The sequence below is a fragment of the Stenotrophomonas sp. NPDC078853 genome (genome assembly GCF_044901215.1).
In the GTDB taxonomy this organism is placed as follows: domain Bacteria; phylum Pseudomonadota; class Gammaproteobacteria; order Xanthomonadales; family Xanthomonadaceae; genus Stenotrophomonas; species Stenotrophomonas lacuserhaii.
Genome location: NZ_JBJDOQ010000011.1, coordinates 1 through 115343 on the forward strand (window position 1 = coordinate 1; position 115343 = coordinate 115343).

Here is a 115343-nt window from a genome sequence, read left to right on the forward strand (position 1 = left end):
GCATCGCCCGCTTCGCGCAGGGGCTGGAAGACATCATCGTGGTGGAAGAGAAGCGAGCCTTCATCGAGCGCCAGATGAAGGAGCAGTTCTTCAACTGGCCGGCCAGCTGGGGCCCGCGGCCGTCCATCGTCGGCAAGTACGACGAGGAAGGCGAGTGGATCCTGCCGTCCACCGGCGAGCTGACCCCGGCCACCATCGCCGGGGTGATCGGCCGGCGCATCCAGAAGTTCTTCAACAACGACTCCATCGAACAACGCCTGCAGTGGATGCAGGAGAAGGAAGCCGAGCTGGCCCTGCCGCGCGCGAACTTCCCGCGCGTGCCGCATTACTGCTCCGGCTGCCCGCACAACACCTCCACCACCGTGCCGGAAGGCTCGCGCGCGCTGGGCGGCATTGGTTGCCATTACATGGTGACCTGGATGGACCGCAGCACCGACACCTTCACCCACATGGGTGGCGAAGGGGTGACCTGGGCCGGCCAGGCCGCCTTCACCGATACCCCGCACGTGTTCCAGAACCTGGGCGATGGCACCTATTTCCACAGTGGCTCGCTGGCGATCCGCCAATCGGTCGCCGCCGGGGTCAACATCACCTACAAGATCCTCTACAACGACGCGGTGGCGATGACCGGCGGCCAGCCGGTGGACGGCCCGCTGAGCGTGCCGGACATCGCCCGGCAGATGCGCGCCGAAGGCATCCAGACCATCGTGGTGCTGTCGGACACCATCGAGAAATGGACCCGGCAGCGCGACCAGTTCCCGGACGGCGTGGCCTTCCATGACCGCAGCGCGCTGGATGCGGTGCAGAAGCAGCTGCGCGAGGTGAAGGGCGTTTCGATCCTGATCTACGAGCAGACCTGCGCGACCGAAAAGCGACGCCGGCGCAAGCGCGGCAAGCTGGAAGACCCGGCCAAGCGGGTGGTGATCAACTCGCTGGTGTGCGAGGGCTGCGGCGACTGTGGCAAGAAGAGTTTCTGCGTATCGGTGCTGCCGAAAGAAACCGAGTTCGGGCGCAAGCGCGATATCGACCAGTCCAACTGCAACAAGGATTATTCCTGCACCACCGGCTTCTGCCCGAGCTTCGTCACCGTGCACGGCGGCAAGCCGCGCAAGGGCAGCAAGCGCGATGCCTCCACCCTGCTGGACAACCTGCCGGCGCCGCCGGTGCGGACCGCGCTGGAGCAGCCCTGGAACATCCTGATCACCGGCGTGGGTGGCACCGGCGTGGTAACCATCGGCGCGCTGCTGGGCATGGCCGGGCACCTGGAGGGCAAGGGCGCTTCGGTGCTGGACCAGACCGGCCTGGCGCAGAAGGGCGGTGCGGTCACCACCCACATCCGCATCGCACGCACGCCGGCCGACATCCATGCCGTGCGCATCGCCGCCGGTGAAGCCGACCTGGTGCTGGGCTGCGACATGGTGGTGGTCAACGATTACTGGGCGCTGTCCAAGGTGCGCGCCGGTCGCACCCAGGTGGTGCTCAATACCTATGAAGCCATGCCGGGCAGCTTCACCACCCGGCCGGACATGCAGTTCCCCGCCGCCGACATCGTGGCCGGCATCCGGGTGGCGCTGGGCGGCGAATCGCCGCTGCTGCTGGACGCCACCCAGCTGGCCACCGCGCTGCTGGGCGATGCGATCGCAGCCAATCTGTTCATCCTGGGCTACGCGTGGCAGCAGGGCCTGGTGCCGCTGTCCTTCGATGCGCTGATGCGCGCCATCGAGCTCAACGGCGCGGCCGTGGCGATGAACCAGCAGGCCTTTGCCTGGGGCCGCCTGGCCGCGGTGGACCCGCACGCCGTGCAGCAGGCTGCGGGCCTGGTCCGCAATGGCCACACCTCGGCCGAAACCACGCCGGGTCCGTTGCACGCGTTGCCGCCGGGCGAATGGGAAAGCACCGAATGGGGCGCCACCACCGCACCGCGCAACAGCAATGACGAACGCGAGCTGCGGGGCCTGCCCGGGCACGCCGGCGATGACGTGGCGTTCCTGCCACTCGACGATGAGCGGCTGTCGCGCTCGCTGGATGAAATGATCACGCGCCGCGCCGCATTCCTGGTCGACTATCAGGACGAGGCCTATGCAGACCGCTACCGCAGCCTGGTCGATCGGGTGCGGAAGGGGGAACAGGACACGCTGGGCGGCTCCACCGCGCTGACCGAAACCGTGGCCCGTTACCTGTTCAAGCTGATGGCCTACAAGGACGAGTACGAAGTGGCGCGGCTGTATACCAGTGGCGATTTCCAGCGCCGCCTGCAGCAGCAGTTCGAAGGCGATTACCAGCTGCGCTTCCATCTGGCCCCGCCGCTGTTCGCGAAGAAGGATGCGCAGGGCCGCCTGATCAAGAAGGAGTATGGCCCTTGGATGCTGAAGGCCTTCGGCGTGCTGGCCAAGCTGAAGTTCCTGCGTGGCGGCCGGCTGGACCCGTTCGGCCGCACCGCCGAGCGCGTCGGCGAACGCCGGTTGATCACCGATTACGAGGCCACCGTGCAGCTGCTGCTGGACGGCCTGGATGACCACCGGCTTGCGCTGGCGGTGGAGATCGCCAGCATTCCCGAACACATCCGCGGCTACGGCCACGTCAAGGAAGCGCACCTGGAGAAGGCCAAGGCACGCGAGGCGACCTTGCTGGCGCAGTGGAACAACCCGCGCGCGCTGCACATCGTCCAGGTGGCTTGAGGGCTGCCACGGCTGCTGCCCCGTCGGCAGGTAGCGACGGCCACTGGCCGTCGGCAAGGTAATCGAACAGTTACTTCGTTGAAATGTAATCGTTCGATTACTATTGGACTTATGTGAACTATCGGTTACATTTGCCCGATGGCCCAGCTCAAGACGCCCAATGATCTTGGAGTTCTCATCCGACAGCGGCGCAAGGCGCTGGCGTGGGATCAGGCCACGCTGGCGCATGCCGTCGGCGTCAGCCGTCGATGGGTCATCGAGATGGAAAAAGGAAAGCCCGGAGCCGAACTGGGCCTGATACTCCGCACCTTGAACGTGCTCGGCCTGCGCTTGGACGCAACGCCTTCTTCGTCTTCTCCCACTGCCGAAGGCAGTGGCCCGCGCGTGGACATCAACCGGATCATTGATAAGAGCAAAGTCGAACAGGCTGCGCCCGACGTCGACAAGAGCGCGCTCGCGGATCTCGTAGGCAATTGGCTTGCACGCGCGGATTCGGGACACCTGCAAGAGAAAGACAGCGTTGAACAACGTAATGTCCTGGGTGCTCCGGAACCTGCGGATGGAAATCACCCACGCCGATCCCGTTGACGCACTCCGCAGGTCCTCGTCTTCGCAATCAATCAACCAGCTCACGAACCTGGGAACACCGATGGCCCTGACTGTACTTCTATCTGGTGAGATTGCAGGGACACTCGGCAGTGATGCCCACGGCCACCCTCAGTTCGACTACGCCAGTGGATGGCTGGAATCACCTGCCGCCTATCCCCTCTCGTTGAGCCTGCCGCTGCTGCGGAAGCGGTTCGGACACGAGGACGTCGCGTCGGTGCTGTGGGGGCTGCTGCCCGACAACGAGAACCTGCTCCAGCGCTGGGGCTCACATTTCCACGTGTCGCCCCGCAATCCCGCGGCACTGCTGGCGCACGTGGGCGAAGATTGCGCCGGTGCCGTCCAGTTCATCACCGACCAGAGACTCGCGGCCGTCCTGGGTGGTGCAGACGATGGCGTGGTCACGCTGACCGCCGAAGAGGTCGCTGCACGTCTTGCTGGCTTGCGGCAGACCGGTGGTGTCGGGCGCCCTGACGACACGGTAGGTCACTTCAGCCTCGCCGGAGCCCAGTCGAAGATCGCATTGATGAAGCAACCGGACGGCTGCTGGGCGATTCCCAGTGGGCGACTGCCGACGACCCATATCATCAAACCACCGAGCGGCGACTATGACGGTTTCGTGGAGAACGAGATCTTCTGCCTGCGACTGGCACGCCAGCTTGGCCTTCCTGCCGCGCACGTGGAAAAGATGGTCGTCAATGGCGAATCCGCGATTTCGGTCGAACGCTATGATCGCCAGCAGATCGATGGGGTCTGGCATCGGATCCATCAGGAGGATTTCTGCCAGGCGCTTTCGATCACACCTCACCTGAAGTACCAGAACCAGGGTGGACCTGGTCCCGCTGATCTGGCCGCTCTGCTGTGGGCGCACTCTTCCCAGCCTCGCGTCGACGTAGATGTCCTGATGCGCGCACTGATGTTCAATTATCTCATCGGTGGAACCGACGCCCACGCGAAGAACTATTCACTGCTTTTCGGATCCGGCGGCACGGTGAGGCTTGCGCCGCTGTACGACATTTCCAGCGCATTTCCTTATCCGAGCCTGCAGCGGCGGAAGATAAAGATGGCCATGAAGGTCGGCAGCCATTACAGATGGTGGGATATCCGGCTGCAGGACTGGCAGACCACCGCCGAATCAATGAAGCTCGACCCCACGGCCACGTTGTACACCTTGGCCGAGATGGCCGGCAGCCTGCCGTCTGCTGCCAGCGCAGTGAACATCCGCATGCGCGCGGAGGGAATGGCCCATCCCGTTCTGGACGATCTCGTCGAGGAGCTGCATGCGTCGTGTGCGCGTCTGCTCGGCAAGTTCGAGGCGCCCGACGCCTGATCACCCCAACCGCCACACCAGCAACCGGTTGTTGGCCGGCATCGGCAGATCGTCCACTGCGACGAACCCCTGCGCTGCCGCCAGCGCCTGCACCGCCTCACCATCGCGGATGCCGCTGCGCGGATCGCGGGCCTTCAGCCAGCCATCGAACTGGGCATTGCTGTCACTGGTGAAGCGACCGGCGTAGTTGAAGGGGCCATACACCGCAAGCAGCGCACCGCCCTCCAGCAGCGCAGGCAGGCCGGCAAACAGCGCCTGTACGTGCTCCCAGCCCATGATGTGCAGGGTGTTGGCACTGAACACCGCATCGAAGCGCGGCGTACCGGCCGGCACGGCCAGCGGTGGCGCCGGCGGCAGCGCTGCCTGCAGCGCGAACGGTGGCTGCAGATTGGCCAGCCCGGCATCGTCGCGCCACGCGCGGATCCCCGCCAGGTGGTCCGGGTGGTCGCTGGGCTGCCACTGCAGCCATGGCCAGCGCTGGGCGAACCAGGCGGCATGCTGGCCGGTGCCACTGCCGATCTCCAGCACGCGGCGGCGATCGGCCATGAACGGGTCCAGCGCGGCGGCGATGGGATCGCGGTTGCGCTCGCAGGCAAGGGAGTACGGCTTTTCGGTCATGGTTCGTGACGAAAGTGGCAGAACGCCATTGTGCCTGTGACACGACCATGACTGCAGTCACTTGTGCCATTGGATGGCGCTGGCGAAAGTCGGGTGTCAACTGAGTGCACGTGGGGTGGTGGCAGTGCGACGTCGAGATTTCCTGGCCTTCACCGGCGCCGGCCTGGCCGGCCTGATGCTGCCGCATGGGCGATTGATCGCCGCCGAGCAGCTGCTCGAACCCGGTGACCCGGCGCTCGGCAAGCGCTTGGCCGATGCCGCGCTGCAGGCCGCGCGCGGCGCCGGTGCCAGCTACTGCGACGTGCGCATCGGCCGTTACCTGAGCCAGGGCATCATCACCCGCGAACGCAACGTGGAAAACGTCACCAACAGCGAATCGGCCGGCGTCGGCGTGCGCGTGATCGTCGACGGCGCCTGGGGTTTCGCTGCCACCCACCAGCGCACGCCGGAGCAGGTCGTGCAGGCGGTGGCGCAGGCGGTGGCCATCGCCCGCGCCAATGCGAAGGTGCAGACCCGCCGCGTGCAGCTGGCTGCCACGCCCGGGGTGGGCGAAGTCAGCTGGCGCACCCCGCTGAAGAAGAACGCCATGGCGGTGCCGGTGCAGGACAAGGTCAGCCTGCTGCTGGACATCAATGCCGCCGCGCTCGGCGCCGGCGCGGACTACTTCAACTCCACCCTGTTCCTGGTCAACGAACAGAAGTACTTCGCCTCCAGCGATGGCTCCTGGATCGACCAGGACGTGCACCGCATCTGGCTGCCCTTCACCGCCACCGCGGTGGACAAGGCCAGCGGCCGGTTCCGCACCCGCAACGGCCTGTCCGCGCCGATGGGCATGGGTTACGAGTTCCTCGACGGTGACCGCAGCGGGCGCTTCGAACTGCCCGGCGGGGTGGTCGGCTACGGCCATTCCTACGACCCGCGCGAAGACGCACTGGCCGCCGCGCGCCAGGCACGCGAAAAGCTCACTGCGCCTTCGGTGAAGGCCGGCAAGTACGATGTGGTGCTGGACCCGTCCAACCTGTTCCTGACCATCCACGAGAATGTCGGCCATCCGCTGGAACTGGACCGCGTGCTGGGCTACGAGGCGAACTACGCCGGCACCAGCTTCGCCACGCTGGACAAGCGCGATGCCGGCTTCCGCTGGGGCAGCGACATCGTCAACTTCACCGCCGACAAGACCCAGCCGGGCAGCCTCGGCGCGGTGGGCTACGACGATGAAGGGGTCAAGACCCAGCGCTGGGACCTGGTCCGCGATGGCATCCTGGTCGACTACCAGGCCACCCGCGATGAAGCCCATATCCTCGGGCGCGACGCCTCGCATGGCTGCAGTTACGCTGATTCGTGGTCCAGCGTGCAGTTCCAGCGCATGGCCAACGTCTCGCTGGCGCCGGGCAAGGCGCCGCTGAGCGTGGCGGAGATGGTCAAGGACGTGGAGAACGGCCTGTATTTCCACGGCCGCGGCTCGTATTCCATCGACCAGCAGCGTTACAACGCGCAGTTCGGCGCCCAGCTCTGCTACCAGATCAAGGACGGCCGCATCACCGGCATGGTCGAGGACGCGGCCTACCAGATCCGCACGCCGGAGTTCTGGAACGCCTGTTCGGCGATCTGCGATGAGCGCGATTTCCGCCTCGGCGGCTCGTTCTTCGACGGCAAGGGCCAGCCCTCGCAGGTATCGGCGGTATCGCACGGTTCGTCCACCACCCGTTTCAACGGCATCAACATCATCAATACCGCGCGCAGTCTCGGCGCATGAGTCCTGTCCAACATCCACACGTGGAGAGCAGCCTTGCAACGACGTGACTTCCTCGCCCTCACCGGGCTTACCGCGGGCGGGCTGCTGGTGCCCTCCTTCTTCGGCAAGGCGATCGCCGCCGAACAACTGCAGACCGTGCTCGACCCGGCCCTGAAAAAGCGCCTGGCCGATGTCGCCCTGCAGGCGGCGCGCAGTGCCGGCGCCACCTACTGCGACGTGCGCATCGGCCGCTACCTGCGGCAGTTCGTGATCACCCGCGAAGACAAAGTGCAGAACGTGGTCAATACCGAGTCCACCGGCGTGGGCATCCGCGTGCTGGTCAACGGGGCCTGGGGCTTTGCGGCCACCAACCAGCTGGCCAGTGCGGACATCGCCAAGGCGGCGCAGCAGGCGGCGGGCATCGCACGCGCCAACGCCGGCATCCAGACCGCACCGGTGCAGCTGGCTGCAGCCCCCGGCGTGGGCGAGGTCAGCTGGCGCACGCCGGTACGCCGTAATTCCATGGAAGTGCCGATCAAAGACAAGGTCGACCTGCTGCTGGACGTCAACGCGGCGGCGATCAATGCCGGCGCCAGCTTCGTCAATTCGATGATGTTCCTGGTCAACGAACAGAAGTATTTCGCCTCCACCGATGGCTCCTACATCGACCAGGACGTACACCGCATCTGGGTGCCGATGACGATCACCGCCATCGACAAGGAAAGCGGCAAGTTCCGCACCCGCGAGGGCCTGTCCGCGCCGATGGGCATGGGCTACGAGTACCTGGACGGTTCGACCGCCGGCAAGGTGGTCACCCCCAACGGGGTGGTGAACTACTCCACGTCCTACGACATGAAGGAAGATGCCATCGCGTCGGCCAAACAGGCGCGCGAGAAGCTGAAGGCGCCCTCGGTGAAGCCCGGCAAGTACGACCTGGTGCTGGATCCTTCGCACACCTGGCTGACCATCCACGAGTCGGTCGGCCACCCGCTGGAACTGGATCGCGTACTCGGCTACGAGGCCAACTACGCCGGCACCAGCTTCGCCACGCTGGACAAGCGCGAGCAGCGTTTCCAGTACGGCAGCGAGCTGGTCAACATCTTCGCCGACAAGACCCAGCAAGGCAGCCTGGGCGCGGTGGCGTATGACGACGAAGGCGTGAAGTGCAAGCGCTGGGACCTGATCAGCGACGGCAAGCTGGTGGATTACCAGACCATCCGCGACCAGGCCCATATCCTCGGCAAGACCGAGTCCGATGGCTGCTGTTATGCCGATTCGTGGTCCAGCGTGCAGTTCCAGCGCATGGCCAACGTGTCCATGGCACCGGGCAAGCAGAAGCTCAGCGTGGATGAGCTGATCAAGGACGTGGAGAACGGCATCTACATCATCGGTGACGGCTCGTTCTCGATCGACCAGCAACGCTACAACGCGCAGTTCGGTGGCCAGCTGTTCTACGAGATCAAGAACGGCAGGATCACCGGCATGCTGGAGGACGTGGCCTACCAGATCCGCACGCCGGAGTTCTGGAACGCCTGCAGCGCCGTCGCCGACGAGCGCGACTACCGCCTGGGTGGCTCGTTCTTCGACGGCAAGGGCCAGCCGGGCCAGGTCTCGGCGGTCTCGCACGGTTCGTCCACTGCCCGTTTCAATGGCATCAACGTCATCAACACCGCACGCAGCCTCGGCTGACCGGTCTGGAGCCCGAAACCCATGAGCATCTTCACCGAACAGCAGGCCAAGGCCATCCTCGACAAGGTCATCGCCCTGTCCAAGGCCGATGAGTGCACCGCGACCCTGGCCGGGTCCATCAACGGCAACATCCGTTTCGCGCTGAACAACATCTCCACCAGCGGCATCGTCAGTGATGCCTCGCTGGCCGTGGAAGTGGCCTTCGGCAAGCGCGTCGGCACCGCATCGATCAACGAATTCGACGATGCCGCGCTGGAACGCGTGGTGCGCCGTGCCGAAGACCTGGCCCGACTGGCGCCGGAGAACCCGGAGTTCATCCCGGCGATCGGCAAGCAGACCTATCGCCCTACGCCGACCTTCAGCGAATCCACCGGGGCCATCGATCCGGCGTTCCGCGCCAAGGTCGCCGCCGATTCGATCCTGCCGTGCCGCCAGGCCGGGGTGATCGCGGCCGGGTTCCTGGAAGACGGCCACGGCTTCGTCGCCACCGCCAACAGCAACGGCAACTTCGGCTACCAGCGCACCAGCAGCTTCGATTACACCTGCACTGTGCGCACCGAAGACGGCCGCGGTTCGGGCTGGGTCGGTCGCAACCTGAAGGATGCGGCCGACTTCAAGGCCGACCAGGACGTGCGCATCGCCATGCGCAAGGCCACCGAATCGGCCGAAGCCAAGGCGCTGGAACCGGGCAAGTACACGGTTATCCTGGAACCGGCTGCGGCTGCCGGTCTGATCAGCTTCATGATGCGCTTCTTCGATGCGCGCTCGGCCGATGAAGGCCGCAGCTTCCTGTCAAAGAAGGGCGGCGGCAACAAGCTCGGCGAACAGGTGTACGACCCGCGGGTGAACCTGCACGCTGATCCGTGGCACCCCGAAGCGCCGGTACTGCCGTGGGATGACAACGGCATGCCGCGCGACAAGGTCGCCATCATCGAAAACGGCAAGATCGCCAACCTCGACTACTCGCGTTTCTGGGCACAGAAGCAGGGCAAGACCGCCAACGCGCGGCCGGGCAACCTGCTGATGAGCGGCGGCGACAAGAGCACGGCGGACCTGGTGCGGGGTACCCAGAAGGGCATCCTGGTCACCCGTACCTGGTACATCCGCATGGTCGATCCACAGACCGTGCTGCTGACCGGCCTGACCCGCGACGGCACGTTCTACATCGAGAACGGGCAGATCAAGCACCCGGTGAAGAACTTCCGCTTCAACGAATCGCCGGTGATCATGCTCAACAACATCGACGAGCTCGGCAAGCCGGTGCGCGTGGCCGGTGACGAGTCCAGCTTCGTGATGATGATCCCGCCGATGCGCCTGCGCGATTTCACCTTCACCTCGTTGTCCGACGCGGTCTGATGCCGCGTTGGACGGATAGCGACGGCCGCTGGCCGTCTGCAGGGACGGCGTGAACCGCGCGCAGTTCCTGCGTGCGATGCTCGGTGGCGCCGCCCTGGCGGCGCTGCCGCGCTTCGCCCGTGCCCAGGCGGGGCGCTACGATTTCTGGTTCACGCGGCTGAAATACGATTCCGGTGACTGGGACGTGGATGCGCGCATGCCGTCCAACCTGATCACCTCGCTGATCGATTACACCAGCCTGCGCGTGGACCCGAAGGAACACGTGCTGGACCTGTCCGATCCCCGCATGCTGCAGGCACCGTTCTGCTACCTCGCCGGCCACAAGCTGGTGGAGTTCAGTGCCGCCGAACGCGAGAACTTCGTACGGTACGTGCGCAACGGGGGCTTCGTGTTCGTGGACGACTGCAACCACGATATCGATGGCCTGTTCGCCAAGTCCTTCGAAGCGCAGATGGGCAAGCTGTTCGGCGCTTCGGCATTGAAGAAACTGCCCGACAACCACGCGCTGTACCGCAGCTTCTTCAACTTCCCGGACGGCCCTCCGGCCACCGGGTTCGAGTTGAATGGCTGGGGCGACGACCTGGTCCACGATTACCTCAAGGGCATCGAAGTGGACGGCCGGCTCGGGGTGCTCTACAGCAACAAGGATTACGGTTGCGAGTGGGACTACGACTGGCGCAACAAGCGTTTCCTGGCCGAAGACAACACCCGCTTCGGCGTCAACATCGTGATGTACGCGTTGAACAACTGAGCATGGCCGGCGTTTCCCGGCCTCCCCCCCCACCTGACAGGCTTGACCATGACCGCCCCTGACCTTGATTCCCTGCTGCCGCGCCTGCAACAGCTGCGCGATGCGCTCGCCCAGGCCGTGGTCGGCCAGCATGAGGTGGTGGAGCAGCTGCTGATCGGCCTGCTGGCCGGCGGTCACTGCCTGCTGGAAGGCGCGCCCGGGCTGGGCAAGACCCTGCTGGTGCGTTCGCTGGGACAAGCGCTGGAGCTGCAGTTCCGCCGCGTGCAGTTCACCCCGGACCTGATGCCCAGCGACATCCTGGGCACCGAGCTGCTGGAAGAAGACCATGGCACCGGCCATCGCCATTTCCGCTTCCAGAAAGGTCCCATCTTCACCAACCTGCTGCTGGCCGACGAACTGAACCGCACGCCGCCCAAGACCCAGGCGGCGTTGCTGGAGGCCATGCAGGAACGCACCGTCAGCTACGCCGGGACAACCTACACGCTGCCACAGCCGTTCTTCGTACTGGCCACCCAGAACCCGATCGAACAGGCCGGTACCTACCCGCTGCCGGAAGCACAGCTGGATCGCTTCCTGCTGCATGTGCGGGTGGATTACCCCAGCGAGCAGGAAGAGCAGGACATCCTGCGCCAGACCACCGGCAGCACCAGCGGCAGCGTCCCGAAGGTGATGGATGCCGAGGCGGTGATCGCGCTGCAGGACGCGGTGCGCCAGGTGCACGTCAGCGACGATGTGCTGGCCTGGATCACCCGGCTTGTCCGCGCCAGCCGCCCGGGCGTGGCGGCACCGGCAGCGGTGAACCAGTGGATCAAATGGGGTGCCGGCCCGCGTGCCGGCCAGTCGCTGGTGCTGGCCGCCAAGGCCCGTGCGCTGCTGCAGGGGCGCTTTGCCGCCACGCGCGACGACGTGCAGGCGCTGGCCGCGCCGGTGATGCGCCACCGCCTGCTGTTGTCCTTCGCCGCCGAGGCCGAAGGCAAGGGCGCCGACGACGTGGTCGCTGCGCTGCTGCAGGCCGTGCCGTTCCCCGGCTGACCGCGACGACGCACGCGTGGACCACAACGCTCCCATTGCCCTGCCCGCCGACGTCCGCGGCCGCCTGAAGGCCCTGCGCCTGCAGCCACGCCGTGCGCACGGCGCGCACGGCATCGGCCAGCACGCCAGCCGCAGCCGGGGCGCGGGGCTGGAGTTCGCGCAGTACCGCGCCTACGAACCCGGCGACGAACTCCGCCAGGTGGACTGGAAACTCTACGCACGCTCGGACCGCTTCTTCGTTCGGGAATCCGAGCGCGAGAGTCCGGTAACGGCCTGGATCCTGATCGACGCCAGTGCCTCGGCCAGCCAGCGTGATCGCGCGCGGCCGGCGTGGTCGCGGCTGGACCACGCCAGTGCGGTGGCCGCCTGCCTGGTGGAACTGGCACTGCAGCAGGGGGATCGATTCGGGCTGCTGGCCCTCGGTGGCAGTGGCGTGCAGCTGGTGCCGGCCGGGAGCGGCCCGCGCCACCGTGACCGGATGCATCTGCAGCTGCGCCAGCTCAACGCCACCGGCACCTGGCCGCCGGCGGACATGCTGCGCCCGGTGTGGGAGCGCGTGCATGCGGGGGACATGCTGGTCGCGCTCGGCGATGGCTTCGACGAGGCCGGCACCCAGCTGCTGGAACGCCTGGCCGCCGCGCGCCGGGATGTCTTCAACGTGCAGCTGCTGACCGCCGAAGAGCGCGATTTTCCGTTTACCGAAGGCCATCGGTTCCGCGATCCGGAAACCGGGGCGGAGCTGCTGGGTGACGGCCGCGCGCTACGCGCGGGCTACCTGGAACAGTTCGCGCAGGCCCGCCGTGCGTTGCAGGCGCGTCTGCAGTCTGCCGGCATCGCCCACGCCACCGGCTGGCTCGACGAGCCACTGGATGCCCCCCTGCAGCAGCTGTTCGGCACGCGGGGCGCCCCATGAGCCTGTCCTTGTTGTTCCCACTGGGCCTGCTGGCGCTGGCAACGCTGCTGGTTCCGCTGCTGATCCATCTCGCCCGGCGGCAGCACGAGGTGCCGCTGGACTTCGCCGCGTTGCGCTGGTTGCAGGCACGCGTCCGACCGCGCAGCCGCGTGCGGATCGACGAATGGCTGCTGCTGGCATTGCGCTTGTTGCTGCTGGCCACGCTGGCGCTGCTGCTGGCGCAACCGGTGCTGCGGGGCGGAACCGCGCAGGTGCGGCCGGTCACCGTGGTGGCCCCGGGGCTGGACGCCACCGTGCTGCGCGGTGCGGACAACGAAGGGGACTGGCGTTGGCTGGCCCCCGGTTTCCCGCCGTTGCAGCAGCCGCCGGCAGCGTCCACGGTGGCCTTCGCCAGCCTGCTGCGCGAGCTCGACCAGAACCTGCCCGCCGGCACGCCGCTGGTGGTTCATCTTCCCGATCCGCTGCCCGGGTTGGACGGCGAGCGCATCCGGTTGTCGCGCACCGTGCAATGGCGACCGCAGCCACGGCCGGTGGCCGCCGCAGGCACCGTGCCGGAAGCGCCGCGCCTGCATGTCGGCGGCGATGGAGATCCTGCGGCGCTGCGGGTGCTCGATGCGTTGCAACGCGCGTGGACCGGTTCGCCGCTGTCCGCTGCCACCGATGCCGTGCCGGCCGACGGCCGGATAGGCGCCTGGCTGGCCGCCGCGCCCTTGCCGCCGGCCTGGCAGGCGTGGCTTGCCGAAGGCGGCAGCGTGCTGCGCGTCGCCGCCCCTCAGCCCGGTAGTGCCGGCGCCGGAACCGCGACCTCGCCGTGGTTGCCGGTGCTGCGCGATGCCCAGGGTGCGACGCTGCTCGAGCAACGCCGCGTGGGCCGCGGGCGCCTGCTCCGCTTCCCGGCCGCACTCTCCACCGCCGCGCTGCCCGCTGTCGCGGACGACGACTTTCCCCGGCGCCTGCGCGATGTGCTGACCCCGCCACCGTTCCCCACCCTGGGCGTGGCGGCGGATCAATCACCGCTGACCGGCGCGGCAGCCCCACTGCCACGACCGCGTGACCTTGCCCCGTGGATGCTGCTGGCGATCGTGCTGCTGTTCGCGCTGGAGCGTTGGCTGGCAACGTCGGCCAGGCGCAGGAGCACGCCATGAACACCGCCGTGAGCCGCGCCTGGCAGGCAGCACGCCGACGCCAGGCAGCGCAGGTGATGGCCATCGCGGTGCCGCTGGTGGTCGCGCTGGCCGCACTCGCATGGCGGCTTGCCACGTATGACGTGGCGAGCGGGGTGCTGGCGATCGGCCTGCTCGCTGCCGCCGCGCTGGCGACCTGGCGCGCGCGTGCGCTGGATCGCCGCTGGCTGGTTCGCCAGCTGGACCAGCGGCCCACGGCTCGCGACAGTGCCGACCTGCTGTTCACCGACGCCGCAACGCTCAATCCATTGCAGTTGCGCCAGCGCGAACGCATCGATGCGGCCCTGCGCCAGGATCCACCGGAGCTGCGTGCACGTTGGCCGCGGCGCGCGCTGGCAGCAGCAGGGTGCGCCAGCGTGCTGGTGGTCGCCCTCGCCTTCGGTTGGCCCCGCGCTGGCAGCGTGCCGGCCGCTCCTGCGCCGGTTGGCACGGCAAGCGGCACCGCGGCTTCCACGCCGCCTGCGCTGCAGTCCGCGCGCCTGCGGATCACCGCGCCGTCCTATACCGGCCAGCCGGTACGTACGCAGAGTGAGCTCGACGGCAAGGTCGCGCAGGACAGCCAACTGCGCTGGTCGCTGCGTTTTTCCGGCACGCCCACACGTGCCGCGCTGCAGTTCCACGACGGGCAGCGCGTCGAACTGACGCAGCAGGATGGGCAGTGGAGCGGCAGCTGGAAGGCTGCAAGGCCGGTCCTGTACCGCGTGGTGACCGAGCCCGCACTGCGCGACACGCGCCTGTACCGCCTGGACGTGGTGCCCGACCAGCCGCCCAGCGTGCGGGTGGTCGAGCCGGAGGCCACGCTGGTGCTCGGCACGCCCGGCCAGCGCCGCTGGCAGCTGCGCTTCGAAGCCCGTGATGATCACGGCGTGGCCGCCACGGCACAGCTGAAGGTAACCCTGGCCCAGGGCAGCGGCGAGAACATCACCTTCCGCGAGCAGGTCATCACCCTCCGTGGCAGCGGCCCGGCAATGCAGCGCCGCTTCGCCCACGCGCTGGACCTGGCCGCGTTGGGTGCCAGCGCCGGCAACGATGTGATCGCGCAGCTGCAGGTGCGCGACAACCACGCGCCCACGCCACAGTCCGCGCAGAGCAGCAGCCTGATCCTGCGCCTGCCGACCGAAGCCGACGTGCAGGAGGCCGAGCTGGAAGGCATGGTCAAGCGCACCCTGCCGGCGTATTTCCGCAGCCAACGGCAAATCATCATCGATGCCGAAGCCCTGCTCGCCCAGCGCAGCAAGCTGTCAGGGGACGAGTTCACCCGTCGCTCCGATGCGATCGGCGTGGACCAGCGCATCCTGCGCCTGCGCTACGGCCAGTTCCTCGGTGAGGAAAGCGAGGGCGCACCCAGGCCCCCGCCCACCAGCGACCTGCCGACCAGCGACGTGCCCAGCAACGACATTCCTGCTCCTGCTGCCGAAGATCACGAGCACGACGGCCATGCCGCGGACCACGATGATGACCATGGCCACGATCACGCTGGCAGCGACGCGCCGCAGGTGTTCGGCAGCGCCACCGATGTACTTTCCGAGTACGGTCATACCCATGACCACGCCGAGGCCGCCACCCTGCTCGATCCGCAGACGCGCGCCACGTTGAAGGCTGCACTGGACCAGATGTGGTCCTCCGAAGGCGAGCTGCGCCAGGGCCGGCCGAAAGAAGCCTTGCCGCATGCCTACAAGGCGCTGGCCTTCATCAAGGAGGTGCAGCAGGCCGAGCGGATCTACCTGGCCCGGGTGGGTCCGGAACTGCCTCCCATCGACGAAAGCCGGCGGCTGGGCGGCAAGCGCGAGGGCATCGACAGTCGACGCCTGCCGCTGGCGGCGCTGACGGCGTCGGACCAGGCCATCGTCGTGGTCTGGCAGCAGCTGGACAGCGCTGGCCAGCCCCCGGACCTGGACGCGTTGAACGGCTGGCTGCGTGCCAATGAAACCCGCCTCGCCGACCCGCTCAGCCTTGCCGCATCGATTGAAGAACTGCGCATGGCACCGGACTGCATGCGCTGCCGCGACGCGCTGCGCGCGCAGTTGTGGCGTGCCCTGCTGCGCCCGGTTCCGGCACCGGCACGGCGCAGCACACCCGACGCTATGGGACAGCGTTACCGCGATGCACTGGGAGCCGGACCATGACGGACAGTCGCTGGATCGGCGCGGCGATCATCGCCATCGTGCTGCTGGCCACGCTGCGCATGCTGCTGCAGCAACGGCGCGGCGCGCGCCTGCCGCCCCTGCGGCTGGCCGCGCTGCTGGTGCTGCAGGCGCTGGCGGGTGGGCTGTTGCTGCTGGCGCTGGTGCCGCCGCAGCACAGCGCGCCCCGCCATGCGCTCACGCTGCTGACCGCCGGCGCAGCGCAGGCGCCTGCTGCAGCCGATGACGCCTCGACGGTACTCGCCCTGCCGGAGTCCAACGCGCGCGCCGGCATCGCGCGCGTGCCGGACCTGGCCAGCGCCCTGCGCCAGCACCCGGGAACCGAACGGCTCACGCTGGTCGGTGATGGGTTGTCCGCGCGCGATCGTGATACAGCGTTGCCCGCCGAGGTGCAGTTGAGGTTGTCGCCCGCACCGCGCGGCTGGATGGACCTGCAAGCGCCGGCCATCACCGCCCCCGGGGCGGTCTTCGCCGTGCGCGCACGTGCCCAGGGCGTGTCCGACGGCCGTGCCGAGCTGCTCGATCCTGCAGGCCAGGTGGTCGCGCGTGCCGCGCTGGACAAGCGCGGCGGCGCCCGCCTGGAAGGTGTTGCGCGGGTCGTCGGGCGCACCGTGTTCCAGCTGCGGCTGCTGGACGGCAGCGATCATCAGGTGGACAGCATCCCGGTCCCGCTGCAGGTCGCAGCGCCTGCACCGGTGCGGATGCTGATGCTGGCCGGTGCGCCCGGACCCGAGGTCAAATACCTGCGACGCTGGGCCGCCGATGCGGGGGTGGAGCTGCAGTTCCAGTCCAGCGTGGGGGCCGGCGTGATCTTGGGCGACGCACCGGTGGCCGTGACCCCGGCGCGGCTTGCCGAATCAGACGTGCTGCTGCTGGACGAACGCAGCTTGGCCGCACTGGGCGCCGCGCAGCGCAACGCCGTGCAGCAGGCCCTGCGCGATGGATTGGGCGTGTTGGTGCGCAGCGCGGGGCCGCTGCCGGACAACGCGCGCCAGACCCTGCGTGGCTGGGGCCTGCCGGTCACCGGCAATGGCCAGGCCGCGGCGTTGAAACTGGCGGGCGAATCGCAGGCGGAGCTGTTGCCGGCGCGGCGCGGACCGCGGGCTCCGGCGGCGGAGGCAACGCAGTGGATGGCCGAGGCCGATGCACGTTCCCACCTGGCCGAGGTGCCGGCGCTGGAACAGCTGACCCTGCGAGTCGCTGGCGCCCAGCCGCTGCTGCAGGATGCGGACGGCGCGGCCATCGGCGGCTGGCGCGCGAGCGGTCGCGGACGGATCGGCCTGCTGCCGGTGACCGACAGTTACCGCGCGGTGCTGGCCGGGCGCGATGATCGCCATGCGGAGCTGTGGAGCAGTGTGATCGGCCTCATCGCGCGCCCGGTCGCGGCGGCGCCCGAAGTGCAGGTGGAGTCTGATACGCCCTGGGCGGGCGAGCGCGTGGTGGTGTGCGGTGTCGCGGCCGGCGCGCAGGTACGTCGCAGTGCCGAAGCCGCACCGGAAACGCTGATCGTCGACCCCGCCACCGGCACGCAGCGCTGCGCGGCATGGTGGCCGCGCCAGGCCGGCTGGCACGAATTGATGCAGGGCGATGTGCGGCAGGCGGTGTATGTGTTCAACCCCGCCGACGCCACCGCGCTGCATCGCCAGCAGCTGCGCGACAGCACGGCGCTGCGCGTCGCCGGCGGGCACGGACGGATGTCGGCCGCCACGCAGCAGGTGCCGGGCGCGCGCTGGCCATGGCTGCTCGCCTTCGTGCTGGTCGCCGGCCTGCTGTGGTGGCTGGAGCGGCGCACCACCGCAACGGACCGGTAGCGCCGAGCCGTGCTCGGCGAGCGCAGCGGAAAGGCGAAGGCGTGACGACCAACGGTCGTCACCCACCAAGCGCAGAAGCTGACGGCCAGCTCGCAGTGAATGATTCACGTGTATGGGCAAGCGCGTCTCAGGCATTGAGACGAAGCTGTGTTCCCATACCGTTCTTTGCGGCATGTTTTCCTGATGGCTTACGAACTCGCCAAGCGCACCGCCGATGCCGAACACCAGCTCGCTACCCGCGATGGCCTGCCGGCACGTGATGGCGCCCTGCTCGGCGCCCGCCTGCAGCGCCGTTATCACGATCGCATCACCGGCAGTTTCGCCATCCCCGGCCGCGAAGGCAGTTACGCGCCGATCCCGGACAGCGTGCCGCCGGCGCTTGCCGCCGCCCTGAAAGCGCGCGGCATCGACCAGCTCTACAGCCACCAGGCGCAGGCATGGGACGCAGCACAGCGCGGCGAACACGTCGCCATCGTCACCCCCACCGCCAGCGGCAAATCACTCTGCTACACCCTGCCGGTGGTCAGCGCGGCCATGCAGCACAAGGCCAAGGCGCTGTACCTGTTCCCAACCAAGGCGCTGGCCCAGGACCAGGTGGCCGAGCTGCTGGAGCTCAACCGCGCCGGCGACCTGGGGGTCAAGGCCTTCACCTTCGATGGCGATACCCCTGGCGATGCACGGCAGGCAATCCGCCTGCATGGCGACATCGTGGTGTCCAACCCGGACATGCTGCACCAGGCCATCCTGCCGCACCACACCAAGTGGGCGCAGTTCTTCGAGAACCTGCGCTACGTGGTGATCGACGAAGTGCACACCTACCGCGGCGTGTTCGGCAGCCACGTCACCAATGTGCTGCGCCGCCTCAAGCGCATCTGCGCCTTCTACGGGGTGCAACCGCAGTTCATCCTGTGCTCGGCCACCATCGGCAATCCGCAGCAGCATGCCGAGGCCCTGATCGAAGCGCCGGTCACCGCGATCACCGAATCCGGCGCCCCAAGCGGGCCCAAGCAGGTACTGCTGTGGAATCCGCCGGTGGTCAATCCGGACCTGGGCCTGCGCGCCTCGGCGCGCTCGCAGAGCAACCGCATCGCACGCATCGCGATCAAATCCGGGCTGAAGACGCTGGTGTTCGCGCAGAGCCGGCTGATGGTGGAAGTGCTCACCAAGTACCTCAAGGACATTTTCGACCACGACCCGCGCAAGCCCGCCCGCATCCGCGCCTACCGCGGCGGCTACCTGCCGACCGAGCGCCGCGAGACCGAACGCGCGATGCGCGCCGGGCAGATCGACGGCATCGTCAGCACCTCCGCGCTGGAGCTGGGCGTGGACATCGGCAGCCTGGACGTGGTGATCCTCAACGGTTATCCCGGCAGCGTGGCCGCCACCTGGCAGCGCTTCGGCCGCGCCGGTCGCCGCCAGCAGCCCGCGCTGGGCGTCATGGTCGCCAGTTCGCAGCCGCTGGACCAGTACGTGGTGCGGCATCCGGACTTCTTCGGCGATGCCTCGCCGGAGCATGCGCGCATCGCCCCGGACCAGCCGCTGATCCTGTTCGACCACATCCGCTGCGCCGCCTTCGAACTGCCGTTCCTGGTCGGCGATGGCTTCGGCCCGATCGACCCGGAAGTATTCCTGGAAGCATTGGCGGAAACCGAGGTGGTGCACCGCGAAGGCGAGCGCTGGGAGTGGATCGCCGACAGCTACCCCGCCAACGCGGTCAGCCTGCGTTCGGTGGCCGATGGCAACTTCGTGGTGGTCGACCGCAGCGGCGGCAAGCAGCAGATCATCGCCGAAGTGGATTATTCCGCCGCCGCACTGACCCTGTATGAGGGCGCCATCCACATGGTGCAGTCCACCCCTTACCAGGTGGAGACCCTGGACTGGGAAGGCCGCAAGGCCTACGTCACGCGCACGCACGTGGACTACTACACCGACAGCATCGACTTCACCAAGCTCAAGGTGCTGGACCGCTTCGACGGCAACCTCGCCGGGCGCGGCGACTCCCATCATGGCGAGGTGCACGTGGTGCGCCGCGTGGCCGGCTACAAGAAGATCCGTTACTACACCCACGAAAACATCGGCTACGGCCCGGTCAACCTGCCCGACCAGGAACTGCACACCACGGCGGTGTGGTGGCAGTTGCCGCAGGCGCTGCTGCTGCGCGCGTTCGCCAGCAAACAGGACGCACTTGACGGCTTCCTGGGTGCGGCCTACGCGCTGCACATCGTTGCCACGGTGGCGGTGATGGCCGACGCGCGCGACCTGCAGAAGGCGGTCGGCAACGGTGACGGCGCGTGGTTCGCCATCGCCGACCAGAGCGGCCGTGGCCAGCTGCGCGGCGAAGAAGGCGATCCCGGCGCGGTGGAGCTGCTGCAGCAGTTCGTGCCTACCGTGTACCTGTACGACAACTTCCCCGGTGGGGTCGGCCTGAGCGAGCCGTTGTGGCTGCGCCAGCAGGAGCTGGTGCAGCGCGCGCGCGAACTGGTGCAGCGCTGCGACTGCAAGGCGGGCTGCCCGGCCTGCGTCGGCCCGGTGCTGGCCGCACAGGAAACCGACGACACCACCCCGCGTGCGCTGGCCCTGCGCGTGCTGGACCTGTTCGATGCGCAGGCCTGCGAGCACGTGCCGGACGTGTCGGTGGTGGTTGCCGATCCGCTGGAGCTGTTGGCACCGTGAGCCTGAGCCTGGACAAGCTGCGGCTGCTGCGGCGGCAGGCCGGTGACGCCAGGGCGGTTGCCCCGTCAGCGCCCGCCGGACCCTTGCCGGAGCCGACGCCCGGGCTGCCCGCCGCTGCCAACGATGCGAAGCAGCCCGACGCGGCGCGTTCGGTATTTGCCTGGGTGGAAAAGGAGATCCGCCACAAACCCACCGGGGTGGCCGCAGCGCCACGCCAGGTGGCCGACGCCAAGGGACTGCGACGCCTGCTGGGCGTGCGTGAACGCGGTAGCGAGACCCCCCAGGCACCGCGGGCGCGCGCGCAGGACCGCAGCCTGCCCGGCACCGAGATCGCGCCGGGCCTGCACCTGATCGAATCGTTCCTGCCGGGGGATGTCCCATCGGCACCGCTGTCGTTGGCCTTCGCCAAGCGCGAGCAGCAGCACGTGGCGCCGCAGGACCTGCTGTTCTTCGATACCGAAACCACCGGCCTGGCCGGCGGCACCGGCACCCGCGCCTTCATGATCGGCGCGGCCGACTGGCACCAGGATCCAAGCCGGGGGCCGGGCCTGCGCATCCGCCAGCTGATGATCTCCACGATGGCCGCGGAGACCGCCATGCTGCGTACCTTCACCAGCTGGCTCGGATCGACCACGGTGTTTTCCAGCTACAACGGACGCAGCTACGACGCGCCGCTGCTGAAGACCCGCTACCGGCTCGCGCGGCAAGGCGATCCGATCACCGCGCTGGACCACATCGACCTGCTGTACCCGACCCGTCGCCGTTATCGCGGGGTCTGGGAAAACTGCCGGCTGGCCACCATCGAACGGCAGCTGCTGAAGGTGGTGCGCGAGGATGACCTGCCCGGTTCGGAAGCGCCGTCGGCCTGGCTGCGCTACCTGCGCGGCGGCGATGCGGTGAACCTGCGGCGGGTGGTCGAACACAACCACCAGGACGTGGTGACGCTGGCACAGCTGTTCCTGACCTTGGTCGAACAGCAGGCGCAGGCCGATGTGCCACCCCCGGTGAACTGCCTGCCGCTGCAGGCAGGGTGAGCGAGCGTTTACCCGACGTTGACGGCGCATGGCGCCTGATGACCCCTCGTGTCATCCATTCATCGACCCGGGAGGTCCGCCATGCGTTCGAATCGTTGGCTGTTGCTCACCTGTCTGCTGCCGCTGGCCGCCTGCAGCAGTACGCCGTCCAGCGCAGACACCGCGCCGACCACGCCGAAGCCGGAAGTTGCAGGCCTGGGCAGCCACTGCCATGGCGACACCCTGACCGCGCTGAGCGGGCAGATGGCCAGCCAGGAGGTCATCGACCGCGCGGTGCGCGACGCCGGTGCGCGGACCCTGCGTGTGGTCAAACCCGGCATGGCGGTCACCATGGACTACCGCGAAGACCGCGTCACCGTGCGCGTGGATGAGCAGAACAAGATCATCTCTGCCAGCTGCGGTTGATCCCTGCGGGCGGGAGCGGGCGAGCGCCCGCTCCCTGGTTGATGCTCAGAGCCGCACCGCACGCCCATCCGCCAGCGCCTTGGCGATGACCTTTTCGGCTTCGCGCGACGCACGTGCCTGCACCTCCGCCTGACGCTCGCCCAGTACCGCCTGCTGCTCGCCCAGCACCGCCTGCTGCCTGCCCAGTTCTCCCTGCCGGGTGGCCAGTCGGCCCAGTTCGTCATGGGCACTGTCCTGGGTCACACCGCGCGACGCACGCGCCGCCTGCGCGGCCGCATCGCGGTTGATGTCCAATCCCCCCAGCGCACTGCGCGCGGTGTCCCTGGCGTGCTGCGCGGCCGCGCGTGCCTGTTCACCGGTACGCCGGCCCAGCTCGCCCTGCTGGCGGCCAAGCGCCCCCTGCTTCAGCCCCAGGGCGGCCTGTTGCTGGCCCAGTCGCGCAGCATCTGCATACGCGGCCTGCATCTGCTGCAACAATGCAGTGTCGCGCACCACGTAACGCTGGTCGCCCTGGCGGAACCAGAAGCCCGTTGCACCCGCACCCAGGTCACTCCTCGCCTGGGTCACATCATCCAGCGCACCGTCGGCATAGCTCTCGTTGCCGGTGACCAGCACGTGCGCACGCGCAGGCCGTTCGCCCAGGTCCAGCCGACCATGGGTGACCAGGCTGGTGACGCGGTGGCCGCCGTCACGGGTGATGGTATGGGTGGTGGTGCTGGCGTGTCCGCTGCGTGCGCTCGCCGGTGCCGGCGGCGGTGCGGGTGGTGCAGGCGCAGCGGCAGGCGCCGGCGGTGCTTCCGGTGCCGCCAGTGCAGGCGGAGCAGCCGGTGCAGCGGGCGCCGCAGGTGGCGACGGTGGGGCGGGCGGTGGTGGCATGGCCGCAACCAGGCGCATCGGCAGGATCGCCACGGCCAGCACGGCCGCGGTCAGCAGCGCGGTCAGCGCCTTCGGGCAGGCGTGGTGCTGCTGCAGCGAGATCAAGCGGCGCTTGAGGCTCTGCCGGCTGGGCGCGGCACTGGCCACGCCCAGATGCGGATGCGGCATCACGCCCAGCTGCAACAGCAGCCGACCGTAGTCCTGGCGGCGCTCGCCACGGCCGTCCACCACCGCCGCATCCACCGCTTCTTCGCGGGCCTGGGCATACTCGCTGACCGCCAGCCGCAGCAGCGGATGGAAGAAGAACAGGTGCTGCGCCAAGGCCGGCAGCAAGCCCCACTGCAGGTCGTTGCGCTGCAGGTGCTGCAGTTCATGGGTCAGCGCCAGGTCCAGCGCATCGCCCTGCAGGGCATGCCCACCCACCGGCAGCAGCAGCACCGGCCGCAGCGGTCCTACCACCTGCGGCGCATCGATATCGGCACTCATCCACAGGCGCGGGGCGCGACGCAGGCCATGCGCTTCGGCCGCCAGCTGCAGGGCGTGTACCAGCGCCTGGTCATCGCACGGGGTGGCATGGGCCAGCAGCGCGCGGCTTCGCCGCCATTCGCGATGGGTCCGCCAGGCCATGGCCAGTACACCGGCCAGCCACAACGCGGCCAGGGCCAGTGCCCACCAGGGCGTGGTTGCCAGCGCGGACGAAGCGATGCCTTCATCGGCAATCGCCAGCCCCTGTGCCGACAGCGCAGCTGCCTGCACGTACAGCGTTTCACCGACGGCCGGCGTGACCGATCCGGTCGCCAGCGTCGGTGCCGGCAGCACCGCCAGCTGCAGCGGCTGCGCCCAGAACAGGCCCAGCACCGCCTGCAGCGATACCAGCCACCACATCCGGCAGCGCGCGGCCGCACCCAGTGATGGCACGACGCGGCAGACGCCCCACACCAGCGCCACCAGCAGGGCAGTCTGCAGGCTGGTCCAGGCCAACCGTTCCAGCAGCACGATCAGGTTCGCGTCCATGGCTCAGCCCTCCTGCCGGCGTGACTGCAGCTGTTCGACCAGCGCTTCCAGCTCGGCCAGTTCATCGTCGCTGACCGTGTCGCGCTGCGACAGATAGGCCACGAACGGCGACACAGAACCCTGCAGCGTGCGGTCGACGAACTGCGCGATGGCGCCCTGCACCACGCTGTCCTGCCCGGCCGTGGACTGGTAGCGGTACATGCCATCGGCCTGCTCGCGGCGCAGGTAGTTCTTGCCACGAAGGCGTTCCATCATGGTCAGCACGGTGGACCGGGCCAGGCCGCGCGGCTCGCCGAACCCGACTGCCACTTCGCCCACGCTGGGCGTTCCTGCTTCGTCGATGTACTGCAGCAGGGCCAGTTCCTGGTCCCCGATCGTCTTGCGGTGCATGGCACGGTTCCTTGGGTGACTACACGTGTCGCCACAGTGCCCATGGCGACAGATGTAGTCAACCCCCCGAAGGTCATGCGCCGACGAACGGCAAAAGGGTCCGCAGGTGTTACACCCAAGTGTTTCTACTCAGCCGCGCGGCCCGCCCATCACCGGCAGGATCGCGCCGCTGATGTAACTGGAGCAGCTGGGCGCGGCCAGGAACACGTAGGCCGGCGACAGTTCTTCCGGCTGCGCGGCGCGGCCCATGTCGCTGTCCTGGCCGAACTCGCCCACGTCCGGGGCGGCCTTGTCAGCCGGATTCAACGGCGTCCACACCGGTCCCGGCGCCACGCAGTTGACCCGGATGCCGCGCGGCAGCAGCTGGCTGGCCAGTGCCTTGGTGAAGGCATGGATGGCGCCCTTGGTGGCGGAGTAGTCAATCAGCGACTTGCTGCCGAACAGGCCGGTTTCCGAGCCCGAATTGACGATGCTGGCGCCCTCGCCCAAGTGCGGCAGTACGGCGCGGGCCATCTGGATGTAACCGCCGATGTTGGTCTGCAGGGTCTCCTGCAGATGCGCATCATCGAGGTCTTCCAGGCGATGGCAGTGCAGCTGGAAGGCCGCGTTGTTGACCAGGATGTCGATGCCACCGAAGGCCTTGGCCACCTGCTTCACCGCGCGATTGCAGAACTTCGGATCACGCACGTCCCCGGCGATCACGATGCAGCGTCCGCCTTCGCGCTCCACGTGCTGGCGGGTGACATCGGCATCTTCGTGTTCGTCCAGGTGCAGCACCGCCACATCCGCGCCTTCGCGGGCATACAGCACCGCCACCGCACGGCCGATGCCGGAGTCGCCGCCGGTGACGATCGCGCGCAGGCCTTTCAGCTTCCCGCTGCCCACGTAGTCGGGCGCGAGGAAACGGGGTGACAGGTCCAGTTCGTTTTCGTTGCCGGGCTTGGCGATGTTCTGCGCGGGCATCTTTTCCGGTTGCCTGCGGGTGCCGGCCTGGCTGGTTTTCTTCTTGCTGGCCTGCTTTCCGGCAGCGGTGTCCTTGGCCTTTTCTTCACTCTGGAGGCGGCGCTGGCGGCTCGCCGTTTTTTTCGCGGTTGCCATGAACTTTTTTCTCCTGCGGTTTCGGGTCAGGCACGGTCCGCCACACCGTCGACGCCGGCGTGGGTCGCGCAATGCGCACAGCAGTAAATGGATCCTCCGCCCTCCACCCCGTGCCCGATGATCGCGCACTCACAGTGGGCACAACGCGGGGCAAACGCGTGGATCGCGCATTCAAACGAGTCGAATGTCCCGCTGCGTCCGCCCTGGGTCAGGGTGAAGCTCTTGTCGTAGTCGTTTCCGCAGACATCGCAGGTCGACATGGCCGATCTCCTGTTCTGGTGGAGGCCCCACTATCCCGCCCACGCCGGGCGCGAACAGTGAATGGAACGTGCCCGTGACGTGCACGCGTTCATCCCGGCACCACGCCGCAGGCGTCAGTCTGGGCGCCTCGAACCTGATTGGAGCTGCAACGATGATCCGTTATCTCAGCGTGGCCGCGATGGCCGTGTCCCTGGCCGCCTGCAGCAGCACGCCGGTGGCCCAGGTGCAGCCGATCGACGGCGTGATTTCAGGCCAGTGCCACCTGGACAAGGTGCAGGGCGCGGTCGGCCTGGCGGCCTCGGCGGCGACCGTGGAACGCGCCCGCGTGGACAGTGACAGCCTGCAGGTGCAGGTGCTGCGCGGCAGCCGCGAGCGCAGTGGCCCCACCGCCAGCGGCAGCGCCGATCCGGCCGCCGGTGCCGCGCACGAGGGCGGCGAACGGGTGACGATTGAAACCGGTCGCACCAACAACATCACCGCGATTTACTGCGGCTGACCTTGGCCGCCACCCGGCGCGCCCTGCGCAGGTAGCGCAGGGTCGCCTGTTCCCACTGGCGCGGCCCGCGCAGGCCGGCCAGTGCCACCAGCTCACCCCGCTCCCAGCCGTCGAACACGCTGGGATCGATGTAAGCCTTGCGGCACACCGCCGGCGTATTGCCGAGCAGGTCGGCCACCTTGCACACCACCTCGCGCTGCGCCGCCGCCAGTGCGGTCTTGCTGGCGGGCTCGGGCAGCTCGGTGGCGGCGAAGGCCCGCAGTGCTTCCACGGTGCCGCCCCAGGTGCGGAAGTCCTTGGCGGTGAACTCCTCGCCCATCACCTCGCGCAGGTAGTCATTGACCTCACCGGAATCCACCGGCTGCAGCGTGCCATCGTCATCGCGGTACTGGAACAGCGCCTGCCCGGGCAGCTGCTGGATGCTTCGCACCTGCCTGGCCAACTGTCTGTCGCCGATCTCCACTTCGTGGTGCTGGCCGGACTTGCCGCGGAAGCGCATCTGCACCCGGCCGCCCGCCACCAGCGCCAGGTGGCGGTTGCGCAGCGTGGTCAGGCCGAAGGATTTGTTTTCGCGCGCATAGGTTTCATTGCCGACACGCACCAGCGTTTCGGCCAGAAGCGCTACCACGATCGCAAGGACCTTCTCGCGCGGGAAACCCGCACGCTTCAGGTCGTTGCGCAGGTGCCGGCGCAGCTTCGGCAGAGCCTCGCCGAAGGCGATGATGCGGTCGAACTTGCCCTCCCCGCGCACCCGCGCCCAGTCGGGGTGGTAGCGGTACTGCTTGCGACCCCGTGCGTCACGCCCGGTTGCCTGCAGGTGACCATTGGGCCAGGGGCAGATCCACACGTCGGTATAGGCCGGGGGCACGGCCAGTGAGCGGATGCGGGCCAGTACCTCGGCGTCGCGCACGACGTGTCCGGCCGGGTCGCGGTAGCTGAATCCTTTTCCCGCCCGACGCCGCTGGTAGCCCGGCTGGCTGTCGTCCACGTAACGCAGTCCGGCAGCGCGGGCGGCGGCTTTTTCAGGGGTTGCGGGGGGTGGGCTCATGCGCGCAGTGTGGCGGTCGCACCGAGCACGCCGCGTCAATAACGCAACACAAACACGTGGGCGGCCAACAGCCGCTATGCTCACGCCTTTGTCACCTTGAACGTTCCTGGAGTCCGCATGCCGTTCCTGCAGTTGCCGCGCCTGGCGCGCCCCTTCCTGCTCCTGCTCCCCGCCACCCTGTTGCTGGCCGCCTGTTCGGCACCGCCGATGGACGAACAGGATGCGGTCACCGCCCAGGCCCAGCAGGCCGCTGAAAAGGCCACCGCCCCTGCCGACGAAGCCGGCAAGGCGACCGAAGCCCCACCGATCGGCAACTGCGATGCCACCCAGGTGCAGAGCCTAGTCGGCCAGGCCTATACCGATGCACTCGGCAGCCAGGCCCAGCAGGATGCCAGCGCGAAATCGCTGCGCGTGCTGCGCCCCGGCGACATGACCACGATGGAGTTCGTGGGCGAGCGCCTGAACGTGGAAGTTGACGAGAAGGACGTGGTCAGCGGCCTTCGCTGCGGCTGATTCCCCAGCGCTGGCAAGCACTTGCCAGCGCCTTGGTTGCGCGTGCAACCGTGTGTTGCGGCATTGCACCATCTATGGTCTAGTCGAAGCATCCGGTGGCATCCCGCGCGCTCCAGGTAGCGCGCCCTGTCTCCTGGAGTGAGCGCGAAAGCGCTTGGCGAGCGCCAGGGGAGGCACGCCACCGCACGGGCATCGGCCCTGCCGGGGGAACGGTCGCATCGACCAACGCCAGGACGCCACTTCGCTTTTCCCTGCCGTCCCGGCACGGCAGCCTCATTCCAGTGGTCACGGCGCGTCCTGTGGGCAGGCTCAGGAGTCCCCGCTCACCTGACCAAGAGGCAAAGATGGCCCCCCGCAACCGCCACGGGCTTTACGACCCACGACACGAGCGCGATGCCTGTGGTTTCGGCATGGTCGCCCAGTTGGATGACCAGCCGTCCCGGCTGCTCGTGGATACCGCCATCGCCGCGCTTTCGCGGATGACCCACCGTGGTGGCGTCGCCGCCGACGGCGTGACCGGCGATGGCTGCGGCCTGCTGCTGCGTCGCCCGCAGGCGTTCCTGAAAGCCATCGCCGCCGAAGCGGGCATCAACGTCGGCGCGTGCTTCGCTGCCGGCGTGGTGTTCCTGCCGCACGATGAAACCGCCGCCGCACAGTGCCGCGCCGCGCTGGAAGCGGAGCTCTCCAAGGCCGGCACGCAGCCGCGCGGCTGGCGCGTGGTGCCGACCGATCCCAGCGTCTGTGGACAGCTGGCACGCGATACGCTGCCGCGCATCGAACAGGTCTTCGTCGATGCCGGCCAAGCGCAGGACAATGCCGGCTTCACCCTGGCCCTGTTCCTGGCCCGTCGCCGCAGCGAACAGTCGCTGCGCGACCACGCCGATTACTACGTCACCACGCTCAGCCCGAACGCGATCAGCTACAAGGGCATGGTGCTGCCGGACAAGCTGTCGCGCTTCTTCCTGGACCTGCAGCGCAGCGACCTGGCCTCAAGCGCTATCGTGTTCCACCAGCGCTTTTCCACCAATACGCTGCCGCGCTGGCCGCTGGCGCATCCGTTCCGCATGCTCGCCCACAACGGCGAGATCAACACCATCGAAGGCAACCGCCGCTGGGCGCAGGCGCGCAGCAAGGTGTGGAAGACTCCGCGCTTCGACATCGCCGAGTTCGATCCGGTGATCTCCATGCACGGTTCGGACTCGCAGAGCCTGGACAACATGCTGGAACTGATGGTCAGCGCCGGCATGGAGCTGATCCAGGCGCTGCGCATCCTGGTCCCGCCTGCGACCCAGTCGCTGGAATTCAAGGACCCCGACCTCGCCGCGTTCTACGAATTCCACGGGCTCAACAGCGAGCCGTGGGACGGCCCGGCCGGCATCGTCGCCTGCGACGACCGCTACGCGGTGTGCACGCTGGACCGCAATGGCCTGCGCCCGGCGCGCTGGATGCTCACTTCCGACCGCCACTTCCTGGTCGCCTCCGAAGCCGGCGTGTGGGAAGTGCCGACCGAACGCGTGGTGCGCAAGGGCAAGCTGGGGCCGGGCGAGATGATCGCCATCGACCTCAAGCGCGGCGACCTGCTCGATTCGGAGGCGGTGGACCGCATCAACCGCGGACGCGCGCCGTACAAGCAGTGGCTGCAGCAGGGCGTGACCTACCTGCAGACCGAACTGATCGATCCTTCGCTGGTGGAAGAACCGTTCGACGCCCGCACCCTGCGCAGTTACCACAAGCTGTACCAGCTCAGCACCGAGGAAGTGGAGCAGGTGCTGCGCCCGCTGGCGGAGACCGAGCAGGAAGCCACCGGTTCGATGGGCGATGACACGCCGATGGCGGTGCTGAGCCAGCGCAAGCTGCGCCAGCTGCTGAAGATGGAGCAGTACGCCGACGCCAACCGGCTGATCGACCTGTCCTACAGCGAAGAGGAAGGACTGCGGGCCGGCATCGAGCGCATCTGTGCCGAGGCCGAACAGGCCGCGCGCGATGGCATCGTCATGCTGCTGCTGTCCGACCGCTACCCGGTGGCCGACCGGCCGATGGTGCATGCCCTGCTGGCCACCAGCGCGGTGCACCACCATCTGTGCAACACCGGGCTGCGCTGCGAGGTGAACCTGATCCTGGAAACCGGCACTGCGCGCGATCCGCACCACATGGCCTGCCTGCTCGGTTTCGGCGCCACCGCGGTGTATCCGTACCTGGCCTACCAGACCCTGTTCGACCTCGGGCGCCGCGGCATCCTCAAGCTCAGCAAGGGCGGCGAGCAGTCGCAGATCGGCCGCCGTTACCGCAAGGGCGTGTACAAGGGGCTGTCCAAGATCATCTCCAAGATGGGCATCTGTACCGTGGCCAGCTACCGCGGCGCGCAGCTGTTCGAGATCGTCGGGCTGGAGCCGGACGTGGTCGAGCTGTGCTTCCCGGAGACGCCGTCGCGGGTCGGCGGCGTCAGCTTCGCGCGGCTGGATGCCGAAGCGCGCGAACTGACCGTGCAGGCCTGGGACGACCAGGTGCAGCCGGACGTCGGCGGCCTGCTGAAGTACGTGCACGGCGGCGAATACCACATGTACAACCCGGACGTGGTCATGACCCTGCAGCGCGCCTCGCGCTCGGGCGATCCGGCGCATTGGCAGGCGTACTGCGATGCCGTGCATGCACGTCCGCCGTCCGCGCTGCGCGACCTGCTGCAGCTGGTGCCGGCCGCCACGCCGACGCCGCTGGACGAGGTGGCGCCGGCCAGCGAACTGTTCCCGCGCTTTGATACCGCAGCGATCAGCCTGGGTGCATTGTCGCCGGAAGCGCATGAAGCGCTGGCCATTGCGATGAACCGCCTGGGTGGCCGCAGCAACTCCGGCGAAGGCGGCGAAGACCCCGCCCGCTATGGCACCGAGAAGCGTTCCAAGATCAAGCAGGTGGCTTCGGGTCGCTTCGGTGTCACCGCCGAATACCTGGTCAACGCCGAAGTGCTGCAGATCAAGGTCGCCCAGGGCGCCAAGCCCGGCGAGGGCGGCCAGCTGCCCGGCCACAAGGTCAACGAACTGATCGCCCGCCTGCGTTACGCCAAGCCGGGCATCGGCCTGATCTCGCCGCCGCCGCACCACGACATCTACTCCATCGAAGACCTGGCCCAGCTGATCTACGACCTCAAGCAGGTCAACCCGACCGCGCTGGTGTCGGTGAAGCTGGTCAGCCATGCCGGCGTGGGCACGATCGCCGCCGGCGTGGTCAAGGCCGGCGCCGACCTGATCACCATCTCCGGCCACGACGGCGGCACCGGCGCCTCGCCGGTGAGTTCCATCCGCTACGCCGGCGTGCCGTGGGAACTGGGCGTGGCCGAAGCGCACCAGGCGCTGGTCGGCAACGATCTGCGCGCGCGCACCATCCTGCAGACCGATGGCGGCCTGAAGACCGGCCTGGACGTGGTCAAGGCGGCCATCCTCGGCGCGGACAGCTTCGGCTTCGGCACCGGTCCGATGATCGTGCTGGGCTGCAAGTACCTGCGCATCTGCCACCTCAACAACTGCGCCACCGGCGTGGCCACCCAGGACGAGCGCCTGCGCGAGAACTACTTCACCGGCCAGCCCGAACGCGTGGAGAACTTCTTCAGGCTGCTGGCCGAGGAAGTGCGCGGCTGGCTGTCCCACCTGGGCGTGCGTTCGCTGCAGGAGATCGTCGGCCGCACCGAACTGCTGCGGCAGATCGATGCCGCGCCGCGCGAAGGGGTGCGCGTGGACCTGTCGCGGCTGCTCGCCGATGCCAGCTACGAAGGCAGCCACTGCGCCGCCCAGCGCCTGTACGAATCGCCGGACAGCCTGGCCACGCAGATGGACGGGCTGCTGGCCGATGCCATCGCGCACAAGCGCGGCGGCGACCATCGCTTCCTGATCCACAACACCGACCGCAGCATCGGCACCCGCCTGTCGGGCACCATCGCCCGCGCGCACGGCAACCAGGGCATGGCCGAATCACCGCTGGAGCTGCGCTTCCGCGGCACCGCCGGGCAGAGTTTCGGTGCCTTCAACGTCGGTGGCCTGCACCTGGAAGTGGAAGGCGAAGCCAACGACTACGTGGGCAAGGGCATGGCCGGCGGCCGGCTGGTGGTGCGTCCGCCACGCGGCGCGCGCTTCGAAGCCCGCAGCACCGCGATCATCGGCAACACCTGCCTGTACGGGGCCACCGGTGGCGAGCTGTTCGCTGCCGGGCGGGCCGGCGAGCGCTTCGCGGTGCGCAACTCCGGCGCGCTGGCGGTGATCGAAGGCGCCGGTGACCACTGCTGCGAATACATGACCGACGGCGTGGTGCTGGTGCTGGGCAAGGTCGGCCTGAACTTCGGCGCCGGCTTCACCGGCGGGCTGGCCTACGTGCTGGACGTGGACCGTGATTTCGTCGACCGCTACAACCACGAGCTGATCGACATCCACCGCGTTTCCGCCGAAGGCTTCGAGAACTACCGCCAGCACCTGCATCGGCTGATCGGCCGCCACCGCGAGCTGACCGGCAGCATCTGGGCCCAGCAGATCATGGACGAGTTCCGCGATTACATTGGCAAGTTCTGGCTGGTGAAGCCCAAGGCCGCCAGCATCGAATCGCTGACCGAAACGCTGCGCCGCGCCGCATGACCCCGCCCTTTTCATCGGTAGTGCCGGCCGCTGGCCGGCAGCACCTCCAAGCCGAAAGGCAGAGCCCGCCATGAGTCGCAAGCACGCTTTCCAGTTCCTCGACCTGCCCCGGACGATGCCGCAGCGCATCCCGGTGGAACTCCGCACCTCCGGCGACTGGGGCGAGCTGTACGGCAAGTTCGGCAAGGAGGAGGCGCAGTACCAGGCCGGCCGCTGCCTGGACTGCGGCAACCCGTACTGCAGCTGGAAATGCCCGGTGCACAACGCGATCCCGCAATGGCTGCAGCTGGTGCAGGAAAACCGCATCGAAGAAGCCGCCACGCTGTGCCACAGCACCAACCCGCTGCCGGAAGTGTGTGGCCGGGTGTGCCCGCAGGACCGCCTCTGCGAAGGCAGCTGCACGCTGGAGGAATTCGGCGCGGTGACCATCGGGGCGGTGGAAAAATACATCGTCGATACCGCGCTGGCACGCGGCTGGCGTCCGGACCTGAGCGCGGTGGAGCCCACCGGGCGCACGGTGGCGGTGGTGGGTGCCGGACCGGCCGGGCTGGCCTGCGCCGACCGCCTGGCGCGTGCCGGCATCACCGCGGTGGTATACGACCGCTACGAACAGATCGGCGGGCTGCTGCAGTTCGGCATCCCCAGCTTCAAGCTGGACAAGGACGTGATCCGCAAGCGCCGCGAGGTGCTGGAAGGCATGGGCGTGCAGTTCCGGCTGGGCGTGGAGATCGGCCGCGATGTCACCGTGGATGACCTGCTGCAGCGACACGATGCGGTGTTCCTGGGCACCGGTGCCTACCGCTATACCGACGGCGGGCTGGATGGGCAGGACCTGAAAGGTGTGCTGCCGGCACTGCCGTTCCTGGTACAGAACGCCCGCATCGTCAGCGGCGACAATCCGCAGGGCCGCCCGATCGCCGGCTGGGAAGACCAGATCAGCCTGCCCGACCTCACCGGCAAGCGCGTGGTGGTGCTGGGCGGCGGCGATACCGGCATGGACTGCGTGCGCAGCGCCATCCGCCTGGGTGCGGCGCGCGTTACCTGCGCCTACCGCCGCGACGAAGCCAACATGCCCGGCTCCGCGCGCGAGGTCGCCAATGCCCGCGAAGAAGGCGTGCGCTTCCTGTTCAACCGCCAGCCGCTGTCGATCGAAGCCGGTGCCGACGATGAGGCGATCGGCGTGACCGTGGTGGAGACGCGGCTGGCCGCGCCCGATGCCGATGGCCGCCAGGCCGCGGTGCCGATCGAGGGCAGCGAATCGCTGCTGGAAGCCGACGTGGTGATCATCGCCTTCGGCTTCTCGCCCAGCGCGCCGGAATGGCTGTCCGCGCACGGCGTGGAATCCACCGGCAATGGTCGCCTGCAGGTCGGCGGCAAGGACCGCCTGCCGTTCCAGACCGCACACCCGCGGCTGTTCGCCGGCGGCGATGCCGTACGCGGTGCGGACCTGGTGGTGACCGCGGTAGCCGAAGGGCGCGATGCCGCGGCCAGCATCGTGCGCCTGCTGCTGGCGTGACCCTGCGCGCAGCTGCGCTAGCCTTCCAGCTGGCGCAGGTGCGCGATGCAGCGCTGCAGGCGGTGATGCAACTGGTCGCGCTGGGCGCGCGATGGCGGTACCTGCGCCTCGTTCAGCTCGCGCAGGTGGGTGGACAGCGCCGCCAGTCCGAGGCTGCCCACGCCGCCGGCCATGCGATGCAGCCGCTGCGAGGCCATGCGCTGGTCCGCCCGGTGCCACGCGTCCTGCAGTGCCGCCCCGTCCTCTTCCAGGCTGGCGCGCAGCGTCTGTACCAGCTGGCGGGCGGCGTCCTCCGTACCGAAGCGGGCCACCAATGACGCCAGGGTCGGCGCATCGCTGCATTCAACCCCGGCGCACGGTGCTGCCGGCGCAGCGCCAGCGTCCAACAGCCCGGGCGCGACCTTGGCGATCGCATCGTGCAGCGTGCGCCGGCTGATCGGCTTGGCGAGCAGGTGGTCCAGGGCCATCCCCCGCATACCGTCGATATCGGCGGTCATGCCGATGATGGGCCCGGGCGCACGGCCCCGCTGCTGTTCTTCGCGGCGGATGTGCTGCACCAGCCCGGCACCGTTGAGGCCGGGCATCTGCTCATCGGTGAACAGCAGCCGGGGTGGGTCGCGGCGCCACGACGCCAGCGCCTGCAGGCCATCGCCGGCCACTTCCACATCCAGGCCCATGCCGCGCAGCCACCACTGCATCAACAGCTGCTGGGTCGGATGGTCTTCGGCAACCAGCACGCGGGGCGACGATCCGCTGCGCCGCGATGCGTCCGGCCCGCAGCCAGGATCGGCAAGGTTGCTCGCCACGGCATCACCTGCGAGCGGCACGGAGGCGTGCTGCAGTTCCAGTTCGATTTCCACCACCGTGCCCTGGCCGGGCACACTGCGCAGGGCCAGCGTGCCGCCCATCGCGGTGACCAGCTGGCGGCAGATGCCCAGTCCCAGCCCGGACCCGCCATGCTGGCGCGTCGTGGAGCGCTCGGCCTGGGCAAACGGCTCGAACACCGCCTCCTGCCGCTCCAACGCGATGCCCACCCCGGTATCGGCCACGACCAGCCGCAACCGCTGCGCGTGGGCGGTGTCTTCGAGCGCTTGCAGGGACAGCGATACACCGCCGTGGCGGGTGAACTTGATCGCATTGCCGACCAGGTTGAACAGCACCTGCCGCAGGCGGGTGGCGTCGGCCAGCAGCTGCGTGGCCACCCGTGCTCCCACGCGCTGGTGCAGGTACAGACCCTTGGACTGTGCGACCGGCCGCAGCAGGGCCTCCACGCTCTGCACCAGCGCGCGCAGGTCGACCGGCCCGTCCTGCAGGTCCATGCCCTCGGCGCGTCCTGCGGACAGAGCGGCAACGTCGTCCAGGATGCGTCCCAGCATCGACGCGGCGTCGTCCAGGGTGGCCATCACCGCACGCTGGTGCGCGTCCAGCGGTGCACCCCGCAGCCGTGCCAGGCGCTGCAGCAGCACGTGCATCGGTGCGCCGATCCCCGTCCCCAGGCTGGAGACCATCTGCTCACGCTCGGCCGCATCCGCAGCGGCCTGCGCATGCGCGCGGAGGATCGCCTGTGCACGGGCGTCGGCGTCTGACACGTCCATCCAGTAACCCGTCCAGCACTGCTCGCTGGATGCTTCCAGACGGGGCCATGCGTGCATGGCGACATGCCGTGGCCCGCGTACGCCTTCGGCGGAAAAACGCAGCGCCACCGGACAGATGCGACGCACCGCGCGCAGCAACACCGACAGCACCCGCTTGTGGTCAGCGGCATGGATGGCGGCAAGGATGCGCGAAGGATCGTCCTGTAGTTCGCGCGGCGTTGCACTGAACAGCTGCGGCGTGTCCCCGGCCAACAGTTCGATGTGGATTTCTCCGTCGCGCGCGCGCCGCGCCTGGAACACGACCACCGGCAGGTTCCTGGATACCTCGTCGATCAGTCGCTGCACGTCACGGCTGCGGCGGACTTCGTCGCGCAGCCGCCAGTAGCCGTTCGCCTGCACGAGGGCGATGCCGGCAAGCGCCAGCAACAGGCCCGCAACGACGAGCGGCCCCCGCGTCGGCGCCGGCAGCATGAATGATCCCAGGGCGAGGCAGACGGTGACAACGCACGGCGTCACGAAGATGTCCTTTTCCGCAATCCAGGATCCACCGACGCTAGCAGGCTCATCGCTGGGCACCATCAGGATTGCTGCATAAACGACGACGCCCGGCGTGATCCAGCGCATACACTTCGGCAGTGCCCCCTGGAGAATCTCCGTATGCGACTTGGACTGGCCGCCAACCGGCTGCACCACCATGATGGCGAAGCGGCCCTGTTCCGCTTCCTGCGCGCCAGTGAGGCGGGCCTGCGTGACCTGCAGTGTTCGCTGCATGCGGTGGGCCGCACCTTCGATGCGATCCAGCAGCATGGTCCGCTGCGGGGCGATCCGCTGGTCCGGCAGTATCCGTATGGCCGCGACGGCGGGCTGATGAAGCTGGTGGCCGAGGTGGTCGGCATGGGCGCCGAGCGCAGCCTGGACGGCGCCATCTACCTGATCGACCCGGTCGATCCGTCATCGATTTTCCCGGAGGCGATCGCGCTCAAGCGCCAGTGCGTGATCCATGCCAAGCCCTTCATTTCCACCGTGGCCAGCGCGCGCGACTGGGTGGAGGTGGAGCGCCTGCACGCCGGCTTCGCCGCCGATGCGGCCGCGGACGACCTGCACCGGTTCGAAGGGCAGACCCTGGCGCTGATCGCGCACGATGCGATGAAGCCGGCGATGCTGGCATTCGCCGACGAGCACTTCGCCGTGCTGTCGCGGTTTGCTTCGCGGATCGGTACCGGTACCACCGGCCAGCGCTTGAACGAACTGGCGTGGAGCCGCGGCTGGCCGGCCGATACGCCGTGGGTGACGCGCTACCAGAGTGGCCCGATGGGCGGTGATGCACAGATCGCCGACCAGGTGCTGGAGGGGCGCTGCCAGCGCGCGGTGTTCTTCGAAGATCCGCACGTGGCGCGGCAGCATGAAGCCGACATCCAGCTGCTGGAGCGGGCGGTGACCACGGTGACCGACCTGGCGGTGTGCATCACTTCGCCGCGGGTGGCGGCGCGGTGGGCTTCTGCGGCGGCGCTGCGTTTTTGAAGCCGGTTACGTGTGAGGCGCCGGGTGGGCAGGCCAGGCAGGACACGCCGTGAATCCGTCCATGGAGGCTCGCTGTTCGCATCCATGCGAACAGACGGTCCTGCCTGGCCTGCCCACCCGGCGCCCTGACGGTTCACGGGCGCCCGGCGCATGGGGAATGAATGAAAAGCGGGGCACTGCTATATCCGGCGCAGACGGCAGCGGTATTCCTGCTGTGCGGGAGCCCCTTGTTGTTCAAGGGGGCGCGCCGAAGGCGGGGGGATAAAGTGGAATGCGTGGGCGACTGCTGTGGCTCGCCGCAGGCGGGTTACAGCAGTTGCCTTAGCATTGCCTTCAATCTGCGGCCTTCCTGCTGGAAGTAGTCGCGTTGTTGGCGCCAGGCGGGGAAGCGTTGTTCGACTTCGTGCCAGAAGGCGGGCGAGTGGTTGGCCTGCAGCAGGTGGCAGAGTTCGTGGACGAGGACGTACTCGAACGCTTCCGGCTTGCCCAGGACCAGTGCCAGGTCCAGTGCCATGCTGCCGTCGGGGGCCAGTGATCCCCATTGCGAGGACATCACCTTCAGCCGGATACGCGTCGGCGCGCGTGGCAGGCCAGGCAGGTAGCGCGGCAGCCAGCGTCCTACGTCAGCGCGCGTCTGCGCTTCATAGAACTCGCGCAGCAGGCGCTTGAGCGTGGTCGGGGTGGCGCGCGCCGGCCAGTGCACGCACGCGCCCTGTTCGTCCACCTCCAGCTTGGCGTAGCGTGCTTCCTGCCAGCGCAGCGGAATCAGTTCACCGCGCAGTGGCAACAGTCCAGGCTCGCCCGGCACAAGCGGCGGCGGCATGCGATCAGAGCGGTAGTGCTGCAGCTGCTCGGACAGCCAGCCCCGATGCTGCTCAAGGAACCGCTCGCCGGTCTGCAGGCTGGCACGCAGCGGCAGCGTCAGCCGCGCACCGCGTTCGTCCACGCTGAGCTTGATGCGACGCGCACGCGGATCGCGCACGCGCAGCACATCAATCTCCGCATCGTCCAGCCGCAGTCGCACGGTATCGCGCTGCACGGTGGCACTGGGTGCAGGGGACAGCAGGCGGCGGAGCAGGCGACTCATGCCACCAGCATACGCCGCCACGGACGGCGCGATGTCAGCAACGTCCGCCCCACCCTGTTCAGTCCGCCTTGCTCAGCTTGAAGGCCTCTTCCAGCAGCAGGAACAGGCGACGGATCTCGGCGCTCTGCAGTGCGAAGCGTGCATCCAGCTCGGCACGACGGCCGTCATCGTCCGAATGCTCAAGCTGGTCCAGCGCGCCATCGAGGAACTTCAGCTTGCGCACGATCAGGTCATCGCCGATCACGAAGGACAGGTTGTCTTCGAACACCAGGGCCAGCTTGGTGACCTGCTTGCCCGCGTCCAGGTGCTTGTCGATCTCGTCGCAGCGCAGTTCCTGGTGCTGGCACTTGACCACGGCACCGCCCTCCACCGGGTCCTTCATTTCGCACTCTTCGCCCAGCGACAGGCCGGTCGGCAGCGGTTCGCCGGCAATCCAGCCGGTGAGGATCGAACGTGGCGCCACTTCGGCGTTCAGTGGCATCGCCGGGAAACTGCCCAGCAGCCCGCGGATGTCGGACATGAAGTACTCGGCGGTCTTGCGACTGGAGCAGTCCACTGCGACGTAGCCATGCTTGAGGTCGATGAAAGCATCGTTGCGCGAGTTCTTGACGAAGGCGCGCGGCAGCAGTTCATGCAGCAGGTCGTCCTTCATGCGCTTGCGTTCGCGGCCGCCGGGACGACGCCCTTCGTTGGACTCGATTTCCTCCAGCTTGCGCTCCAGCAGGTCGTTGACCACCGCGCCCGGCAGGATCTTGTCTTCACCGCCGACGGTCAGCCACAGATGCTCTTCGATGCGGTGGGAGAACTGTTCCTTCTCTTCGCGGCCGAACGGGGAAATGAAGCCACGCGAATTCATCTCAAGCGGGCCGACCGGCTTGAGCAGGGCATTCGGCAACTGGGTGTCCACGTTGGAGAAATCGGTGGCGGTGGGGAAACGGAAGAAAGTCAGGTTGCGAAAGAACATGGAATTCCGGATTCAGGAGTGAAGGGCGCCGTGGCCATCGTCGGCCATCGGCGTCTCAGGAGGTGCGTCGCGGTGGCGACGCTCCAGGGAATGAAAATCAAACAGGTCCAGGTCCGCCAGCTGCGACGGCTCCACGCTGGCCAGTGCACGGGCGATCTGGTCCACGCGCCCCGGATGGTCACTATCCCACTGCGCCAGCAGCTGGCCTATCTGGCGACGCTGCAGGTTGGGTTGGCTGCCACACAGCGTGCACGGGATGATCGGGAAGCGGCGTGCCTGCGCGTACTGCGCGATGTCCCGCTCGCGCACATAGGCCAGCGGCCGGATCACCACGTGCTGGCCATCGTCGCTGCGCAGCTTGGGCGGCATGCCGGACAGCTTTGCATGGTGGAACAGGTTCATCAGGAACGTCGCCGCCATGTCATCGCGGTGATGCCCCAGCGCGATCCGGGTGAAGCCATGGCGGGCGGCATGCTGGTACAGCGCGCCACGGCGCAGCCGGGAGCACAGTGAACACTGCGTGCGCCCTTCGGGAATCACCCGGCTGACCACCGAATAGGTGTCCTGTTCGATGATCTGGTACGCCACTCCCAGCCGCTCCAGGTACGCCGGCAGCACATGCGCGGGAAACCCCGGCTGCTTCTGGTCCAGGTTCACCGCGACCAGCTCGAACCGAACCGGCGCCCTGCGCTGCAGCTGCAGCAGCATGTCCAGCAGGGTATAGCTGTCCTTGCCGCCGGACAGGCACACCATCACTTTGTCGCCCGCCCCGATCATGCCGTAATCGGCGATGGCCTGGCCGACCTGCCGACGCAGTGCGCGCGCCAGCACGTCCGCCTGCGCGCCGGCCTCGCGGGGCACGCGCGGCAACGGATCGGGCAGGGACAGGACGTCGGTCATCCGTCCATTCTACCGGCTGGCATGCGTGCTTCGGAGGCCTCCGGAGCGGCGGTTCTCCCGGTGGTCACCCGCGCTGTGTATGCTCGACGGGTGGACATCTACACTCCCGCAGAAATCACCGAGCGCCTGCTCGCGCTGCGCGCCGACCACCGCGCGCTGGACGAACGCATCACGCGCATGGCGGCCAATGGCGAAGACGACCTGGAGTCCAAGCGGCTCAAGCGTCACCGGCTGCAGCTGAAAGACTGCATCACGCGGCTGGAAAGCCTGCAGATCCCCGACGAGCCGGCCTGAGCCCTTCCGGTGGGTGCCCCGGCCTGGGCACTTCCGGTGGGTGGCGACCGTTGGTCGCCACACCCTGCCTGATCAGTCCTGCGGCACGGTTTCTTCCGGCCGGGCCGCTTCCGGGCTCACCCGTTCAATGGTGTGGCGCAGCTCGCGGCCGAGGATGAACTTGGCATCCTTTGCCCAGCCGTCCAGGCGCTCGTCGAACAACAGACGGCTGTTTTCGTCCGGCCAGACCAGCCGCAGTTCGCGCAGCTTCTGGATGAATCCACGGAACAGGGTCTTGTCGAAGAACTCCGGTGCCGCCGGCGCGTACAGCAGGCTCAGGCGCTGCGCGGCCTGCTGGCACAGGCTTTCCAGTTCCGCCGCACCCAGCGTACCGGGACCATTCTTCACCAGCACTGAAATGGCGATGTAGTAACGCTCGAATGCCTGCTGCAGGGAGTGGCCGATCGCACGCAGGCGGAACACCTCGTCGGTCTGTCCGGTATTGCGCGACAGCACGCCGCCCTCATCCTCGCCGACCTGCTGCAGCAGGCCCTCGCGGATGAACAGGTCGATGGTCTGTTCGATGCGCTGGCCGAACTCGTCTTCGGTCCACGGCAGGAACAGTTCGGCCTGCAGGAAGGGGTACACCGAGCGCCCCAGGCGCACCAGGCCGGCGCGGCCCATGCGCCGGTTGTTCTGGAAACAGCACGCGACCCACGACGAAGCGGTGAACAGGTGCAGCACGTTGTTGCGGAAGTAGCTGAGCAGCACGGCGGTGTCCCCGCTCACGCTCAGCACGTCGCCCAGCGGATGCTTGACCCGGGTCAGCACGTTGATTTCTTCGGCGTGGGCGATGATCCGCTCCGGCGAATGCGGGGTGACCGTCACCCGGTCCGAGTACGGCATTTCCTCCAGCAGCGTCTTGCACAGCTGGATCTGCGCGATCAGGTCGGCCTCGCCCATGGCGTGCTTGGGCGTGGACAGCAGCGCCAACGCCAGCAGGTTGATCGGGTTGACGTCGGCGGCACCGTTGATGCGCACCTGGATGCGTTCGGCCAGCGTATCCACGGTAGTGGACAACCATGCCGGCTTTTCATCCTCGGCGACCGCACGACCATCCCACTCAGGGGCCTTTTCGGCCAGCACGTCGTTGAGCGCGATCGGTTCGCCGAAGTTCACCACCACCTGGCCGAAGTTCTGCTTCAGCACCTTCGGGATGCCCCACAGCAGCGACCAGATCGATTCCTTTTCCTTGGGCCGGCCGGTCAGCTCGTCGAGGTAGCTGCTGCCTTCCATCAGTTTTTCGTAACCGATGTAGATCGGCTGGAACAGCACCGGCTTGCGCGGCTGGCGCAGGAATGCCTTGAGCGTCATCGAGATCATGCCGCCCTTGGGCTGCAGCAGGCGACCAGTACGCGAGCGGCCGCCTTCGACGAAATATTCGATGGAATAGCCGCCGGCGACGAGCTGGGCGACGTATTCGCTCAGCACCGCCGAATAAAGCGCGTTGCCGCGGATCGAGCGGCGGATGAAGAACGCGCCGCCCTTGCGCAGCAACGTGCCGACCACCGGCAGGTTGAGGTTGATGCCGGCCACGATGTGCGGCGGCACGATACCGCGGTCGTACAACAGGTAGGACAGCAGCAGGTAGTCCATGTGGCTGCGGTGGCTGGGCACGTACACCACCTCGTGGCCGGGCGCGGCCGCCTTGAACTTGTCAAGGTGGTGGACCAGCACGCCGGCATAGATGCGGTTCCACACGTGGCTCAGCATGAAGCTGGCCGAACGCACCACCGGACTGGAGTAATCGGCGGCGATTTCCCACGCGTAGGCGTGCGCCTTCTTCCACGCGTCGGCCGGCTTGCTGTTGTCGCGGCGGGCCTGGGCGGCAATCGCTTCACGCACCGGCTCGGCCTGCAGCACCTGGTCCACCAGCAGGCGGCGGGTGGACAGGTCAGGACCGATCACCGATTCGCGGATGCGGCGGAAATGCGTGCGCAGCACACGCTGCAGCTTGCGCACCGTGCGTTCCGGATCCAGCCCTTCATCCACGGTGGCCCGCAGCGAGATCGGCGGGGCGAAGCGCACGATGGTGCTGCGACCGTTCAGCAGCACCGCCAGCAGTCGGCGGAAGCGTCCGACCAGTGCCCAGTTTTCAGAGAACAGCACGGCAAACCAGCCGCTCTGCTTGTCCGGCGCGCGGCCGACGAAGATCGACACCGGCACCAGGTGCACGTCCAGTTCGTCGCGCGACCGGTGCGCCTGCAGCACCTTGGCCAGCGAATCGGAGTGGGTCTTGGCGCCGCGCTGTTCGGGGATGATGGAATTGCTCGAACTGCGCCGTGACAGGGCCACGTAGGCGCGCTTGCGGCCGGTGGGATCACCGGGCAGCGGCACCAGCGGCGAGGGCAGCCCGGCCTGGCGGCAGGCCTTGTCCAGGATCAGCGCATTGGACAGACCGTAATCCTCCAGCACGTAGACCACCGGGCGGCCGTCGTTGTACTGGCCGGGATCCTGCGGTTCGATGTCCAGCGACAGCCAGGGCTCGAACAGACGACCCAGCAGCCGCGCCCACCACGGACGCCGGCCGGCGGCAGCGCGCGCGGCAACATGCGCCGGCACCGGGCCGTCGATCGTCATCGGGGACACCTGCGCCGGATCGGCAGGGGTCTGCTCAGGTTGTTCGCCGGGGAACGGCAGCGGATTCTGTTTCGACATCGGCATCATTATGGCGTAGCCGCGGGCTTTTCATCGTCCCCGGTCTCAACAGGAAGTGCGATGGCCGAGACGGATTCAGCTTCCACGGCCGCCTGCGCCGTGCGCGCGTTGCGCAACAGCGCGTCGGTATCGGCCAGCGTACGCGTGAGGTACCAATGCCCCTCGCGGCGGGTCAACGGAATCTGCAGGGTGATCGTCTCTCCTGCCAAGGGATACTGCAGGCGTACCAGGGCGTTGTCGCCCTGCCGGGAAAGTACCTCGCCGGCAATCCCGCGCATCGATGCGTCCAGATCAAGCCCATAGCTGGCCAGCACCGTTTTCAACGTGGCGAGGAACGGTCCCAGCCGCTCCAGGCTGGCCGCCATTCCGGCCTGCTGCAGCTGCGCATCGTCGGTGAAGCCGGTCGCGCTGGCGGCCTTGGTGAGCGCGGCGATGCTCGCCCGTGCCCGCGCCCGGTCGCTTATCGGCGCATCGGCCGCCCACGCCGCCAGCGTCTGCACCACCTGCACGTAGTGCGCCTGCTGGCTGGCGGTGAAGCTGGTTTCATGGCGCAGGTACTGCACGCCGAACAAGCCCATGGACTGCGCGGCCTGGCGCACGGCGGCCGTCTGCCCGGCCAGTTGCCGGTCGAAACTGCGCTGCAGGCGCTGGCTGCCATCATCGGCGGAAAGGGCCTGCAACATCGGCAGCAGCTGGTCGTGCAGCGGCAGTTCGGTCAGTGGCCAGCGGCTGTGGCCCTGGCTCCACGCCTGGTCCAGTGCCGTGTACTGCGCCGGTGGTACCGACAACCGGGCATAGGCCACCAGGTCGTTGTCGGCAATCGCACGCGCCATCGCCTGCACCGCTGCGACGGGTTCGGCGGGCGGCAGCGCGGCATCGACCGCATCGCGCTGGCAGGCTGCCATCGCCAACAGCAGCATGGCAGCGCAAGTCCACCCACCCGCATGGCGCAGCGCGCGCCGTTTCGTCTTCGACATGATGGTTCGGACTCCCCAGACCGGCCTGCATCTTGACCGGAGTTGCCTGTCAGCAGCAAGACAGTGGCGACACGACGCCGCGCCCGGCGTGCAGGCCATTGAACCACAACGGCTGGCGCTCGGCGGATCAGTGGATGCTGGTGACCGGCTGATGCACGTGTAGGTATTGCGCTGGATGCACCGGATGCGTGATCGAGGCGGCAGATCCCTCGCCCGCGGAGGCGCCCACTACAGGCCCCGGCAACCTGCCGAACCCGAGGTGTCCCACCATGCGTTCCTTCTTTTCGCTTGTCATCGCCAGCGCCTTGTCCTGGCATGCAATGGCCGCTCCGGCTGCGGGTGAGGCGCCGCTGCAGCCTGCCATCGTCGGCGGAACCGATGTCCCGGACGGCCGCTATCCCTTCATCGTCAGCCTGCAGAATGCCGGCGCGGGCTCGCTCTACTCCGGCCACTTCTGCGGTGGCTCCCTGATCTCGCCATCGTGGGTACTGACGGCCGCCCACTGCGTGTGGCGCCGCTCTCCCGGCAGTCTCGACGTCCATGCCGGTGCAACCGATTTCGGCAGCGCCACCGGCAGCCGCCACGCCGTGGCTGCCATCCACGTCCATCCCGCCTACACCGGCGATAAAAATGACGTGGCCCTGATCCGCCTGAGGACACCGATAGCCGATGTGCGGCCGGTCAGCCTGCCGGGCCTGGAAGGGGCGGCGTTCGAACAGCCCGGCCAACGCCTCACCGTTGCCGGCTGGGGCAGCCTGGCCAGCGGCATGGATTTTCCGCTGCGGATGCAGGAAGTGGATGTTCCTTTCATCGCCACTGCGGAATGCCAGCGGCTGTACCAGGGTCGCCTGCCTGTCGATGCCGAGGTGGAGCTGTGCGCCAGCCGTTCGGGCAAGGACTCCTGCCAGGGCGATTCCGGTGGCCCGTTGTTCCTGGCCAGGGATGAGGGCAGCTGGGATCAGCTCGGTGTCGTAAGCTGGGGAATCGGCTGTGCGAGTGGCGACTCCCCGGGCGTATACGCGCGCCTTGCCGGTGCCGGGATCGTGGACTTCATCCGCGCTACCTGGACCGGGGACTGAGCCGGCCCCGCGCGCCGCTCAGCGCCGCAGTGCGGCACTGATGTCCTGCTGGATGGCCCGTGCCGCGGCCTGCGGATCGGCCGCCAGCCGGATCGGTCGCCCGACCACGATGGCATCGGCGCCGTCGGTGAAGGCCTGCGCCACCCCCACGGTGCGCTTCTGGTCATCACCGGCCGGGCCGTCCGGGCGGATTCCCGGGCAGACGATGGAGAACCCGGCGCCGGTCGCGGTACGGATCGGCGCCGCTTCCTGACCGGAGGCGATCACGCCGTCGATATCGGCCGCCTTCGCCGCCAGCGCGCGTTCCACGACAACATCCACCGGTTCGCGGTCGATGCCCATCCGGGCCAGGTCTTCGCGCCCCATCGAGGTCAACACCGTGACCGCCAGCAGGCGCATGTCGCCGCCAGCCACGGCCGCACAGGCCTCCATCATCGCCGGGTGCCAGCCATGGATCGTGCAGTAGCTCACCGGCCATTGCGCCAAGCGCTTGATGACCGCCGCGGCGGTGGCCGGGATGTCGAAGAATTTCAGGTCGACGAACACCCGCTTTTCGCGGCGTGCCAGCTCCTCCAGCACCTGGAAATACTCACCCGATGCCAGCAGCTCCATGCCGATCTTGTAGAAGCCGACGCTGTCGCCCAGCCGATCCACCCACGCCAGCGCCTGCGCGCGGTCGGGCACGTCCAGCGCGAAGATCAGGCGCTCGTCATCGCGCAGTGACAGCGGTCCGCGGCTCATGGCGCATAGTCCAGCGCGGCCCGCTTTGCGTCGTGGCGGGTCTGGCGCGGCTGGCTGAAATCATTGTTGAACTGCGCCGGCTCGAAGCCGCCGTAGGTCGGGTTCGGCAACATCCACCAGCGCTCGCCGAACCAGTCGTGGTACTGCTGCAGCAAGGCATCGCGGCCGTCGTTGGTGTTGGCGGTGACTTCGACGAAATCGCCGAGCTGGTCACCGAACTGCATCAGCACCCGGTACTGCTGCCCGGCCAGGCGGCGGCGGCAGTTCTTTTCACTGCCGGCCTGCTCACAGCCCTCCACCACGGTCCCCAGGCCGAGGAACACGCTGTCGTCGGCAACCGGCAGGCCTTCGGCACGCAGGTTGGCCAGGGTGGCCTCCTTCAGGTGCACGGCGCGGTTGGAGATGTACAGCAGGGTGACGCCTTTTTCATTGGCCGCCCTGGCGAAATCAACGACGCCGGGAATCGCCTTGGCCTTCTTCTCGGCCACCCACTGGTCCCAGGTCATCTCGTCGTATTCCTTGCCATCGCGCACCAGGCGCGCCTGGTAGGGCGAGTTGTCCAGCACGGTCTCATCCAGGTCCAGCACCACCGCCGGCTTCAGGCCCTTGGCATCGTTGCCGCGCTCTTCCGGCACCAGGGCATCCCAGTGGGACTCCTTCAGCGCCGCATCCAGGCGATCAGCTGCGGCACGGTAGGTCTGCTCGGTGATTGCCCGGTATTCCTGCGCACGCTGCATCCACAGCACTGCGTTCAGGTTGTCGTTGGCACTGCTGTCCGTCGCCGGGGCCGCATCCGCCGGTGCGGCGGCAGCGGCTTGGGCCGCGGCAGGCGGGGCGTCGACGCGCTTGCACGCGGACAGCCCGATCACCGCGATGGCGAGCAGGGACAGGGAAAGGGGGGCGATACGACGACGCATTGGCTTCACCATGTTCAGATCCCCGCCATTTTAACGGCAAACATGACAGGGGCAGCGGCTATGCTTGATGGCTGTTCCATCGACCCAGCGGAGCCCGCCATGACCGACACCCCCGACACCCCTGCCCGCCCGCTGCTGGATGCCACCCAGGCACGCCTGCTGGGATGCCTGGTGGAAAAGGAAGCCACTACGCCGGACACCTATCCGCTGACGGTGAACGCGGCCCAGTCGGCGGCCAACCAGAAGACCGCGCGCGATCCGCTGATGAACCTGGATGCCGGCAATGTGCAGCACGCACTGCGCCAGCTGGGAAGCATGGGCCTGGCGCGCCAGCATTTTTCCTCGCGTGCCGACCGCTATGAACATCGCCTGCAGACGGCCCTGGACCTGACCCGCCAGCAGACCGTGGTGCTGGCGCTGCTGCTGCTGCGGGGTCCACAGACGTTGGCCGAGCTGATGACGCGCGCCGAACGGCTGCATCGCTTCGGCGATGCCGACGAGGCACGCCACGCGATCGAACGCCTGCAGCAGCGCGAGCTGCTGGTGGTGCTGCCGCGTGCCGGTGGCCAGCGCGAAGACCGCTACATGCACCTGCTGTGTGGCGAAGTCGATGGTGCGGCGCTGGCGGCGACGTTCGCCGCGTCGGGTTCGGCATCCACTGGCTCGGGCGGCCATGATCCGGCGCTGGCCGAACGGGTGGCGCAGCTGGAAACCGCCGTTGCCGAGCTGCGCGCCGAGCTGGAAGCGCTGCGCGGCTGAATCGAGGGCTGCCGGCCAGCGGCCGGCACTACCGTGCGGGGCGCGATCAGCGGGCGACGTCGGCCGCGCCCGGCGTGGCGAACAGGGTCACCCATTGCTCGCTGCCGGGCAGCTGGATCGGGCCGCGCTGCTGCATCCCCAGCCGGCGCAGGATCGCCGCGGAAGCCAGGTTGTCCGGGCTGATGATGCCGTACAGGTCCTGCAGGCCCAGCGTGCCGCGCGCATGGGCGAACACCGCCTGCGCCGCCTCGCCGGCATACCCTTGGCCTGCATGCTCGCCGAGTACCGCGTAACCGACATCCGGCCCCGGCAGGCCGTCGCGGCGGACCAGGCCGGCATTGCCCAGCCAGGCCCCATCGGACAGGCGCTCGATCGCATACATGCCGAAGCCGTTCAGCGCGTAACTGTGCAGCACGCGCAGCGCGATGTACTCGCGGGCCTGCTCCTCGCTGCGCACGGCGCGATCGCCGATGAAGCGCACGAAACCAGGATCATTCAGCAGGGCCAGCATGCAGCCGGCATCGCGCTCGGGCTCGATGGGCCGCAGGCGCAGCCGGTCGGTTTCAATCTGCACTGCCGTTCCCGTCGCCGTTGTAGTGGCCGATTGTGCGCACTGCGCGCTCAGTCGAACAAGGCCTGGATGGCCGCCAGGCCGGCGCTGGCCCGTTCCTGCTTGCGCGCCGCATCGGCCACCGGATCGGCGCCGTCGCGCTGCAGTTCTTCGGCCGGCAGTTCGGCGAAGAAGCGGCTGGGTTTTAGCCGGACATGCTCGCCGAACTTGCGCGTCAGCTTGCTGTGGCTCATCCACAGCTGGACCTTGGCCCGGGTGATGCCCACGTACAGCAGCCGCCGCTCTTCCTGCAGCGTGCCTTCGTCCAGGCTGACCTGGTGCGGCAGCACGCCGTCTTCGCAGCCGACGATGAAGACATAGGGGAACTCCAGGCCCTTGGAAGCATGCAGGGTCATCATGCGCACCTGGTTGCCGCCATCGTCCTTGTCGTTGCGCGACAACAGCGCCAGCTGGCCGGCCAGGTCGGCGGCGGTGGCGCCGCGCGGGCCGCCTTCGAACCACTGCGCCAGCTCTTCGATGTTGTTGGCGCGGCGCTGGTAACTGGCTTCTTCCTTGGCCTGCTGACGCAGCTCGCTCAACAGCCCTGATTCCTTGGCCACCTTGCGGATCATGTCGCCGGAAGAAATCTCGCGGGTCTGTGCGCGCAGGTCACGCAGGATGTCGGTGAAACGCGACAGGCTGTTGGCCGCACGCGGGGGGAGCTGCTGCAGCGCGCCCAGCGCCTCGGCCGCCTGCGCCATCGGCATGTTCTTTTCCGATGCCAGCTCCGCCAGCTTGGCCAGCGTGCCTGCACCCACGTCGCGCTTGGGCGCCTGCACCGCGCGCATGAAGGCGGTGTCGTCGTCCGGATTCACCAGCAGGCGCAGCCAGGCCAGCGTGTCTTTGACTTCCTGGCGCTCCAGGAACACCGTGCCGCCGGACAGGTGGTACGGCACGCGCGCCAGCTGCATCGCCTTTTCCAGCGGGCGTGACTGGAAGTTGCCGCGGAACAGGATGCAGAAATCACTCCACGGTACCTGCCGCGCCTGGGCGATGAAGGCGATCTCGGCCGCCACTTTTTCCGCCTCGTGCTCGCTGTTGCGACACTCCCACACCCGGATGCGTTCGCCGTCGGCCTGGTCGCTCCACAGCTTCTTCAGGTGTTCGTGCGGATTGTTGGCGATCAGCGCATTGGCCGCGCGCAGCACCCGGTTTGAACAGCGGTAGTTCTGTTCCAGCTTGATGATCTGCAGCGCGGGGTAGTCGCGCGCCATCTGCTGCAGGTTTTCCGGATTGGCACCGCGCCAGGCGTAGATGGACTGGTCATCGTCACCCACGCAGGTGAAGTTGCCCTTGTCCCCGGCCAGCTGCTTGAGCAGGCGGTACTGGGCGTCGTTGGTGTCCTGGCACTCATCCACCAGCAGGTAGCCGATGCGTTCGCGCCAGGCGATGGCGATCTCCGGATTCTCCTCCAGCACCTGCACCGGCAGGCGGATCAGGTCGTCGAAGTCCACGGCATTGAAGGCCGTGAGCCGCAGCTGGTAGCGCTCGTAGACGCCGGCCGCTTCCTTCTCGCGGTTGCTGCGCGCCTCGCGCATCGCCTGCTCCGGTGACAGGCCGGCATTCTTGGCACGCGAAATAAGGTTCTTCACGTCCTCGATGTCATCCGGCTTGGCACCATGCATCAGGTCCTTGACCTGGGCGTTGCTGTCGTCGGCATCGAAGATCGAGAAGCCGCGCTTCAGGCCCACCGCAGCGTGTTCGATCTGCAGGAACTTCAACCCCAGCGCATGGAAGGTGCAGATGGTGACGTCTTCGGCGTCCTGATCACGCAGGCGCCGGGCCACGCGCTCGCGCATTTCCTTGGCCGATTTGTTGGTGAAGGTGATCGCGGCGATGCGCCGGGCCGGATAGCGGCCGCAGCCGATCAGGTGGGCGATCTTCTCCACGATGACGCGCGTCTTGCCGCTGCCGGCGCCCGCCAGTACCAGCAAGGGGCCTTCGATGTGCAGCACTGCTGCGCTTTGGGGGGGATTGAGTCCGTGCATGTACTGCCGATTGTAGCGGGGGCACCCTGACCTCCGGCAGGTTGCGCTCGCCCGCCCCGCTGCGGATAGTGGCGGCACACCCCGTTTCACAGGAAGTGACCGATGGACCTGAACAGGTTTGCCTGCCGCGCGGTGCTCGCCGCCGCCCTGCTGTCGCCGCTGCACGCCGCCCAGGCGCAGCTGGCCGCCGAAAACGTCCCCCTGTCGCTGCAGGAACACGCGGTGGTCAGTTCACCGGCCTTCCTGAAAGCGCACCCGGACCTGCGTTACCGGCAGCTTGGCCTGGCGGCCGTCGAGCGCGACAAGCCCGAGGATGCGCGTCGTTACTTCCGGCTTGGGGCCCAGCATGCCGACAAGCTGTCCCAGGCGCTGATGGCCGAGCTGCTGTGGAACGGCAAGGGCGGCCCGGTCGACCGCGCACTGGGCTATGCCTGGATGGACCTGGCGGCCGAACGCGGCACCGAATGGCTGGTGGTGCGCCGCGAACAGTACTGGGCCGCCCTGGACGAAGCCGAGCGCAAGCGCGCGGTCAGTGAAGGCCAGAAGCTGTACGCCGAGTACGGCGACCCGGTGGCCAAGCCGCGGCAGGAACGTGAAATGCGCCGAAACATGGGGGAGATGACCGGCAGCCGCACCGGTGCACTGGGTTCGACGGTCATGCAGGTGCGCTTCAACGGGCAGATGGTGCGGGTGGTGCCGGAGATCTACTACGCACCGCGGCTGTGGCAGCCCGAAGCCTACTGGAAGTGGCAGGGCCAGCAGCTGGACGCGGGCAACACCAGCAGCGTGGACGTGGGTTCCCCGCATCCGCTGCGCGGCGACTGAGTCCGCCCGCTGCGGCTAGAATCTGCCGATGGCCAAGCTCTATTTCTATTATTCGGCGATGAACGCCGGCAAGACCACTACGCTGCTGCAGAGTGCGCACAACTACCGCGAGCGCGGCATGCGGGTGGCGATCCTTACCCCGCGGCTGGACAACCGCGCCGGCAGCGGCGTGGTGGCCTCGCGCATCGGGCTGAAGGCCGATGGCATGGCCTTCGAGCGCGACAGCGACCTGCAGCGACTGGTCGAAGGCGATATCGCCGCGCACGGCCCGCTTGGCTGCGTGCTGGTGGACGAAGCGCAGTTCCTCAGCCGCGCCCAGGTCTGGCAACTGAGCGAAGTGGTCGACCAGCTGCGCATCCCGGTGCTCTGCTATGGCCTGCGCACCGACTTCCGCGGTGAGCTGTTCGAAGGCAGCCAGTACCTGCTGGCCTGGGCCGACGAGATGCAGGAGATCAAGACCATCTGCCACAGCGGCAAGAAGGCGACCATGACCGTGCGGGTGGACGAGCACGGCCACGCGGTGCAGGACGGCCCGCAGGTGGAGATCGGCGGCAACGAACGCTACGTGTCGGTCAGCCGCGCCGAGTTCAAGAAGATCACCCGCGGCGAAAGCCGGATCGACCCGATGCAGGCCGCGCTGCCGCTGTAAACCGGTAGCGCCGGTGGCGCCGGGCATCGCGCGGCGCTACCGGTTCCCTGTTTACAGGGCTCAGTACAGCGTGCGCTCTGGCGCCCCGGCCGGCGGCGGACTGTACTGGTACAACCAGGTTTCCGTCAGCGTCTTGCCCCCGCTGCGCAGGAACAACCGGATGTCGATCTGCGCGGTGCTGTCATCGCCCGGCACCAGGTCGAACATGGCCCGGTAGCCGTTGATCTCACGCAACGGACGGGCCGAAACGATCTCCAGCTTGCCACGGCTCGCCTGCACCACGGCCTCCACCTCACCCTTGTCGATCAGGCTGGCCAGCTCGCCGCCGGCGAAGTCCACCGCGAAACGCCAAGAGAAATAGTTGCGCTTCTTGCCGATGATGCCGCCCAGGCCGGTGCGGGTGGCCACGGTGTGCGCCAGCGGCGAACGTGCCGGCGGCTCGGCGCCCCAGTACAGGCGATAGCCGACCAGCAGCTCCTGCCCGGCCTGCGGTTTCTCCTTCGGGTTCCAGAACGCGACGATGTTGTCGAAGGTCTCGTCCACGGTCGGGATCTCCACCAGCTGCACCGAGCCCTCGCCCCAGTCGCCCTTGGGCTCCACCCACAGGCACGGGCGCTTCTCGTAGAACACGCCGTCGTCCTGGTAATGGTCGAATTCGCGGTCGCGCTGCAGCAGGCCGAAGCCACGCGGATTGCGATCGACGAACATGTTGAAGCGCAGCTCGCGCGGGTTCACCAGCGGGCGCCAGATCCACTCGCCGCCACCGCTCCACATCGCCAGCCCGTCGGTATCGTGGATCTCCGGGCGCCAGTCCCACGCCATGCGGCGATCGTTCTCGCCGACCTGGAACATGCTGGTGCACGGAGCGATGCCAAGCCGCTCGATCGCCTTGCGCGGGTACAGCGCGCTGTCGATGTCCATCAACAGCACATCGCCATTGGTGATGGCGAAGCGGTAGGCGCCGGCGACGCTGGGCGAGTCGAGCAACGCATAGACCACGATGGTGTCCGAGTCGTTGTCCGGGCGTTCGAGGTAGTAGGCGATGAAGTCCGGGAACTCTTCCGGGCCGCCGGTCCCGGTGTCGATCGCCAAGCCGCGCGCCGATTGCCCGTACTGGCCTTCCTTGCCGACCGCGCGGAAGTAACTGGCGCCGAGGAACGCAGCGAAATCGCGATCGGTATCCTTGCGCGTGTTGAGCCGGAAGCCGGCAAAGCCGAGGTCGGCAGGCAGCTGGCCGTCCTTGATCCCGCTCTTCCCATAATCGAAGGCGGCACCGTCATAGGCCAGTTCCTGCGCCTTGCCGTCGACCACGTCGAACATCCGCACCGGCGAATGGAAGTACAGCCCCAGGTGGAAGAACTTGGCCTGGAACCGGCCCGGCTCATTACCCCACAGCGCATGGTCCTGGCGGTAGCGGATCGACTGGTATGCATCCCAGCTCAGCGCTTCCACCGGGCCTGGCAGGGTCCGTTTGTGGGTCTTGTAGGGCGCAGCGGCCAGCGCGCGCGCCTGGCCCTTCAGGCTGGCGAAATCGAACGGCACCGGCTGTCCCAGGCGGCGCAGGCCGACCTGTCGGCTTGCCGCGGCGCCCACGTTCAATGCAGGCAGGCCGAAGGCAGCCAAGGCCAGGGAAGCGTTGCGGATAAAATCGCGTCGTTGCATTCGAAGGCAGCCGGGGCATGGAGGGTCGGCCATTATTCCAACAGATTCGTTAATTGTTGGCAGTGGCTGGCGACATCTGTTCAGCTGGCCGCGGCAGGCGGGCCAGGCGCAGGTCCAGCTGGCGGACGGCCGAAGACGGAATGCCGCGCTGGGCGATCAGCAACTGGCGTGCCTCGCGCCACGCCGCGGCGGCCCGCGCGGGGCTACCCGCCGCGCGTTCGGCCTCGCCCAGGTCGAGCAGGCCCTCCGGCAGCAGGGCCACATGGTCAGGCTGGCGCCAGATACGTACGGCGTTGCGGTAGTGGCTGACCGTGGCCAGGTCATTTCCATCCGCCCTGGCGACGTCACCCAGGGCGTGTTCGGCCAGGCCGACTTCACGGTGGTCCGGCCCCAAGGCGAAGGCCAGCTTGTCCCGCACTTCGCCGAGCACAGGGCCCGCCCACGCCCGGCGCCCCTGCTGCAGTGCCAACAGCGCCCGGGAACGCTGCACCACCAGCGTTTCCGGATGGTCCGGGCCGAATGCCTGCACCGCCGATTGCCAGGCCTGGTCGAGTGCCGCAGAGGCCTCTGCGGCCTTTCCGCTACGTGCCAGCATCTGCCCCAGCTGGCGCCGCATGCCGATGGCTTCCGGGGTGCCCGGTGCAGCGCGCTGCAGCAGTGCCAGCGCCTGCTGGTAGCCCTCCCGTGCACGCGCGTCCAGGCCGGCTTCGGCATCCAGCCCGGCCAGCCCCGCCAGCGCACCGGCGATGCCACGCGGGTTGCCCTCCCCGCGCTGGTACAGCGCCAGGGCGCGGATGAAGGCAGCGCGCGCAGCACGGACCTGGCCGAGCTGGCTCTGGCAATGGGCCAGTTCGCTGGCGAAGCCCGCCACGGCGGTCGGCAGCAGGTCCTGCTGCTGGTCGGCGATGGACGCTGCGGCCTGCAGGTGGGCGACGCATTCGCGGTCACGGCCCAGCATGCGCAACGCGCGCGCGCGCTGGGTCACCGCTTCCAACTGCAGCGCACCCGGCACGTCCTGTTGTGCCTGCAGCAGCGTGCGTTGTTGATCCAGGATGCGCAGGGCCGTCTGGTAGTCGCCCAGTCCGATGTGCAGGCGTCCGATGACCCCCTCCATTTCGGCCAGCGCCAGCGGCTGCCCGGCCAGTTCTGCCTGCGCACGCTGTTGTCCGGTTTCCAGCAGCTGGCGTACGTCGAAGTGGCCGTGGCGGACGCTTGCCGCGCGGTCGAACAAGCCTATGTTGAAGTCCTGCATCGCCTGTGCGCGCGCGGTCTCCTGACGGGCCTGGCGCGCCTGCCAGACGGCCATCGTCGATACCGCCAGCAAGGCCGACAGGGCCAGGCTGGCGCCGGTCACGCCCCAGCGATGGCGCCGCAGATATTTGCGCAGGCGATACCCGGTGCCGGGCGGATGGGCGCGCAGCGGCCGTCCATCCAGGAACCGGCGCAGGTCTTCGGCCAGGGCATCGACCGATCCGTAGCGCTGCTGCGGATCCTTGGCCATCGCCTTGCCCAGCAGCAGGTCCAGGTCGCCCCGCACGCGTCGGGCAAGACGCCGCGCGGCCGCCGGCACCGACATCCCGGCTTCACCCTGCAGCAACCGACGCGATGCGGGCAGTGGCTGGACCTCCAGGATGGAGCGCTCCCACTCGCTGTCGGAGTGTCGACGCAGGCGGTAAGGTTTGTGCCCGGTTACCACTTCGTAGATCACCACGCCCAGCGAGTACACATCGGTACGGGTGCTCAGCGGGTCGCCCCTCACCTGCTCTGGCGCGGCGTAGTGCAGGGTGAACGCGCGCGGCTCGCCGGGGGCGGCCACCGCCGCGACGCCCTCCGGATCCAGCAGTTGGGCGATCCCGAAATCCAGCAGCTTGACCCCACCATCGGCCACCAGGATGTTGGAGGGCTTCAGGTCGCGGTGCACCACCAGGTTGGCGTGCGCATGCGCCACCACCGAACACACCTGCAGCATCAGCCGCAGTCGTTCTTCCAGCGGCAGCATCCTGCGCTGGCAGTACTCGGTTATCGGCTCGCCCTGCACGTAGTCCAGCGCGAAGTAGGGGTGTCCCTGCGGATCGATGCCTGCGTTGTGCAGCTGGGCAAGATGCGGATGCTGCAGCCGGGCCAGGATCTGCCGCTCGCGCGCAAAGCGCGCATGCAGCCCGGGTTCGGCCAGGCCGCTGCGCAACAGCTTCAGGGCGACCTTGCGCTCGTACATGCCGTCGCAGCGCTCGGCCAGCCAGACCTCCCCCATCCCGCCTTCGCCGAGCAGCTGCAACAGGCGGTAGGGACCGATGCGGGTGCCACCGCGCGATGATCCGGGCGCGGAAAACACCGGCTGGGCCATGAACTGCTCGCTGTCGCGTTCATGGGCCAGCATCTTCTCCAGCTCTGCGGCCAACCCCGGATCGCGTCCGGCCACCTGCCGCAGGCGTTGCAGGCGACCGTCTTCATCCAGTTCCAGCAGCTGGTCCAGCCATGAGGACAGTTCACGCCAGCGCAGGGCATCCATGGCGGGTGTTCGCGCTCAGTCCCCGCTAACTTCGGTCAGCAGGAACAGGCGCGCCTTCTGCCAGTCGCGTCGGATGCTGCGCTCGGAACGCTGGCTGAGTTCGGCGATCTGCTGTTCGGTCAGGCCGGCGAAGTAGCGCAGTTCGACCACCCGTGCCAGGTGCGGATCCAGCGCCTGCAGGCGCTCCAGCGCCACGTCCAGCGCCAGCAGGTCCTCGTCCATGCGGATGCCGCTGCTGCTGTTTTCAGGGATGTCCACCCGTTTGAGGTCACCGCCGCGCTTGCGCGCCAAGCGGTTGCGGGCGTAGTCCACCACCACGCTGCGCATGGCCGAAGCCGCATAGGCGAAGAAGTGCGCACGATCCTCGAAGCGTGCCCCGCCCCGGCTGCCGAGCAGTTTCAGGTAGGACTCGTGCACCAGCGAGGTGGCATCCAGGGTGCGGCCCTGCTGCCCGGCCAGCTGCCGCCGGGCCATCCCATGCAGCTCCTGGTAGAGCACGGTGAGCACGCGGTCCAGCGAGGCACGGTCGCCGCCGCGCGCGGCGTCCAGCCACACAGTGATGTCGGATCCTTCATCCATCGCAGCGCCTGCTCCCACGGGAGTCGTGGCGCGACTATAGCCCTGTCCAGCGCGCTTGGCGAAAAAGCCCTCAGCGCTGGCAGGAACCGCACCAGACGCTGGCCCGCTGGCCGATGGTGGCGTGCTTCAACGGCCGGCCGCAGGACCGGCAGGGCTGGCCGTCGCGTCCGTAGACCGACAACTCCTGTTCGAAGTAGCCGGGCGCCCCATCGGGACTGATGAAGTCGCGCAGGGTGGTGCCACCGCGGGTGATTGCATGCTGCAGGATCTGCTTGACCGCCTCCGCCAGACGTAGATAGCGCTCGCGCGATACCTTGCCGGCCTCGCGCAGCGGGCTGATGCCGGCCCGGAACAGGCTTTCGGCCGCGTAGATGTTGCCCACGCCCACCACCACCGCCTGGTCCATCAGGAAGGTCTTGATCGGCGCCTTGCGGCCACGGCTGCGCTGGAACAGATAGTCACCATCGAAGGCATCGTCCAGCGGCTCCGGGCCCAGCCCCTGCAGCAGCGGATGGACCTGGCCCGGCGGCTGCCACAGCAGGCTGCCGAAGCGGCGCGGATCGTTGAAGCGCAACAGGCGGCCGTTGTCCAGGCTGATATCCACGTGGTCATGCGCGCGCAGCGGTGTGTCGCCCGGCAGCACGCGCAGGCTGCCGGACATGCCCAGGTGCAGCAGCGCACTACCGGCTTCGGTATCCAGCAGCAGGTACTTGGCGCGCCGGCGCACATCCACGATGCGCTGCCCCGGCAACAGGGCGGCCACCTCGTCCGGGATCGGCCAGCGCAGCTCCCTGCGGCGCAGGATCACCCCATGGATGGCACGTTCGAGCAGATGCGGCGCCAGTCCACGCCGGGTGGTTTCAACTTCGGGCAACTCAGGCATGCGCAGATTCTACGCCCGGCCGCAGCGGCAGCGCGGTAGCCCTACCGCCCGGCCCACTCCCAGCTGCAGCGCCATGCGCCAGACTCACCGCGGCGGCGCCGCCAGCTCGCGCGCATCCAGGAACCCATCCCGGTTCGCATCCTGCTTGTGGAACCGCTGCACCAGCGTCTGCCGCTGCTGCCCACGGGTGATCGGCCGCCCCTTGCCGCCCGGCAGCTCGCTGGCGTCCAGCACGCCATCATCATCGGCATCCATCTGCTCGAAGGCGTACATCATCCACTGCACATACTCGGCCTCGCTGACCCGCCCATCGCCATCGGCATCCATGCGCTGCAGGTAGGTGCCGGTGTCGGCCACCTGCGCCTGCACGCCGCCCGCAGCGGACAGCAGCAAGGCGATCAGCAGGGTGATCACGGGTCCGCGCGGCAGCGTAAGGGTGACGTCGGTCATGGCAGCCTCCAGGCCGTGGTCCGGCGCGGGGTTGCCGCGGTGCAGACATGATGGCCCCTGGCTTGGCAAACTGCATCCCTGCGCCGCCACGGCGCGCACCTTTCAGCCGGGAACCTGCGTTGTCCAGCCTGAATCCAGCCGCCGTCGTACCGCCCGCAGCCGATGCCTGCACCCTCCCGCCGCTGATAGAACTGGATCGCGCCAGCGTGATGCGCGGTCAGGTCAAGGTGCTGCACGGCCTCAGCCTGCGCATCGCACAGGGCCAGCACACCGCGCTGCTCGGACCCAACGGCTGCGGCAAATCCACCTTCATCAAACTGATCACCCGCGAGCTGTATCCGCTGGCACATGCCGATGGCCACGTGCCGGTGAAAGTGCTGGGCCAGAACCGCTGGCAGGTCGACCGGCTGCGCTCGCAGCTGGGCATCGTCACCGGCGACCTCAGCAGCACGCTCGCCGACATGCCGGGACTGACCGTGGAACAGGCGGTGCTGACCGGATTCTTCGCCAGCTACGTGCTGCCTGCCTTCCGCGAGATCACCCAGGACATGCGCGAGCGCACGCGCCAGACCCTGGCGATGACCGGCGCGCTGGCGCTGCACGGTCGCAGCTATGCAGAGCTGTCGGCCGGAGAGACGCGGCGCGTGTTGATCGCCCGGGCACTGGTCAACCGCCCGCACGCGCTGTTGCTGGACGAGCCATCCACCGGGCTGGACCTGGTGGCCCGGCAGCAGCTGGTCGATACCATGCAGTCACTGGCGCGGCAGGGCATCACGCTGGTGCTGGTCACCCACCACGTGGAAGAGATCATTCCCGAAATCGAACGCGTGGTGCTGCTGCGCGACGGCCGTGTACTGGCCGATGGCACGCGTGCCGAACTGCTGTGCGATGCGCCCCTGTCGGCCGCGTTCGGCGGCCCGATCTCCGTGGTGGAGCAGCACGGACGGCTGGCCGCGTACGCGGGATAGTGCCGCAGGGCCGTCGCAACGGGCACCACAAGGGTGGGCCGGCTGCCCCGGCCCACCGCTCCCGGATCAGAACCGCAGCGCGGCGGCGCGCGACTCGATCGGTGCCATCCGGCTCTGGTCCTGCAGTTGCAGGTCACGCAGTTCATACGGCGGGCCAAATCCCGCCGGCAACGCAGCCTGGTCGAACGGCAGTACCAGCGTCCCTTGCCCGGGACCCTCGAACCAGGCGGCGGCATGGGCCTGCGCGACGGGTTTCAGCTGCCCATCGGCCGTGCTGGCGTACAGGGTGCCGCGTGCTTCGTAACGCCCCGCCGCTGCCATCTGCAATGACACGCTGACCCGGCGGCTGGCGGGATCGGCCGTGGCCTGGCCGCTGAGACGCGCCGTCGGCAGCGCAACAGCGAAGGCGACCGTGCCATCACGCAGCACGCCGTCGGCCTGTGCGAACACCTGCAGCTCCCACAGACCCTGCGTGTTGCCCACGTCGGCGGGAATACGCACCTGCGCGCGCAGGCTGCCATCGGGAATGGGCCGCAACTGCTGCGGCCAGCTGCGGCCATCCGGTGCGACCAGCAGCGCATGACCGCCGAAACCGCTTCGGGGCGTGCCCGCCTGCAGGCTGCCGGCGCCGTCTTCGCGCAGGCGCGCCTGCAGCTGCATGTTGCCGCCGGTCAGCACCCGCGAGTGGCTGGCCTGGACTTCCAGCCACAGTGGGCTGTTCGGCTCCAGCACCTGCACCACGTAGCGGCCCCGTGCCTGGCGACTGTGCAGGCGGTAGATCCCGGCCGTGCTGGCTGCGCCGGTCCGCAGCATGCGCGTGCCATCGCCAACCGGCATGCCGGCATCGTGCAACACACGTGCATCGACGCTGCGGGCCCCGCTGCTTCGCCCGGCCGGATCGCGCAGCTCCAATGACCCCGCCGACAGCGCGCGGGCGCCCGGCGCCGGGCTGAGTTGGATCACCGCGTCCGGTGCGGTCAGCGGCAACGCCAGGCCGCGCTGCAGTCCGGCTGCATCGACCTGCTGCCAGTAACTCCGGCTGATGGCCGCATGGGGCGCGGGCGCATGCAGCGGCTGCGCCGGGTCCAGCGCCCAGGCAAAGGCCAGCGGTACCCGCTCGCTTTCATCGTCGATGGCCAACGGCGCGGCGACCAGGGTGGCCGGTATCTGGTCGCCCGCCGCGGCGGCGCGCAGCGGTTGTGCAGCCCCTGTGGGCGCGCTGGACAGGATCGCCAGCGCGGCAACGGCCAGGAGGGTGGAATGCATCGTCATGAGGGTCTCCGTCACTGGGTCAGGTCGTTGCGCAGGAGCGTGCCCAGGCCGAAACACGCGCGGCGGCTCTGGTTGTGGCTGAGCGGTTCGGCGCCGTGCGTGCGCGCCGTGTCGGTGAACCACACGGTGCCGGCCGCCTTCTGGCTGCTGCAATCGAGGAAGCCGTCCGAACACGAAGAAAGCCAGTTCCGGGTGAACTCCAGGCCGAGGTTGGCGGCATAGCCTCCGCAGTAGCTGTCCGCGTCCGTAGGCGCCGAGTCGACATCGCTGCCGACCACCACGCGGAACGGCGTGGGCAGTGCCGGGCGACCGCCGGTGCCATACAGGTTCTGCGCGTTGTAGGTGGCCATGTGGCCGACCTGTTGCTGGCGCACCGCATCGTTCCTCAACCCCAGCAGCCAGCCCAGCAGGGTTTCGAAGGTGCTGCCGTTGATCACTGCGTCGGCCAACGGCGTGCCGGCCGAAGACGGTGCCAGCGCGGTGACCTTCTGCAGCGTCTGGATGATCTTCGGATAGCGGCGGTCGTAGGTCGGGTTGGACAGGATCCAGCGCACGACGTTGCCACCGTTGGAGTGGGTGATGACCACCAGCCGGGTGATGCCGCGGCTTTCGATGAAGCCGGACAGCTGCCCGGCCAGGCAGCCGGCGGCTTTGGGCTTCCACATGTACTGGTTGAAGTCGCAGTTGATGACGACGTAATTGCGCCTGTCCGGCAGGCCCTGGCGGACACTGTCGATGATGGCTGGCTGCCAGTAGTCCCGGAGGGCGTTGGTGTGCGCGCCGGTGCCGTGCACGAAGGCTACGCCGAGGCCATCGGCCGCCTGCGCGGGTTGCAGGCCCACCAGCAGGGCCAGTGCGGTGCTTCGTAGTGCGGTGCTGTGCATTGCATGTTTCCCTGATCTGCGGGTCCTGCGGACCCCTGGATGGCCTCATGCTCGGCGCGATCGTGGGCAGACGTCCGTGCGCTGCCCCGGGTATCAAGACATTTCCGACACTCGGCAGCGGTTTTGTCCCGAGCAGAGGGCCATGCCGGTTCTGGCCGTATGCGCGATGGGCGCTGCGCAGGGCGGGCGGGGCTGCGATCATTGCCGGCGAGCCCCTGCCCCGAGCCTGCCCATGTCCGTGATCGCCCACCTTGGCCGCACCCTGCCCGGCCTTGCCGTCGCCCTGTCCCTGGCGGGGTGCACGTCAACCGCAAGCAGGCCGACCGCCGTTGAAGCCAACGTCACCACCAAGGCGGTCGGCTACCTGGACGCGGCATCGGTGCCGGCCAGCCTGGCGCTGGTGCCTGCACCGCCGGCGGCCGGCTCGGCCGGCTTGGCGCTGGACGAACAGGTCAGCCGCGAGGCACGGGCACTGCGCGGCACGCCGCGCTTCACCCAGGCCACGCACGACGCCGAACTGGGCTTCCCTGAAGGGGCCAACCAGTTCTCCTGCGCCATCGGCCTGGACGTGGACGCGCAACGCACGCCGGCGCTGTACCGCCTGCTGGAACGCAGCCGCATCGATGCCAGTGCCGCCACCCGCACTGCGAAGAAACACCACCAGCGCCCGCGCCCGTTCATGGTCAACGGCGAGGCGACCTGTACTCCGGAAGACGAAGCCGGCCTGCGCGGCAACGGCTCCTATCCCTCCGGCCATACCTCGATCGGCTGGGCGTGGGCGCTGCTGCTGTCGCAAATCGCGCCGGACCGGGCCGATGCCATCATCGCGCGCGGACGCAACTACGGTGAAAGCCGCCTGGTGTGCAACGTGCACTGGCAGAGTGACATCCTGGAAGGCCGTTTCATGGGCGCCGCTGCCGTGGCACGTTTGCAGGACAATCCGGCTTTCCAGCGCGACCTGCTCGCTGCGCGCAGGGAAATCGAAGCCGCACGCAGGTCCGGGCAGCATTCCAGCCGCGACTGCGCGGTCGAGGAAGCGGTGCTGAAGGTGCGCCCGCAAAGCGCGCTGTAAAGAACGAAAAACGGCGCGGAAGAATCCGCGCCGTGGATGACCATCAGCCGGATGGCGACCGTGGGCCGCCACCCGGTTTTCCGGTCGGTCAGAACTTCGCGGTGAACTCCACGCCGAAGGTACGCGGCTCGTTGAGGAAGCCGGTCAGGTTGTTGAAGTCGATCGCCCCGACCACCCGCACCTGGTCGGTCAGGTTGCGACCGAAAACGGCCACGTCGTACTGGCCGTAATCCCAGTTGTAGCCCAGGCGCAGGCCGCCTTCCAGCGAGCTGCGGCTACGGAACTCCGGCGATTCGTACAGGAAGAAATTGACTTCGCTCTTGTACGCCCAGTCGGTGTAGACGTAGAACTCGCTGGCATCGGTGACCGGGAAACCGGCACGCAGGGTCAGGTTGTGGATCCACTTCGGCGCCTGCGGCAACGAATTGCCATTCACCAGCGCGTAGGTGCCACCGTTGATCACCGTGGTCGGATCGGTGATGGTGCAGCCACCGCCGCAGATCGCCACCGCCAGGCTGGGGTCCTTGATCTCGGTGTCGTTGTAGCTGCTGCCCAGGGTCAGCAGCACGTTGTCGGTCAGGTAGGTTTCGAAGTCGAGCTCGAAGCCCTGGCCGATCGTCTTGTCGGCGTTGAGCAGGGTCGCGGTGTTGTTGGTGCCGCCCACGGCGATCAGCTGCTGGCCGTCCACGTCATAGCGGAACACGCTGAAGCCCAGGCGCGCACGGCGGTCGAACAGGTCGGCCTTGATGCCGGCCTCGTAGGAAATCACCTTCTCCGAATCGGCCTGGGTGACCCCACCAAAGGCCAGCCGGCCCTGGATGGACGGCGCCCGGAAGCCCTTGGCCACGCGCGCGTAGGCGTTGACGTTGTCGGTCAGCGCGTAGACACCGCTCAGGTCCCAGCTGACGTCGTCGACATCACTGTTGGCCACGTACGGACCGCTGACCGGGGTACCGCCGGCGACAGCCTGCAGCACGCTGGCGGTGAAGTCCTTCTTGTCCTGGGTGTAGCGCACGCCGGCACGCAGCTTGAAGCGCTCGGTCACGTCGAAGTCACCGGAGGCGAACGCCGCCCACGCCTTGTTGCGCTGCTGCTGTACGGCATGGCCGCTCTGCGGATTGCCCGGGGTCAGCGAGTCGTAGTTGAAGCTGTCGATGGTGACGTCTTCATCGAAGTAGAACACGCCGGCCTGCCAGTCGAAGCGGCCCCATTCGTTGGATTCGACGCGGAATTCCTGCGTCCACTGGCGGTGGCTCGGCAGGCCATCGGCCGACTCGGACGGGAACGGAATGAAGCCCGGGCCGTAGTTGCCGGCGCCCAGGAAGGCCGCGCCGTAGCCGCCGTCGATGTCGCCGTGGTTGAGCGATTCGGCGGTTTCATAGCCGGTGATCGAGTGCAGGGTGACCCGGCCCAGGTCCCACTTCAGGCGCGCGCTGCCGCCCCAGGTTTCCAGGTCGGAGAAGTTCTGCCCGTCGGTGGCCACTTCATCACGATCGAAGTTTTCCACCAGCTTGTTGCTGCCCGGCTGGATGATGTTGGCGCGGAACAGGCGCGCGGTGCCGTTGAGCTTGCGCTTGTGCAGGTTGAACAGTCCTTCGAAACCGTCGCCTTCGTACAGGAACTGCACGCGTGCGGCGCCTTCGTCATAGCCTTCGAAACCCTGCGCCGGTGCGTCGCTGCGGGTGTTGGTGACCCAGTCGTCGCGGCGCTGGTAAAGGGCCGATACGCGGGCCGACCAGCGGCTGGTCAGCGGGCCGCCGTAAGCGCCCTGCACGTTCCAGGTGTCATAGCTGCCGTAGGCGACCCTGACGTAACCGTCAGCGTCCTGCGACGGACGCGCCGAATCGAACTTGACCACGCCGGCCGGGGTGTTGCGGCCGAACAGCGTGCCCTGCGGGCCGCGCAGCACTTCCACGCCGGCCAGGTCGAACAGCGGGAAGCCCTTCAGCAGCGGGCTTTCCTGCACCACATCGTCGTATACCAGCGACACCGGCTGGGACGCGTTGAGGTCGAAGTCGGTGTTGCCCAGGCCGCGGATGTAGAAGCGCGGGAAGGCACGGCCGTAGGAGGATTCGATGTTCAGGCTGGGCACGCGGCCGGCCAGGAAGCGGATGTCGTCACCGGCCGAACCGAGGACATCAAGCTTTTCCCCCTGGATCGCGGTGATCGCCACCGGCACGTCCTTGGCGTTCTCGACGCGGCGCTGGGCGGTCACGGTGAGCGCATCGAGCGCGACCGGATCCTTGCTGGCCGGAGCTTGCTGGGCAACTGCGGACAGCGGCAGCAGGGCGGAGAGAGCGAGAACGAGCGGACGCACGACCGGTCGGCGGTCGTGGACGGAACGGTTCGGGGACATGGCGGTAGGCTGTGTTGGGAGGGGTGGTGGAACGGCGCTACCAGATAATTGTTGCAATACAACACGCTGGCCGCAAATGCCGCGCGTTCATGGCCGTCGCCGGGGCGCTGGCCAGCCCGCTAGACTCGTCGTTTCCGCACCCCTTGGAATCGCAGCGATGAACCAGTGGTACTTCCATGTCCCCGGCCAGGCCGACCGCGTTGGCCCCTTCGATGAGCAGGCCGCACGCCGCTTCGCCCAGGCCAATCCGCGCGCGCTGGCCTGGTGCCAGGGCATGAGCGGCTGGATGGCGATCGACGAAGTCCCGGAGCTGCGCAGCGAGGCCTCCGGGATGTCCAGCGCGCCGCCGCCGGTACCGGGCCACGGCGCGCGCGGCCAGCGCGCGGACGACATCGATTTCCGCATCGTCGGCCATGAAATGCAGTTCGTGGAGATCGAACTGGACCCGGGCGAGAGTGCGATCGCCGAAGCCGGCGCACTGATGTTCAAGGATTCGGCGGTGCAGATGGATACCGTGTTCGGCGACGGCTCGCACAGCGGCCAGGGCGGCGGTTTCATGGACAAGCTGATGTCGGCCGGCAAGCGCGTGCTGACCGGCGAAAGCCTGTTCGCCACGCTGTACACGCACACCGGCCACGGCAAGGCCAAGGTCGCCTTCGCCGCGCCCTACCCCGGCACGGTGCTGCCGATGAAGCTGGACGAGCATGGCGGGCGCCTGATCTGCCAGAAGGACAGCTTCCTGGCCGGCGCGCGCGGGGTGCAGATCGGCGTGCAGTTCCAGCGCAAGATCATGACCGGCCTGTTCGGTGGCGAAGGCCTCATCATGCAGAAACTGGAAGGCGACGGTTGGGTGTTCATCCATGCCGGCGGCTGCGTGGTCGAACGCGAGCTGGCGGCCGGCGAGCGGCTGGACGTGGATACCGGCTGCGTGGTGGCCTACCACGCCAGCGTGGACATGGACGTGCGCCGGGTTGCCGGCATCAAGAGCATGGTATTCGGTGGCGAAGGCGTGTTCCTGGCCACCCTGACCGGCCCCGGCAAGGTCTGGCTGCAGTCGCTGCCGTTCTCGCGGCTGGCTGGCCGGATGTGGATGGCCGCGCCGCAGGGCGGTGGCCAGAACCGTGGCGAGGGCTCGGTACTGGGCGGCCTGGGCCGGATGCTGGACGGCGACAACCGCTTCTGAGGCGAGCGACGCCCGCCTCCGCCCCTCCGCCCGGGTGACGACCGTTGGTCGTCACGCTGTTGCTCTCTTGCCGCTGCGCTCGCCGAGCGTGGCTCGGCGCTACCGGGCACCTGCGACCCTCGGTAGTGACGGCCGCTGGCCGTCCTGCTGTGGCCCCTGCTCCGGTGGGTGACGACCGTTGGTCGTCACGCTGTTGCTCTCTTGCCGCTGCGCTCGCCGAGCGTGGCTCGGCGCTACCGGGCACCTGCGGTCGTCACCCACCACGATTGACGGCCAGCGGCCGTCACTACCGGCTATGCTGGCGCCCTTTCCTGCTGCGTTTCCTTGCCGATGAGCCTGTCCCGCACCCGTGTGATGCTGTCCGTTGCCCTGCTCGGCCTGCTGGCCGGTTGTGGTGGCGAAAATGCCCGCCCCACTCCGCCACCGGCGCCCACCGTGGTGCAGCCCGCCAAGCCGGTGAAGATCGGCATCGCCCTCGGCGGCGGCGCGGCCAAGGGCTTTGCCCATATCGGGGTGATCAAGATGCTGGAAGCCAACGGCTTCGAACCGGTGGTGGTGTCCGGCACCAGTGCCGGCAGCGTGGTCGGTGCGCTGTACGCCAGCGGCATGGATGCCTTCGAGATGCAGACCAAGGCGGTGGCACTGGACGAAGCCAGCATCCGCGACGTGCGCCTGTTCTCCGGTGGACTGGTGCAGGGCCAGAAGCTGCAGGACTACGTCAACCAACAGGTCGGCAACAAGCCGGCGGAACGGCTGAAGAAGCCCTTCGCCGCCGTCGCCACCAACCTGGAAACCGGTGAGCGCGCGGTGTTCGTGCGCGGCAACGTCGGCCAGGCGGTACGTGCGTCCAGCAGCATTCCGGGCGTGTTCGAACCGGTGAAGATCGGCCAGAACAACTTCGTGGATGGCGGCGTGGTCAGCCCGGTGCCGGTGGACGCGGCGCGCCAGCTCGGCGCCGAGTTCGTCGTCGCCGTGGATATCTCCAGCAAGGCCAGCGGCCGCACGCCGACCGGCATGCTGGGCATCGTCAACCAGTCCATCGCGATCATGGGCCAGCGCCTGGGCGAACAGGAACTGGCGCGCGCAGACATCATCATCCGACCGCGCGTGCTGGATATCGGCGCGTCTGATTTCAGCCAGCGCGGCAAGGCCATCCTGGAAGGCGAGAAGGCCGCGATGGCCGCCATGCCGCAGATCCGCGCGAAGATCGAGCAGATCCAGCGCGCGCGCGCCGCCGCCCTGCTGCCGCCGCCGCCCAAGCCGAAGTGCGATGAGCCCTCGCGCGTTGGCCGGCTGATGGGACGCAAGGCCGACTGCTGATCCTCGGTAGTGACGGCCGCTGGCCGTCCTGCTGTTGCCCCTGCCCTGATGGGTGACGACCGTTGCCGGTGGGTGACGACCGTTGGTCGTCACGCCGTTGCTCTCTTGCCGCTGCGCTCGCCGAGCATGGCTCGGCGCTACCGGGCACCCGCCACCCTCGGCAGTGACGGCCGCTGGCCGTCCTGCTGTTGCGCTCTTGCCGCTGCGCTCGCCGAGCGTGGCTCGGCGCTACCGGGGCACCCGCCACCCTCGGCAGTGACGGCCGCTGGCCGTCCTGCTGTTGCGCTCTTGCCGCTGCGCTCGCCGAGCGTGGCTCGGCGCTACCGCTTCAGCGCTTCACATGCCCGGCGGCGCGGCGCTTTTCCATGCGCCGGGTTTCCAGGCTTTCCGCATGGCGCTGCGCGCTCAGCTGCAGCTGTTCCATCGCATCGCCCGGCAGCCACAGCTGTTGGCTGCCACGGGTCAGCGCCAAGTAGGCCGCGCGCACCGGGCTGTGCGCCTGGCGCGTCTCGTAGCCGGTGATGAAGCAGCACGCCGACATCGCCACCCGGTCGAACTGCAGGTTCTTGGCATGCTGGGCCAGGCACAGCGTGATGCCTGCCTCCTGCACGGGCACCAGCGCCGCCAGCAGCTGCTCCAGCGCGGTTGAATCGAATCCACCGGAAAACAGCGCCGGGATATCGCCCTGGCCGCGCTGCTCGCAGGCTTCCACGAAGGCCTCCCAGCGCCGGCTCGACTCGCCCCGCCGCACGCTCCGCCAGGCATCGATCGGCGCCTGCGCTTCTTTCTGCAGCAGGCGCAGCGAAGCCGGATGCACGTGCACGCGCGCGCCCTGCGCGAGCAGCTGGTGGGTTTCCTGCAGCAGCCGCCACAGGCTGCCGTACAGGCGTGCCCCGGACTGCGGCACCTGCGACCACGTGGCATAGCGGCGCACACCGGTGGCGCGGTCGCTGGCGCCCATGAACCGTTCGCTGGAGGCACCGATGTCATCCAGCGCCAATGACTGGTTGACCAAGCCATCCACCTGGCTTCCCTGGCGCACCGATTGGCTCATTTCCAGCACCTTGGAGCTCGACCAGCGCGATGCGCGCCCTACCAGCCGCTGGTGCGGATCGCCCAGGCTGACCACGCCGGGCGCATGCCGGGCCAACACCTGCTTCCAGGCCGGACTCAGTTCATGTGCCTCATCCACCAGCAGCATGCCCAGCCCGACCGGCGGCGCCACGCCCTGCAGCTCCAGCCATTTGCCGAGGTGGCCGGTATTGAGGCTGAGGCAGCCGCCCTTCTGCACGCTGGCATCGAACATGCAGCGCCAGACGTGCTCGGCAGCGGCCACGTAGGGCGCCGCGTCGAGCATCGCCCATGGCAGCGAACGGTCGAAATGTGCCGCCTGCAGCGTCGGCGATGCCGATGCGCACCAGCGGTTGATGCCTTCCAGGGCCGTCATCAGCACCTGCTCGGGTACGCGCTGGCCGATGCCCTGCAGGCCGATCCGGCGGGTGATCTCCCAGGCCGGGATCGTGCTCAGCCGGTAGGTCGGCACGAAGCCGTTGCCGCGGCCACTGCGTGCGGCCTGCTGCACCATCAGGTTGGCCAGTTCGATCTGGGTCAGCAGCCGCGTGCCGGAATCGGCCGGCAGCCGCGGGCGGAAGGCTTCGACCTGGCCGCGCGAGGGCGCGATGTAGGTATAGCGGCCCGGCCGGGCGTCCATCAACGCCAGCACCAGATGGCTTTTCCCGGTACCGGCGTAGGCGTCCAGGTCGATCAGTTCATCCGGGTTGGCGGCGATGGCGCGCAGCACGCGCGCCTGTTCGCTGGTGAACAGCCCGTTGCGCTCGATGGCCCCGGTGGCACGCGGCGCCTCCTCGTCCGGATCCGATTCGGGATCGACCGCTTCGCCCTCGTCCTCGGGCGCGGCGGTGGCCGGGTAACGGATCGTGTGCTCGGCCAGGGTGACCTGGCAGGCGGCCTGGAAGTCCGCGCCGGGATACGCATTGGGCGAGGCGGCGACGAAGCGCTCCACGGCTTCGTCCGGTGCCAGCAGCACGCCGTGCATGGCCAGCTCGGCCAGCCACGCATCCAGCGCCGGCTGTCCTTCACCGCCCTTCCCGGACAGCTGGGCGGCGACCGCGCTGCCGTCGTCAGCGGCGAACAGCGCGCACGCATCATGCAGCAGGCGTTCCAAGTGCGCTCGTGGATGGGCGTGCAGGCGGCACAACTGCGCTGCGAGCAGGCCGGCCTGTTCCAGCGGCGTCGCCGGCGGCGTGCCGCGGCCCAGGTGCTGCGCCAGCATCCGTCGCCGCAGTGGCAGGAAGTGGGTGGTTTCGGTGAAGGGCGCGGTGTCGGGCATGTCGATGATCGAAAGAGGTGCTGCAGCCAACGCCCCTGTTCGACGCTACCGCTGGCGACGATGCTCGGCTACCGCATGGCTGCCGTCAAACCGGTTCACCCACCCAGCTGCGACAAGGGCAGTGCGCGGAAGGGTTTCACCGTGCGCAGCACGAAGCTGGAATTGACGTCAGCCACCCCGGAGGCATTGAGCAGCTTGTCCAGCAGGAAGCTGGAGAAGTGCTCCAGGTCGCGCACGTAGATCTGCAGCAGGTAGTCCATGTCGCCGGTGAGCGCATGGCAGGCCACCACTTCATCCCATTCCACCACGCTGTCGGCGAAACGTGCGATGGCGGCCTGGTCATGCTTTTCCAGCTGCACGCGCACGAAGGCCTGCAGCCCCAGGCCGATGTGCCTGGGCTCCAGCCGTGCACCATAACCGGCGATGACGCCCTCGCCTTCCAGCCGCTGCAGGCGGCGCAGGCAGGCCGAGGGAGACAGGTTGACCCGCGTCGCCAGTTCGGCGTTGGTGGCGCGGCCATCACGCTGGATCTCGCCCAGAAGGCGTAGATCCGTGCGGTCGAACTGGACTTCACCTGCCATTGCTGCCTCGCAACACGGGATGGACGCAACGATATTGCGCCAGGATGCGATCAACGCGCAACTTTGCAACCCTGTTGCGCGATCCCTGCCCTAGCATCGACGGACACCCGCAAGGAGCCATCCCATGGACCAGATCACTCCCCGCCGCGTCGAGCACCAGCAGACCGACAAGGGCTATGTGCCGGTCTATACCACCGCCGTGGTGGAACAGCCGTGGGACAGCTACAGCGCCGACGACCACGCAACCTGGAGCACGCTGTTCAAGCGCCAGCGCGACCTGCTCAACGGTCGCGCCTGCCAGGAGTTCCTGGATGCGCAGGACGCCATGGGCATGAGCGCGGACATGATCCCGCGCTTCGACCAGCTCAACGAGGCCCTGGCGGCGGCCACCGGCTGGACCCTGGTCGGCGTGGAAGGGCTGCTGCCGGAGCTGGATTTCTTCGACCATCTGGCCAACCGGCGTTTCCCGGTCACGTGGTGGATCCGGCGGCCCGACCAGATCGACTACATCGCCGAACCGGACATGTTCCATGACCTGTTCGGGCACGTGCCGCTGCTGATGAACCCGGTGTTCGCCGACTACATGGAAGCCTACGGGCGCGGCGGCGTGAAGGCCCATGCGCTGGGCCCGGACGCATTGCAGAACCTGACCCGGTTGTACTGGTACACGGTTGAATTCGGCCTGATCAACACCGCCGACGGGCTGCGCATCTACGGCGCCGGAATCGTGTCCTCCAAGGGCGAGTCGCTGTACTCGCTGGAGTCGCCTGCACCCAACCGGATCGGCTTCGACCTGGAACGCATCATGCGCACGCGTTACCGCATTGATACCTTCCAGAAGACCTACTTCGTCATCGACAGTTTCGAGCAGCTGATGCAGGCCACCGCACCGGACTTCACCCCGATCTACGCCAGCCTGGCAGACCAGCCGCAGTTGCCGGCCGGCGAGGTGCAGGCGGACGACCGCGTGTTCCAGCGCGGCACCGGGGATGGCTGGGCGAGCGGCGGCGACGTCTGAGGCGTGGCCTAGTGGCTTGGTGGGTGGCGACCGTTGGTCGCCACAGCACCGCCGATATGCGCGATTTCTGAAAGCAACGCCCTGATGTCATCTATGTAATCGTCCGGCACTCATTTGCGTCGTTTATGGCGCTGTTTCCATGGAGCCGGATGACAACGCTGAGAATCAAATTTCAATTCGAGCACGGATCGGCTGATGGCCATGTGCTGGATGCCTACGATGCCGCGCGGGCACTGACCGGCATCGCGCGCTCGCTGAACATCACGCTGCATGCGTTGCTCAACGACGAAGTAAGGACGCAGGGCGATACCGCCAGCGGGGTCGAGGTGTTTCTTGCGCCGCCCAGGCGTGGCAGCTTCGTGTACGAGCTGGTGATGAGCTTCAGTGAGCTGGTCGCCACCGGCGTCGCCTACGATTTCATCAAGTACGCCTTCAACGAGGCGATCGGCAACGACGCCGACGAAGCACACACTGCGGCGCTGCAGAAGCGCATCGAGCCGACCATGGGTGCGCTGCCTGCCGCACTGGAAACCGCCCTGCTGGAAGCGCATCGCCCGATCGCGCAGGCGCCGGAGATGACGCTGACGGTGATGCGTCCCCGCGGCCAGGTGCTGGCACGCTTTGACAACCAGACCATCCGCCAGCTGCAGCCCACCGTCGAGGACCTGGATGCGCCGGTGCTCGGGCACGTAACCCGCTACAACACCATCAGTGAGTGGGGCAAGCTTTACAGCCACGATGAGCGTCGCGTGGTGTCGTTCCAGATTGTCGACGAACTGGACATGGCGCAGCGCTCGCTGATCACCTGGTCGCTGCATCAGAACAATCTGGGCCAGGAAGGGGCAATCGCCCTGCATGCCCGCGCGTTGATGTCACCGGGCTCGCATCGCGTCAAGCGCTATCTGGTGACCCACGTCGCGCGGACAGCCTGAAGCTCGAGCCTCCGCTGCGCCCGCCGACCATGGGTCGGCGCTACCGGTCATCGGTCGGTGGCGTCAGCGCGGGTAGGCCAGCAGCACCACAAGGTCTTCTTCGCCACGCTGCTGCAGGGCGTGGCGACTGCCGGTGCGGGTCAGCAGCGCATGCCCGGCGCGCACATCAAACTGCTTTCCATCCAGCACGTACGAGCCTTCGCCGCTGACGATGTAATAGATCTCGTCCTTGTGCTGCGGATGCAGGCCGATGCCGGCGCCTTTGTGCAGCACGCGCTTGCGCAGCACGAACGGCAGCCCCTCGGCGTCGGCGAAGAACGGATACGCCGTGGTCGGACCCGCGCCGCCATGCGGACCGGCCTGGGGCCGCGCAAGGTCGTCTTCGTGCACGACCTGCGACGGGCGCTGCGGGTCGCTGCCCTGGACCGCGCCGCCGCCCACGTCACAGTCGATGTCACGCACCAGTGCAGGCTTCACTGCCGGCTGCAGTTCCACCCAGTCACGCAGCACCAGGCAGGCCACCGCGTTCGCACCTGCAGTGCTGAAATGGGTGCCATCAGCCTTCTGCTGTTCGGGCACGAACAGGAAATAAGGTTTGGCGCCCTGCTCGCCCAGCGCACGGATCCAGCGCGTGGAACGGTCGTTGAGGTCGATCAGCGCGATGTCCTCGCGCGCGGCCAGCTGCTTCATCGCCAGGGTGTACACCCCATGCGTATCCAGCAGCGAACCGAAGTCATACAGCAGGCGTGCCACCGGGGTGATCAGTACCGGCGTGGCGCCCTTGTCGCGTGCCAGCTGCACGTAGCGCATCAGGAACGCGGCATAGTCGCCGGCCGGATCGGTATAGCGCGAGGGGTCTTCGAACTTCGCATCGTTGTGGCCGAACTGGATCAGCAGCACATCGCCCTGGCGCAGCTCGCCGGCGATGGCGTCCAGCCGTCCTTCGGCGATGAAACTGCGCGTGCTGCGGCCACCCTTGGCATGGTTGCGCACCTCGATGCGCGCCGGATCCAGGTAGCTCTGCAGCATCTGCCCCCAGCCCGCCTGCGGCGTCCGCTCAGGCCCATACTCGGCCGCGGTGGAATCGCCGGCAATGAACACCCGCTGCGGCGCAGCGTGTGCGGTGGCAGCGAACGACAGCAACAACAACAGCGTCAGGCGCAGCATCGGCAGGGCCTCTGGTAACGCCGAGCCATGCTCGGCGGATTGCCGGAGTGACGACCAACGGTCGTCACCCACCTTCGTCGGTCGTCACCCACCGTGGCGGGTCGTCACCCACCGGGTTACCCGGTTACCGCGCCAGCCAGCCACCGTCGACCGGCAGCACCGCGCCGTTGACGTAGTCCGACGCCGACGAGGCCAGGAACACGGCAGCACCGGCCAGGTCTTCCGGGTTGCCCCAGCGTGCGGCGGGGATGCGTTCCAGGATCGACTTGTTGCGGTCTGCATCGGCGCGCAGGGCCGCGGTGTTGTCGGTCGCCATGTAGCCCGGTGCGATCGCATTGACGTTGATGCCCTTGCCGGCCCATTCGTTGGCCAGCAGGCGGGTGATGCCGGCGATGCCGCTCTTGCTGGCGGTATAGGACGGCACGCGCACGCCGCCCTGGAAGGACAGCATCGAGGCGATGTTGATGATCTTGCCGTGGCCCTGGGCGATGAAATGCCGGCCGGCCGCCTGCGAGATGAAGAACGCGGACTTGATGTTGACGTTCATCACGTCGTCCCAGTCCTGCTCGGTGAAGTCGACCGCGTCGGCGCGACGGATCAGCCCGGCGTTGTTGACCAGGATGTCCAGCCCACCGAGGCCTTCAATGGTTTCGCGCACCACGCGCTCGACCGGCTCGATGCTGATCAGGTTCGCTTCGATAGCCAGGCAGCGGCGGCCCAGCGCGGTGATCTTCGCCACGGTATCGGTCGGCGGGGCGATGCCGGCCACGGCTACGTCGGCGCCTGCGGCAGCCAATGCCACGGCGATACCCTGCCCCAGGCCGGTGTTGCCACCGGTGACCAGCGCGACCTTGCCTTCCAGACTGAACGGATTAGCCATTGATGCATTCCTTTTGGATACGTGCGCTCGCCGCACGATGGACGGACCGCCGCCGGCGCGGATGCCGGCGGCGGAACTGGGGCTTACTTGAGCTGGCAGATGTCCAGCACGTGCATGTCGGTGTAATCCAGGTTCTCGCCACCCATCGCCCAGATGAAGGCGTAGTTGCTGGTGCCGGCGCCCATGTGGATCGACCACGGCGGCGACACCACTGCTTCGTTGTTCTGGATGACGATGTGGCGCTGCGCTTCCGGCTCGCCCATGAAGTGGTACACACGATCGTTCTGGCCCAGGTCGAAGTAGAAATACACTTCGCTGCGGCGGTCGTGCAGGTGCGGCGGCATGGTGTTCCAGACGCTGCCCGGCTTCAACACGGTCAGGCCCAGCAGCAGCTGCGAGGACTGGCAGGTGGCCGGCACGATGTACTGGTAGATGGTGCGCTCGTTGCTGGTTTCCAGCGCGCCACGGTCCAGTGCCACCGCGTCCTTGATCGACAGCGCCTTGGTCTCGAAGCGCGCGTGCGCCGGGGTCGAGGCCAGGTAGAACTGCGCCGGGTTGGCGGCATCGTCGGAGGCGAACACTACGTCTTCGCTGCCCATGGCCACGTACAGACCGTCCTTCGGGCCCAGCTTGAAGGTGGTGCCATCGACGGTGATGGTGCCGCTGCCGCTGCCGACGTTGATCACGCCCAGCTCGCGACGCTCCAGGAACGCATGGCCGGCGGCCGAAGCCGGTTCGGTCTGCTTGGGCAGCGAAACCGGGCCGTTGACCGGCGCTGCACCGCCGAGCACGAAGCGCTCGTAGTGGGTGTACTTCAGGGTCACCGCATCGGCGTTGAACAGGCCATCGAGCAGGTACAGGTCGCGCAGGTCGTCATTGCTGGCGCCCTTGATGGCATCGGGATGGGTGGCGTAATGGGTCTTGCAGTACATGGCTTCTCCAGAGCAGGGGACGGGCCGATGACTCGGCGCCGGCGCGGTGTGGCGGCCATTCTAACGGCCTTGGACACCGGTGTCATTTTGCACCGCAAGGTGCCTTTTCTTCCATGCGGGGCGGGGGTTTACGGTTTATTCGTCCTGCGGCGGCTGGCAGGAATCGCGCACGATCAGGTGCGGGCGCACGCTGGCGATCTGCATCGCCGGCTGGCCATCGGGCTGGATCAGCATCGCCGCAGCGGTGCGTCCGGTATCGCGCGTGTGCCGCCGCACCGAGGTCAGCGACGGCCACAGGCGCGAGGCCAGCGGGCTGTCGTCGTAGCCGATGATCGACAGTTCGCGCGGGATGTTGATGCCGGCGCGCAGCGCGACCTTGTAGATGCCGGCGGCCATTTCGTCGTTGCCGGTGAAGATGGCGGTCGGGCGCTTCTTGCCCAGCAGCAGCTTTTCCGCAGCAGCCACGCCGGATTCGAAGGTGTAGCCGGCTTCGACGATGCGGTCCTTGGGCAGCTCGATGCCGCGCTTGGCCAGCGCCTCGATGAAGCCGGAGGTGCGTTCGTGGGCCGAGCGATAGGCACTCGGGCCGGTCACCAGCGCGATATCGCGGTGGCCGAGCGAGAGCAGGTAATCGGCCGCCTCGGCGGCGCCATCGCGATCATGGGTGACCACCATCTGCGAGGTTTCATCCAGCGGCAGCGAGGCGATGCGGGTGAAACGGCAGCCGATCTCTTCCAGGGCATCGGCCAGCGCCTGGTCTTCGGAGGCACGCGGCACCAGGATCACCCCGTGCAGCTTCTGCTGCTGCACGAAGCGGCAGACACCCTCGATATAGCCGGGGCTGCGGCTGTCGCAGGGATGCACCACCAGTTCGAAGCTGGAACCGCGCAGCGCATCCAGTGCGCCGTACTGCATGTCCACGATGTACTGCGCGGTCGGGTTGTCGTACACCATCCCGATCAGGAACGAGCGCCGGAAGGCCAGCCCACGCGCCAACGGGTCGGGCGTGTAGCCGACCTCGCGCATCAGCGTTTCCACCTTCTCGCGCGTGTCCTTGCGCACCAGCGGGGAGTTGTTGATGATCCTTGAAACCGTTTTCTTCGAGACCCCCGACAGCCGCGCGATGTCGTTGATCGTTGCCGCCTTGCCTTTCATCACTGCCGGCTTGGCGGCATCGTTGCTGTTGCGCACTGACATGTCTTCGACTCGAGGGGTCGGGGGATTCTAGCCGCGCGCTCAGTCGAGCGCGCGGTAGCGGAAGTTGCGGAAGGTGACCGCGCCGTCGCCGGCCGCGTACAGCGCCGGCTTCAGGGCCAGGAACTTGCCCGCCACATTGTGATGGTAACCGGACACTTCCATCTGAACCGGGTACTTCTCCCAGGTGCGGCCGTCGGTGCTGGAGTGGATGGTGACGATATGCCGGTTGTTGGTGACGCGCAGCCACAGCTTGCCGCCGGTGCTGCTGGGCGCCAGCCGGGTAGGGCGCTCCTCACCATAGCGGTGCATGATGAACTTCTCGCCGTTGCTGCCGACGCCCACGTACAGGCGGTCACTGTAGTACAGCAGGGCACCGCCGACCGCGCCGGGGGCGACATCCATCTCGACCTCGAACTGGTAGGCCTTGTCGCCGGCGATGGCGGTGAGCGGCGAGCTGTCACGCGGGGTTTCGCCCTTGCCCTGCAGCACCAGGCCGTTGCCGCTGAAGCCCAGCCGCTTGTATTCATCCTGCGCGGGGTTGAAGAACGACCATTGCGGGCCGAGCTTGCTGCCGGTGAAGGGGTCGGACAGGGCCATGCCGTGCTGTCCCACCGACTCGCCCGACGGCTTGCGCAGCGGCTGGCCTAGGTCGCCGCCCTTGGCGACATACCAGCCGTCGGTGGTCCACTCGATCGGCTCCAGCAACGCCTGCCGACCCAGCGTCCAATAGCCGTTCTCATAGCCGTGATAGATCATCCACCAGCGGTCGTCGGTGCCTTCCACCACGGTGGCGTGGCCGCGTGACCACCACGGCTCGGCGGCTGACTGCGTGCGCATGATCGGATTGTTCGGGTCGTTCACCCACGGACCGTGGATGGAACGCGACCGGGCAACAATGACCATGTGCCCGGTCGGCGGGCCGGCGGTACCGCCCACCGCGGTGGTCATGTAATACCAGCCGTCGCGGAAGTTGATCTTCGGGCCTTCCTGCGCGTATGCCTCCACGTCCCAGCTTTCCGGGTACTTCCAGCCGTCGTAGACGTGCTTGGGGGTACCGACCACGCTCAGGCCGTCGTCGGCCAGCTGCACGTAATCACCGCCACTCAGGAACAGATAGCGCTTGCCGTCCTCACCGACGGCGTGGCCCGGATCAATGTACTTCTCCAGGCCGATGTCGATCGGTTCGCTCCACGGGCCCTTGATGTCATCGGCCCAGACCACGAAGTTGCTCCGTGTTTCACCGGTGCGCGCGGGGAAATAGATGTAGTAGCGGCCTTCGTGCTTGATGATGTCCGGGGCCCAGATCGCGCCGACGTTCCGGGTGATCGCATGGCCCAGCGGCTGCCAGTTGACCAGGTCGCGCGAGTGCCACAGCGGCAGGCCGGGATACGCATCGAAGGAGGACAGGGTGAGGTAGTAATCCTCGCCATCCTTCAGCACCGACGGATCCGGGCGGTCACCGGCGAACACCGGATTGAGGAAGGTGCCGTTGCCGAGGTCGGCCTGGCGCTGATTCTCGATGCCACGTTTCCAGTTCGTGGCGGCTGCCGGTTCGGCGGCGGCCACGGCCGAGCTGGCCAGCAGCAGGCCACCGGCCAGCAGGATCTTCAGAGTGTGCTTGAACTGCATCGTTTTCCCTCCCAGGAAACATATGTAGGACGACCCGCGACCGCGGTGGGGACGGCACGCGACCGCGGTGGGTGACGACCGTTGGTCGTCACGCTTTCTTCGATGGATGGCGACGCAGGTCGTCGCCACGCCGCCCGCCCCCATCAGGCCCGCAGCAGATGCGGCAGCCACAGCGACAGGCCGGGGAAGAACGCCACCACCAGCAGCACGCCCAGCGCCACGAACCAGAACGGCCAGATGCTGCGCATGCTTTCGCCCACGCTGATCTTGCCGATGGCGGTGCCGATGAACAGCACCGAGCCCACCGGCGGGGTCACCAGTCCGAGGCCGCCGGCCAGCACCAGCACCAGCCCGAAGTGGATCGGATCGATGCCGTAGGCCTTGGCCACCGGCAGGAAGATCGGCGTGCAGATCAGGATCATCGGCGCCAGGTCCATGAAGGTACCCAGCAGCAGCAGCATGACCACGATCATCAGCAGCACCATGAACTGGCTGTGCGCGAAGGACTGCAGGAAGTCCACCGCCGCGACCGGCACCTGCAGGAAGGCCAGCAGCCAGCCGAACACGGCAGCGGTGGCGATCACGAACAGGATCACCCCGGTGCTGCGCGCGGCATGGATGACCGTGCCGAAGAACTCGCGCCATGGCAGCTGGCGGTACAGCAGGGTGGTCACCAGCAGCGCATACACCACGGCGATGGCCGCACTTTCCACTGCAGTGAAGATACCCGCGCGGATACCCACGAAGATCAGCGCCACCAGGCCCAGGCCGGGCAGGGCGGAGAAGATGCGCAGGGCCACCGCGCGCCAGCCCGGGAACACTTCCACGCCATAACCCCGGCGACGTGCCACCACATAGCCGGTGACCATCAAGGCCAGCGTCATCATCAGCGCCGGCACGATGCCCGCCGCGAACAGGTCGGCGATGGACAATCCACCGCCGGCAGCGGCCGAGAACAGGATCAGGTTGTGCGAGGGCGGCACCAGCAGCGCGACCAGCGCGGCGGTGATGCTGACGTTGACCGCGAAGTCACGGTCATAACCGCGCTTGACCATCTGCGGGATCATCGTGCCGCCGACGGCCGACACATCGGCGATGGCCGAACCGGACACGCCGCCGAAGAACAGCGAGGACAGGATCGACACCTGGCCCAGGCCGCCGCGCATGCGCCCGACCAGCGAAGACGCCAGCGCGATCAGGCGTTCGGAGATGCCGCCACGCATCATGATCTCACCGGCGAAGATGAACAGCGGAATCGCGATCAACGATGCCGAGCCGGTACCGGCGGAGATCTGCTGCACCAGTACGATGCTGGGGATGTCCAGGTAGAGCAGGGTGGCAAGCGCGGCGGCCGCCAGCGCGTAGGCGACCGGCACGCCGATCACCAGCAGGCCGGCGAACACCAGGAAAAGCAGGGTAATGCCCATGTTCAACGATCTCCTTCAGCGTCTTGGTCGGCCACCACCGCGAGCGGGAAATGGACCCGCCAGGCACGGTTGAGCGCGAACAGCACCATCAGTGCACCGCCCACCGACAGCGGCAGGTAATTGATGCTCTGCGGCAGGTTGGCACCGGCGGCCTTGATGTCCAGGCCGTCGCGCAGCAGCACCATCGCAAACACCGCCAGGTAGCCACCCAGCACGCCGATCACCAGCTGCACGAAGGTATCCACCGCACGGCGCAATCGCGGGCCCATGTAACCGGCCAGCAGGAAGAAACCGAAGTGGCGGTTGGTGTAGACGCCGCAGGCCGCGCCCAGGCTCATCGCCGTGCTCAGCAGCAGCAGCGTCACCGGCTCGGTCCAGCTGGGCGAATCGTTGAGCACGTAGCGGGCGAAGACCTGCCAACCCTGCACCACCACCAGCCCCAGCAGGGCAGCCACGGCGATGTAGATGGCGAAATCGGCGATGCGGTCCAGCAGGCGCTGTCCTGCGCCGGGGGCGATCGGGGCGGTGCCCGTCGTCATGTCGGTCATGGCAGAGTTCCTCAGGCGAGATCGCGGATGCGGCTGACCATGGCGGCCAGCTCGGGCTGCTTCAGGTACTCCTGCAGCAGCGGATCAGCGGCCTTGCGGAAGGCCGGCATGTCCACTTCGTTGGTCTTGATGCCGAAGTCGAGCACCGCCTTGCGCGCGGCATCTTCGGAAGCATCCCACTGTTCGCGCATGACCTTCACCGAGGCACGCGCGGTTTCCAGCAGCAGCTGGCGATCGGCCGGCTGAAGCTGGTCGAAGCTGGCACGCGACATCAACAGTACGTCCGGCGCATACGAATGATCGCTCTGCGACCAGTAGCGCGCTGCCTCGAAATGCCGGCTGGAATGGAAGCTGCGCATGTTGTTTTCCGCACCGTCGATCATGTGCGTTTCCATCCCGGAGAACGTGTCACCCAACGACATCGGGGTGGGGTTGGCACCGAACAGGCGCATCAGTTGGATGAAGATGTCCGATGATGCGACGCGCAGTTTCAGGCCGCGCAGGTCCTGCGGGGAAACGATCGGATGCTTGGTGTTGTAGAAGCAGCGCGCACCGGAATCGTAGATCGCCAGGCCGACCAGGTCGCGGTTTTCGAAGCCGCGCAGCACCGCCTCGGCAACGCCGCTGTCCAGCGCGGCGCGCATGTGCGCCACCGAGTCGAACACGTAGGGCAGGCACAGGGCCTGGGTCAGCGGAAAGGCGTTGTTGAGCGCGCCGGAGTACACCCGGGTAATGTCGATGGCGCCGAAGCGGGCCATGTCGATCGCTTCCGATTCGCGGCCCAGCTGCCCGGAGTGGTATTGCCGCAGGCGCAGGCGCCCACCGGTCTCACGTTGCAGCGTATCGCCGATCCACTTGACCGCAGTCACGGTGGGATAGTCCGCCACATGCACATCGGTGGCGGTGAGCAGGTGGCCGCCGGCCACGCTGTCGCCGGCCTTGCTGCAGCCGACCAGTGCCGGCGCGGCAAGCGCGCCGAGGCTGGTGGCAAGGAAATTTCTACGTGTGATCATCTGCGCCCTCCCGCGCGTGTTCACCGGGCCGCTGCGGTCATCCCGCAGCGACGGCCCGGCAGGCAATGTCTCCGAAACCGGCAAACCGCACCACTGCCGTCTGGCCTACGCGGATATCGTGGATACCGGTCGCATTGCCGGTGGCGATCAGCTCGCCGCGCTTGAGCGGACGGCCGCGTTTGGCCGAGCGGGACAGCGCGAAGGCGATCGCAGTGCGCAGGCCGCCGGGCAGGCGGGTTGCACCGCCGGTGCCGACCACCTCGCCTTCGATCAGCGTTTCCGCGCGCAGTTCGCTGTCGTCGCGCCTGGTCCAGTCGGTGATCTCCGGTCCCAGCAGCAGGCCGTTGTTGTTGCCGAAGTCGGACACCACCACCAACGGCCCCAGGATGTTGATCGTGGCCAGCGGGCTGCTGGCAACTTCCACGCCGATGTACAGACGGGCCGGCAGTGCTTCGGCCTGCTCGGGCGTCCACTCCAGCTGGTCGGCCGGGGCATCTTCCAGCAGTTCGATCACATACTCGGCTTCGACCGCTGCGAAGCCGCCCTCGAAGACCGCGATATCGAGCGTTGTTCCACCGGTAGCATTCTGCAGCCGATTGTTGAAGATCGGGCCCAGCAGACGATCATCGCCGGAGCTGTCGCGGCGTTCTTCAGCGATGTAGCCGACCTTCCAACCGACCACCTCATGCTCCCACTGGGCGATTGCCAGGTCCTGCACGTGATAGGCGCTGACCAGGTCGGCGGGGATCTGGCCGGGGAAATCGGCCAGCGATGCGCCCGCGCGGCGCGCACCGGTGAAGGCGCTGGCGATGGCGGCAGGGTCGGCGGAGGCCGCCGGTGCGGTTGGCAGGTCCATGTTGCCGGGTTCGTTGCTCAAGGAGGCTCTCCCTTTGGCGTTGTTGCGCTGCGCATCGACAGCGTTCGGATGACGTGTATATGGTAAACCGGTGTCATCTGGCAATGTGCAGTGCGTCAGAAGGCACGCCGGGGGTGGCCAACTGTCACCTGTCATCGTTCCAGGAGCCTTGTGCCGCATGAGATCGACGCTTTTTTCGCTGCTCTGTTCGTTGTCCCTGGCCACTTCACCGGCGATTGCTGCCGCTGCGGCGCAGCGCGCACCGCCGCCGGCCGTTGCAGGGGCCGAAGAGGCCGAAGAGGCCGCCGGTGAGCACATCGCATTGTGGCCAGCGGGAGGGGTTCCCGGCGAAAGCGGCCGCGCGCGCGGACTTCACGTGGTGGAGCGCAGCGCGGACCCGGCCCGGCCCGATCGTTACGTCGATCAGATCGATGCGCCGTGGTTGGTGGTGCATGCCCCGGCGCAGTCGAATGGCAAGGCGCTGCTGGTGATTCCAGGCGGCGGCTACCAGCGCGTGGTCATCGACAAGGAAGGCACCGCATTGGTCCCACGGTGGGTCGACCGCGCCGGCTATACCCTGTTCGTGCTGCGTTACCGGTTGCCCGAGGCCGGCCGCGACCGCCAGGCGGCGCTTGCCGATGCGCAGCGCGCGATGCGCGTGGTTCGCGCCGCCGCAGCACGCCGCGGCCTGGACGTCGAAGACATCGCGGTGATGGGCTTTTCAGCCGGTGGGCATGTCGCCGCGCGCCTGGCCACCGGCTACGACACCCCCGCTTACCCGCCAGCCGATGCAGCCGACCGGCTCAGCGCGCGGCCTTCCCGCGCCGTGCTGGTGTACCCGGTGATCGACATGGGGCCGCAGGCCCACGGTGGCTCACGCCTGCGCCTGATAGGCGAACCGGCGGACGCGGCCCTGGTACGCCGCTACTCGATGCAGGACCAGGTGCGCGCGGACATGCCGCCCACCCTGTTGCTGCATGCGGCGGATGACCGCGTCGTCAGCGTCGACAACAGCCTGCTGATGGCGCGTGCGCTGGCAGCGGCGGGCGTGGAGCACGAACTCCATGTGTTCGCCCACGGTGGCCACGGCTTCGGGATGCGCGCGGCCGCGGATTCGACCACGGCCCTGTGGCCGGACATCGCGCAGCGCTGGCTGCGCGCCCAGACCCAGACCCAGACCCAGACCCCGGAGGGTCACCCATGAACGACGATCACGCCGACCTGCAACGCCGCCGCTTCCTCCGCGACAGTGCACGCTGGTCGTTCGCTGCCGCCGCCGCCTCCCTGCTGCCGAACGCACTGGCCCAACCTGGCCTGCACGCCGACCAGCAGGTACTGGCGCGGGTACGCGGGGGGCGCGTGCGCGGCCAGCGCGAACACGGCACGTGTGTGTTCCGCGGGCTTCGCTACGGCGCCGACACCGCCGCCTACCGCTTCCAGCCACCGCGCCGGGAAACGCCGTGGCGCGGTATCGCCGATGCACTGGACTACGGAGCCGCCGCGCCACAGGGCGGCAGCGAAGGCCCGGGCAGCGAAGACTGCCTGTTCCTCAATGTCTGGACGCCGGCGCTCGGCGACGGCGGCAAGCGGCCGATCCTGTTCTACATCCACGGCGGCGGCTTCAACAACGGTTCCGGCAGTGACCCGCTGTATGACGGCGGCGCGCTGTGCCGGCGCGGCGACGTGGTGGTGGTGACGGTCAACCATCGCCTCAATCTGTTCGGCTATCTGTATCTGGGCGCGCTCGGTGACCCGCACATGGCCGCGTCCGGCAACGTCGGCCAGCTCGACCTGGTGCAGGCCCTGCAATGGGTGCGCGAGCATGCTGCGGTCTTCGGCGGCGATGCGGGCAACATCACCGTGTTCGGCCAGTCCGGGGGCGGGGCGAAGATCGCCACGCTGATGGCCATGCCCGCGGCGAAGGGATTGTTCCAGCGGGCTTGGACGATGAGCGGCCAGCAGGTCACCGCCGCCGGCCCGCGCGCCGCCGCGCAGCGTACCGCCATCGCCATGGAAGCGGTCGGCGCGAAGGACGTCCAAGCGCTGCTGCGTCTGTCCCCGGCCGCGCTGCTGGCCGCCGGCAAGGCGCGCGATCCGTCGCGGATCGAGACCAGCGGCCTGTACGTGGGGCCGGTGCTGGATGATGTGGTGCTACCGGTGCATCCCTTCTTCCCCGAAGCGCCGGCGCAGTCCGCGCACATCCCGATGGTGATCGGCAACACGCGCGATGAAACCCGTGCGTTCCTCGGCAACGATCCGGCCAACCACGAACTCACCTGGGACACCCTGCCGGCGAAGCTGGAACGCGAGCAGTACGTCGACCTGCGCCCACAGCGGGTGATCGACGCGTACCGCCGGATGTATCCGGATTACACGCCGTCGCAGGTGTTCTTCGCCGCCACCACCGCCGGACGCTCATGGCGCGGGGCGGTGGAAGAACTGGAAGCGCGCGCGCGGCAGCCCGCCGGCGCGGCGCCCACCTGGGCCTACCAGCTGGACTGGGGCTCGCCGCTGGACGGCGGCAGGCTCGGCGCTTTCCACACGCTCGATATCCCGCTGGTGTTCGACAACACCGCCCAGCCCGGTGCACGCAGTGGCGATGGCGCGCAGGCACGCGCACTGGCGGCCACGATGAGCAGCGCACTGCTGCAGTTCGCCCGCCATGGCGACCCCAACCACGCCGGCCTGGCGCGCTGGGAACCGTACGGCCTGCCGCGCCGGCAGACGCTGCTGTTCGATGTGCGCAGCACGCTGGCTGACGACCCGCGTGGCGGTGAGCGTGAGCTGTATCGGCAGGCACCGTTCCTGCAGCGCGGCACGTTCTGAGTCCTGTTCAAAGGAGCTGTTGATGATCCGTAGTCCCTCCAGGCACCCCGCCGGGCATGGCCCGGCGCTACCTGTGTCCATCATGCAGCGCTTGCTGCTTCTCTTCTGCTGCGTCACACCGCCGGCCTTGGCCGACGTGCCCGCCGACCGGCCGGCGCCAACGCCGATCCGCGCCAGCAAGGTCATCCTGGTCGGTGACTCCACCACGGCCGTGCAGGGGGGCTGGGGAGCGCGCTTCTGTGCGGACCACCTGGTGTCCTTCGCGGCCTGCACCAATCTGGCGCGCGGCGGACGCAGCACCTACAACTACCGCGCCGAAGGTTCCTGGGCGCTGGTGGAGGCGGAGATGCGCACCGCCGGCTATGCCGCTACCTGGGTGCTCATCCAGTTCGGCCACAACGATCAACCCGGCAAGCCGGGGCGTTCCACCGGACTGCGGCATGAGTTCCCCGACAACCTGCGCCGGTACGTTGCCGAGGTACGCGCGGCCGGCGCGGTGCCGGTGCTGGTCACGCCGTTGACCCGGCGCCAGTTCGCCGATGGCACGCTGATCGACGACCTGGGCCCTTGGGCGGACGCCGTGCGCACGGTGGCCGCCGAACTGGACGTGCCGCTGGTCGACCTGCACGCCCGCAGCCGGCAGCTGGTGCAGGCGATGGGCCCGGTACTGGCGATGCAGCTGGCACAGGCGCCTGCGTCGCAGGAGCAGGTCGCCGCTGCGCTGACCGGCACCACCGTCGATGCGGCCCCTTCCAGCGCGGCCGGCCGCGCGGCGCAGCACGCGCTGCTGGAACCGATGGGGCAGGCCAAGCGGGCCTTCGACTACACCCACCTGGGCGACAAGGGCGCGGATGTGTTCGCCACGATCATGGCCGAAGAGCTTGCACGCGCCGTTCCCGCGATGCGCCCCCTCCTGTTGCCTTGACGTATTCAGCTCCTCGGCCCCGGGGTTGCTCACCGCTCTGCTGCACGGATACGCACGGAAACAGGCACTCTCGTCTGCTGTTGACACCGTGCAAACGTTCCGCGGACGTCACTCGCCTAGACTGCAGGCATGGATCTGCACCTCACCCCTCCGGCCTTCCGCGGGAAAGACCGACTGATCGCGGCGCTGGATGCGGCGGTCGGGCAGGGCGATGCCGGAGCGATCACCCGCGCGCTGCAGCACACGCTGCGGCAGGCGATCCATGATCCGGAGATCGAACTGCCTTCCTGCGTCCACCAGCCGCTGCAGGGCCGCTACGCTCGTCGGGAACTGCACCGCAGCACGACGCTGGGCTACAGCGTGATCGCGATGTGCTGGGGGCCGGGACAGGGCACACCGCTGCATGACCACGATGCGATGTGGTGCGTGGAAGGGGTCTGGCGTGGCGACCTGCGGGTTACCCCTTATGCGCTGCTGGAACAGCGTGGCCCGCGCTGGCGGTTTGCCGCGCAGCCGGTGCTGTACGGTGAAACAGGCAGCGCCGGCAGCCTGATTCCGCCGCACGAATACCACACCCTGCGAAACGCCAGCAGCGAGGACATCGCAGTGTCGCTGCACGTCTACCAGGGGCCGATGGAACGCAGCACCGTGTTCGATCCGCTCGGCGATGACTGGTACCAGCCACGCGTGCAGGAACTGGACAGCGACGGCTGATCAGCGCAGGGATGACGGCCAGCGGCCGTCGCTCCCCTCACGGCAGGGCGACGCTGTTGTTCAGGCGGGTGACCTCTTCCCCATCGTCTGCAAGGCCTACCCGCACGCGCAGTCCGCTGCGCTCACCGGCCGGCAGCGGCAGGCTGACCGTGGTGGTCTTCGGCTGCAGGTCCAGCGGCGCGTCCATGGCCGGGACCTCGATCCGGGCGATTTCGCGGCCGCGTGCATCTTCCAGCACCGCCACGCCTACGCCAGTGGCCACATGGCCCAGGCTGTGCACGGTGACGTGCACCTGGCGGCCATCCACCCGCACGTCGCCGCGGCCTACGCCCAGGTCGGCACGCTGCTCCACCGGGATACCGGCGCGCACCCGTTCGAACTCGAACACTTCGGTGCGGCCCGGCTGGAACTGCAGCGGCGTGCTTGCGCTGCTTTCAAGTACGAACTCGCGCTCGCGCGGCGTGCCATCGATGCGCCCGTCACCGTCGGCGTCCACGCCACTGCGCACCCGCCAGGTGCCGCTGGCCACGTTCCAGCCGGTCATGTCGGCGCGGATCACCCGCTTGCCCAGGTTATGGCTGGTCACGGTGAAGCGCTGGCGCGAGGGTGCATGCACCAGCAGTGCCACCTGTTCGGCCGCTTCATCGCGGTCGAAGCGCCAGCTCACCGTATGCCCCGGCCAACTCTGGTTGCGCTTCAGCGCGATGCCGCCCAACCGCGCGCGTTGCAGGAACTCGCTCGGCGCTTCCACCCGATCCGACCACCAGTGGCCTTCGGTGTTCATGTACTCGCGTTGTGCCTTGGCCTGGATGCCATCGGCATGCAGGGCCTCGATGTAGCCGGTATCGCCGCTGGCCTGCCAGGCCATCAGGCTGGCGAAGCCGGTCTTGCCACCCTTCGCCTCGGCGGTCAGTTTCGGGTACCAGTCCTGCTGCCGGCCCAGTACCTCGACGTAGTTTTCGCCCAGGTTGGACAGCGCACCGGGACCGCCACGTTCCACCCGGTAGTCCAGCGCCTTGAGGTATTTTTCGTCACCGCTCCAGCGCCATGCGGCCCAGAACGTATGCATGATGTCGCCGCTGCCGGAGCCGTTGTTGAGCTCGCCGCCACGGGTTTCGCCAGTGGCCCAGTTGATCTCGTTCGGCAGCGCCCAACGGCCCTTGTCATCAGTGTAGGCGTGCGCCAGATAGCCATCGGCCAGGCCGGTGACCAGCCGGCGGCTGTTCGGATCGGCATTGAACTGGCCGAGCAGGAAGGCCGGATGCAGCACCGGGAACGAATACGGCTTCTGCCACTGCCAGTTCGGTTCGCGGTACACCTTGTTGCCGCCGAACCAGTTGCTGGAGAACAGCAGGTGGCCCTGCGGGTTGGGCAGGATGATCTTCTCCTGGAACGCCTTGACCGTTTCCATCAGGCGCTCCACGGTCAGCGGATCGCCCCAGTTGAGGTACAACATGGCGCTGTTGGTGTTGATGCCTTCTTCGTAGGCATGCAGTTCGTCGGTCTCGATCGTGCTCAGGCCGTTGCTGAACATGCCATTGCGGTACACCGCGTCGGACAGCGCGGTCAGCGAGGCATTCAGGCGGTCCGGCTGCACGCCCATCAGGGCCAGCCCGGGCCACTGCTGGGTGAGGTCGGAATCATCGGAGATGCCGCCGCCGAAATCGCCATAGGCGACCTGCCGGTTGTCGATCCACCAGTCGATGAAGCGGCGCACATGGGCAAGGTCCTGCACCTGGTTGAAGGCCCACGCCGGCACGCCCTTGGGCACGGCCGGCGCGGTGAATGGCGGTTTGCCCTGGCTGTTGTAACTGATGTAATTCCAGTACAGGCGGCCCAGCTCATGGTCCGGGTCCACCCGCAGCAGGTCGCTGAGGTCGGCGTACACGCGCGCATACAGGCGCTGGCGCTTGGACGTGGTGTGCTCTTCGACCAGGAAGCCCCAGTTGTCGCGTACCTGGTTGAAACGGTCGGCTACATGTTCGGCGATGGCCTCCTGGCGGGGCTTGAACACCATGCGGATTTCGGTGCCGTCGAGCGCGCCCGCATCGAAGCCCGGCGCGGCCGAAGCGATGCTCAGCCACAGGCTGTCGGCGGTGAGGATGCGGTCGCGCAGGTCCAGCCACAGCGTGCGCTGCTTGCCCGGCTGCACCGATACCGACACATCGATCATGTCGCGTGCCGGCCAGATCGGATCCTTGATGCGGATGTTGAGCGGAATCAGCCCGTCGTGCGTGGCCGGCAGGTCCAGCGCGGGCAGGTCGATGGCCACTCCGTCCAGGCCGTCGTGCATGTTTTCCCAACTGTGCGCCCAGCTGCGGATCAGCGGCTGGTTGGCCGGTGCATCGCCCACGCCGGAAGGAACCAGCACGTGCACGATCGGTCGCGGCTGCGCGGGCAGGCTGTCGGCGCCGCGACGGCGCGAACCGGCGCCCTTGGGCAGGGCCATCACCGTGCTGCGTTCGGCCGCCGGGTAGCGCCCCTGGATGTAATGGCGAAGGCTGTCCAGGTTGGTGTAGTCCGGCAGCGCCTGGCTGTCCACCCGATACGTCTGCTTGACGCTGCCTTCGGGCTCGGCGCCGGCGTCCACGTGGTACGCCCAGATCTCCTGGATCGGTGTTTCCTGTTCCACGTTGGAAAAGCGCAGCACGCCGCCCTGCTGGGCCGGGATGTCATCCACGCTGCGAACCACGCCGCGCGGGCGCTGCATCAGCACCGTGCCGGCATTGGCTGCATCGCTGCCATGGGCGAGCGAACCGGACGCCGCGCCGCGCACTTCGATGCGGTTCACCGTTTCGCCCGCCGGCAGGGTCAGGTCCAGATGCTGGCCGCCCTCCACATAGGTATTCCAGTCCGGCAGCTGGAAGTAATCGTTGCGGCCGGGCAGGCGCGAGCGGTTGTAGACACCCGGCCAGGTGGTTTCGGCGATGCCGTCGGTGGCCTTCCACATCCACTGCTTGAGGTCCTTGGTATCGGCAAACTCCACCTTGCGGATGCGCGTGCCTTCGGCGGCCAGTGCGGGCGGGGCCGCGCCTTCCCAGCCGAAACGATGCCGCCACGCGCGATCATCGGCCGTGGCGGCAACCGCGCTGGCCGCTGCCTTGCCCTGTGCCAGCGCGGCCACGGCAGGACCGTCCAGCAGCTGGTCGTAGACGCGGATGTGCTGGAAATCGCTGCCCCGCAGGAAGTTGTAACGGCTCTGCACCTGGTAGGGCGCCATCACCCTTCCGGCCAGCCCAAGCTGGTCCAGCGCGGCATCGTAATCGGCGGTGGCCTCGGCCCGCGCGACCTCCTTGCCGTCCACGAACAGACGCACGCCGTGGTCTTCGTCCCAGCCGAACGCCAGGTGCAGCCACTGGTCGGCACGCGGTGCCTGCGGCATCTTGAACGACACGCGGGTGCGCGCCAGGTTGGCGTCGGTGACGAACGCATCGAAGCCGTGCCCGTTCCAGTCGATGCGCAGCCACGCCATGTCCCAGCTGCTGTGGTCGGCATAGCCCACGCGGAAGATCACGAACGGCGCTTCGCCCACGGCGTAGCGCGGCCGCCAGTCGAAGGCCAGCGTGCCGCGCTGGGCCAGGATGTTGCCCGGTGCATCCCAGGACAGCACGCCGTCGTCCTGCCATTGGATCGCCTTGCCGCGTGTACCGTCCTGGACCACCGCCACCTTGTCGCGGAAGTTCGGTATCGCTTCACCGTGCGCCACGTCCGCCTGCAGGCCGCGGTTGGCGTCGACATGGAACAGCAGCGTTGGCGGGCCGGCGGCGAACACCGGCGCAGCGAACAATGCAGTGGCCAGTGCCAGCAGGTGGCGACGGGGCAGGCGGGCGACGGCAGCGGAGCGGTGTGGCATGGAACCTTCCTTTCAACAGCGGGCGACGACAGGGCGGTGCAGGGTCAGAACTTGTAGCGCAGGCCGACGTAGTACTGGCGGCCGGTCTGGGTGTAACGGTCGGGCAGGGACAGCGCGGAATCCACGTAGCGCTCGTCGGCGGTATCCAGCAGGTTGATCGCCTCGAAACTGACGGTCAGCTGCTTGTTGAGCTTCCAGGACATGTTGAAATCCACGTTCTCCACGCTGTACTTGCCGGTGACATCGGCGGTGGCAAGCAGGTTGCCATCCAGGTCCCAGACGTTTTCCTGCGCCAGGATCTGGTTGATGTACGCGTCGCGGTAGCTGGTGGAAACGCGGGCGCTGAAGCGGCCGTCGTCGTAGTACAGCGTTGCGTTGTACGAGTTCGGCGACAGGTTCAGCAGGTCGTTTTCGGTGTACGTGGTGACGATGGTGTTGCCACTGCCGGAACTGAACAGGTACTGGATCTTCGAATCCACGTGGGTGTAGTTGAGCTGGATGCCGAAGTTCTTCCAGAAGCCGGGCAGGAAGCTGAAGGGCTGCTGGTAGGTCAGCTCGTAGCCCTTCAAAGGACCGCCGGGGGTATTGAAGTAGCTCTGCACGTTGAACAGCGTGCTGGGGCTGAAGCCGGCCGGCAGCAGGTCCAGCGAATAGCCCATGTCGCCCCAGGTGGTCAGCAGGCGGGTGCGCTGCACGTAGGTCTCGATGTCCTTGTAGAACACCGCCGCCGACAACAGCGCACCCTCCTTGAAGTACCACTCCGCGCTGAGGTCGTAGTTGGTGGAGCGGAACGGATCCAGCTTCGGGTTGCCCAGGTTGATGGAGTAGTAACGGTCTTCATCCAGGAAAGCGGACGGTCCGCCGCTGACGCTCGGCGACAGGTTGGACAGGGTGGGGCGGGCCATGGTCTTGGCCGCGCCGAAGCGCAGCACCACGCTGTCGGTGACGTCCCAGGCGACGTTCAGCGAAGGCAGCCAATCGTCGTACTGGTGGCCCACGCGGGTGCCGACCAGCAGCCGTTCGCCGGCATCGGCGGTGGCGCTGGCCACGCCCAGGAACGGCTGGCAGGCAGCAGACAGGTCACCGGCGCTGGCGGCCTGGCAGGGCGCGTAGCCATCGGCGGTGATCTGCGTCTGCACGTAGCGCAGGCCGATGTTGCCGCGGAACGGCCGGTCCCACAGCTCGGTGTTGAAGTCCAGCTGCAGGTAGCTGGCGTAGCTCTTTTCGTTGACGTCGAAGTTGTTGTTCGACGAACCGAAGTGGCCCACGCCGGCCAAGCGGTAGTCACCGCCCAGGCTGCCGGTATCGCAGTTGCAGTAAATGTCCAGCAGCTCGGCGACGCGCCTGAAATCGGGGATCAGCCAGCTCGACGGGGTGGCGGTGTCCAGACCCTTGCCGAAGCCGTCCAGGGTACTGGCGAGGTCGCCGATGCCGGTGCCGCCGGGCAATGCCTGGGCCAGCCGCCCGTAGCTGATGTTGCGGTACTCCTGCGTGCTCATGTCGTAGTCCTTGTAGGCAAGGCCACCACGCAGGGTGAAGGTCGGCGAGATGTTGAACGTCAGGTCGACCTTGGCGGTGTCGAACTGGTTGTCGACATAGTTCGGATTCAATCGCACTTCACTGATGTTGCTGCCGCGGGCGGTGCCGTTGGCATTCACCGGTGCGGTGCCATAGCCCAGCCACTGCCAGGCGTTGGGGTCGTTCAAGGCGAACGGGAAGCGCATCGACGGCAGGCTGGCGTTGCCGCGCGCATCGAACACGAAGCCGTCCAGGTTGCTGTTGTCGAAGCTGACCATCGAGAACACCGGGCGCTCGAAGCTGGACGCCGAGTGGCCCACGAGCGCGTCCAGGCGCACGGCATCGTTGAACCGGTGTTCGAATTCCAGGCTGACCTGCTTGAACTCGGTGCTCTCCTCGATCGACGTGGATTCGGTACGGAAGTCGACGTTGTCGAACACGCCGTAGACCAGCCGGTTGCGGTCATCCACCTGCGCCTCGCGGACCGCGATCTGGGTCTTGCCACCGTACTGTGCGGTGCGATGCAGGTTGGCGCCGAGCGAGTCCTCGCGCTGGTCCTTGTCCAGCTTCGAATACATCATGTCCAGGTTGAGCAGGCTGTCGTCGCTAAACTTGAACTGCAGCGCACCGGTCACGCCCAGCCGTTCGATGTCATGTTCGGTGCGGATGTAGCGCGGGTAGCGCGGAATCCATGCATTGGTCGCGGTTTCGTAGGCGGCGATGTTCTCCGGCGTGGCCGCCGGGCGGTCCAGCCCGGTGCCGCAGTGGGTGGCATCGATGCCGTAGCTGCCCCAGCCGTTGCTGCGTGCCTGGTTGGCCGCGCTGCCGACGCCGGCGGCGGTTTCATTGGCCAGCGGGTTGCGCGGCGTCTGCGGGTCGTAGCCGACCGGGCTGCAGAAGCCGTAGGTGCCGTTGTTGTTGGCCGTGGCCTGGTTTGAATTGCGGTGGTTGCCGTGCTCCCAGCGCACCGGGTTGTAGCCTTCTTCGAAGATCGTGCGGCGGCTGTAGGCCACCGACATCAGGGCGCCGAAGCGGCCATCGGCCCAGGTGTTGCTGAGCAGCGCCGAGACGCGCGGATCCTTGCTGCGTGACAATTCGTTGAAGCCGTACTGGCCATTGAGCGAGGCCTGGAAACCTTCGAAATCAAACGGGCGCGACGCGCGCAGGTCGACCGTGGCGCCGAGCGAGCCTTCGTCGGTCTGCGCCGACTGGGTCTTGCTGACCTTGACCCGGCTGAACAGTTCGGAGGCGAACGTATTGAAGTCGAAGCCGCGGCTGCGGTTGACCCCGGTGGTGCCGCTGCCGGCGGTGGACAGGGCTTCCAGCCCGTTGATGCGCACGCGGGTGAAGTCCGAGCCCAGGCCGCGCACCGATATCTGCTGGCCCTCGCCACCTTCGCGGTCGATGGAGACACCGGCGATGCGCTGCATCGACTCGGCCAGGTTGAGGTCGGGGAATTTGCCGATGTCTTCGGCGTAGATGGCATCGACCTGTTCGATGCTGTAGCGCTTCTCGTCCAGCGACTGCTGCAGGCTCTCGCGGTAGGTCGCCTTGACCTCCACCTTGTCCAGGTCGACTGCGGCAGGGCCGCTGGCGGCCGCTTCCGGCGTCTGCTGCGCGGTGGCGGTGCTGGCCAGTGCGAGGCCGATCGACAGCGCCAGCAGGCTGAGCGGCGCAGGGCCGGCACGGTGGCGTGGGTATGACAGATCCATGTTGTATGCCCCTCCCAGGGTGTCCTCGAAACGTGCGTGTTCACTGCAGGCGATGCACCGGCTTCCACCGGTCCACTGCCTCGGCGCAACGTCTTGCTGACACCGCAGGTCACCGGAACGTAACAAAGCCGACCACGGCGCAGCATCTTGCGCCGCAGCAGGAGCGCCACGGTGGCGGGTACGTTGGGCGTTGCACCAGACGGCGGCGTGGCTGGCACGCCGCCGGGTGGGTCATCAGAACTTGTAGCGGACGCCGAGCAGGAACTGGCGGCCGGTTTCCGTGTACTGCAGCGGCAGCTGGCCGGTGAGCGGCGAACGAACCCACTCGTCGGACGCTTCGTTGGTCAGGTTGACCCCTTCCAGGGTCAGCTCCAGCTGGTCGCTCATCTTGTAGCGCAGCGACGCGTCGATCATCGTGGTGCCGGTCATGCCGTGCACGCCGTCCAGGTTGAAGCCGGTTTCCTGGCCCGGTGCCTGGGTCAGGTAGTCGTCGCGGTTGGTCGCCGAGACGCGGCCGGACCAGACCTCTCCTTCGTAGAACAGCGTGGCATTCCACGAGGTGGGCGACAGGCCGGTCAGGTCGTTCTTCATCACCGCCTGGCCTTGACCGTTGAGGTACTGGATCTTCGATTCCACCCAGGTGTAGTTCAGCTGCACGCCGAGGTTGGACCACTTGCCCGGCAGGAAGGTGAACGGCTGGGTGTAGTTCGCCTCCACGCCGTGCAGTTCACCGCCGGGGGTGTTGAGCGGGATGCTGAAGGTGAACTCGTCGTTGACCGTGGCACCGGTGCCGTCCAGCAGGCTGGCCGGCAGGCCGCTGGTGGAGTACGGACGCACGTCGCGGGTGGTCTGCACGAAGGACTCGATGTCCTTGTAGAACAGGCCCAGGCCGAGCATTGCGCCTTCGTTGAAGTACCACTCGAAACCGAGGTCGACGTTGGTGGCGCGGATCGGATCCAGGTTCGGGTTGCCGCCGGCCACCGTGCGTGCGCCGCCGGCCACCGCCACGGTCACGCCGGGGGTCAGGTTGCCCAGGCCCGGACGGGTCATCACCTTGGCCGCGCCGAGGCGGATCAGGAAGTCCGGCGCCACTTCGGCAACCAGGTTGAACGAGGGCAGGGTGTCATCGTACTTGCGGTTGCTGGTGGTCAGCACCGGCACGCCGCCGACGGTGGCGTAGCCGTTGGATTCCTGCTTGGTTTCCACGTAGCGCACGCCGAAGTTGCCCGACAGCGGGATCGAACCCAGGTCGGTGGAGAACTCGCCCATCAGCCACACCCCGCGGTCCTTCTCTTCCACGCTGCGGCTGTTGTTCAGGCGCGGTGCGACGGCGAAGGTGCCGGTGTTGCTGTAGATGTCGAACAGGTCAGCCACCGCGTCCAGGTTCGGCACCACCCAGTTGGACGGGCTGCCGGAGATGCCCTTCAGGCCTTCCTGCTGGGTGTATTCCGGCGGCACGATCAGCCCGCTACCCGGGAAGGTGGGCACGGCCAATTCGCTGGCGCGGCGCAGTTCCACGGTGTTGAAGCTGTAATCCTTGGCCAGCACGCCACCCTTCAGGCGGAAGCCCGGGCTGATGTTCCAGTTGAAATCCAGCTGCGCGGTGTCGAAGTCGTTGTCCACAGACTGCGGACGCAGGCGGATTTCGGCCAGGGTCCAGCCGTTCGGATTGGTCGGATCCACGCCGTAGTTGAGGATCGGCTGGTTCTTGTTGCCGCGGTAATCATAGCTGTACCCATCGACATCGAACTTGTCCATGATGACGGTGGTCTGCACCGGGTTCTCGTGCGCCGAGCGCGAGGTACCCAGCTTGCCGGTGATCGAGAACGCATCACTGAAGCGATGGTCCAGATTCAGGCTGACCTGCTTGAAGTCGGTGCTCCACTCGTCGTGGCGGTTCTCGCTGCGGATGTCGACGTTGTCGAACGCGCCATAGACCAGCGCGTTGTTGCGGATTTCGCCATCGCGCACGATGGTCTGCGGCTTGCCGGCGCCGGAGCGGCTGAAAGAGATCGCTTCGATGTAATGCTCGTCGCGGTCGGCGTCGATCTTGGAGTACAGCGCATCCAGGGACACTTCGGTGCGGTCGGTCGGCTTCCACTGCAGCGAGCCGGTGACGCCCAGGCGTTCCTGCTTGTGCTCCATCTGCACGTAGCGCGGGAAACGCGGGTGGAAGACGTTGGCCCCCCGCGCAGCAGCGAACGGCGAGCTGGCGGCGAAGCCGCCATTGCTGGGGCCATTGGCCCAGCGGCCGGTGTTGGAACCCTCTTCAAGCGCCTGGCGCTCGGAGTAGGCCACCGACAGCAGCGCACCGAAGGTGCCATCGGCGAAGGTGTTGGAGATCAGCGCCGCCATGCGCGGGTCGGCCTTCTGCGCCATGTCGTTGTAGCTGGCCTGGCCGCTGGCGGCGAAGGTGAAGCCGTCATAGTCGAACGGGCGCGCGGTGCGCAGGTCGACGGTGGCGCCGAGCGAGCCCTCTTCGACATCGGCCGAAGCGGTCTTGCGCACGATCAGCTGCGAGAACAGGTCCGAGGCGAACACGTTGAAATCGAAGCCGCGGCCACGGTTGGTGCCGCCGCTCTGGTCGCCGGCACCGACGGTGGCCAGCGCTTCCATGCCGTTGATGCGCACGCGGGTGAAGTCCGGGCCCAGGCCGCGCACCGAGATGCTGCGGCCTTCACCGCCATCGCGGGTGATCACCACGCCGGGGATGCGCTGCAGCGATTCGGCCAGGTTGAGGTCCGGGAACTTGCCGATGTCTTCGGCGACGATGGCATCGACCACGCCGGCTTCGCCGCGCTTGATGTCCAAGGCCTTTTCCACGCTGGCGCGGTAGCCGGTGACGGTTACAGTGTCCAGGTCGACGGCGGGATCCGAGCTGGCCTGCTGGGCGATGGCCGGGGCGGTGAGCGCCAGACCGATCGACAGAGCCAGCAAGGTAACCGGTGTCTTTTTGCGGTTGCTACGAGAAATCATGGCCTTTCCCTCTCCCAAAGGTCTGGTTCACAACGCGGTGTCAGCAAGATGACACCGCTGGTCAGGGCGGACGTTAACAGCACCTTCAGGATCGGGCATCTTGCACCGCAACAGATTGGAGATGTCCCGCAGAGGCTTGCGGGACAATGACTTCGACAATGGGTGCGGGTAGACGCAGCGATCCCGAGGGCTAGAATGACACCGATAGCCAAGAGCCACGCGGGGTGCGTGGTTCCCTCCGGCGGGCAGCAACGCGATGCTGCAGTCCGGGCAACGAGGACATCTGATGAGTCGAGTGGTCTGTTTCGGGGAACTGTTGTTGAGGATGGGTGCACCGGGCAACGAGCTGCTGCTGCAGTCGCCGCGCCTGGACGTGCACGTAGGTGGGGCGGAGGCCAACGTAGGCGTCTCCCTGGCGCACTTCGGCCATGACGTGGCGATGGCCAGCACGGTAGCCGACAATCCGCTGGGCGCGCATGCGCTGGGTGAACTGCGCCGGCATGGCGTGGATACCCGTGGGGTGCGCCTGCAGGCGGATGGCCGCATGGGCCTGTATTTCCTGACCACCGGCGCGGTACAGCGTGCCAGCGAGGTGGTCTATGACCGTGCCGATTCGGCCTTCGCGCTCAGTACCGCCGCCGACTACGACTGGCCGACGCTGCTGCAGGGCGCGGACTGGCTGCACCTGTCCGGGGTCAGCCCGGCCCTCGGCGCCGATGTGGCCCAGGCCACCCTGGCGGCCGCACGCGCGGCACGTGCGCAGGGGGTCAAGGTGTCCTTCGATGGCAACTTCCGGCCCAAGCTGTGGCAGCGCTGGGGCGGCGATGCCAAGGCCATCCTGCGCGAGCTGTTCGCCCAGGCCGACATCGTGTTCGCCGATTACCGCGATATCGAAGTGGTGCTTGGCCAGCCGTTCGCGCAGGACGACGTGGTCGCCCGCGTGGAAGCTGCCGCCGCCGCCGCCTTCGCCGCCTTCCCGCAGTTGCAGTGGATGGCCTGCACGCAGCGCCAGGCACTGAGCGTGGACCACCACGCGCTGGGCGCGCTGCTGATCGGCCGCGATGGCACGCGTGCGCAGGCACCGGTGCGCCAACTGCAGGGCATCATCGACCGCATCGGCGGCGGTGATGCGTTCGCTGCCGGCATCCTGCATGGCATCATGCGCGGCTTCGATGCCGACGCCACCGTGCGCTTCGGCTTGGCCGCCGGTGGCCTGAAGCATTCGATCCCCGGCGATTTCAATCCCGTCAGCGAAGCTGATGTACTGGCCCTGGTGGGCGAGGAGCGTTTTGATGTCAGGCGCTGATCCGCGCGTTCGCGCGGTACTGAAACTTGCACCGGTGATCCCGGTGTTCACCCCCGATGACGTGGACGATGCGGTGCAGGTCGCCCTGGCCCTGTTCCGCGGTGGCCTGCCGGTGGTGGAAGTCACCCTGCGCACGCCACGCGCGATGGAAGCGATCAAGGCCATGGCCGAGGCCGTGCCGGATGCGGTGATCGGCGCCGGCACGGTGTTGACCGCCGCGCAGATGCAGGCGGTGAAGGCAGCCGGTGGCCGCTTCGCGGTGTCGCCGGGCGCGACCGATCGGCTGTACGCGGCCGCGCGCGATACCGACCTGCCATTCCTGCCGGGCGTGGCGACTTCGTCCGAGCTGATGCACGGGCTGGAACAGGGACTGGATACGTTCAAGTTCTTCCCGGCGGTGCAGGCCGGTGGCGCCCCGTTGCTGGCCGCCTGGGCCGGTCCGTTCGCCGATGTGCGCTTCTGCCCCACCGGCGGCATCAGCGTGCAGACCGCGCCGCAGTTCCTGCACCTGCCCAACGTGCTGTGCGTGGGTGGTTCGTGGTTGACCACCGCCGCGCTGCTGCAAAGCCGCGACTGGGCGGCGATCGAAGAACTGGCCCGCCAGGCATCGGTGCTGGCGAGCTGACCTGCCTCGGTATCGCCGAGCCATGCTCGGCGAGCGCAGCGGGAACAGCGTGACGACCAACGGTCGTCACCCACCAGGGCGATGGCATGACGGTGTAGTGTCGAGCTTGCTCGGCTCTACACTGGCTGCATGGCCATGTTCAAAACCTTCCTGTTCTCCCTGCTTGCGCTGGGCGGTGCGCTGCTTGCGCTGGTGCTGGTCACCACCGTGGCCAGCTGGCTGCCGCCGTTGATCGGGGTGCACCCCGGCGGGGCGGTGCAGTTGGGCTGGGACCTGGCGTTCACCGTGCTCGGCGGCATCGCCGCGGTGGCCTTCGCCAGCTACCACGCGCCGCGCTGGCCGCGTTCGCACGGCGTGGCCCTCTGGTTGCTGCTGGCGGTCGCCTCGTTGTGGGCAGCATGGGACATGGGCAACGAATTCCCGCGCTGGTTCGTGGTGCTGCTGGTCGTCTCTCTGCCGCTGCAGCTCGCCGCTGGCCTGTGGCTGGGCACACGCCGTTTGCGCACCGCAACAAAGGCTTAACAATTCCCCCCTAGTCTCTATGTCCGCCGGTTACCGGCACGGCCGCGCAGGGGCCTTGTGCGAACCATCGCATGGGCGCGCGGCACGAACTCACAGGGCAATGGGGACCATCCGATGCGCAATACCCTCCGGGAGACGCCGACGCGCGTCCCCCATGCGAAGCTTTTGTCCCGCGCCGTGCGCGCCGTGCTGGTCAGTGGCATCGCCACCCTGCCATTGCAGGCGCTGGCAGATGAAACAGCGGCCGCAGCAGGCGGCGCAGCCGCGATGCAGCAGCTGGACACGGTGGTGGTGACCGGCGGCTACGCAAAGAGCCTGGAGCGCGCGGTTGACCTCAAGCGCAGCAACATCGGCTTCTCCGATTCCATCGTCGCCACCGACGTGGCCGACTTCCCGGAGCAGAACCTGGCCGAAGCGCTGCAGCGCATGCCGGGGGTGACCATCGAACGCAACAAGGGGCTGGGCAGCAAGGTCAGCGTCCGCGGCCTGCCGTCCGAGTTCACCCACGTCTCGATCAACAACCTCGCCACCGCCTCGGGCAGCGGCGGACGCGACGTGCAGTTCGATATCTTCGCCTCGGACGTGGTGCAGACCGTGACCGTGCAGAAGTCGCCGACCGCGGCCGACGAAGAAGGCGGCATCGCCGGTTCGGTCTACATCGAAACCGCCAAGCCGTTCGACTATGCCGAGCCGAAATTCAGCGCCTCGGCCGAAGTGGCCAACAATTCGATCAACGGCAAGAATGATCCGAAGATCTCCTTCCTGGCCAGTGATACGTGGGGCGACTGGGGCGGGCTGGTGTCCTTCTCCAAGGCCAAGCGGACCAACCGCACTGATTCCAATTCCGGCATCAACTTCCGCCCGATGGGCCGCTTCCTTGAAGCGTCCGGCACCCGCGGTTCGCAGGCGGCCGCGGTGCTGGCGCGCGATGCGGGCATCGTCGTCGGCAACCGCATGGACAAGGACGAGACCAACCGGATCATCTTCCAGGACAAGGTCGGCGATCGCATCTACCTCAACGAGCAGGACCAGTGGGGCGCGACCGCCTCGCTGCAGTTCAAGCCGAGCGAAGCGTTCTCGCTGAGCTTGGATGCGATGTTCGGTGGCTACGACACCCACGAAGACGAATACGATGCGGCGGCCTACTCGGCGTCCAGCCGCAGCACCCTGGACACCATCCACGACTACGACGCCGACACGTTGTCGCGCTACGGCATGGTGGTCCTGCGCGATGTGTCCTACACCGCCACCCAGCATGAAATCCTGAGCAAGGAACGCTTCGCCAACACCGACTACCGCCAGTTCAGCACCAAGCTGGACTGGACCGTAGGCGGCTGGGACATCGATGCACTGGTCGGCTACTCCGGCGCACGCCGTGATTCGGACTACGCCAACCTCAAGCACGTCGCCTACGCGCCGTCGCGCACGCGCTGGACCGCCAACGGCGGCGAGACGCTGGCCAGTGCGGCGTCCAATGGCTTCGACATGTACAACTCCCCGGAGAAGTACCTGTTCGAAGCCTATGAGACCGAAGTGGAGCACGTGAAGGACGACAAGTACGCCGCGCAGCTGGATTTTCGCCGGTCGATGGAACTGGCGTTCTTCCCGGCGCTGACCAGCGTCAAGTTCGGTGCGCGCTACACCGACAAGTCCAAGGACCGCGAGTTCGGCAACACCAAGATCCAGGGCCCCACGGCCGGCAGTGCGGCATGGGTGAACACCCGCACGCTGGCTGACAGCAATCCCGGCTGGATCAGCGACATCGTGCCCGGTGGCGGCTACGAGCCCAGCAACCTGGACTGGCAGCAGGTGTCCAACAGCTACGCGCGCAACACCTTCCGCTATGCCGGTTTCACCACCCCGCTGGACAACGGCCAGTTCTACCAGGTCGATGAAAAGACCCTGGCGCTGTATGCCATGACCGATTTCTACTTCGATATCGGCACGGTGCCGGTGTACGCCAACCTGGGCGTGCGTTCGATCGACACCAAGGTCGATTCGGCCGGCTTCCACCCGGTGCAGAATGCCGATGGCAGCAGCGGTTACACCCCCACGCCGATTTCCAGCAGCGGTGACTACAGCGACCTGCTGCCCAGCTTCAACATGACCGCCGAGATCGCCGATGGCCTGGTGCTGCGCGCGGCCGCGTCGGAAACGCTGATGCGTCCGTCGCTGACCGACATCGCCTACCGCCGCACCGTCAGCTGGTCCAGCTTCCGCTTCATGGACGGCAACCCGGCGCTGAAGCCGACCACCGCCAGGCAGTGGGAAATCGGCCTTGAAAAGTACCTGGAGAATGGCGGCCTGCTGTCGGCCTCCTACTTCTCCAAGAAGATCGACGGTGTGGTCCGCCAGGAACTGACCGGCATCGTGCCGAACGTGGAAAAGCTCAACGCCAATGGGTCGCTGGATGGCTACTACGACTTCGAGGTCTACCAGCCGGTCAACGCCGATGGCTCCTACAAGGTCACCGGTGTGGAACTGGTCGCGCAGCTGCCGCTGTCGATGCTGCACCCGGCGCTGGAAGGCTGGGGCATCAATGCCAACTACACCCAGCTGGACAACACGCTGACCGGCGCATCGGACCTGGATATCCCGACCCCGCCGGAAGGCCTGGCCGAGAAGGCGTACAACTTCACCCTGTACTACGAGAATGACCGCTTCGACGCGCGCGTGTCCTACAACTACAAGGACAAGTACGTGGAGTACATCCACCTCAACATGTACCCGGTGTACCGCGACGCCTACGGCCAGACCGATGCGTCGATCGGCTTCCGTCTGAACGACACCTGGAAGCTGAGCCTGGATGCGATCAACGTGTTCGACGAAGAGACCTCCGGCTACACGATCGATAAATCGTTCCCGACCCAGTACGAGTTCTCCGGCCGCCGCGTCAGCCTCGGCATCCGCGCCGATTTCTGATCGGCCATCGGTGGGTGACGACCATCGGTGGGTGACGACCGTTGGTCGTCACCGCCCCAGCGTCGGCAACACCTGCTCAAGCGTGGTGATCCCTTCCCAGGGGTCACCCTTCAGGCGCTTTGCCCGCGCCAACGCCTTGTCCAGCGGAAACGCATCGGCCGCCGCGACGCGGCCGAGTTCTTCCCAGCGAAGCGGCACCGCCACCCCGGCGCTCTCGCGCGCCCGCAACGACCACGAACACACGCTGGTGGCCCCGCGTGCATTGCGCAGCCAGTCGATGAAGATCACCCCGTTGCGCTTGGCCTTGCTCATGGTGGCCACGTAGCGGTCCGGCGCGTGCTGTGCCAACGCCTGCGCGAAGGACTCGCAGAATGCCTTCGCCTGCTCCCAGTCCGCCTTGGGCTGCAGCGGCACCACCACGTGCAGGCCCTTGCCACCGGACAACCGTACGAAGCTTTCCAGCCCGGTTTCCTGCAGGCGAGCGCGGATGTCACGGGCCGCCGCCTTGATCTGCGTCCAGTTCACGCCGTCGCCGGGATCCAGGTCGAACACCAGCCGGTCCGGATGCTCGGGATCGGCCACCGTCGCCCCCCAGGGATGCAACTCCAGGGTGTTCATCTGCACCAGTTGCAGCAGCCCGTCCACATCGTCGATGTAGACATAATCCTCGGTACCGCTTTTCTGTTCCAGCGGCACCGCACGCACCGCATCGCCCAGGCCCTGCCCGTGGTGTTTCTGGAAGAAGCACGCCTTGCCCACGCCGTGCGGACAGCGCAGCAGCGACAGCGGCCGACCGCTGATCTCCGGCAGTATCCAAGGCGCCATCGCGCGGTAGTAATCGGCTACTTCGCCTTTGCGGATCTTCTGCTTCGGGTAGACCACGCGCTCGGGGTGGGTGATGTGCAGGGGCGATGCCTTGCCTTTCACCGGCGCGGCAGCAGGCTGGGTGCGGTCGGGCTGCAGGTCGGGCGCGGTCTTGTCGGTGCGCAGCCGTTTGAAACTGGCCTGGCGCAGCAATCCCTCCTTGCCCCAGCCACGGAAGGCCACCTCGGCCACCAGCGTGGGCTTCACCCAATGCACGCTGGCGGCGCGTAACGCCACGTGGGCCGGCAGCTCGACCGCAGCGCTGGAGGTCCCCAGCTTGCCCAGCGAAGCGCTCAGCGCGCGCAGCTTCGCATCATCGAAGCCCGTACCAACGCGGCCCACGTAACGCAGCCCGGCCTTGTCCGGCGTGGCCATCAGCAGCGAACCGAAGCCTTGCCGTGCGCCCTTGGGCGCGGTGTAGCCAACTACCAGGAACTCATCGGTCTGTTCGTGCTTGATCTTCACCCAGCTGCGCGCGCGGCCGTTGGCATAGGGCGCATCCACCTGCTTGCTGATGATCCCTTCGAAGCCGGCCTTGCCGCTGGCGGCGAACACCGCCGGGCCGTGGTCGAGTACATGGTCGCTGTAGGCAAGCGTGCCCGGTACATCACCGATCAGCGCCTTCAGCAGCGTCTTGCGCTCCAGCAGCGGCGCACGGCTGATATCCACCCCGGCCACGCCCGGCAGATCGAACACGATGTAGCGCAAGGGCTGTTTCGCCGTGCCGTCGATCACCCGCTGCAGCGCGCTGAAATCACTGCGTCCCTGGTCATCCAGCACCACCAGTTCGCCGTCCAGCCGTGCATCGCTGACTGGCAGCGCGGCGATCGCCTGGCTCACTTCCGGGAAATCATCGCTCCAGTCCAGGTTGTTGCGCGAACGCAGCGTCACCTTGCCGTCGTGCAGATCGGCCAGCAGGCGGTAGCCGTCCCATTTGATCTCATGCAGCCAGCGTTCTCCGTCGGGAGCGTTCTGGCGATGATCGGTAAGCTGCGGCGCGTATTGGCGCGGATACGGGGTGTCGCGCGCGCCCTGCAGCGCCAGCGCGCGCTTGTGCCAGCGCGCGTCGGCCTTGCGTGCCCGCGGTGCCGCCGCAGGCGTGCTTTTCGATGGCGTGTTCTTCGACGGCGCGGCCTTGCGTGATCCGGTGGCGGTGGTCGAGGTCGCAGGGGGGGCCTCCAGCAGGTCATCGGCCTCCGCATCGGTGGCATGGGCATCGTTGCGCTTGATCAGCAGCCACTGCACCTGGCGCCCTTTCAGGTTGGTGCGTACCAGCTTCCAGCCGCCGCGCAAGCGCTCGCCGTGCAGTTCGAAGTCAAGCTTTCCGGCGGCCAGCGCTTCCAGCGGATCACCGTCCATGGCCCAGTTGCCGTGGTCGTAGACGTCCACGTGCCCGGCACCGTAGTGGCCGTGCGGAATATCCCCCTCGAACGCCGCATAGGACAGCGGATGGTCTTCCACCTCCACTGCCAGCCGCTTCTCCCCGGCCCGCAACGAGGGACCCTTGGGCACCGCCCAGCTCTTCATCACCTCGCCCATCTGCAGGCGGAAGTCATAATGCCGGCTGCTGGCATGGTGCAGTTGCACCACGAAGATCGGCCGGTCCGCCGGGCTGCCGGGCCCGGCCTGCAGGTCATCCGGCTCCGGCGTGCTGCCCTTGGCCGCGCCGAGCCTGCGTTTGCGGCGATACTGATCCAGGGACATGGCTCAGCCCGCCTTGCGGCGTGGCGCGGCCTTCTTCGCAGCCTTCTTGGTCGCCTTGGCCGGTGCCTTCTTGACTGCTGTCTTCCTGGCCGGTTCCTTGCTGGCCTTCCTGGTCGCGGCCTTCTTCACCGTCTTGCCGGCGGTCTTCTTGGCCGGGGTGCGCTTGTTGGCCTCCAGACTCTTCTGCAGCAAGGACATGAAGTCCACCACGTTGGTGCTGGCGTCCTCGCGCGGGGTCGGCTCGTCTTCCACCGTGGTGGTGCCACCGTCCTGCTTGATGCGCTTGGTCAGCACGTCCTGCAACCGCGCACGGAACTCATCGTGGTACTGGGTCGGGTCCCAGTCGCCGGCCATCGACTCGATCAGCTGTTCGGCCATCGCCGTTTCCTTGCTGCTGATGCGGTAATCGGACAGCTTGCCGTCGGGCAGCTTGAAGTCGGCCGGGTCCACCAGTTCCTGTGGATAACGCAGGATCATCAGCACCAGCGCGTCATCATTGGGCATCACCGCGCACAGGTACTCGCGGGTGCGCACCACCACCTTGGCGATGCCGACCTTGCCGGTACTGCGCAGTGTCTCGCGGAGCAGCACGTAGCCTTTTTCAGCCTTCTTGCCCGGCACCAGCAGGTACGGTTTCTCGAAATAACGCGGATCGATCTGCGCGGCGTCGACGAAGCTTTCCACCTCGACGGTTTCATGGCTTTCCGGCGCGGCTGATTTGATGTCGCCCTCTTCCAGCACGACGTAGCTGCCCTTGTCGTACTCGAAGGCCTTGACAATATCCTTCCACGGCACTTCCTCGCCGGTATCGGCGTTGACCCGCTCGAACCGGATCGGTTTCTTGTCGCGCGAATCGAGCATGCGGAACTGCAGGTCGGTCCGGCGCTCGCCGGACATCAGCGAGACCGGCACGTTGAGCAGGCCGAAGGAAAGAGTGCCGGTCCAGATCGGGCGGGCCATGGGACGCACCGTAGGGTCAAGGAGCATCCAGCTTCGGCGCGCGCGCGTGAAACGACCGTGTCCTCCAGCTCAAGAAGGGGTCACTGCAGCAGCGGGCGCACGGCCGGGGCAGGCATGTGGTCCAGCGCCAGCCAGGCATCTTCGACCACCTCGCGGGCCTTGGGCCAGCGCAGCCGCGATTCGCCACGCATCAGCTCCCACTGCGCGGCCAGTTCGCCCTCGGTTTCCTCGCCGCCGCCGCGCGGCCAGTTCGCCGCGTGGGTGGTCAGCGCGAAGGCGTATGCCGGGCACAGGTCACGCCAACTGCGGTGGGCCTGCCGGCGCCGGTCGTCGTAATCGTTGAGCATGTACTGCAGGTAATCCTGGGCGACGGCCTGCGGATCTTCACGCTGCTGGCGGCGGGCGCGGCGCTGGGCAGGGCTGGCGTCCAGCGGATCGCGCCGGGAATTGAAGACCGAGGGCGCGGGACGTTCCGGGCGGTTCATGGCGCAGCTCCTGCTTGCAGGGCGGGCGGCCAGATGTAACCACGGCGCCGTTATCCAATCGTGATCGATGTGTTGATGACGCGGGATTCGCAGTGGCTTTACCTCTGAGGGGCTGTAGTAGGGGCCTCATCGAGGAGAGCCGCCATGAACAGAGACACCTCGCGCGACCCACTGCGCCAAGCCACTCCACACGTGCCCGGCGAACAGCGTGGCAAGCACGACAACATGGACGCCGAAGAGCGCGGCACCGGCGCGCCGTTCGTCGATGCGGAGGCTGCGCTCACCACAGACGCCACGGACGACGCGCACCTGCCGGTGCGGCATGTCAGCGACCAGGCTGCACAGGACCGCAAGGACTGCGGTGACCGCCATCGTGGTGGCCAGGAAAGCCCGCTGAAGCGTCGCGAACGCAAGCAGCACGCCAGTGACAACCAGGACGAGGCGCTGGAGGAGACGTTCCCGGCGAGCGATCCGACGTCACCGTTCGTGCCGGCAAAGGCGCCGGATTGAGGGGTGGGGGGCATTGTGACGACCAACGGTCGTCACCCACCGGTGGCGCTCACCGCCAGGACCACTGGACGCCGAGGCTGCCACGGCGGTCCGGGCCGGGTTCGTAGTAGCGGCCGTTGCCGTCGTTGACGATCACCGAGCCGATGTAGCCCTGGTCCAGCAGGTTGTCCACACGGGCGAATACCCGCAGGTCGCCGCCGCGCAGGGTCCAGCGGCGGGCGGCTTCCACGTTCATCACCGCATAGCCCGGTGCACGCTCGGTGGCCAGGTCATTGACCACCGTGTCGCTGCTGCCGGTGACTTCAGCCGCCCACAGCCATTCACGCGGCTGCCATTCCAGCCGCGCGAAGGCCTGCTGGCGCGGTACGCCGGGCAACCGGCTGCCGGCGGCAACCGGCGTGTCCGGCACCGCGCAGCCGCTGCCGGCGCAAGCCAGGTAGGCGCTGCGCACTTCGGCCTGCAGCCAGGTCCAGGCCAGCTGCAGGTCCAGGTCCTGCGCCAGCGGCTGGTGCCATGACAGCTCCGCGCCCTGGCGGCGGGTCCGCCCGATGTTGCGGTAGGTACTGCGGCCATTGGTGTTGCTGGCCACGGCCAGTTCGTCATCGGTATCGGCGCGGAACAGGCTCACCTCCAGCCGGCGACCGTCCTGGGCCTGCCATTTGCTGCCGATTTCCACATTGCGGCTGCGCGCGGCCGACAGGCCCAGCGCCAGCCCGGCCTGGCCATCGGCGCGATAGCCGAGTTCGTTGAAGGTGGGGGTTTCAAAGCCACGGCCGACTGCAGCGTGCAGCCGCCACTGCGGAGTCACTTCGAAGCTGACCCCGGCCACCGGCGTGGTCGCCTGGTAGCGGCGGCTGCCGCTGTCGTCCGGGTTGCGGCCGACGATGTAATGGTCTTCCGAACGGAAGCGGACACTGCTGTGGCGCGCCCCGGCCAACACCGACCAGCGCGGGCTCCACTGCCACCAGGCCTGCACGAACTGGTCAACGTTGGACACCGTGTCGCGCTGGTCACGGCGCAGCCGGCCGCGTACGCCCAGTGCGTCGCCGACGAAGTTTTCATGGCCGGTGCGGTGCTGGCGCTGGCGGTCGGCGTTGACCCCGGCGGTGACATCCAGTGCGCGTCCGGCCAGCTCACCGCTCCAGCCCCAGCGCGCATCCAGCCCGCCGAAATCGCCCTCCAGTCCGATCACCCCACCGGCGTGCAGCGGATTGGCCTGCGGGCCCGGCGGGATGGCCAGGAACTGGGTCACCTCACGCTGGCCCGCATAGCCGGTCAGGCGGAAGCGGTGGGCGGCGCGCTGCCCGCTGTAGACCAGCCCTGCCTGCGACTGGCGCACCGATTTACGGGTGTTGTACTGGTGCGCCACCGCCGTGGCCTGGCGCGGATCGGCAGCCACCTGCGCACGGGTCAGGCCGAGCGGATCCTGCGCGTTGGGCGCATCCAGGTAGTTCACCAGCAGCTCCAGCCGGTCCTCGCCCACGGCCGTACCCAGTCGCGCGTTCAGCGATTCACGGCGGGCCGCGCTGTGGTCGCGCCAGCCATCGGTACGGAAGTGATTAGCGGCGACGTTGTAGTCCACCGGGCCCTGCACGCCGCGCAGGTGGGCACCCACGCTCAGCGTGTTGTCCGCACCGGCATTCAACCTCAGCCGCCATGGATCACCTTCGCGGCCCTGCGCGGTATGCACCTGCAGCACCCCACCGGAGGAATTGCCGTACAGCGCCGAAAACGGCCCGCGCAGCACCTCGATGCGCTCGGCACCAAGCAGGCTGGCGTGCGAAAGCTGGCCCTGGCCATCGGGCATGGTCGCCGGCACCCCGTCCACCAGCACGCGCACGCCACGCACGCCGAAGGTGGAGCGCGCACCGAAGCCGCGGATCGACAACTGGGTGTCCTGCGCGAGGTTCTGGCGATCACGTGCCAGTACGCCCGGGATGCCCCCCAGCGCCTCGACCAGCTGGGCCTGCGGACCACTGCGGTCGTCATCGATCCACACCGTGTCCGAACTGGACGGCAGCGCGAACGGGTCGATGCCGGTCACCCGGGCGGCCTCGACTTCCACCGCAGGCAGGCTGCGCGTGGCCGGGGGCGACTGGGCGAAGGCGAGGCCGGGCAGCAGCAGGGCGCAGGCCAGGGACAGGCGGCGACGGGCCGGGGGCAGGTTCATCATTCAGGTTCAACAGCAAGCATGAACGCGCCATGGTACCGGCCACGGCGTGACGAGGAATGCCGCGCCATCGGCACGCTTTGTTACGATGGCGTGGTCCCCGCCCGGTAGGCGGTGGCGCAGCTGCGTGCTTTCTTCCTCCCCCTTACCGAATGAGTACCGCCGTGTCCTTCTTTGCAAACGTGGAACTGGTCCCCGGTGACCCGATCCTGGGCCTGACCGAGGCGTACAACGCCGACAGCCGTCCGACCAAGGTCAACCTGGGTGTGGGCATCTACTACGACGAAAGCGGCCGCATTCCGCTGCTTCGCGCCGTCAAGCAGATCGAGCAGCAGCTCGCCACCGAAGCCAAACCGCGCGGCTACCTGCCCATCGATGGACTGCCGGCCTACACCCAGGCCACCCGCGAACTGGTATTCGGCAAGGAATCACCGCTGCTGGCCGCTGGCCGCGTCGCCACCACCCAGACCGTGGGCGGCAGCGGTGCGCTGCGCGTGGGCGCCGAGCTGTTGAGGACGCTGCTGCCGCACGCCACCATCGCCATCAGCAACCCCAGCTGGGAAAACCACCGCGCCGTGTTCGGTGCAGCCGGCTTCGACGTGCTGGAGTACAGCTACTTCGACGCACAGACGCACGGCGTGGACTTCCCGGCGATGCTGGCCGACCTGCAGGACCTGCAGCCGGGCACCGTGGTGCTGCTGCACGCCTGCTGCCACAACCCCACCGGTGCCGACCTGACCGTGGACCAGTGGAAGCAGGTGGCTGAAGTACTGAAGGAACAGCAGCTGTTCCCGTTCATCGACATGGCCTACCAGGGCTTCGACAAGGGCATCGAGCAGGATGGCGCGGCCGTGCGCATCATCGCCGAAGCCGGCATCGACAGCTTCGTGGTCGCCAATTCGTACTCCAAGTCGTTCTCGCTGTATGGCGAGCGCGTGGGTGCGCTGTCGATCGTCGCCCCCAACGCCACCGAAGCCAAGGCCGTGCAGTCGCAGATCAAGCGCATCATCCGTACGATCTACTCCAGCCCGTCCAACCACGGTGCCGCGCTGGTGGCCGGTGTGTTGAACAGCCCGGAGCTGCGCGCGCTGTGGGAAGCCGAACTGACCGAGATGCGTGAGCGCATCCACGCCCTGCGGCATGGGCTGGTGGACCGTCTGGCCGCCCTGGGCGCCCCGGAATTCGCCTTCATCAACGACCAGGCCGGCATGTTCTCCTACTCCGGGCTGAGCCGGGTGCAGGTGGAAAAGCTGCGCGATGAGTACGGCATCTACGCCGTCGGCACCGGCCGCATCTGCGTGGCCGCGCTGAGCCAGAACAACCTGGACTACGTCGCCCAGGCCGTAGCCAACGTCGCCAAGGCCTGACCCGACAAAAAGGGGACGGAGGGGATTAAGTCGTTATCGGCTCGCACTAGCTGATAACGACTTAATCCCCTCCGTCCCCTTTTTTGCATCCGGGCGGCGACAATAGACGCATCTTTCCGTCGCTCGAGCCCTGCCCATGTCCCGTACGTCGTTGACCCGGTATCTCATCCAGGAACAGCATGCCGGCCGCATCAATGCCGACCTGCGCCAGCTGATCGCCGTGGTCGGGCGTGCCTGCACCAACATCTCCATCGCGGTCAGCAAGGGCGCGCTCGGCGGCGTGCTCGGCGAAGCCGGCACCGGCAACGTGCAGGGTGAAGCGCAGAAGAAACTGGATGTGATCAGCAACGAGATCCTGCTGGAAGCCAATGCCTGGGGCGGTCACCTGGCCGCCTGCGCGTCGGAGGAGATGGACCATTCGCAGCCGGTGCCGGACATCTATCCGCGCGGTGATTTCCTGTTGTTGTTCGATCCGCTCGATGGCAGCTCCAACATCGACGTGAACGTGTCCGTGGGCACCATCTTCTCCGTGCTGCGCTGCCCGAAGGACGTCGAATGCCCCAGTGACGAGAGCTTCCTGCAGCCGGGTACGGCGCAGATCGCCGCCGGTTACTGCATCTACGGGCCGAGCACGCAGATGGTGCTGACCGTCGGCCACGGCACCCATGCCTTCACCCTGGACCGCGAGACCGGCGAGTTCGTGCTGACCACCCAGGGCATGCAGATCCCGGCGGCCACCCAGGAGTTCGCCATCAACATGTCCAACCAGCGGCATTGGGAAGCCCCGATGCAGGCCTACGTGGCCGATCTGCTGGAAGGCAAGGAAGGCGCGCGCGGCAAGGATTTCAACATGCGCTGGATCGCCAGCATGGTGGCCGACGTGCATCGCATCCTGACCCGCGGTGGCATCTTCATCTACCCGTGGGACAAGAAGGATCCGTCCAAGGCCGGCAAGCTGCGCCTGATGTACGAAGCCAACCCGATGGGCCTGCTGGTGGAACAGGCCGGCGGCGCCGCCTCGACCGGGCGTGCGCGGATCCTGGACATCCAGCCGGACCAGCTGCACCAGCGCGTGCCGGTCTTCCTCGGCTCGCGCGATGAAGTCGCCGCCGCGGTGCAGTACCACCAGCAGCACGACGCGTCCCCAACCTGAGTAGCAGGCGAGCTTGCTCGCCTGGCCGTTGCCTGGCGTCGGCAAGCCGTCGCACATGTCCGTGGCGTGACAACCCCTGCGCCAGTGGGCACCATCAAAGGCCCGCTGGCGAAGGATCCAGGCATGCAGACGCAGGACCCTGTTGATTTCATTGAAGTGATCCACAACGCCGTGCCCGCCGATGTGTGCGCGGCGATCGCGGCGCGACTGCGCGCAAGTGACCGCCTGCAACCGGGTGCGGTAGGCAGTGGTGTATTCCCCGAACTCAAGCGCAGCAAGGATCTCCGCATCAGCGGGCTGGCCGACTGGGCGGATGTTGAAAACGTCCTGCAGCAGGCCGTTTTCAACGGGCTTTTGACTTATCTACGCCGTTATCCACAGGCACTGATCGCGCCGCTGATGTTGCAGATCCAAGACAGCAACGGCCAGCCCAAGCGCCTCACGGCGGACGACTTCCCCGACATGAGCCCGGCCGCGCTGTCGGATCTTGCGCGCACCTGCCTGCGTCCGGGCGCGATCAACCTGCAATGGTACGCAGCAGGCGAGGGCGGTTACCCCTACTGGCATTGCGAGCTGTATCCGAAGGACGAGAAGGCGGAAACCCTGCACCGCCATCTGCTGTGGACGCTGTACCTCAATGATGACTTCGAAGAGGGCGAGACCGAGTTTCATTTCCAGCAGCGCAAGGTCACCCCGCGCACCGGCAGCCTGCTGATCGCGCCGACCGCCTTCACCCATACCCATCGCGGCAATCGTCCGCAGGGCGGCGACAAGGTCATCGCCACCAGCTGGATCCTGTTCCAGTCCGCGCAGAAGCTGTACGGCGGCTAAGGTCCCCCTCTCCCCGGGCGCTGAACGCACACGTGTCCACCTTTCCCTTGGCCGACATGTGCAGCTACGCCCGGGGAGATGAGGATGCTTGGCAGCGAGCGTCCTGCTCATGGGCCCGCCTTCCGTGGGGCGTTGCGTCCTCAATTCGATTGATGGAGTCGATATTGGCTGGCGTTGCCTCTGCACGGCGCCTATCTTCCGCGACACGACGCGAACTGCCTTTCAGAAAACGCTCATCGACGCTGACAGGTCGCCCGGTGGGTGGGTGACGACCTGCCTCGGTGGATGACGACCTGCCTCGGTGGGTGACGACCTGCCTCGGTGGGTGACGACCGTTGGTCGTCACGCTCTTGCCGTTTCCTGACAGCCAGACCGCTGCGCTCGCCGAGCGTGGCTCGGCGCTACCCTGCCAGTTCCACGCGCAGCTGGAATCCCAGTGCGCGCAGCGCGCCCATCATCGTGCGCAACGTCAACGTGCGTCGGCCGGACAACTGGCGACGCACACCTCGACAGGCAACCTGCATTCACGCGCGATGGCACGCAGATCTTCCTCACCGGCGACGTAAGCAATCGCCTCGCCGGGGATCTCTGCATCACCCTGGCTGTCGCCGATGCACGCGTTCAAGTACTCAATCACCGCATGCGGCGTGCAGGGCCGGTCGAAGTGACCTGCCGCTTCCATTTCCGCATAGGACAACGTAGCGCGACCGGCCTTCATCGGAACGACCTGGAGATCGCGAAGAAGGACACGTGCACGGGCGGCATGGACATCGAAAGGGGCTCGCATGGCATGGGCCACCTGCGCCGGAGCGCGAGGTGGCGGGCGATGCGGGTTGGCGTACCGGAACTTCTGAAACCATAAAAACCCGCGGATCGGAATCCCCGCGCACCGCCCGCCGTATGACCGGCAGTGCGGTGCATTCTCCGCCAAGCCCGGAGGCTGCAACAGAGGTAATCAGTTTCAGAAGATGACGGGAAGCCAATCCCGGCTGGCACGTTCGGCACCAGCCCGGTCATCGTGCACAGCGGTGTGCATCTGCGTCCATGAGAAAAACTGTGAATTGCAGTGGGCGTGCAGGTGTCGCTGCTGGCATGATTGTTGGACTGGAAGCGCCTCCAGCATTGGCGCGGCCGGCATGATCTCACTACGTGATGGTCAGCCAAGCACAGCGTAAGCGCTATGCTTGCCTCCGCCCGAGAGCGCCAAGGCTTCGGTAGTCGGGAAAAACGTTAGAACAAGGATGCTCGTCTGCATGTCGTTACGCTGGAAGCCCGCAGAGACGCCTGAGAACTTCATATTCGTGGCGCTCATGTCAACCGTGGCGATTGGGGCTGCGCGTGTTGTTCTGGATGCTTTTGAGGTCTTTGGATCAAAGGCGATGACTGAGGCGCTGGCCTTTGCTGCTTGCCTATGGATGTTCCCGCGCGAAGAACGGGCTCGGTGGTCCGCCAAGCTTGTGATGGCTTTGGTCGCGCTCGGCCTGGTTGGCGGAGCTGCTTGGGTCGCACTGGTTGCGTATCCAGCTCGCAACGAGTCGACGCTGCTCACCTGGGATCAGATCCCTCTGGCGAACTATCTGCTAGGCGTCGTTACCAGTTGCATTGTCGCGCCACTCTATGAAGAGAAAGTTGTCCGGCATCTGCTGCAATCTGGTGCGTCTCATTTCCTTGGAAAAATCCTAGGGACACTTGCGGTGTGCGCACTGTTTGCCGCTGCTCACACCGACGCAGTCTTCTCATCGTTCCTGTTCGGGCTCTACGTCACCTTGGGGATCTTCCTCCTTAGGCTTGACACCTGTCAGCGAGCCATCATTCATGGCATGGTCAATTTCGTCATCATGCACTGGGTGATTATTTATCCCAACATCCAGTGATGATCTGGGCAGATCACCGGCAACGCTGGATGTTGTGTCGAGCCTCGCGCGAGGCTGACCGCCCCTAGAACAACGACCCCTGCGGCGAATCCGCCTTCGGCGGTGCGGGCCGCTCGAACTTCGTGCAATCCAGCTTCGGCCAGTGGCTGTTCTGCGCATCGAATCCCAGTCGCCTGCGCGCCAGCTTGAAGCGGTTCGACAGCAGGTCCGCATACACGCCCTGGCCGCGCATGCGGGTGCCGAACTGGCTGTCGTAGTCCTTGCCGCCGCGCAGCTGGTTGATGGTGCTCATCACGTGCGTGGCGCGGTCCGGGTAATGCGTCTCCAGCCAATCGCGGAACAGCGGCGCCACTTCCAGTGGCAGGCGCAGCAGCACATAGCCGGCACTGGATGCACCGGCATCGCGCGCGGCTTCCAGTACGGCTTCCAGTTCGGCATCGTTGATCCACGGAATCACCGGCGCCACCATCACCCCGACCGGGATGCCGGCCTCATGCAGACGGCGCATCGCACGCAGCCGTGCATGCGGTGCGGCCGCGCGCGGTTCGAGTTTCGAAGACAGGTGCGGATCCAGCGAGGTCACCGAGAAATGCACGCTCACCAGGTTCTGTTCGGCCAGCGGCGCCAGCAGGTCGATATCGCGCTCGACCAGTGCGTTCTTGGTGATCAGCGAGAACGGATGGCGGGTTTCCAGCATCACTTCGATCAGCTGGCGGGTCAGTTTGAACTTGCGTTCGATCGGCTGGTAGGAATCGGTGTTGATGCCCAGCGCGATCGGCTGTGGCACGTAGCTGGGTTTTGAAAGTTCCTTGCGCAGCAGCTGCGCTGCGTTGGTCTTGGCGAACAGCTTGGTCTCGAAATCCAGCCCGGGCGACAGATTCAGATAGGCGTGCGAGGGACGTGCGAAGCAGTACGAGCAGCCATGTTCGCAGCCGCGATAGGGGTTCACCGATTGGCTGAAGCCGACGTCTGGTGAGTTGTTGCGGCTGATGATGCTGCGGGCGGTTTCGGCGCGCACTTCGGTGCGCAGGCGCGGTGCCAGGAACTCTTCGCTTTCTTCGGCTTCCCAGCCATCGTCCACCGCTTCGCTTACCGTGCTTTCGAAGCGCCCGGCGATGTGGGTGGTGCTGCCGCGGCCTTTGATGGCGATGTGGGGGATGGAATCGGGGCGACCCATGGGATTCTTCTGAGCTGAGTGCGGTTAGTATTATTGCTAACCACAGGGTATGCAATGCGCTGGAATTCAGGTGGCTGTAGGCGTGGCGGGGGATGGGGGTTTGGCTTGCCCCCATGGTTATCCACAGGGCTTCGGGTCATCCCGGGACAGGGCACAGGACACTGCAAGCCACGGTGTGCGCAGCGCAGGGTAGGGGATGGGTGTCTCAGGGGGTGCGACGGGGGGTGGGTTGAGAGCTGTGACGACCAACGGTCGTCACCCACCTGGGAACCGGGGAGGCGGATTGACGGCCAGCGGCCATCACTACCGGGTGTCGGGTTTCACGGGGCGGATGGTTTCCGCCGACCATGGGTCGGCGCTACCAAGGGGGGTTACAGCAGGCTGATGTAGCTGCGGACCGTGGCGTCCAGGCCGTCGTACAGGGCTTCACTGATCAGGGCGTGGCCGATCGAGACTTCCAGCACGCCGGGTACGCCGGTCAGGAAGGCGCGCAGGTTGGCCTGCGACAGGTCATGGCCGGCGTTGACGCCCAGGCCCACCGCCTGTGCGCGGCGCGCGGCGGTGGCGAACAATTCCAGCATCGCGGTGGCATCGCCGGCGGCGTGCGCTTCGGCATACGGCCCGGTGTACAGCTCGATGCGGTCGGCACCGACGTCGGCCGCGCGTTCCAGCAGCGGGTTTCCGGCGTCCACGAACAGGCTGACCCGGCAGCCCATCGCCTTCAGCGAGGCCACCAGCGGACGCAGGCGCTCGCTGTCGGCGGCGAAGTCGAAGCCGTGGTCGGACGTCAGCTGGCCATCGCCATCGGGCACCAGCGTGGCCTGTGCAGGACCGGTGGCCTCGCACAGCGGCAGCAGGCCCGGGTAGCCCTCGCGCGGCGGGGCGAACGGGTTGCCTTCGATGTTGAACTCGACGCTGCGGGCGGTGGTCAGCCCGGACAGCGCGTGTACGTCTTCGGCGGTGATGTGGCGGCGGTCCGGGCGCGGGTGCACGGTGATGCCATGTGCGCCGGCGTCCAGGCAGGCCTGCGCGGCACGCAGTACATCGGGGTCGTGGCCACCACGCGAGTTGCGCAGCACGGCGATCTTGTTGACGTTGACGCTGAGGCGGGTCATGACGGCAGGCAGGACGGTGACGGAAGCGCGCAGTGTAGCGCCGCTGTCACAACAGCGGCGAGGCCAGCCGTGCGAAGGCTTCAGGCAGGCGGTGCCGCCACAGGCCGCGGTTGCGTTCGTTGTGGACGCGGGTGGCGCTGTCGAATTCATGGTCCAGGATGCCGGCCAGCTCGGCCACG

General features: G+C 67.5%; 90 protein-coding genes (1 of these 90 running past the window's edge). 44 read left to right on the forward strand and 46 right to left on the reverse strand.

The annotated features are described in order from the left end of the window. From ACI2JH_RS12045 to ACI2JH_RS12055, 3 genes are all read left to right on the forward strand, one after another. A partial coding sequence (locus ACI2JH_RS12045) for an indolepyruvate ferredoxin oxidoreductase family protein (protein ID WP_404736289.1) occupies nucleotides 1–2678 on the forward strand: 2678 nt, incomplete at its 5' end. 138 nt (nucleotides 2679–2816) lie between these two features. Continuing rightward, entirely contained in the window at nucleotides 2817–3266 is a 450-nt protein-coding gene (locus tag ACI2JH_RS12050; protein ID WP_101101634.1) for a helix-turn-helix transcriptional regulator, read from the forward strand. Continuing rightward, nucleotides 3238–4614: a type II toxin-antitoxin system HipA family toxin gene (locus ACI2JH_RS12055; RefSeq protein ID WP_349998628.1), complete on the forward strand. Its 1377-nt coding sequence runs from the start codon at nucleotides 3238–3240 to the stop codon at nucleotides 4612–4614. The genes ACI2JH_RS12050 and ACI2JH_RS12055 overlap by 29 nt, the downstream gene beginning before the upstream one ends. Here ACI2JH_RS12055 and ACI2JH_RS12060 read toward each other — a convergent pair whose 3' ends face one another. Next, on the reverse strand, nucleotides 4615–5232 hold the full coding sequence (locus ACI2JH_RS12060; RefSeq protein WP_404736290.1) for a DUF938 domain-containing protein: 618 nt from the start codon (nucleotides 5230–5232) through the stop codon (nucleotides 4615–4617). Nucleotides 5233–5356: 124 nt separating this feature from the next. On the opposite strand from ACI2JH_RS12060, the gene ACI2JH_RS12065 reads away from it, so the two are divergent. The 12 genes from ACI2JH_RS12065 to ACI2JH_RS12120 all read left to right on the forward strand — a co-directional run bounded on the left by ACI2JH_RS12065 (nucleotide 5357) and on the right by ACI2JH_RS12120 (nucleotide 21959). Then, a complete protein-coding gene (locus ACI2JH_RS12065) occupies nucleotides 5357–6988 on the forward strand; it encodes a TldD/PmbA family protein (RefSeq protein WP_404736291.1) in 1632 nt (543 codons plus the stop codon). A 33-nt stretch (nucleotides 6989–7021) separates the two neighbouring features. Further along, on the forward strand, nucleotides 7022–8656 hold the full coding sequence (locus tag ACI2JH_RS12070) for a TldD/PmbA family protein (protein ID WP_404736292.1): 1635 nt from the start codon (nucleotides 7022–7024) through the stop codon (nucleotides 8654–8656). Nucleotides 8657–8677: 21 nt separating this feature from the next. Further along, nucleotides 8678–10012 carry a TldD/PmbA family protein gene (locus ACI2JH_RS12075; RefSeq protein ID WP_101101642.1) on the forward strand — a complete coding sequence of 445 codons (1335 nt, stop codon included), beginning with the start codon at nucleotides 8678–8680 and terminating at the stop codon, nucleotides 10010–10012. A 76-nt stretch (nucleotides 10013–10088) separates the two neighbouring features. Next, complete coding sequence (locus ACI2JH_RS12080) at nucleotides 10089–10763, forward strand: DUF4159 domain-containing protein (protein WP_404736350.1); 675 nt, start codon at nucleotides 10089–10091, stop codon at nucleotides 10761–10763. A gap of 48 nt (nucleotides 10764–10811) precedes the next feature. Continuing rightward, a complete protein-coding gene (locus ACI2JH_RS12085; protein WP_319275799.1) occupies nucleotides 10812–11795 on the forward strand; it encodes a MoxR family ATPase in 984 nt (327 codons plus the stop codon). 16 nt (nucleotides 11796–11811) lie between these two features. Then, on the forward strand, nucleotides 11812–12708 hold the full coding sequence (locus ACI2JH_RS12090) for a DUF58 domain-containing protein (RefSeq protein WP_404736293.1): 897 nt from the start codon (nucleotides 11812–11814) through the stop codon (nucleotides 12706–12708). Nucleotides 12709–12710: 2 nt separating this feature from the next. Then, complete coding sequence (locus ACI2JH_RS12095) at nucleotides 12711–13853, forward strand: BatA domain-containing protein (protein WP_404736351.1); 1143 nt, start codon at nucleotides 12711–12713, stop codon at nucleotides 13851–13853. Further along, nucleotides 13850–16018, forward strand: a complete 2169-nt coding sequence (locus tag ACI2JH_RS12100) for a hypothetical protein (RefSeq protein ID WP_404736294.1) — start codon at nucleotides 13850–13852, stop codon at nucleotides 16016–16018. The genes ACI2JH_RS12095 and ACI2JH_RS12100 overlap by 4 nt, the downstream gene beginning before the upstream one ends. Further along, on the forward strand, nucleotides 16015–17847 hold the full coding sequence (locus ACI2JH_RS12105; protein WP_404736295.1) for a hypothetical protein: 1833 nt from the start codon (nucleotides 16015–16017) through the stop codon (nucleotides 17845–17847). The genes ACI2JH_RS12100 and ACI2JH_RS12105 overlap by 4 nt, the downstream gene beginning before the upstream one ends. Before the next feature lie 183 nt (nucleotides 17848–18030). Continuing rightward, nucleotides 18031–20520, forward strand: coding sequence for a DEAD/DEAH box helicase (locus ACI2JH_RS12110; protein ID WP_404736296.1), 2490 nt, complete (start codon nucleotides 18031–18033; stop codon nucleotides 20518–20520). Continuing rightward, nucleotides 20517–21554 carry a ribonuclease H-like domain-containing protein gene (locus ACI2JH_RS12115; protein ID WP_404736297.1) on the forward strand — a complete coding sequence of 346 codons (1038 nt, stop codon included), beginning with the start codon at nucleotides 20517–20519 and terminating at the stop codon, nucleotides 21552–21554. Before ACI2JH_RS12110 ends, ACI2JH_RS12115 begins: the two co-directional genes overlap by 4 nt. An 81-nt stretch (nucleotides 21555–21635) precedes the next feature. Beyond that, nucleotides 21636–21959 (forward strand): I78 family peptidase inhibitor, encoded by a 324-nt coding sequence (locus tag ACI2JH_RS12120; protein WP_101101658.1) that lies wholly within the window; start codon nucleotides 21636–21638, stop codon nucleotides 21957–21959. A gap of 45 nt (nucleotides 21960–22004) precedes the next feature. On the opposite strand, the gene ACI2JH_RS12125 is transcribed toward ACI2JH_RS12120, so the two are convergent. From ACI2JH_RS12125 to ACI2JH_RS12140, 4 genes are all read right to left on the reverse strand, one after another. Further along, nucleotides 22005–23849, reverse strand: coding sequence for a M56 family metallopeptidase (locus ACI2JH_RS12125; protein WP_404736298.1), 1845 nt, complete (start codon nucleotides 23847–23849; stop codon nucleotides 22005–22007). Nucleotides 23850–23852: 3 nt separating this feature from the next. Further along, entirely contained in the window at nucleotides 23853–24239 is a 387-nt protein-coding gene (locus tag ACI2JH_RS12130) for a BlaI/MecI/CopY family transcriptional regulator (RefSeq protein ID WP_057508951.1), read from the reverse strand. 129 nt (nucleotides 24240–24368) lie between these two features. Further along, the gene (locus tag ACI2JH_RS12135; RefSeq protein ID WP_182656550.1) at nucleotides 24369–25337 is read right to left on the reverse strand and encodes an SDR family oxidoreductase; all 969 of its coding nucleotides are present in this window, start codon (nucleotides 25335–25337) and stop codon (nucleotides 24369–24371) included. A 26-nt stretch (nucleotides 25338–25363) separates the two neighbouring features. Further along, nucleotides 25364–25597, reverse strand: coding sequence for a hypothetical protein (locus ACI2JH_RS12140; protein WP_182656551.1), 234 nt, complete (start codon nucleotides 25595–25597; stop codon nucleotides 25364–25366). A gap of 152 nt (nucleotides 25598–25749) precedes the next feature. Between ACI2JH_RS12140 and ACI2JH_RS12145 the strand changes: the two genes are divergently transcribed. After that, nucleotides 25750–26094 (forward strand): hypothetical protein, encoded by a 345-nt coding sequence (locus tag ACI2JH_RS12145; protein WP_404736299.1) that lies wholly within the window; start codon nucleotides 25750–25752, stop codon nucleotides 26092–26094. On the opposite strand, the gene ACI2JH_RS12150 is transcribed toward ACI2JH_RS12145, so the two are convergent. Continuing rightward, on the reverse strand, nucleotides 26072–27142 hold the full coding sequence (locus tag ACI2JH_RS12150; RefSeq protein WP_101101666.1) for a DNA topoisomerase IB: 1071 nt from the start codon (nucleotides 27140–27142) through the stop codon (nucleotides 26072–26074). The two genes, ACI2JH_RS12145 and ACI2JH_RS12150, sit on opposite strands and share 23 nt — an antisense overlap. A 117-nt stretch (nucleotides 27143–27259) precedes the next feature. Between ACI2JH_RS12150 and ACI2JH_RS12155 the strand changes: the two genes are divergently transcribed. The 3 genes from ACI2JH_RS12155 (at nucleotide 27260) to ACI2JH_RS12165 (ending at nucleotide 33784) form a co-directional block, all read left to right on the forward strand. Beyond that, nucleotides 27260–27655, forward strand: a complete 396-nt coding sequence (locus tag ACI2JH_RS12155) for an I78 family peptidase inhibitor (protein WP_101101668.1) — start codon at nucleotides 27260–27262, stop codon at nucleotides 27653–27655. A 344-nt stretch (nucleotides 27656–27999) separates the two neighbouring features. Continuing rightward, on the forward strand, nucleotides 28000–32268 hold the full coding sequence (gene gltB / locus ACI2JH_RS12160) for a glutamate synthase large subunit (protein ID WP_404736300.1): 4269 nt from the start codon (nucleotides 28000–28002) through the stop codon (nucleotides 32266–32268). A gap of 70 nt (nucleotides 32269–32338) precedes the next feature. Continuing rightward, complete coding sequence (locus ACI2JH_RS12165) at nucleotides 32339–33784, forward strand: FAD-dependent oxidoreductase (protein WP_182656553.1); 1446 nt, start codon at nucleotides 32339–32341, stop codon at nucleotides 33782–33784. Nucleotides 33785–33801: 17 nt separating this feature from the next. Here ACI2JH_RS12165 and ACI2JH_RS12170 read toward each other — a convergent pair whose 3' ends face one another. Continuing rightward, nucleotides 33802–35850 carry an ATP-binding protein gene (locus ACI2JH_RS12170; protein ID WP_404736301.1) on the reverse strand — a complete coding sequence of 683 codons (2049 nt, stop codon included), beginning with the start codon at nucleotides 35848–35850 and terminating at the stop codon, nucleotides 33802–33804. Nucleotides 35851–36036: 186 nt separating this feature from the next. Between ACI2JH_RS12170 and ACI2JH_RS12175 the strand changes: the two genes are divergently transcribed. After that, a complete protein-coding gene (locus ACI2JH_RS12175) occupies nucleotides 36037–36900 on the forward strand; it encodes a methylglyoxal synthase (protein WP_319275782.1) in 864 nt (287 codons plus the stop codon). 307 nt (nucleotides 36901–37207) lie between these two features. Here ACI2JH_RS12175 and ACI2JH_RS12180 read toward each other — a convergent pair whose 3' ends face one another. Genes ACI2JH_RS12180 through ttcA form a run of 3 tightly spaced genes read right to left on the reverse strand, consistent with a single transcriptional unit; the run spans nucleotide 37208 to nucleotide 39851 of the window. After that, entirely contained in the window at nucleotides 37208–37987 is a 780-nt protein-coding gene (locus ACI2JH_RS12180) for a M48 family metallopeptidase (RefSeq protein WP_101101803.1), read from the reverse strand. Nucleotides 37988–38045: 58 nt separating this feature from the next. After that, nucleotides 38046–38951, reverse strand: a complete 906-nt coding sequence (locus ACI2JH_RS12185) for a recombination-associated protein RdgC (RefSeq protein WP_101101676.1) — start codon at nucleotides 38949–38951, stop codon at nucleotides 38046–38048. Nucleotides 38952–38963: 12 nt separating this feature from the next. Further along, nucleotides 38964–39851 (reverse strand): tRNA 2-thiocytidine(32) synthetase TtcA, encoded by an 888-nt coding sequence (gene ttcA / locus ACI2JH_RS12190; protein ID WP_404736302.1) that lies wholly within the window; start codon nucleotides 39849–39851, stop codon nucleotides 38964–38966. A gap of 90 nt (nucleotides 39852–39941) precedes the next feature. On the opposite strand from ttcA, the gene ACI2JH_RS12195 reads away from it, so the two are divergent. Beyond that, the gene (locus tag ACI2JH_RS12195) at nucleotides 39942–40145 is read left to right on the forward strand and encodes a YdcH family protein (RefSeq protein ID WP_101101680.1); all 204 of its coding nucleotides are present in this window, start codon (nucleotides 39942–39944) and stop codon (nucleotides 40143–40145) included. A gap of 72 nt (nucleotides 40146–40217) precedes the next feature. On the opposite strand, the gene plsB is transcribed toward ACI2JH_RS12195, so the two are convergent. Together plsB and ACI2JH_RS12205 are read right to left on the reverse strand one after the other, a co-directional pair. Next, nucleotides 40218–42851 (reverse strand): glycerol-3-phosphate 1-O-acyltransferase PlsB, encoded by a 2634-nt coding sequence (gene plsB, locus ACI2JH_RS12200; RefSeq protein WP_182656557.1) that lies wholly within the window; start codon nucleotides 42849–42851, stop codon nucleotides 40218–40220. Continuing rightward, nucleotides 42851–43819, reverse strand: coding sequence for a hypothetical protein (locus ACI2JH_RS12205; protein WP_404736303.1), 969 nt, complete (start codon nucleotides 43817–43819; stop codon nucleotides 42851–42853). The genes plsB and ACI2JH_RS12205 overlap by 1 nt, the downstream gene beginning before the upstream one ends. 269 nt (nucleotides 43820–44088) lie before the next feature. Here ACI2JH_RS12205 and ACI2JH_RS12210 point away from each other — a divergent pair, with 269 nt between their 5' ends. Next, nucleotides 44089–44898, forward strand: coding sequence for a serine protease (locus ACI2JH_RS12210; RefSeq protein WP_182656558.1), 810 nt, complete (start codon nucleotides 44089–44091; stop codon nucleotides 44896–44898). Between the two features lie 18 nt (nucleotides 44899–44916). Here ACI2JH_RS12210 and pyrF read toward each other — a convergent pair whose 3' ends face one another. Together pyrF and ACI2JH_RS12220 are read right to left on the reverse strand one after the other, a co-directional pair. Further along, on the reverse strand, nucleotides 44917–45639 hold the full coding sequence (pyrF, locus tag ACI2JH_RS12215; RefSeq protein WP_404736304.1) for an orotidine-5'-phosphate decarboxylase: 723 nt from the start codon (nucleotides 45637–45639) through the stop codon (nucleotides 44917–44919). Further along, nucleotides 45636–46556 (reverse strand): 5'-nucleotidase, lipoprotein e(P4) family, encoded by a 921-nt coding sequence (locus tag ACI2JH_RS12220; RefSeq protein WP_404736305.1) that lies wholly within the window; start codon nucleotides 46554–46556, stop codon nucleotides 45636–45638. The genes pyrF and ACI2JH_RS12220 overlap by 4 nt, the downstream gene beginning before the upstream one ends. Nucleotides 46557–46655: 99 nt before the next feature. Here ACI2JH_RS12220 and ACI2JH_RS12225 point away from each other — a divergent pair, with 99 nt between their 5' ends. Continuing rightward, nucleotides 46656–47315 (forward strand): YceH family protein, encoded by a 660-nt coding sequence (locus ACI2JH_RS12225; protein ID WP_404736306.1) that lies wholly within the window; start codon nucleotides 46656–46658, stop codon nucleotides 47313–47315. A 46-nt stretch (nucleotides 47316–47361) separates the two neighbouring features. On the opposite strand, the gene ACI2JH_RS12230 is transcribed toward ACI2JH_RS12225, so the two are convergent. Further along, nucleotides 47362–47889 carry a GNAT family N-acetyltransferase gene (locus tag ACI2JH_RS12230; protein ID WP_320505987.1) on the reverse strand — a complete coding sequence of 176 codons (528 nt, stop codon included), beginning with the start codon at nucleotides 47887–47889 and terminating at the stop codon, nucleotides 47362–47364. Nucleotides 47890–47936: 47 nt separating this feature from the next. Continuing rightward, the gene (locus ACI2JH_RS12235; RefSeq protein WP_404736307.1) at nucleotides 47937–49913 is read right to left on the reverse strand and encodes a UvrD-helicase domain-containing protein; all 1977 of its coding nucleotides are present in this window, start codon (nucleotides 49911–49913) and stop codon (nucleotides 47937–47939) included. Nucleotides 49914–50015: 102 nt separating this feature from the next. Between ACI2JH_RS12235 and ACI2JH_RS12240 the strand changes: the two genes are divergently transcribed. After that, nucleotides 50016–50738 (forward strand): sel1 repeat family protein, encoded by a 723-nt coding sequence (locus ACI2JH_RS12240; protein WP_101101695.1) that lies wholly within the window; start codon nucleotides 50016–50018, stop codon nucleotides 50736–50738. A gap of 28 nt (nucleotides 50739–50766) precedes the next feature. Then, nucleotides 50767–51387, forward strand: a complete 621-nt coding sequence (locus ACI2JH_RS12245) for a thymidine kinase (protein WP_182656562.1) — start codon at nucleotides 50767–50769, stop codon at nucleotides 51385–51387. A 60-nt stretch (nucleotides 51388–51447) separates the two neighbouring features. Here the strand turns inward: ACI2JH_RS12245 and ACI2JH_RS12250 are convergent, their stop codons facing one another. The 5 genes from ACI2JH_RS12250 to ACI2JH_RS12270 all read right to left on the reverse strand — a co-directional run bounded on the left by ACI2JH_RS12250 (nucleotide 51448) and on the right by ACI2JH_RS12270 (nucleotide 57470). Continuing rightward, nucleotides 51448–53049, reverse strand: coding sequence for a glucan biosynthesis protein (locus tag ACI2JH_RS12250; RefSeq protein ID WP_182656563.1), 1602 nt, complete (start codon nucleotides 53047–53049; stop codon nucleotides 51448–51450). 49 nt (nucleotides 53050–53098) lie between these two features. Continuing rightward, nucleotides 53099–55558 carry a protein kinase gene (locus ACI2JH_RS12255; protein ID WP_404736308.1) on the reverse strand — a complete coding sequence of 820 codons (2460 nt, stop codon included), beginning with the start codon at nucleotides 55556–55558 and terminating at the stop codon, nucleotides 53099–53101. Nucleotides 55559–55573: 15 nt separating this feature from the next. Continuing rightward, nucleotides 55574–56137, reverse strand: a complete 564-nt coding sequence (locus ACI2JH_RS12260; protein ID WP_042612096.1) for an ECF-type sigma factor — start codon at nucleotides 56135–56137, stop codon at nucleotides 55574–55576. A 70-nt stretch (nucleotides 56138–56207) separates the two neighbouring features. Then, complete coding sequence (gene mutM, locus ACI2JH_RS12265; RefSeq protein ID WP_101101703.1) at nucleotides 56208–57020, reverse strand: bifunctional DNA-formamidopyrimidine glycosylase/DNA-(apurinic or apyrimidinic site) lyase; 813 nt, start codon at nucleotides 57018–57020, stop codon at nucleotides 56208–56210. Between the two features lie 84 nt (nucleotides 57021–57104). Beyond that, nucleotides 57105–57470 carry a hypothetical protein gene (locus tag ACI2JH_RS12270; RefSeq protein WP_319275759.1) on the reverse strand — a complete coding sequence of 122 codons (366 nt, stop codon included), beginning with the start codon at nucleotides 57468–57470 and terminating at the stop codon, nucleotides 57105–57107. A 119-nt stretch (nucleotides 57471–57589) separates the two neighbouring features. On the opposite strand from ACI2JH_RS12270, the gene ACI2JH_RS12275 reads away from it, so the two are divergent. Further along, entirely contained in the window at nucleotides 57590–58438 is an 849-nt protein-coding gene (locus ACI2JH_RS12275) for an ABC transporter ATP-binding protein (protein WP_404736309.1), read from the forward strand. Nucleotides 58439–58504: 66 nt separating this feature from the next. On the opposite strand, the gene ACI2JH_RS12280 is transcribed toward ACI2JH_RS12275, so the two are convergent. Together ACI2JH_RS12280 and ACI2JH_RS12285 are read right to left on the reverse strand one after the other, a co-directional pair. After that, on the reverse strand, nucleotides 58505–59710 hold the full coding sequence (locus ACI2JH_RS12280; protein ID WP_404736310.1) for a DUF4785 domain-containing protein: 1206 nt from the start codon (nucleotides 59708–59710) through the stop codon (nucleotides 58505–58507). Nucleotides 59711–59721: 11 nt separating this feature from the next. Then, nucleotides 59722–60594 carry a hypothetical protein gene (locus ACI2JH_RS12285; RefSeq protein WP_101101709.1) on the reverse strand — a complete coding sequence of 291 codons (873 nt, stop codon included), beginning with the start codon at nucleotides 60592–60594 and terminating at the stop codon, nucleotides 59722–59724. Between the two features lie 232 nt (nucleotides 60595–60826). Between ACI2JH_RS12285 and ACI2JH_RS12290 the strand changes: the two genes are divergently transcribed. After that, the gene (locus tag ACI2JH_RS12290; RefSeq protein ID WP_404736311.1) at nucleotides 60827–61666 is read left to right on the forward strand and encodes a phosphatase PAP2 family protein; all 840 of its coding nucleotides are present in this window, start codon (nucleotides 60827–60829) and stop codon (nucleotides 61664–61666) included. A gap of 88 nt (nucleotides 61667–61754) precedes the next feature. Here ACI2JH_RS12290 and ACI2JH_RS12295 read toward each other — a convergent pair whose 3' ends face one another. Then, on the reverse strand, nucleotides 61755–64022 hold the full coding sequence (locus ACI2JH_RS12295) for a TonB-dependent receptor (RefSeq protein WP_101101715.1): 2268 nt from the start codon (nucleotides 64020–64022) through the stop codon (nucleotides 61755–61757). Nucleotides 64023–64179: 157 nt separating this feature from the next. Between ACI2JH_RS12295 and ACI2JH_RS12300 the strand changes: the two genes are divergently transcribed. Together ACI2JH_RS12300 and ACI2JH_RS12305 are read left to right on the forward strand one after the other, a co-directional pair. Next, a complete protein-coding gene (locus ACI2JH_RS12300) occupies nucleotides 64180–65205 on the forward strand; it encodes a TIGR00266 family protein (RefSeq protein ID WP_404736312.1) in 1026 nt (341 codons plus the stop codon). Nucleotides 65206–65535: 330 nt separating this feature from the next. Continuing rightward, nucleotides 65536–66525: a patatin-like phospholipase family protein gene (locus tag ACI2JH_RS12305; protein ID WP_101101719.1), complete on the forward strand. Its 990-nt coding sequence runs from the start codon at nucleotides 65536–65538 to the stop codon at nucleotides 66523–66525. A 328-nt stretch (nucleotides 66526–66853) separates the two neighbouring features. Here the strand turns inward: ACI2JH_RS12305 and ACI2JH_RS12310 are convergent, their stop codons facing one another. Next, the gene (locus tag ACI2JH_RS12310) at nucleotides 66854–68875 is read right to left on the reverse strand and encodes a hypothetical protein (RefSeq protein ID WP_404736313.1); all 2022 of its coding nucleotides are present in this window, start codon (nucleotides 68873–68875) and stop codon (nucleotides 66854–66856) included. 95 nt (nucleotides 68876–68970) lie between these two features. Next, nucleotides 68971–69456 carry an Lrp/AsnC family transcriptional regulator gene (locus ACI2JH_RS12315; protein WP_404736314.1) on the reverse strand — a complete coding sequence of 162 codons (486 nt, stop codon included), beginning with the start codon at nucleotides 69454–69456 and terminating at the stop codon, nucleotides 68971–68973. 124 nt (nucleotides 69457–69580) lie between these two features. Between ACI2JH_RS12315 and phhA the strand changes: the two genes are divergently transcribed. Both phhA and ACI2JH_RS12325 read left to right on the forward strand, forming a co-directional pair. Then, nucleotides 69581–70474 (forward strand): phenylalanine 4-monooxygenase, encoded by an 894-nt coding sequence (gene phhA / locus ACI2JH_RS12320; RefSeq protein ID WP_182656572.1) that lies wholly within the window; start codon nucleotides 69581–69583, stop codon nucleotides 70472–70474. 149 nt (nucleotides 70475–70623) lie between these two features. Further along, a complete protein-coding gene (locus ACI2JH_RS12325; protein WP_157825711.1) occupies nucleotides 70624–71406 on the forward strand; it encodes a hypothetical protein in 783 nt (260 codons plus the stop codon). Nucleotides 71407–71469: 63 nt separating this feature from the next. Here the strand turns inward: ACI2JH_RS12325 and ACI2JH_RS12330 are convergent, their stop codons facing one another. From ACI2JH_RS12330 to ACI2JH_RS12370, 9 genes are all read right to left on the reverse strand, one after another. After that, nucleotides 71470–72573: a GDSL-type esterase/lipase family protein gene (locus tag ACI2JH_RS12330; protein WP_404736315.1), complete on the reverse strand. Its 1104-nt coding sequence runs from the start codon at nucleotides 72571–72573 to the stop codon at nucleotides 71470–71472. Between the two features lie 124 nt (nucleotides 72574–72697). Further along, on the reverse strand, nucleotides 72698–73453 hold the full coding sequence (gene kduD / locus ACI2JH_RS12335; protein ID WP_042612108.1) for a 2-dehydro-3-deoxy-D-gluconate 5-dehydrogenase KduD: 756 nt from the start codon (nucleotides 73451–73453) through the stop codon (nucleotides 72698–72700). An 83-nt stretch (nucleotides 73454–73536) separates the two neighbouring features. Then, complete coding sequence (gene kduI / locus ACI2JH_RS12340; protein ID WP_042612109.1) at nucleotides 73537–74385, reverse strand: 5-dehydro-4-deoxy-D-glucuronate isomerase; 849 nt, start codon at nucleotides 74383–74385, stop codon at nucleotides 73537–73539. A gap of 135 nt (nucleotides 74386–74520) precedes the next feature. Then, the gene (locus tag ACI2JH_RS12345) at nucleotides 74521–75582 is read right to left on the reverse strand and encodes a LacI family DNA-binding transcriptional regulator (protein WP_101101729.1); all 1062 of its coding nucleotides are present in this window, start codon (nucleotides 75580–75582) and stop codon (nucleotides 74521–74523) included. A gap of 39 nt (nucleotides 75583–75621) precedes the next feature. Next, the gene (locus ACI2JH_RS12350; RefSeq protein WP_404736316.1) at nucleotides 75622–77211 is read right to left on the reverse strand and encodes a family 43 glycosylhydrolase; all 1590 of its coding nucleotides are present in this window, start codon (nucleotides 77209–77211) and stop codon (nucleotides 75622–75624) included. Nucleotides 77212–77354: 143 nt separating this feature from the next. Continuing rightward, the gene (locus ACI2JH_RS12355; protein WP_404736317.1) at nucleotides 77355–78638 is read right to left on the reverse strand and encodes a TRAP transporter large permease; all 1284 of its coding nucleotides are present in this window, start codon (nucleotides 78636–78638) and stop codon (nucleotides 77355–77357) included. A 2-nt stretch (nucleotides 78639–78640) separates the two neighbouring features. Beyond that, the gene (locus tag ACI2JH_RS12360; protein WP_182656576.1) at nucleotides 78641–79186 is read right to left on the reverse strand and encodes a TRAP transporter small permease; all 546 of its coding nucleotides are present in this window, start codon (nucleotides 79184–79186) and stop codon (nucleotides 78641–78643) included. Between the two features lie 11 nt (nucleotides 79187–79197). Beyond that, complete coding sequence (locus ACI2JH_RS12365) at nucleotides 79198–80199, reverse strand: TRAP transporter substrate-binding protein (protein WP_404736318.1); 1002 nt, start codon at nucleotides 80197–80199, stop codon at nucleotides 79198–79200. A 37-nt stretch (nucleotides 80200–80236) separates the two neighbouring features. Beyond that, nucleotides 80237–81055 (reverse strand): 2-keto-4-pentenoate hydratase, encoded by an 819-nt coding sequence (locus tag ACI2JH_RS12370; RefSeq protein ID WP_182656633.1) that lies wholly within the window; start codon nucleotides 81053–81055, stop codon nucleotides 80237–80239. Between the two features lie 178 nt (nucleotides 81056–81233). Between ACI2JH_RS12370 and ACI2JH_RS12375 the strand changes: the two genes are divergently transcribed. From ACI2JH_RS12375 to ACI2JH_RS12390, 4 genes are all read left to right on the forward strand, one after another. Next, nucleotides 81234–82259 (forward strand): alpha/beta hydrolase, encoded by a 1026-nt coding sequence (locus ACI2JH_RS12375; protein ID WP_404736319.1) that lies wholly within the window; start codon nucleotides 81234–81236, stop codon nucleotides 82257–82259. Beyond that, nucleotides 82256–83881 (forward strand): carboxylesterase/lipase family protein, encoded by a 1626-nt coding sequence (locus ACI2JH_RS12380; RefSeq protein WP_404736320.1) that lies wholly within the window; start codon nucleotides 82256–82258, stop codon nucleotides 83879–83881. Before ACI2JH_RS12375 ends, ACI2JH_RS12380 begins: the two co-directional genes overlap by 4 nt. A gap of 82 nt (nucleotides 83882–83963) precedes the next feature. Further along, nucleotides 83964–84806 carry a rhamnogalacturonan acetylesterase gene (locus ACI2JH_RS12385; protein ID WP_101101741.1) on the forward strand — a complete coding sequence of 281 codons (843 nt, stop codon included), beginning with the start codon at nucleotides 83964–83966 and terminating at the stop codon, nucleotides 84804–84806. A gap of 129 nt (nucleotides 84807–84935) precedes the next feature. Further along, nucleotides 84936–85520 (forward strand): cysteine dioxygenase, encoded by a 585-nt coding sequence (locus ACI2JH_RS12390; protein WP_404736321.1) that lies wholly within the window; start codon nucleotides 84936–84938, stop codon nucleotides 85518–85520. 37 nt (nucleotides 85521–85557) lie between these two features. On the opposite strand, the gene ACI2JH_RS12395 is transcribed toward ACI2JH_RS12390, so the two are convergent. The 3 genes from ACI2JH_RS12395 to ACI2JH_RS12405 form a co-directional block, all read right to left on the reverse strand. Then, a complete protein-coding gene (locus ACI2JH_RS12395) occupies nucleotides 85558–89373 on the reverse strand; it encodes a LamG domain-containing protein (RefSeq protein WP_404736322.1) in 3816 nt (1271 codons plus the stop codon). 44 nt (nucleotides 89374–89417) lie between these two features. Further along, entirely contained in the window at nucleotides 89418–92603 is a 3186-nt protein-coding gene (locus ACI2JH_RS12400; RefSeq protein WP_404736323.1) for a TonB-dependent receptor, read from the reverse strand. A gap of 234 nt (nucleotides 92604–92837) precedes the next feature. Continuing rightward, nucleotides 92838–95579, reverse strand: a complete 2742-nt coding sequence (locus tag ACI2JH_RS12405) for a TonB-dependent receptor (RefSeq protein ID WP_101101746.1) — start codon at nucleotides 95577–95579, stop codon at nucleotides 92838–92840. Nucleotides 95580–95865: 286 nt separating this feature from the next. Between ACI2JH_RS12405 and ACI2JH_RS12410 the strand changes: the two genes are divergently transcribed. The 4 genes from ACI2JH_RS12410 to ACI2JH_RS12425 all read left to right on the forward strand — a co-directional run bounded on the left by ACI2JH_RS12410 (nucleotide 95866) and on the right by ACI2JH_RS12425 (nucleotide 100954). Then, a complete protein-coding gene (locus tag ACI2JH_RS12410) occupies nucleotides 95866–96885 on the forward strand; it encodes a sugar kinase (RefSeq protein ID WP_182656581.1) in 1020 nt (339 codons plus the stop codon). Further along, on the forward strand, nucleotides 96872–97510 hold the full coding sequence (gene eda, locus ACI2JH_RS12415) for a bifunctional 4-hydroxy-2-oxoglutarate aldolase/2-dehydro-3-deoxy-phosphogluconate aldolase (RefSeq protein ID WP_404736324.1): 639 nt from the start codon (nucleotides 96872–96874) through the stop codon (nucleotides 97508–97510). Before ACI2JH_RS12410 ends, eda begins: the two co-directional genes overlap by 14 nt. Nucleotides 97511–97639: 129 nt before the next feature. Continuing rightward, nucleotides 97640–98032, forward strand: a complete 393-nt coding sequence (locus ACI2JH_RS12420; protein WP_404736325.1) for a hypothetical protein — start codon at nucleotides 97640–97642, stop codon at nucleotides 98030–98032. Nucleotides 98033–98146: 114 nt separating this feature from the next. Then, entirely contained in the window at nucleotides 98147–100954 is a 2808-nt protein-coding gene (locus ACI2JH_RS12425; RefSeq protein WP_404736326.1) for a TonB-dependent receptor, read from the forward strand. A 48-nt stretch (nucleotides 100955–101002) separates the two neighbouring features. Here the strand turns inward: ACI2JH_RS12425 and ligD are convergent, their stop codons facing one another. From ligD to ACI2JH_RS12440, 3 genes are all read right to left on the reverse strand, one after another. Continuing rightward, nucleotides 101003–103522 (reverse strand): DNA ligase D, encoded by a 2520-nt coding sequence (gene ligD / locus ACI2JH_RS12430; RefSeq protein ID WP_404736327.1) that lies wholly within the window; start codon nucleotides 103520–103522, stop codon nucleotides 101003–101005. Between the two features lie 3 nt (nucleotides 103523–103525). Beyond that, a complete protein-coding gene (locus ACI2JH_RS12435) occupies nucleotides 103526–104482 on the reverse strand; it encodes a Ku protein (protein WP_101101759.1) in 957 nt (318 codons plus the stop codon). 80 nt (nucleotides 104483–104562) lie between these two features. Then, the gene (locus ACI2JH_RS12440) at nucleotides 104563–104967 is read right to left on the reverse strand and encodes a hypothetical protein (protein ID WP_404736328.1); all 405 of its coding nucleotides are present in this window, start codon (nucleotides 104965–104967) and stop codon (nucleotides 104563–104565) included. A gap of 144 nt (nucleotides 104968–105111) precedes the next feature. Between ACI2JH_RS12440 and ACI2JH_RS12445 the strand changes: the two genes are divergently transcribed. Next, entirely contained in the window at nucleotides 105112–105477 is a 366-nt protein-coding gene (locus ACI2JH_RS12445) for a hypothetical protein (protein WP_101101763.1), read from the forward strand. Nucleotides 105478–105526: 49 nt separating this feature from the next. Here the strand turns inward: ACI2JH_RS12445 and ACI2JH_RS12450 are convergent, their stop codons facing one another. Then, on the reverse strand, nucleotides 105527–107647 hold the full coding sequence (locus ACI2JH_RS12450) for a TonB-dependent receptor family protein (RefSeq protein WP_404736329.1): 2121 nt from the start codon (nucleotides 107645–107647) through the stop codon (nucleotides 105527–105529). A 164-nt stretch (nucleotides 107648–107811) separates the two neighbouring features. Here ACI2JH_RS12450 and ACI2JH_RS12455 point away from each other — a divergent pair, with 164 nt between their 5' ends. The 3 genes from ACI2JH_RS12455 (at nucleotide 107812) to ACI2JH_RS12465 (ending at nucleotide 110998) form a co-directional block, all read left to right on the forward strand. Further along, a complete protein-coding gene (locus tag ACI2JH_RS12455) occupies nucleotides 107812–109014 on the forward strand; it encodes an aromatic amino acid transaminase (RefSeq protein WP_404736330.1) in 1203 nt (400 codons plus the stop codon). Between the two features lie 136 nt (nucleotides 109015–109150). After that, nucleotides 109151–110167, forward strand: a complete 1017-nt coding sequence (locus ACI2JH_RS12460; RefSeq protein WP_182656587.1) for a class 1 fructose-bisphosphatase — start codon at nucleotides 109151–109153, stop codon at nucleotides 110165–110167. Between the two features lie 123 nt (nucleotides 110168–110290). Continuing rightward, the gene (locus tag ACI2JH_RS12465; protein WP_404736331.1) at nucleotides 110291–110998 is read left to right on the forward strand and encodes a 2OG-Fe(II) oxygenase; all 708 of its coding nucleotides are present in this window, start codon (nucleotides 110291–110293) and stop codon (nucleotides 110996–110998) included. Between the two features lie 469 nt (nucleotides 110999–111467). On the opposite strand, the gene ACI2JH_RS12470 is transcribed toward ACI2JH_RS12465, so the two are convergent. Next, nucleotides 111468–111716 carry a hypothetical protein gene (locus tag ACI2JH_RS12470; protein WP_404736332.1) on the reverse strand — a complete coding sequence of 83 codons (249 nt, stop codon included), beginning with the start codon at nucleotides 111714–111716 and terminating at the stop codon, nucleotides 111468–111470. A gap of 535 nt (nucleotides 111717–112251) precedes the next feature. On the opposite strand from ACI2JH_RS12470, the gene ACI2JH_RS12475 reads away from it, so the two are divergent. Further along, the gene (locus ACI2JH_RS12475; protein WP_223181737.1) at nucleotides 112252–112872 is read left to right on the forward strand and encodes a type II CAAX prenyl endopeptidase Rce1 family protein; all 621 of its coding nucleotides are present in this window, start codon (nucleotides 112252–112254) and stop codon (nucleotides 112870–112872) included. A gap of 64 nt (nucleotides 112873–112936) precedes the next feature. Here ACI2JH_RS12475 and ACI2JH_RS12480 read toward each other — a convergent pair whose 3' ends face one another. The 3 genes from ACI2JH_RS12480 to cls form a co-directional block, all read right to left on the reverse strand. Beyond that, on the reverse strand, nucleotides 112937–114049 hold the full coding sequence (locus tag ACI2JH_RS12480; protein WP_404736333.1) for a PA0069 family radical SAM protein: 1113 nt from the start codon (nucleotides 114047–114049) through the stop codon (nucleotides 112937–112939). 371 nt (nucleotides 114050–114420) lie between these two features. Beyond that, nucleotides 114421–115164 (reverse strand): pyridoxine 5'-phosphate synthase, encoded by a 744-nt coding sequence (locus ACI2JH_RS12485; protein WP_404736334.1) that lies wholly within the window; start codon nucleotides 115162–115164, stop codon nucleotides 114421–114423. 46 nt (nucleotides 115165–115210) lie between these two features. After that, nucleotides 115211–115343, reverse strand: partial view of a cardiolipin synthase gene (cls, locus tag ACI2JH_RS12490; protein ID WP_404736352.1) — the end only. The gene runs 1328 nt beyond the window's last position; only the last 133 of its 1461 coding nucleotides appear in the window; the start codon falls outside the window, past its right edge; its stop codon occupies nucleotides 115211–115213.

What these genes read in the sequence shown, in the direction of transcription:
- ACI2JH_RS12050 (WP_101101634.1), top strand. Translation starts at nt 2,817, where the DNA reads ATGGCCCAGCTCAAGACGCCCAATGATCTTGGAGTTCTCATCCGACAG.
- ACI2JH_RS12055 (WP_349998628.1), top strand. Translation starts at nt 3,238, where the DNA reads ATGGAAATCACCCACGCCGATCCCGTTGACGCACTCCGCAGGTCCTCG.
- ACI2JH_RS12060 (WP_404736290.1), bottom strand. Translation starts at nt 5,232, where the DNA reads ATGACCGAAAAGCCGTACTCCCTTGCCTGCGAGCGCAACCGCGATCCC.
- ACI2JH_RS12075 (WP_101101642.1), top strand. Translation starts at nt 8,678, where the DNA reads ATGAGCATCTTCACCGAACAGCAGGCCAAGGCCATCCTCGACAAGGTC.
- ACI2JH_RS12080 (WP_404736350.1), top strand. Translation starts at nt 10,089, where the DNA reads ATGCTCGGTGGCGCCGCCCTGGCGGCGCTGCCGCGCTTCGCCCGTGCC.
- ACI2JH_RS12085 (WP_319275799.1), top strand. Translation starts at nt 10,812, where the DNA reads ATGACCGCCCCTGACCTTGATTCCCTGCTGCCGCGCCTGCAACAGCTG.
- ACI2JH_RS12100 (WP_404736294.1), top strand. Translation starts at nt 13,850, where the DNA reads ATGAACACCGCCGTGAGCCGCGCCTGGCAGGCAGCACGCCGACGCCAG.
- ACI2JH_RS12105 (WP_404736295.1), top strand. Translation starts at nt 16,015, where the DNA reads ATGACGGACAGTCGCTGGATCGGCGCGGCGATCATCGCCATCGTGCTG.
- ACI2JH_RS12110 (WP_404736296.1), top strand. Translation starts at nt 18,031, where the DNA reads ATGGCTTACGAACTCGCCAAGCGCACCGCCGATGCCGAACACCAGCTC.
- ACI2JH_RS12120 (WP_101101658.1), top strand. Translation starts at nt 21,636, where the DNA reads ATGCGTTCGAATCGTTGGCTGTTGCTCACCTGTCTGCTGCCGCTGGCC.
- ACI2JH_RS12125 (WP_404736298.1), bottom strand. Translation starts at nt 23,849, where the DNA reads ATGGACGCGAACCTGATCGTGCTGCTGGAACGGTTGGCCTGGACCAGC.
- ACI2JH_RS12130 (WP_057508951.1), bottom strand. Translation starts at nt 24,239, where the DNA reads ATGCACCGCAAGACGATCGGGGACCAGGAACTGGCCCTGCTGCAGTAC.
- ACI2JH_RS12135 (WP_182656550.1), bottom strand. Translation starts at nt 25,337, where the DNA reads ATGGCAACCGCGAAAAAAACGGCGAGCCGCCAGCGCCGCCTCCAGAGT.
- ACI2JH_RS12140 (WP_182656551.1), bottom strand. Translation starts at nt 25,597, where the DNA reads ATGTCGACCTGCGATGTCTGCGGAAACGACTACGACAAGAGCTTCACC.
- ACI2JH_RS12145 (WP_404736299.1), top strand. Translation starts at nt 25,750, where the DNA reads ATGATCCGTTATCTCAGCGTGGCCGCGATGGCCGTGTCCCTGGCCGCC.
- ACI2JH_RS12150 (WP_101101666.1), bottom strand. Translation starts at nt 27,142, where the DNA reads ATGAGCCCACCCCCCGCAACCCCTGAAAAAGCCGCCGCCCGCGCTGCC.
- ACI2JH_RS12155 (WP_101101668.1), top strand. Translation starts at nt 27,260, where the DNA reads ATGCCGTTCCTGCAGTTGCCGCGCCTGGCGCGCCCCTTCCTGCTCCTG.
- gltB (WP_404736300.1), top strand. Translation starts at nt 28,000, where the DNA reads ATGGCCCCCCGCAACCGCCACGGGCTTTACGACCCACGACACGAGCGC.
- ACI2JH_RS12165 (WP_182656553.1), top strand. Translation starts at nt 32,339, where the DNA reads ATGAGTCGCAAGCACGCTTTCCAGTTCCTCGACCTGCCCCGGACGATG.
- ACI2JH_RS12170 (WP_404736301.1), bottom strand. Translation starts at nt 35,850, where the DNA reads ATGCTGCCGGCGCCGACGCGGGGGCCGCTCGTCGTTGCGGGCCTGTTG.
- ACI2JH_RS12175 (WP_319275782.1), top strand. Translation starts at nt 36,037, where the DNA reads ATGCGACTTGGACTGGCCGCCAACCGGCTGCACCACCATGATGGCGAA.
- ACI2JH_RS12180 (WP_101101803.1), bottom strand. Translation starts at nt 37,987, where the DNA reads ATGAGTCGCCTGCTCCGCCGCCTGCTGTCCCCTGCACCCAGTGCCACC.
- ACI2JH_RS12185 (WP_101101676.1), bottom strand. Translation starts at nt 38,951, where the DNA reads ATGTTCTTTCGCAACCTGACTTTCTTCCGTTTCCCCACCGCCACCGAT.
- ttcA (WP_404736302.1), bottom strand. Translation starts at nt 39,851, where the DNA reads ATGACCGACGTCCTGTCCCTGCCCGATCCGTTGCCGCGCGTGCCCCGC.
- plsB (WP_182656557.1), bottom strand. Translation starts at nt 42,851, where the DNA reads ATGATGCCGATGTCGAAACAGAATCCGCTGCCGTTCCCCGGCGAACAA.
- ACI2JH_RS12205 (WP_404736303.1), bottom strand. Translation starts at nt 43,819, where the DNA reads ATGTCGAAGACGAAACGGCGCGCGCTGCGCCATGCGGGTGGGTGGACT.
- ACI2JH_RS12210 (WP_182656558.1), top strand. Translation starts at nt 44,089, where the DNA reads ATGCGTTCCTTCTTTTCGCTTGTCATCGCCAGCGCCTTGTCCTGGCAT.
- pyrF (WP_404736304.1), bottom strand. Translation starts at nt 45,639, where the DNA reads ATGAGCCGCGGACCGCTGTCACTGCGCGATGACGAGCGCCTGATCTTC.
- ACI2JH_RS12220 (WP_404736305.1), bottom strand. Translation starts at nt 46,556, where the DNA reads ATGCGTCGTCGTATCGCCCCCCTTTCCCTGTCCCTGCTCGCCATCGCG.
- ACI2JH_RS12225 (WP_404736306.1), top strand. Translation starts at nt 46,656, where the DNA reads ATGACCGACACCCCCGACACCCCTGCCCGCCCGCTGCTGGATGCCACC.
- ACI2JH_RS12235 (WP_404736307.1), bottom strand. Translation starts at nt 49,913, where the DNA reads ATGCACGGACTCAATCCCCCCCAAAGCGCAGCAGTGCTGCACATCGAA.
- ACI2JH_RS12240 (WP_101101695.1), top strand. Translation starts at nt 50,016, where the DNA reads ATGGACCTGAACAGGTTTGCCTGCCGCGCGGTGCTCGCCGCCGCCCTG.
- ACI2JH_RS12245 (WP_182656562.1), top strand. Translation starts at nt 50,767, where the DNA reads ATGGCCAAGCTCTATTTCTATTATTCGGCGATGAACGCCGGCAAGACC.
- ACI2JH_RS12250 (WP_182656563.1), bottom strand. Translation starts at nt 53,049, where the DNA reads ATGCAACGACGCGATTTTATCCGCAACGCTTCCCTGGCCTTGGCTGCC.
- ACI2JH_RS12255 (WP_404736308.1), bottom strand. Translation starts at nt 55,558, where the DNA reads ATGGATGCCCTGCGCTGGCGTGAACTGTCCTCATGGCTGGACCAGCTG.
- ACI2JH_RS12260 (WP_042612096.1), bottom strand. Translation starts at nt 56,137, where the DNA reads ATGGATGAAGGATCCGACATCACTGTGTGGCTGGACGCCGCGCGCGGC.
- mutM (WP_101101703.1), bottom strand. Translation starts at nt 57,020, where the DNA reads ATGCCTGAGTTGCCCGAAGTTGAAACCACCCGGCGTGGACTGGCGCCG.
- ACI2JH_RS12270 (WP_319275759.1), bottom strand. Translation starts at nt 57,470, where the DNA reads ATGACCGACGTCACCCTTACGCTGCCGCGCGGACCCGTGATCACCCTG.
- ACI2JH_RS12280 (WP_404736310.1), bottom strand. Translation starts at nt 59,710, where the DNA reads ATGACGATGCATTCCACCCTCCTGGCCGTTGCCGCGCTGGCGATCCTG.
- ACI2JH_RS12285 (WP_101101709.1), bottom strand. Translation starts at nt 60,594, where the DNA reads ATGCACAGCACCGCACTACGAAGCACCGCACTGGCCCTGCTGGTGGGC.
- ACI2JH_RS12290 (WP_404736311.1), top strand. Translation starts at nt 60,827, where the DNA reads ATGTCCGTGATCGCCCACCTTGGCCGCACCCTGCCCGGCCTTGCCGTC.
- ACI2JH_RS12295 (WP_101101715.1), bottom strand. Translation starts at nt 64,022, where the DNA reads ATGTCCCCGAACCGTTCCGTCCACGACCGCCGACCGGTCGTGCGTCCG.
- ACI2JH_RS12300 (WP_404736312.1), top strand. Translation starts at nt 64,180, where the DNA reads ATGAACCAGTGGTACTTCCATGTCCCCGGCCAGGCCGACCGCGTTGGC.
- ACI2JH_RS12305 (WP_101101719.1), top strand. Translation starts at nt 65,536, where the DNA reads ATGAGCCTGTCCCGCACCCGTGTGATGCTGTCCGTTGCCCTGCTCGGC.
- ACI2JH_RS12310 (WP_404736313.1), bottom strand. Translation starts at nt 68,875, where the DNA reads ATGCCCGACACCGCGCCCTTCACCGAAACCACCCACTTCCTGCCACTG.
- ACI2JH_RS12315 (WP_404736314.1), bottom strand. Translation starts at nt 69,456, where the DNA reads ATGGCAGGTGAAGTCCAGTTCGACCGCACGGATCTACGCCTTCTGGGC.
- phhA (WP_182656572.1), top strand. Translation starts at nt 69,581, where the DNA reads ATGGACCAGATCACTCCCCGCCGCGTCGAGCACCAGCAGACCGACAAG.
- ACI2JH_RS12325 (WP_157825711.1), top strand. Translation starts at nt 70,624, where the DNA reads ATGACAACGCTGAGAATCAAATTTCAATTCGAGCACGGATCGGCTGAT.
- ACI2JH_RS12330 (WP_404736315.1), bottom strand. Translation starts at nt 72,573, where the DNA reads ATGCTGCGCCTGACGCTGTTGTTGTTGCTGTCGTTCGCTGCCACCGCA.
- kduD (WP_042612108.1), bottom strand. Translation starts at nt 73,453, where the DNA reads ATGGCTAATCCGTTCAGTCTGGAAGGCAAGGTCGCGCTGGTCACCGGT.
- kduI (WP_042612109.1), bottom strand. Translation starts at nt 74,385, where the DNA reads ATGTACTGCAAGACCCATTACGCCACCCATCCCGATGCCATCAAGGGC.
- ACI2JH_RS12345 (WP_101101729.1), bottom strand. Translation starts at nt 75,582, where the DNA reads ATGTCAGTGCGCAACAGCAACGATGCCGCCAAGCCGGCAGTGATGAAA.
- ACI2JH_RS12350 (WP_404736316.1), bottom strand. Translation starts at nt 77,211, where the DNA reads ATGCAGTTCAAGCACACTCTGAAGATCCTGCTGGCCGGTGGCCTGCTG.
- ACI2JH_RS12355 (WP_404736317.1), bottom strand. Translation starts at nt 78,638, where the DNA reads ATGGGCATTACCCTGCTTTTCCTGGTGTTCGCCGGCCTGCTGGTGATC.
- ACI2JH_RS12360 (WP_182656576.1), bottom strand. Translation starts at nt 79,186, where the DNA reads ATGACCGACATGACGACGGGCACCGCCCCGATCGCCCCCGGCGCAGGA.
- ACI2JH_RS12365 (WP_404736318.1), bottom strand. Translation starts at nt 80,199, where the DNA reads ATGATCACACGTAGAAATTTCCTTGCCACCAGCCTCGGCGCGCTTGCC.
- ACI2JH_RS12370 (WP_182656633.1), bottom strand. Translation starts at nt 81,055, where the DNA reads ATGGACCTGCCAACCGCACCGGCGGCCTCCGCCGACCCTGCCGCCATC.
- ACI2JH_RS12375 (WP_404736319.1), top strand. Translation starts at nt 81,234, where the DNA reads ATGAGATCGACGCTTTTTTCGCTGCTCTGTTCGTTGTCCCTGGCCACT.
- ACI2JH_RS12380 (WP_404736320.1), top strand. Translation starts at nt 82,256, where the DNA reads ATGAACGACGATCACGCCGACCTGCAACGCCGCCGCTTCCTCCGCGAC.
- ACI2JH_RS12385 (WP_101101741.1), top strand. Translation starts at nt 83,964, where the DNA reads ATGCAGCGCTTGCTGCTTCTCTTCTGCTGCGTCACACCGCCGGCCTTG.
- ACI2JH_RS12390 (WP_404736321.1), top strand. Translation starts at nt 84,936, where the DNA reads ATGGATCTGCACCTCACCCCTCCGGCCTTCCGCGGGAAAGACCGACTG.
- ACI2JH_RS12395 (WP_404736322.1), bottom strand. Translation starts at nt 89,373, where the DNA reads ATGCCACACCGCTCCGCTGCCGTCGCCCGCCTGCCCCGTCGCCACCTG.
- ACI2JH_RS12400 (WP_404736323.1), bottom strand. Translation starts at nt 92,603, where the DNA reads ATGGATCTGTCATACCCACGCCACCGTGCCGGCCCTGCGCCGCTCAGC.
- ACI2JH_RS12405 (WP_101101746.1), bottom strand. Translation starts at nt 95,579, where the DNA reads ATGATTTCTCGTAGCAACCGCAAAAAGACACCGGTTACCTTGCTGGCT.
- ACI2JH_RS12410 (WP_182656581.1), top strand. Translation starts at nt 95,866, where the DNA reads ATGAGTCGAGTGGTCTGTTTCGGGGAACTGTTGTTGAGGATGGGTGCA.
- eda (WP_404736324.1), top strand. Translation starts at nt 96,872, where the DNA reads ATGTCAGGCGCTGATCCGCGCGTTCGCGCGGTACTGAAACTTGCACCG.
- ACI2JH_RS12420 (WP_404736325.1), top strand. Translation starts at nt 97,640, where the DNA reads ATGGCCATGTTCAAAACCTTCCTGTTCTCCCTGCTTGCGCTGGGCGGT.
- ACI2JH_RS12425 (WP_404736326.1), top strand. Translation starts at nt 98,147, where the DNA reads ATGCGCAATACCCTCCGGGAGACGCCGACGCGCGTCCCCCATGCGAAG.
- ligD (WP_404736327.1), bottom strand. Translation starts at nt 103,522, where the DNA reads ATGTCCCTGGATCAGTATCGCCGCAAACGCAGGCTCGGCGCGGCCAAG.
- ACI2JH_RS12435 (WP_101101759.1), bottom strand. Translation starts at nt 104,482, where the DNA reads ATGGCCCGCCCGATCTGGACCGGCACTCTTTCCTTCGGCCTGCTCAAC.
- ACI2JH_RS12440 (WP_404736328.1), bottom strand. Translation starts at nt 104,967, where the DNA reads ATGAACCGCCCGGAACGTCCCGCGCCCTCGGTCTTCAATTCCCGGCGC.
- ACI2JH_RS12445 (WP_101101763.1), top strand. Translation starts at nt 105,112, where the DNA reads ATGAACAGAGACACCTCGCGCGACCCACTGCGCCAAGCCACTCCACAC.
- ACI2JH_RS12450 (WP_404736329.1), bottom strand. Translation starts at nt 107,647, where the DNA reads ATGAACCTGCCCCCGGCCCGTCGCCGCCTGTCCCTGGCCTGCGCCCTG.
- ACI2JH_RS12460 (WP_182656587.1), top strand. Translation starts at nt 109,151, where the DNA reads ATGTCCCGTACGTCGTTGACCCGGTATCTCATCCAGGAACAGCATGCC.
- ACI2JH_RS12465 (WP_404736331.1), top strand. Translation starts at nt 110,291, where the DNA reads ATGCAGACGCAGGACCCTGTTGATTTCATTGAAGTGATCCACAACGCC.
- ACI2JH_RS12470 (WP_404736332.1), bottom strand. Translation starts at nt 111,716, where the DNA reads ATGAAGGCCGGTCGCGCTACGTTGTCCTATGCGGAAATGGAAGCGGCA.
- ACI2JH_RS12475 (WP_223181737.1), top strand. Translation starts at nt 112,252, where the DNA reads ATGTCGTTACGCTGGAAGCCCGCAGAGACGCCTGAGAACTTCATATTC.
- ACI2JH_RS12480 (WP_404736333.1), bottom strand. Translation starts at nt 114,049, where the DNA reads ATGGGTCGCCCCGATTCCATCCCCCACATCGCCATCAAAGGCCGCGGC.
- ACI2JH_RS12485 (WP_404736334.1), bottom strand. Translation starts at nt 115,164, where the DNA reads ATGACCCGCCTCAGCGTCAACGTCAACAAGATCGCCGTGCTGCGCAAC.